The sequence below is a fragment of the Streptosporangium sp. NPDC000563 genome, from assembly GCF_040299985.1.
Taxonomy (GTDB): Bacteria; Actinomycetota; Actinomycetes; order Streptosporangiales; family Streptosporangiaceae; genus Streptosporangium.
In genome coordinates this window covers 88,099-193,459 of record NZ_JBEPDA010000015.1, presented here as the reverse complement: position 1 = coordinate 193,459, position 105,361 = coordinate 88,099, and the positions used below count along the sequence as shown (strand labels likewise).

90 protein-coding genes are annotated in these 105,361 nt (G+C 70.3%); 49 read left to right on the top strand and 41 right to left on the bottom strand.

Going from position 1 to position 105,361, the window contains the following annotated elements:
- On the top strand, nucleotides 1–698 hold a 698-nt coding region (locus tag ABT352_RS28300; protein WP_350947981.1), incomplete at its 5' end, for an RNA-guided endonuclease InsQ/TnpB family protein.
- 46 nt (nucleotides 699–744) lie between these two features.
- On the opposite strand, the gene ABT352_RS28295 is transcribed toward ABT352_RS28300, so the two are convergent.
- From ABT352_RS28295 to ABT352_RS28280, 4 genes are all read right to left on the bottom strand, one after another.
- On the bottom strand, nucleotides 745–2,136 hold the full coding sequence (locus ABT352_RS28295; protein ID WP_350947980.1) for a class II fumarate hydratase: 1,392 nt from the start codon (nucleotides 2,134–2,136) through the stop codon (nucleotides 745–747).
- Between the two features lie 80 nt (nucleotides 2,137–2,216).
- Nucleotides 2,217–3,893 (bottom strand): serine/threonine-protein kinase, encoded by a 1,677-nt coding sequence (locus ABT352_RS28290; RefSeq protein WP_350947979.1) that lies wholly within the window; start codon nucleotides 3,891–3,893, stop codon nucleotides 2,217–2,219.
- A 35-nt stretch (nucleotides 3,894–3,928) separates the two neighbouring features.
- Nucleotides 3,929–5,194: a serine/threonine-protein kinase gene (locus ABT352_RS28285; protein ID WP_350947978.1), complete on the bottom strand. Its 1,266-nt coding sequence runs from the start codon at nucleotides 5,192–5,194 to the stop codon at nucleotides 3,929–3,931.
- 353 nt (nucleotides 5,195–5,547) lie between these two features.
- Nucleotides 5,548–7,200, bottom strand: coding sequence for a fumarate hydratase (locus tag ABT352_RS28280; protein ID WP_350947977.1), 1,653 nt, complete (start codon nucleotides 7,198–7,200; stop codon nucleotides 5,548–5,550).
- Between the two features lie 231 nt (nucleotides 7,201–7,431).
- On the opposite strand from ABT352_RS28280, the gene ABT352_RS28275 reads away from it, so the two are divergent.
- Entirely contained in the window at nucleotides 7,432–7,779 is a 348-nt protein-coding gene (locus ABT352_RS28275; protein WP_350947976.1) for a hypothetical protein, read from the top strand.
- On the opposite strand, the gene ABT352_RS28270 is transcribed toward ABT352_RS28275, so the two are convergent.
- Nucleotides 7,685–8,635, bottom strand: coding sequence for a DMT family transporter (locus tag ABT352_RS28270; RefSeq protein ID WP_350947975.1), 951 nt, complete (start codon nucleotides 8,633–8,635; stop codon nucleotides 7,685–7,687). The two genes, ABT352_RS28275 and ABT352_RS28270, sit on opposite strands and share 95 nt — an antisense overlap.
- 67 nt (nucleotides 8,636–8,702) lie before the next feature.
- Here ABT352_RS28270 and pdxR point away from each other — a divergent pair, with 67 nt between their 5' ends.
- A complete protein-coding gene (pdxR, locus tag ABT352_RS28265; RefSeq protein ID WP_350947974.1) occupies nucleotides 8,703–10,223 on the top strand; it encodes a MocR-like pyridoxine biosynthesis transcription factor PdxR in 1,521 nt (506 codons plus the stop codon).
- A gap of 507 nt (nucleotides 10,224–10,730) precedes the next feature.
- On the top strand, nucleotides 10,731–11,642 hold the full coding sequence (locus tag ABT352_RS28260) for a TIM barrel protein (protein ID WP_350947973.1): 912 nt from the start codon (nucleotides 10,731–10,733) through the stop codon (nucleotides 11,640–11,642).
- Between the two features lie 91 nt (nucleotides 11,643–11,733).
- On the opposite strand, the gene ABT352_RS28255 is transcribed toward ABT352_RS28260, so the two are convergent.
- A complete protein-coding gene (locus tag ABT352_RS28255; protein ID WP_350947972.1) occupies nucleotides 11,734–12,939 on the bottom strand; it encodes an MFS transporter in 1,206 nt (401 codons plus the stop codon).
- A gap of 184 nt (nucleotides 12,940–13,123) precedes the next feature.
- Here ABT352_RS28255 and ABT352_RS28250 point away from each other — a divergent pair, with 184 nt between their 5' ends.
- Complete coding sequence (locus ABT352_RS28250) at nucleotides 13,124–13,726, top strand: DUF1707 SHOCT-like domain-containing protein (RefSeq protein WP_350947971.1); 603 nt, start codon at nucleotides 13,124–13,126, stop codon at nucleotides 13,724–13,726.
- Between the two features lie 207 nt (nucleotides 13,727–13,933).
- Here the strand turns inward: ABT352_RS28250 and glpX are convergent, their stop codons facing one another.
- Nucleotides 13,934–14,968, bottom strand: a complete 1,035-nt coding sequence (gene glpX / locus ABT352_RS28245) for a class II fructose-bisphosphatase (protein WP_350947970.1) — start codon at nucleotides 14,966–14,968, stop codon at nucleotides 13,934–13,936.
- A gap of 81 nt (nucleotides 14,969–15,049) precedes the next feature.
- On the opposite strand from glpX, the gene ABT352_RS28240 reads away from it, so the two are divergent.
- Both ABT352_RS28240 and ABT352_RS28235 read left to right on the top strand, forming a co-directional pair.
- The gene (locus ABT352_RS28240; RefSeq protein WP_350947969.1) at nucleotides 15,050–15,655 is read left to right on the top strand and encodes a TetR/AcrR family transcriptional regulator; all 606 of its coding nucleotides are present in this window, start codon (nucleotides 15,050–15,052) and stop codon (nucleotides 15,653–15,655) included.
- Between the two features lie 38 nt (nucleotides 15,656–15,693).
- Nucleotides 15,694–16,227, top strand: coding sequence for a DUF4245 domain-containing protein (locus ABT352_RS28235; protein ID WP_350947968.1), 534 nt, complete (start codon nucleotides 15,694–15,696; stop codon nucleotides 16,225–16,227).
- A 212-nt stretch (nucleotides 16,228–16,439) separates the two neighbouring features.
- Here the strand turns inward: ABT352_RS28235 and ABT352_RS28230 are convergent, their stop codons facing one another.
- The 6 genes from ABT352_RS28230 to ABT352_RS28205 form a co-directional block, all read right to left on the bottom strand.
- Nucleotides 16,440–18,023, bottom strand: a complete 1,584-nt coding sequence (locus tag ABT352_RS28230; protein WP_350947967.1) for a CotH kinase family protein — start codon at nucleotides 18,021–18,023, stop codon at nucleotides 16,440–16,442.
- Between the two features lie 9 nt (nucleotides 18,024–18,032).
- Complete coding sequence (locus ABT352_RS28225) at nucleotides 18,033–18,710, bottom strand: DUF4956 domain-containing protein (RefSeq protein ID WP_350947966.1); 678 nt, start codon at nucleotides 18,708–18,710, stop codon at nucleotides 18,033–18,035.
- Between the two features lie 6 nt (nucleotides 18,711–18,716).
- Complete coding sequence (locus ABT352_RS28220; protein WP_350947965.1) at nucleotides 18,717–19,628, bottom strand: polyphosphate polymerase domain-containing protein; 912 nt, start codon at nucleotides 19,626–19,628, stop codon at nucleotides 18,717–18,719.
- A 92-nt stretch (nucleotides 19,629–19,720) separates the two neighbouring features.
- Nucleotides 19,721–21,181 carry a sensor histidine kinase gene (locus ABT352_RS28215; RefSeq protein WP_350947964.1) on the bottom strand — a complete coding sequence of 487 codons (1,461 nt, stop codon included), beginning with the start codon at nucleotides 21,179–21,181 and terminating at the stop codon, nucleotides 19,721–19,723.
- Complete coding sequence (locus ABT352_RS28210; protein ID WP_350947963.1) at nucleotides 21,178–21,879, bottom strand: response regulator transcription factor; 702 nt, start codon at nucleotides 21,877–21,879, stop codon at nucleotides 21,178–21,180. The genes ABT352_RS28215 and ABT352_RS28210 overlap by 4 nt, the downstream gene beginning before the upstream one ends.
- A 184-nt stretch (nucleotides 21,880–22,063) precedes the next feature.
- A complete protein-coding gene (locus tag ABT352_RS28205; RefSeq protein ID WP_350947962.1) occupies nucleotides 22,064–22,294 on the bottom strand; it encodes an exodeoxyribonuclease VII small subunit in 231 nt (76 codons plus the stop codon).
- A gap of 137 nt (nucleotides 22,295–22,431) precedes the next feature.
- On the opposite strand from ABT352_RS28205, the gene ABT352_RS28200 reads away from it, so the two are divergent.
- A complete protein-coding gene (locus ABT352_RS28200; RefSeq protein WP_350947961.1) occupies nucleotides 22,432–22,902 on the top strand; it encodes a GNAT family N-acetyltransferase in 471 nt (156 codons plus the stop codon).
- Here the strand turns inward: ABT352_RS28200 and xseA are convergent.
- Complete coding sequence (gene xseA / locus ABT352_RS28195) at nucleotides 22,880–24,088, bottom strand: exodeoxyribonuclease VII large subunit (RefSeq protein WP_350947960.1); 1,209 nt, start codon at nucleotides 24,086–24,088, stop codon at nucleotides 22,880–22,882. The genes ABT352_RS28200 and xseA overlap by 23 nt on opposite strands.
- A 27-nt stretch (nucleotides 24,089–24,115) precedes the next feature.
- Complete coding sequence (locus ABT352_RS28190; RefSeq protein ID WP_350947959.1) at nucleotides 24,116–25,519, bottom strand: DUF8129 domain-containing protein; 1,404 nt, start codon at nucleotides 25,517–25,519, stop codon at nucleotides 24,116–24,118.
- Between the two features lie 112 nt (nucleotides 25,520–25,631).
- On the opposite strand from ABT352_RS28190, the gene ABT352_RS28185 reads away from it, so the two are divergent.
- Nucleotides 25,632–26,600, top strand: coding sequence for a 4-hydroxy-3-methylbut-2-enyl diphosphate reductase (locus tag ABT352_RS28185; RefSeq protein ID WP_350947958.1), 969 nt, complete (start codon nucleotides 25,632–25,634; stop codon nucleotides 26,598–26,600).
- A gap of 176 nt (nucleotides 26,601–26,776) precedes the next feature.
- Here the strand turns inward: ABT352_RS28185 and ABT352_RS28180 are convergent, their stop codons facing one another.
- Nucleotides 26,777–27,316, bottom strand: coding sequence for a DUF6542 domain-containing protein (locus ABT352_RS28180; protein WP_350947957.1), 540 nt, complete (start codon nucleotides 27,314–27,316; stop codon nucleotides 26,777–26,779).
- 138 nt (nucleotides 27,317–27,454) lie between these two features.
- Nucleotides 27,455–28,759, bottom strand: a complete 1,305-nt coding sequence (locus ABT352_RS28175) for a DNA recombination protein RmuC (RefSeq protein ID WP_350947985.1) — start codon at nucleotides 28,757–28,759, stop codon at nucleotides 27,455–27,457.
- Between the two features lie 197 nt (nucleotides 28,760–28,956).
- Here ABT352_RS28175 and ychF point away from each other — a divergent pair, with 197 nt between their 5' ends.
- From ychF to ABT352_RS28110, 13 genes are all read left to right on the top strand, one after another.
- Nucleotides 28,957–30,045: a redox-regulated ATPase YchF gene (gene ychF, locus ABT352_RS28170; protein WP_350947956.1), complete on the top strand. Its 1,089-nt coding sequence runs from the start codon at nucleotides 28,957–28,959 to the stop codon at nucleotides 30,043–30,045.
- A 415-nt stretch (nucleotides 30,046–30,460) separates the two neighbouring features.
- Nucleotides 30,461–31,489: a conjugal transfer protein gene (locus ABT352_RS28165; protein WP_350947955.1), complete on the top strand. Its 1,029-nt coding sequence runs from the start codon at nucleotides 30,461–30,463 to the stop codon at nucleotides 31,487–31,489.
- Between the two features lie 150 nt (nucleotides 31,490–31,639).
- Nucleotides 31,640–31,915 (top strand): hypothetical protein, encoded by a 276-nt coding sequence (locus ABT352_RS28160; RefSeq protein ID WP_037970213.1) that lies wholly within the window; start codon nucleotides 31,640–31,642, stop codon nucleotides 31,913–31,915.
- Between the two features lie 47 nt (nucleotides 31,916–31,962).
- On the top strand, nucleotides 31,963–34,812 hold the full coding sequence (locus ABT352_RS28155) for a TcpE family conjugal transfer membrane protein (RefSeq protein ID WP_350947954.1): 2,850 nt from the start codon (nucleotides 31,963–31,965) through the stop codon (nucleotides 34,810–34,812).
- A gap of 23 nt (nucleotides 34,813–34,835) precedes the next feature.
- Nucleotides 34,836–34,973, top strand: coding sequence for a hypothetical protein (locus tag ABT352_RS28150; RefSeq protein WP_350947953.1), 138 nt, complete (start codon nucleotides 34,836–34,838; stop codon nucleotides 34,971–34,973).
- Entirely contained in the window at nucleotides 34,970–37,462 is a 2,493-nt protein-coding gene (locus ABT352_RS28145) for an ATP-binding protein (RefSeq protein ID WP_350947952.1), read from the top strand. Before ABT352_RS28150 ends, ABT352_RS28145 begins: the two co-directional genes overlap by 4 nt.
- Before the next feature lie 218 nt (nucleotides 37,463–37,680).
- Nucleotides 37,681–40,011: a type IV secretion system protein gene (locus tag ABT352_RS28140; RefSeq protein ID WP_350947951.1), complete on the top strand. Its 2,331-nt coding sequence runs from the start codon at nucleotides 37,681–37,683 to the stop codon at nucleotides 40,009–40,011.
- 2 nt (nucleotides 40,012–40,013) lie between these two features.
- Nucleotides 40,014–40,682: a hypothetical protein gene (locus tag ABT352_RS28135; RefSeq protein WP_350947950.1), complete on the top strand. Its 669-nt coding sequence runs from the start codon at nucleotides 40,014–40,016 to the stop codon at nucleotides 40,680–40,682.
- Nucleotides 40,683–40,758: 76 nt separating this feature from the next.
- A complete protein-coding gene (locus ABT352_RS28130; protein WP_350947949.1) occupies nucleotides 40,759–41,862 on the top strand; it encodes a C40 family peptidase in 1,104 nt (367 codons plus the stop codon).
- Between the two features lie 14 nt (nucleotides 41,863–41,876).
- Nucleotides 41,877–42,290 (top strand): (deoxy)nucleoside triphosphate pyrophosphohydrolase, encoded by a 414-nt coding sequence (locus ABT352_RS28125; protein WP_350947948.1) that lies wholly within the window; start codon nucleotides 41,877–41,879, stop codon nucleotides 42,288–42,290.
- A gap of 107 nt (nucleotides 42,291–42,397) precedes the next feature.
- A complete protein-coding gene (locus ABT352_RS28120; protein ID WP_350947947.1) occupies nucleotides 42,398–44,494 on the top strand; it encodes a hypothetical protein in 2,097 nt (698 codons plus the stop codon).
- A gap of 75 nt (nucleotides 44,495–44,569) precedes the next feature.
- Nucleotides 44,570–46,060: a hypothetical protein gene (locus tag ABT352_RS28115; RefSeq protein WP_350947946.1), complete on the top strand. Its 1,491-nt coding sequence runs from the start codon at nucleotides 44,570–44,572 to the stop codon at nucleotides 46,058–46,060.
- Between the two features lie 358 nt (nucleotides 46,061–46,418).
- A complete protein-coding gene (locus ABT352_RS28110) occupies nucleotides 46,419–46,859 on the top strand; it encodes a MarR family transcriptional regulator (protein WP_350947945.1) in 441 nt (146 codons plus the stop codon).
- A 196-nt stretch (nucleotides 46,860–47,055) separates the two neighbouring features.
- On the opposite strand, the gene ABT352_RS28105 is transcribed toward ABT352_RS28110, so the two are convergent.
- From ABT352_RS28105 to ABT352_RS28075, 7 genes are all read right to left on the bottom strand, one after another.
- A complete protein-coding gene (locus ABT352_RS28105) occupies nucleotides 47,056–47,817 on the bottom strand; it encodes a succinate dehydrogenase/fumarate reductase iron-sulfur subunit (protein ID WP_350947944.1) in 762 nt (253 codons plus the stop codon).
- Nucleotides 47,818–47,819: 2 nt separating this feature from the next.
- Nucleotides 47,820–49,727 (bottom strand): fumarate reductase/succinate dehydrogenase flavoprotein subunit, encoded by a 1,908-nt coding sequence (locus ABT352_RS28100; RefSeq protein ID WP_350947943.1) that lies wholly within the window; start codon nucleotides 49,725–49,727, stop codon nucleotides 47,820–47,822.
- 9 nt (nucleotides 49,728–49,736) lie between these two features.
- The gene (gene sdhC, locus ABT352_RS28095; RefSeq protein ID WP_350947942.1) at nucleotides 49,737–50,522 is read right to left on the bottom strand and encodes a succinate dehydrogenase subunit SdhC; all 786 of its coding nucleotides are present in this window, start codon (nucleotides 50,520–50,522) and stop codon (nucleotides 49,737–49,739) included.
- A 394-nt stretch (nucleotides 50,523–50,916) separates the two neighbouring features.
- Complete coding sequence (locus ABT352_RS28090) at nucleotides 50,917–51,366, bottom strand: response regulator (protein ID WP_350947941.1); 450 nt, start codon at nucleotides 51,364–51,366, stop codon at nucleotides 50,917–50,919.
- On the bottom strand, nucleotides 51,359–53,014 hold the full coding sequence (locus ABT352_RS28085) for a sensor histidine kinase (RefSeq protein WP_350947940.1): 1,656 nt from the start codon (nucleotides 53,012–53,014) through the stop codon (nucleotides 51,359–51,361). Before ABT352_RS28085 ends, ABT352_RS28090 begins: the two co-directional genes overlap by 8 nt.
- Nucleotides 53,014–54,165, bottom strand: coding sequence for a PP2C family protein-serine/threonine phosphatase (locus tag ABT352_RS28080; RefSeq protein ID WP_350947939.1), 1,152 nt, complete (start codon nucleotides 54,163–54,165; stop codon nucleotides 53,014–53,016). Before ABT352_RS28080 ends, ABT352_RS28085 begins: the two co-directional genes overlap by 1 nt.
- 159 nt (nucleotides 54,166–54,324) lie before the next feature.
- The gene (locus ABT352_RS28075; RefSeq protein ID WP_350947938.1) at nucleotides 54,325–55,257 is read right to left on the bottom strand and encodes a LysR family transcriptional regulator; all 933 of its coding nucleotides are present in this window, start codon (nucleotides 55,255–55,257) and stop codon (nucleotides 54,325–54,327) included.
- A 282-nt stretch (nucleotides 55,258–55,539) separates the two neighbouring features.
- Between ABT352_RS28075 and ABT352_RS28070 the strand changes: the two genes are divergently transcribed.
- From ABT352_RS28070 to ABT352_RS28060, 3 genes are all read left to right on the top strand, one after another.
- The gene (locus ABT352_RS28070) at nucleotides 55,540–56,304 is read left to right on the top strand and encodes a succinate dehydrogenase cytochrome b subunit (protein WP_350947937.1); all 765 of its coding nucleotides are present in this window, start codon (nucleotides 55,540–55,542) and stop codon (nucleotides 56,302–56,304) included.
- A 139-nt stretch (nucleotides 56,305–56,443) separates the two neighbouring features.
- Nucleotides 56,444–58,390 (top strand): fumarate reductase/succinate dehydrogenase flavoprotein subunit, encoded by a 1,947-nt coding sequence (locus tag ABT352_RS28065; RefSeq protein ID WP_350947936.1) that lies wholly within the window; start codon nucleotides 56,444–56,446, stop codon nucleotides 58,388–58,390.
- Nucleotides 58,387–59,124 (top strand): succinate dehydrogenase/fumarate reductase iron-sulfur subunit, encoded by a 738-nt coding sequence (locus tag ABT352_RS28060; protein ID WP_350947935.1) that lies wholly within the window; start codon nucleotides 58,387–58,389, stop codon nucleotides 59,122–59,124. The genes ABT352_RS28065 and ABT352_RS28060 overlap by 4 nt, the downstream gene beginning before the upstream one ends.
- Before the next feature lie 166 nt (nucleotides 59,125–59,290).
- Here the strand turns inward: ABT352_RS28060 and ABT352_RS28055 are convergent, their stop codons facing one another.
- Entirely contained in the window at nucleotides 59,291–59,881 is a 591-nt protein-coding gene (locus ABT352_RS28055; RefSeq protein ID WP_350947934.1) for a Clp protease N-terminal domain-containing protein, read from the bottom strand.
- A gap of 2 nt (nucleotides 59,882–59,883) precedes the next feature.
- The gene (locus ABT352_RS28050; protein WP_329085846.1) at nucleotides 59,884–60,117 is read right to left on the bottom strand and encodes an RNA polymerase subunit sigma-70; all 234 of its coding nucleotides are present in this window, start codon (nucleotides 60,115–60,117) and stop codon (nucleotides 59,884–59,886) included.
- 115 nt (nucleotides 60,118–60,232) lie between these two features.
- Here ABT352_RS28050 and ABT352_RS28045 point away from each other — a divergent pair, with 115 nt between their 5' ends.
- A complete protein-coding gene (locus tag ABT352_RS28045; RefSeq protein ID WP_350947933.1) occupies nucleotides 60,233–61,921 on the top strand; it encodes an ABC transporter ATP-binding protein in 1,689 nt (562 codons plus the stop codon).
- Nucleotides 61,921–63,666 carry an ABC transporter ATP-binding protein gene (locus ABT352_RS28040; RefSeq protein ID WP_350947932.1) on the top strand — a complete coding sequence of 582 codons (1,746 nt, stop codon included), beginning with the start codon at nucleotides 61,921–61,923 and terminating at the stop codon, nucleotides 63,664–63,666. The genes ABT352_RS28045 and ABT352_RS28040 overlap by 1 nt, the downstream gene beginning before the upstream one ends.
- Nucleotides 63,667–63,762: 96 nt before the next feature.
- Here ABT352_RS28040 and ABT352_RS28035 read toward each other — a convergent pair whose 3' ends face one another.
- Entirely contained in the window at nucleotides 63,763–65,823 is a 2,061-nt protein-coding gene (locus ABT352_RS28035; RefSeq protein ID WP_350947931.1) for a S9 family peptidase, read from the bottom strand.
- 106 nt (nucleotides 65,824–65,929) lie between these two features.
- On the opposite strand from ABT352_RS28035, the gene mshB reads away from it, so the two are divergent.
- The 4 genes from mshB to ABT352_RS28015 all read left to right on the top strand — a co-directional run bounded on the left by mshB (nucleotide 65,930) and on the right by ABT352_RS28015 (nucleotide 69,585).
- Complete coding sequence (gene mshB, locus ABT352_RS28030) at nucleotides 65,930–67,003, top strand: N-acetyl-1-D-myo-inositol-2-amino-2-deoxy-alpha-D-glucopyranoside deacetylase (RefSeq protein ID WP_350947930.1); 1,074 nt, start codon at nucleotides 65,930–65,932, stop codon at nucleotides 67,001–67,003.
- Nucleotides 67,004–67,008: 5 nt separating this feature from the next.
- Nucleotides 67,009–67,719 (top strand): DUF6113 family protein, encoded by a 711-nt coding sequence (locus tag ABT352_RS28025; protein WP_350947929.1) that lies wholly within the window; start codon nucleotides 67,009–67,011, stop codon nucleotides 67,717–67,719.
- 65 nt (nucleotides 67,720–67,784) lie between these two features.
- Nucleotides 67,785–68,219 carry a hypothetical protein gene (locus ABT352_RS28020; protein ID WP_350947928.1) on the top strand — a complete coding sequence of 145 codons (435 nt, stop codon included), beginning with the start codon at nucleotides 67,785–67,787 and terminating at the stop codon, nucleotides 68,217–68,219.
- Between the two features lie 58 nt (nucleotides 68,220–68,277).
- Nucleotides 68,278–69,585: an MBL fold metallo-hydrolase gene (locus ABT352_RS28015; protein ID WP_350947927.1), complete on the top strand. Its 1,308-nt coding sequence runs from the start codon at nucleotides 68,278–68,280 to the stop codon at nucleotides 69,583–69,585.
- A 10-nt stretch (nucleotides 69,586–69,595) separates the two neighbouring features.
- Here the strand turns inward: ABT352_RS28015 and ABT352_RS28010 are convergent, their stop codons facing one another.
- Nucleotides 69,596–72,136 carry a penicillin acylase family protein gene (locus ABT352_RS28010; protein WP_350947984.1) on the bottom strand — a complete coding sequence of 847 codons (2,541 nt, stop codon included), beginning with the start codon at nucleotides 72,134–72,136 and terminating at the stop codon, nucleotides 69,596–69,598.
- A 218-nt stretch (nucleotides 72,137–72,354) separates the two neighbouring features.
- Nucleotides 72,355–73,272, bottom strand: coding sequence for an aldose 1-epimerase family protein (locus tag ABT352_RS28005; protein ID WP_350947926.1), 918 nt, complete (start codon nucleotides 73,270–73,272; stop codon nucleotides 72,355–72,357).
- A 367-nt stretch (nucleotides 73,273–73,639) separates the two neighbouring features.
- On the opposite strand from ABT352_RS28005, the gene ABT352_RS28000 reads away from it, so the two are divergent.
- Together ABT352_RS28000 and ABT352_RS27995 are read left to right on the top strand one after the other, a co-directional pair.
- Nucleotides 73,640–75,049 carry an AAA family ATPase gene (locus tag ABT352_RS28000; protein ID WP_350947925.1) on the top strand — a complete coding sequence of 470 codons (1,410 nt, stop codon included), beginning with the start codon at nucleotides 73,640–73,642 and terminating at the stop codon, nucleotides 75,047–75,049.
- The gene (locus tag ABT352_RS27995; protein ID WP_350947924.1) at nucleotides 75,046–75,696 is read left to right on the top strand and encodes a hypothetical protein; all 651 of its coding nucleotides are present in this window, start codon (nucleotides 75,046–75,048) and stop codon (nucleotides 75,694–75,696) included. The genes ABT352_RS28000 and ABT352_RS27995 overlap by 4 nt, the downstream gene beginning before the upstream one ends.
- 219 nt (nucleotides 75,697–75,915) lie before the next feature.
- Here the strand turns inward: ABT352_RS27995 and cysS are convergent, their stop codons facing one another.
- The 7 genes from cysS to ABT352_RS27960 all read right to left on the bottom strand — a co-directional run bounded on the left by cysS (nucleotide 75,916) and on the right by ABT352_RS27960 (nucleotide 86,511).
- Nucleotides 75,916–77,304 carry a cysteine--tRNA ligase gene (cysS, locus tag ABT352_RS27990; protein ID WP_350947923.1) on the bottom strand — a complete coding sequence of 463 codons (1,389 nt, stop codon included), beginning with the start codon at nucleotides 77,302–77,304 and terminating at the stop codon, nucleotides 75,916–75,918.
- Between the two features lie 135 nt (nucleotides 77,305–77,439).
- Nucleotides 77,440–79,269: a sigma factor-like helix-turn-helix DNA-binding protein gene (locus ABT352_RS27985; protein WP_350947922.1), complete on the bottom strand. Its 1,830-nt coding sequence runs from the start codon at nucleotides 79,267–79,269 to the stop codon at nucleotides 77,440–77,442.
- A 61-nt stretch (nucleotides 79,270–79,330) separates the two neighbouring features.
- Nucleotides 79,331–81,388: a UvrD-helicase domain-containing protein gene (locus ABT352_RS27980; RefSeq protein WP_350947921.1), complete on the bottom strand. Its 2,058-nt coding sequence runs from the start codon at nucleotides 81,386–81,388 to the stop codon at nucleotides 79,331–79,333.
- Between the two features lie 3 nt (nucleotides 81,389–81,391).
- Entirely contained in the window at nucleotides 81,392–83,974 is a 2,583-nt protein-coding gene (locus tag ABT352_RS27975) for a hypothetical protein (protein ID WP_350947920.1), read from the bottom strand.
- 111 nt (nucleotides 83,975–84,085) lie between these two features.
- Nucleotides 84,086–84,838 (bottom strand): class I SAM-dependent methyltransferase, encoded by a 753-nt coding sequence (locus ABT352_RS27970; protein WP_350947919.1) that lies wholly within the window; start codon nucleotides 84,836–84,838, stop codon nucleotides 84,086–84,088.
- Nucleotides 84,839–84,966: 128 nt separating this feature from the next.
- Nucleotides 84,967–86,028, bottom strand: a complete 1,062-nt coding sequence (locus ABT352_RS27965; RefSeq protein ID WP_350947918.1) for an ABC transporter substrate-binding protein — start codon at nucleotides 86,026–86,028, stop codon at nucleotides 84,967–84,969.
- Between the two features lie 282 nt (nucleotides 86,029–86,310).
- Nucleotides 86,311–86,511 (bottom strand): putative acetyltransferase, encoded by a 201-nt coding sequence (locus ABT352_RS27960; protein ID WP_350947917.1) that lies wholly within the window; start codon nucleotides 86,509–86,511, stop codon nucleotides 86,311–86,313.
- 160 nt (nucleotides 86,512–86,671) lie between these two features.
- On the opposite strand from ABT352_RS27960, the gene fdxA reads away from it, so the two are divergent.
- The 3 genes from fdxA (at nucleotide 86,672) to ABT352_RS27945 (ending at nucleotide 89,017) form a co-directional block, all read left to right on the top strand.
- Nucleotides 86,672–86,998 carry a ferredoxin gene (gene fdxA / locus ABT352_RS27955; RefSeq protein WP_344902423.1) on the top strand — a complete coding sequence of 109 codons (327 nt, stop codon included), beginning with the start codon at nucleotides 86,672–86,674 and terminating at the stop codon, nucleotides 86,996–86,998.
- Between the two features lie 250 nt (nucleotides 86,999–87,248).
- Entirely contained in the window at nucleotides 87,249–88,328 is a 1,080-nt protein-coding gene (gene dapC / locus ABT352_RS27950) for a succinyldiaminopimelate transaminase (protein ID WP_350947916.1), read from the top strand.
- An 11-nt stretch (nucleotides 88,329–88,339) separates the two neighbouring features.
- Nucleotides 88,340–89,017, top strand: a complete 678-nt coding sequence (locus ABT352_RS27945) for a DUF4178 domain-containing protein (RefSeq protein WP_350947915.1) — start codon at nucleotides 88,340–88,342, stop codon at nucleotides 89,015–89,017.
- 177 nt (nucleotides 89,018–89,194) lie between these two features.
- Here ABT352_RS27945 and ABT352_RS27940 read toward each other — a convergent pair whose 3' ends face one another.
- The gene (locus ABT352_RS27940; protein WP_350947914.1) at nucleotides 89,195–90,019 is read right to left on the bottom strand and encodes a hypothetical protein; all 825 of its coding nucleotides are present in this window, start codon (nucleotides 90,017–90,019) and stop codon (nucleotides 89,195–89,197) included.
- A 68-nt stretch (nucleotides 90,020–90,087) separates the two neighbouring features.
- Between ABT352_RS27940 and ABT352_RS27935 the strand changes: the two genes are divergently transcribed.
- From ABT352_RS27935 to ABT352_RS27920, 4 genes are all read left to right on the top strand, one after another.
- Nucleotides 90,088–90,936, top strand: a complete 849-nt coding sequence (locus tag ABT352_RS27935) for a 2,3,4,5-tetrahydropyridine-2,6-dicarboxylate N-succinyltransferase (protein WP_350947913.1) — start codon at nucleotides 90,088–90,090, stop codon at nucleotides 90,934–90,936.
- Nucleotides 90,937–91,113: 177 nt separating this feature from the next.
- Nucleotides 91,114–92,175 carry a succinyl-diaminopimelate desuccinylase gene (gene dapE, locus ABT352_RS27930; protein ID WP_350947912.1) on the top strand — a complete coding sequence of 354 codons (1,062 nt, stop codon included), beginning with the start codon at nucleotides 91,114–91,116 and terminating at the stop codon, nucleotides 92,173–92,175.
- Between the two features lie 216 nt (nucleotides 92,176–92,391).
- Nucleotides 92,392–93,186, top strand: coding sequence for an LOG family protein (locus tag ABT352_RS27925; RefSeq protein WP_350947911.1), 795 nt, complete (start codon nucleotides 92,392–92,394; stop codon nucleotides 93,184–93,186).
- A gap of 37 nt (nucleotides 93,187–93,223) precedes the next feature.
- Nucleotides 93,224–93,811: an LOG family protein gene (locus ABT352_RS27920; protein ID WP_350947910.1), complete on the top strand. Its 588-nt coding sequence runs from the start codon at nucleotides 93,224–93,226 to the stop codon at nucleotides 93,809–93,811.
- Here the strand turns inward: ABT352_RS27920 and ABT352_RS27915 are convergent.
- Complete coding sequence (locus ABT352_RS27915; protein ID WP_350947909.1) at nucleotides 93,788–94,366, bottom strand: hypothetical protein; 579 nt, start codon at nucleotides 94,364–94,366, stop codon at nucleotides 93,788–93,790. The two genes, ABT352_RS27920 and ABT352_RS27915, sit on opposite strands and share 24 nt — an antisense overlap.
- A gap of 41 nt (nucleotides 94,367–94,407) precedes the next feature.
- Here ABT352_RS27915 and ABT352_RS27910 point away from each other — a divergent pair, with 41 nt between their 5' ends.
- On the top strand, nucleotides 94,408–95,346 hold the full coding sequence (locus ABT352_RS27910) for a hypothetical protein (RefSeq protein ID WP_350947908.1): 939 nt from the start codon (nucleotides 94,408–94,410) through the stop codon (nucleotides 95,344–95,346).
- 50 nt (nucleotides 95,347–95,396) lie between these two features.
- Nucleotides 95,397–95,981, top strand: a complete 585-nt coding sequence (locus ABT352_RS27905) for a DNA-3-methyladenine glycosylase I (RefSeq protein WP_350947907.1) — start codon at nucleotides 95,397–95,399, stop codon at nucleotides 95,979–95,981.
- 120 nt (nucleotides 95,982–96,101) lie between these two features.
- Here ABT352_RS27905 and ABT352_RS27900 read toward each other — a convergent pair whose 3' ends face one another.
- The gene (locus ABT352_RS27900; RefSeq protein ID WP_350947906.1) at nucleotides 96,102–96,884 is read right to left on the bottom strand and encodes a PaaX family transcriptional regulator; all 783 of its coding nucleotides are present in this window, start codon (nucleotides 96,882–96,884) and stop codon (nucleotides 96,102–96,104) included.
- A 190-nt stretch (nucleotides 96,885–97,074) separates the two neighbouring features.
- On the opposite strand from ABT352_RS27900, the gene ABT352_RS27895 reads away from it, so the two are divergent.
- Together ABT352_RS27895 and ABT352_RS27890 are read left to right on the top strand one after the other, a co-directional pair.
- Nucleotides 97,075–97,242 (top strand): DUF3117 domain-containing protein, encoded by a 168-nt coding sequence (locus ABT352_RS27895; protein WP_084195322.1) that lies wholly within the window; start codon nucleotides 97,075–97,077, stop codon nucleotides 97,240–97,242.
- 207 nt (nucleotides 97,243–97,449) lie between these two features.
- Nucleotides 97,450–98,949, top strand: a complete 1,500-nt coding sequence (locus ABT352_RS27890; RefSeq protein ID WP_350947905.1) for a leucyl aminopeptidase family protein — start codon at nucleotides 97,450–97,452, stop codon at nucleotides 98,947–98,949.
- Nucleotides 98,950–99,215: 266 nt separating this feature from the next.
- Here the strand turns inward: ABT352_RS27890 and ABT352_RS27885 are convergent, their stop codons facing one another.
- The gene (locus ABT352_RS27885; RefSeq protein WP_350947904.1) at nucleotides 99,216–99,440 is read right to left on the bottom strand and encodes a hypothetical protein; all 225 of its coding nucleotides are present in this window, start codon (nucleotides 99,438–99,440) and stop codon (nucleotides 99,216–99,218) included.
- A 336-nt stretch (nucleotides 99,441–99,776) separates the two neighbouring features.
- Nucleotides 99,777–100,427 (bottom strand): O-methyltransferase, encoded by a 651-nt coding sequence (locus tag ABT352_RS27880; protein WP_350947903.1) that lies wholly within the window; start codon nucleotides 100,425–100,427, stop codon nucleotides 99,777–99,779.
- Nucleotides 100,428–100,598: 171 nt separating this feature from the next.
- Here ABT352_RS27880 and sigE point away from each other — a divergent pair, with 171 nt between their 5' ends.
- From sigE to ABT352_RS27855, 5 genes are all read left to right on the top strand, one after another.
- On the top strand, nucleotides 100,599–101,231 hold the full coding sequence (sigE, locus tag ABT352_RS27875) for an RNA polymerase sigma factor SigE (RefSeq protein WP_350947901.1): 633 nt from the start codon (nucleotides 100,599–100,601) through the stop codon (nucleotides 101,229–101,231).
- A 52-nt stretch (nucleotides 101,232–101,283) separates the two neighbouring features.
- Nucleotides 101,284–101,814 carry an anti-sigma factor family protein gene (locus tag ABT352_RS27870; protein WP_350947900.1) on the top strand — a complete coding sequence of 177 codons (531 nt, stop codon included), beginning with the start codon at nucleotides 101,284–101,286 and terminating at the stop codon, nucleotides 101,812–101,814.
- Entirely contained in the window at nucleotides 101,811–102,896 is a 1,086-nt protein-coding gene (locus tag ABT352_RS27865; protein WP_350947899.1) for a sigma-E factor regulatory protein RseB domain-containing protein, read from the top strand. Before ABT352_RS27870 ends, ABT352_RS27865 begins: the two co-directional genes overlap by 4 nt.
- A 95-nt stretch (nucleotides 102,897–102,991) precedes the next feature.
- Entirely contained in the window at nucleotides 102,992–104,623 is a 1,632-nt protein-coding gene (locus tag ABT352_RS27860; protein ID WP_350947898.1) for a S1C family serine protease, read from the top strand.
- A gap of 120 nt (nucleotides 104,624–104,743) precedes the next feature.
- Nucleotides 104,744–105,112, top strand: a complete 369-nt coding sequence (locus ABT352_RS27855; RefSeq protein WP_350947897.1) for a sec-independent translocase — start codon at nucleotides 104,744–104,746, stop codon at nucleotides 105,110–105,112.
- The last annotated feature ends 249 nt before the right edge of the window (nucleotides 105,113–105,361 follow it).

The following is a 105,361-nucleotide window of genomic DNA, read 5'->3' as shown; positions in this document are numbered from 1 at the left end:
TTGGCCCGCAGGTCGGGATCGACCAGGGAATCACCGTCGCCCTGGCCCTGTCAGATGCCACCATGCGCGAACACGGCCCCTGGCTCACCAGCGGCCAGAGAGAACACCTGCGCCGCTTGGAGAAGAAGTCCGCCCGCCAGCGCCGCACCCGCCCCCCCGGCCGGCTCACCTCCAAACGGCTGGCCCGCACCTACAACCAGATCGCCAAGGCCCGCGCGACAGCCAAGCGCCGAGCCGTCGACTGGCAGCACCAGACCACCACCGAACTCGCCGACACCTTCAGCGTGATCAAGGTGGAAGACCTGAAGATCAAGAACATGGTCCGCTCCGCCAGGGGCACCATCGAAAACCCCGGCAGGAACGTCGCACACAAGGCCGGGCTGAACCGCTCGATCGCCGGAGAAGCCTGGGATCGCACCGTCACTCTGCTGGAGTACAAAACCCGCGACCGGGGCGGGCAGGTCGTCAAGGTCCCCGCCCCTGGCACGTCGCAGACCTGCCACCAGTGCGGCCACCGCGACGCCGCCAACCGCGACAAAACCAGGTTCGCGTGCCTCAACCCTGATTGCGGGTGGGTCGGCCATGCCGACACCAACGCCGCGATCAACATCAACAACGCCGACGGAACGCCGGTGTCAGGACGTGGAGACCTCGGGGCTACCCGGTCTGCGAAGCGTCAACCCCCGCGCGCCGCTTAACCGCGACGCGACGGGAGAATCCCCGGCCTTCAGGCCGGGGAGGAGTTCAAGAGGGGGGCCGGGTCATGGAGAGGACGTCGAGCAGTTCGTCGAGCCGTTCCTCGGTGAGGGTGCCGTTGGCGACGTGGCCGCGCTCGATGACGACCTCACGGATGGTCTTGCGCTCGGCCAGGGCCTGCTTCGCTATCTTCGCGGCCTCCTCGTACCCGACGTACGGGTTGAGCGGGGTGACGATCGACGGCGACGACTCCGCGTACTCGCGCATGCGGTCGACGTTGGCGGTGATGCCGTGTACGCACCGGTCGGCCAGTAGGCGGGAGGCGTTGGCGAGCAGACGCACGGACTCCAGGATGTTGCGCGCGATGACCGGGAGCATCACGTTGAGCTCGAACGTGCCGGAGGCGCCGGCGAAGGCGATGGCCGCGTCGTTCCCGATGACCTGGGCGGCGACCATGGTCACCGCCTCGGGGACGACCGGGTTGACCTTGCCCGGCATGATCGACGACCCGGGCTGCAGGTCGGGCAGGTTGATCTCGCCCAGTCCCGCCCGGGGGCCGGAGCCCATCCAGCGCAGATCGTTGGCGATCTTGTTGAGCGAGATCGCGACCGTGCGGAGCTGGCCGGAGAGTTCGACGACGGCGTCCCTCGCGCCCTGGGCCTCGAAGTGGTCGGGAGCCTCGGAGAACGGCAGCCCGGTGGTCTGGCGCAGCTTCTCGATGACCTTGGCCGCGAAGCCGGGCGGGGTGTTGACGCCGGTGCCGACCGCCGTACCGCCCAGGGGCAGCTGGGTGAGGTGCGGGAGCGCGCTCCGCACCCGCCCGATGGCGTTGTCGATCTGTGTGGCGTACCCGCCGAACTCCTGTCCCAGCGTGACCGGGGTGGCGTCCATCAGGTGGGTGCGCCCGGCCTTGACCACGCCGTCGAACTCCAGCGACTTGTCCCGCAGCGCGGTGGCGAGGTGTCGCAGCGAGGGGATCAGGTGGTACGAGACCTCGGTGGCGGTGGCGACGTGGATGGAGGTGGGGAACACGTCGTTGGACGACTGCGAGGCGTTCACGTGGTCGTTCGGGTGGACGGGACGGCCGAGCCGCTCCTCGGCGAGGGTCGCGATCACCTCGTTGGCGTTCATGTTGGAGGAGGTGCCGGAGCCGGTCTGGAAGACGTCGACGGGGAACTCGCCGTCCCACTCGTTCTCCGCGACGTCGGTGGCGGCCTCGGCGATCGCCTCCGCCAGCTCCTTGTCGATCACCCCCAGCTCCGCGTTGACCTCGGCGGCGAGCGCCTTGATCAGGCCGAGGGCCGAGATGTGCGGGATTTCCAGTCCGCGCCCCGAGACGGGGAAGTTCTCCACCGCCCGCTGGGTCTGCGCCCGCCACTTCGCCCCCGCGGGAACCCGTACCTCGCCCATCGAGTCATGCTCGATCCGATACTCGCTCATGACCCCAGTCTGCGTCCTGAGGAGGAAATCAAACGGCGGGTACGGGGTCGCCCTCGCGGGGCGTTCTCGGAAGGGGGGTCTCAGAAGATGGCGGCCACCGCGAGGATCATGATCACCACGAGGGCGATCGCCGCCACGCCCATGAGGACGAGGACGCCGATCCGGGTCTTCTCCGACGGGGGCTTCCTCGGCCCGGGGCGGCCGGGGTCGGGCTGGGCGTTCTGCCCCGCGATCGCGAACAGGTCGGTGCCCAGGCCGGGGGAGCGGTAGGCGCCGTCCGACGCCTCGGGGCCCGGCGGACGCCAGGGCTGTGCGGGCACCGGCCCCGGCTGGTCGGGGGGCGGGTTGCCGGGGACGAGTCTCAGCGGAGGGGGCGCCTCCGCCCCCGGGCCTCCCGCGCCGGGCCTCCCGAACTCCGGAGTGACCGGCGGGAAGCCGTGTGGCGGGGTGGCGGAGAGATCGGCTCTGCCGCTCACGGGGAACCCGTGGGGCGGCGTCGCCGACGCCTCGGCTCCCGGCTCCGCGAAGGCCGTCTCGTCGTCCGGTTCCTCGAACGCGCCCGGCCTTCCGAAGGCGCCGGGTCCCCGGGCGACGGGGGTTCCGAGACCGGGAGGGCCCTGCCGTCTCGCGGCCGGATCGCCCGGCTCTCCGAAGGGAGGACGGTCGGGGTAGGGCGAGGTCGTCGGGCGGCCGGAGGCCGCCGGGGACGGGGCGGCGGGCGGTGTGCCGCCGGGGATGCGCAGGCCGTCCTTGGGGCGGATGACCATCACGGTGCGATTGGCGTCGAATTCCTCGGCGTCGTCCTCGGGGTCCTCGTCGGCGCCCGGGGCATCCCCGATGTCCGCCGGGAAAGGGGCCGCGGAGGCCGAGGGGGACGGCGTGGGAGGGGGCGTGGCGGGCGCGGGGACCGGTGGCAGGGAGTCCGCGAGGTGCGAGGGGGTGTCGGCCACCGCCCGCAGCAGCGCCCCCGCCTGGGCGGCCGTCAACCGCGCCGTGTGGTCCTTCTCCAGCAGCTGTTCGAGCACCGGGCGGAGCGGCCCCGCCTGGGTCGGCGGGTCGACCTGCTCGCTCATCAGCGCGGCCAGGGTCTCCGCCACGGAGGCCCGCTCGTAGGCCGGGCGGCCTTCGACCGCGAAGTACAGCGTGGCGCCGAGGGACCACAGGTCCGACTCGGGCCCGGTGTGCTCGCCGCGGGCCCGCTCGGGTGCGGTGTATCCGGGGGAACCGATCACCATGCCGGTCTTGGTGAGGCTCGTGTCGCCCTCCGCCTTCGCGATGCCGAAGTCGGTGAGGACCACCCGGCCGCTCTCGGTGATGAGCACGTTGCCGGGTTTGACGTCACGGTGCAGGACCCCCTGGGCGTGGGCCGCGCGGAGCGCCCCCAGCAGGTCGGCCCCGATCTCGGCGACGAGGCGGGGTGGCAGGGGCCCCTCCTCCTCGATCACCTGCTCCAGGGAGCGCGCCTGCACGAGCTCCATGATGATCCAGGGGCTGCCGTCCTCGACGATCGCGTCGTGGACGGTGGCCACCGAGGGGTGGCTGATACGGGCGGCCGTACGACCCTCGCGGATCATCCGCTCCCGAAGCTCGGCGCGTTGCGCCTCGCTGAGGCCGGGCTCCTGACGGATCTCCTTGATCGCGACCTCACGGCCGAGGGAACGGTCGTGGGCTTTCCAAACGGTGCCCATCGTGCCTCGGCCGAGCGGCGCGATCAGCTCGTAACGGTCCGCGAGCACACGCGTCTGCTGTTCCGGCATGAGAAGAAGATAGCCATTCCACCTTGAGAAGCGCTTTACCCGCGCTTACGGAGTTCCCTCGGCCAGAGAAGACGTGGGAGGACCAACCTTATAAAGGGCGTCATAAAACGGACAAGTGGCCGATAGGTTGGCGAAATCTCCACCGGCTTCCGATGGACCCCCTCACCGGGACGCCGGTGCGCCCGGAGTTGGGGTGTCGGCCCGGACGGAGGTCCCGACGGCGGTGGGGGCGTCCCCGGCGACGAGGGGCGCGGTGCCGGAGGCGGCGCGGAGCCGACCCGGTGCATCCCGCGGTGCTGGGAGCGGCGGCTGAACGGCGGGGCCGACGCGCCGTCGGACCCGCTCGCGGACGACCTGACGTTGAATCCGCCCGAGGAGGACCTGCCGCCGGACCCGCCCGTGGACGACCTGCCGCCGGACCCGCTCGCGGGAGGCCTGACGTCGGGGCGTGCGGACGGCCTGGAGAAGGACTCCTCGACCAGCCCGCCGGCCGCCACCCTGGCGAGCATCATCAGGGCACGTCCCGCGTCGAGCCGGGCGTTCGGGTCGATCGTGAGGAGGCCGCGCAGCACCGGCGTCAGCGGTCCGGCCCGCTCCATGGGGATCGGCTCGCCGCTGGTCAGCGCGGCGAGCGCGGCGGCGGCCGTACGACGCCCGTGCAGGCCCCGGCCCTCGACGGCGGTGTAGAGGGTCGCGCCGAGCGACCACAGGTCGCCGGCCGGGCTGGCCTTGGCGCCCAGCACGCGCTCGGGGGCGATGTATCCGGCCGAGCCCAGCACGATGCCCGCCTGGGTGATCGACACGTCTCCTTCGAGCGCGGCCAGGCCGAAGTCGGTGAGCACGGCCCGGTCGTCGGTCACCAGGACGTTGCTCGGCTTCACGTCGCGGTGGAGGATCCCCTTGGCGTGCACGGCGCGCAGCGCCCCCAGGACCTGCCTGCCGATCTCCGCCACCTGGCGGGGCGGCAGCGGGCCGTGGTCCTGGAGGAGTTGCTCCAGCGACCTGGCGCGGAGCAGCTCCATCACGATCCAGGGGCGCTCGTCCTCGGTGACGACGTCGAAGACCGTGATGACGGAAGGGTGGGCGACCATCGCGGTCGCGCGCCCCTCGCGCTCGGTCCTGGCGCACAGCTCGGCGCGGAGCTCCTCGTCGAGGATCACGGGAAGGCGAACCTCTTTGACGGCCACCTCGCGGTTGAGCAACTCGTCGTGTGCACGCCAAACAGTGCCCATGCCGCCGCGCCCAACCGGTTCGGACAACCGGTAGCGCGCTGCGAGAAGGTATCCGGGCGGCGCACGCATGTGGTGCAGCTTACCGATTTGCGTAATGCGACCAGTAGAGACAGGCCCGAATCTTCTTGCCAACTTGAGTCAGATTTTCAGGCTTGTAACTGTTAGGAAACAATGAGTGACATCTGTTGGATTGGCTGGACTCGACGGCTTCTCTCCGTAGTCGGACCGCACGTTGCGGTGAAGGGGGTTGTTCTCGTCGGGAGTGGTGGCCGACGGAACGATGGTCCCGCCAATGATGGTTGCGGCCGTCGTTCCCGAGGTGTCACGCACACCGCCGCACGGCGCTCCGACGTCGAGCTCGTCGACCTCGGGCGCCTGTACGGCGGGTCCTGACCCTCGGCGTCCCGCGAGGGGGTGTGTGGTCAGCGGCGGCCGATGGTGAGGACGGGGCCGGTCGAGTCGGCGAAGAAGTCCTCGCCCTTGTCGTCAACGACGATGAACGCGGGGAAGTCCTCGACCTCGATCTTCCAGACGGCCTCCATGCCCAGCTCGGGGTATTCGAGGACCTCCACCTTCTTGATGCAGTCCTGGGCGAGGCGGGCGGCGGGGCCGCCGATGGAGCCGAGGTAGAAGCCGCCGTGGGCCTTGCACGCGTCGGTGACCTGCTTGGAGCGGTTGCCCTTGGCGAGCATGACCTTGGAGCCCCCGGCCGCCTGGAAGCGTTCGACGTAGGAGTCCATGCGCCCGGCGGTGGTGGGACCGAAGGAGCCCGAGGCGTACCCCTCGGGGGTCTTGGCGGGGCCGGCGTAGTAGACCGCGTGGTTCTTGAGGTACTCGGGCATCTCGCCGCCCGCGTCCAGGAGCTCGCCGATCTTGGCGTGGGCGATGTCGCGGGCGACCACGAGCGGGCCGGTCAGCGACAGGCGGGTCTTGACGGGGTATCTGGTCAGCTCGGCGAGGATGTCCGCCATCGGGCGGTTGAGGTCGATCTTGACGACGTCGTCGGAGAGGTGGTCGTCGGTGGTCTCCGGCAGGAACCTCGCCGGGTCGGTCTCCAGCCGCTCCAGGAAGACCCCCTCGGGGGTGATCTTCGCCAGGGCCTGGCGGTCGGCGCTGCAGGAGACCGCGATGGCCACGGGGCAGGAGGCGCCGTGGCGGGGGAGACGGATGACGCGGACGTCGTGGCAGAAGTACTTGCCGCCGAACTGTGCGCCGATGCCGAGCTTCTGGGTGAGCTCGAAGACCTTGGCCTCAAGGTCGGTGTCGCGGAAGCCGTGACCAGAGGGGGAGCCGGAGGTGGGGATGGAGTCCAGGTAGCGGGCGCTGGCGTACTTGGCGGTCTTCAGGGCGAACTCGGCGGACGTGCCGCCGACGACGATCGCCAGGTGGTACGGCGGGCAGGCGGCGGTCCCGAGCGAGCGGATCTTCTCCTCCAGGAACTGGAGCATCCGCTTCTCGTTGAGCACCGCCTTCGTCTCCTGGTACATGAAGGACTTGTTGGCGCTGCCGCCGCCCTTGGCCATGAACAGCAGCTTGTACTCGTCGGGGTGGCCGCCCGGGTCCTCGGCGTAGAGCTCGATCTGCGCGGGGAGGTTGGAGCCGGTGTTCTTCTCCTCCCACATGGTGAGGGGGGCCATCTGGGAGTAGCGCAGGTTCAGGCGGGTGTAGGCGTCGTACACCCCGCGGGAGATGTGCTCGCCGTCGGCGCCGTCGGTGAGCACGTGGCGCCCGCGCTTGCCCATCACGATCGCGGTGCCGGTGTCCTGGCACATCGGGAGCACGCCGCCCGCCGAGATCGAGGCGTTCTTCAGCAGGTCGAGGGCGACGAAGCGGTCGTTGCCGCTCGACTCGGGGTCCTCGATGATCTTGCGGAGCTGGGCGAGGTGGGACGACCGCAGGTAGTGGGAGATGTCGTGGATCGCGTTCTCGGTGAGCAGCCGCAGCGCCTCGGGCTCGACCTCGAGGAACCTGCGTCCGGCGGCCTCGACGACCCGTACCCCCTCGGTGGTGATCAGGCGGTATTCGGTCTCGTCCGGTCCCAGGGGAAGCAGGTCGGTGTAGTCGAACTCGGGCATCGTCGTCGATCCTCCGTGCGGGCGCCGTTTTCCCTAGAGGGTACGGCCTCGTGTTTCGCGCTCGGCCTCCGCGGTCGGGTTGCGCGCGGCCAGGCGGACATATGAGATGAAAGACACATATTTAGGGCAAGTGTTGATGACCTATGCGTCTTTTATGGCTATCTGTCCGAATTCAAGGAGGAGGCTGGAAAGAGCCGGATCGAGCGTCCGGCGGAAGCGGGGAGACAGACGATGAACATCGGAAACACCATCATGCTGGCGATCGTGGCCCTCTTCGTGGTGGCCGGTCTCACCGTGTCACTGATCGCGATCACGCTGACGAGCATCAAGGAGACCGGCGGACGCGTTCCCCAGTGGCCGGTGAGCTGGCCGGAACCTCCGCTCACCCTCCCTCCGCAGAAGCCCGGCACCGCCTCCGGGCCGGCGAGCCTGCCCTCGCAGCGGGTGGCCCTGCACCCGCGGGACGGGGAGACCGTGTGGCGGGTCAGCCTGCCCCAACGGGTCGAGATTCCCCGGCAGCGGGTCGCCTCGTCCCGGTCGGCCGACGTGCCCTCGCAGCGGGTGAGCCCGCTGAGCTGAGGCCGATGACGATGCCGGCGACGACGAGCGCGGCGCCGAGCAGGTCGGGTGCCGAGGGTGCGCCGAGGCCGAGGACCGCGCCGGTGGCGATGGCGCCGACCGGGATCAGCCCGGCGAACAGTCCCGCGGTCGCCGGGCCGAGCCGGGGCAGGGCGTCGTACCAGAGGAAGAACGCCACGCTCGTCACGATCAGCGACTGGTAGCCCAGACCCGCGAGTTCGGGCGCCGTCGGCACGCGGATCATCGCGGTGCCGTCCACGAGCAGCCCGGTGACCACCAGCATCGGCACGGCCAGCGTCACCGAGTACGCCGAGACGCGCACCGCTCCCAGCTTCGGCAGCAGCGGGATGGCGAGCAGGGAGAAGCAGACCTCGCAGCCCAGCGCGCCCAGCGACCAGAGCAGCCCGGTCAGGTCGCCGCTGCCGAGTCCGGTCGCCACCGTCGCCCCGGCGACGACCACCGCCGCCGCCCCGACGAGCCGGGGCGAGGGGCGTCCGCCGATCAGGGCGAGCGCGAGCGGTACGGTGCCGAGGACGGTCCCGACCAGGGCCGGACCGCCGTGCCGGGTGGCCTCGATCACGCACACGTTGAAGATCACCAAACCGGTGAGGGAGAGCGCCGCGAGCAGCGCCGTCTCACGGGGGGTGAGGCGGACGAACCGCAGCCCCGCGAGCCGGGCGACGGCGAGCAGGATCACGGCCGCGAGCAGGTAGCGCAGGGCCTGGCCGCCGTGGACGGGGTACTCCCCGATCACCCCTGAGACCCCCGCCAGGGTGCCCACCAGGAACATCGCCGTCGCGGCCTCGACCGGGCCGCGCCATCCCCGCCGGGCGGCGGTGCTGACATCCACGTTCATGTGCGAAATGCTAGGAAACCAATGGCACCCCTGTCGGGTCCAATCCAGCGGTGAAACAGAGGACCAATTGGCGGACCTGCACATCGTCGTCGACCGGGCGGCGGGCGGTGTCGCCGCCCAGATCGCCCGCGAACTCCGCGAGGCGGTGCGGCGCGGGCGGCTGGCGGCCGGGGCGAGGCTGCCCGCCAGCCGCGAGCTGGCGCGGGATCTCGGGCTCTCTCGCGGCGTGGTGGTCGAGGCGTACGAGCAGCTCGTCGCCGAGGGTTTCCTGATCTCCAGGATCGGGGCGGGAACCACCGTGGCACCCGCCGCGAGCCGTCCCGCGCCCTTCGACGGTCCTTCCCCGACGCCGCCGGGCCGGCCGCGCGCGAAGGCACGCACCCCCCGCGCGCAGGAGAGCGTTCGCGGGGAGGAGAGCGGTCGCGGGCCGTACCGGGGGCGCCGTTCCACCGCACCCGACCTGGGGGCGTTCCCCAGGCAGCGGTGGCTGGCCTCGATGAGGAGGACGCTCGCCACGCTGCCCGCGGAGGCCCTCAACTACGGCGACCTCGGCGGTGTCCCGGCGCTGCGCGAGGAGCTGGCCGCCTATCTCGGGAGGGTGAGGGCGGCCGACGTGAGCCCGGACAACCTGGTGATCGTGGGCGGGGTGGCCCAGGGGGTGAGCCTCACCGTCCAGGCGCTCGCGGGCAGGCTCCCCCGAGCCGGCTCCCCCCACGATCTCGGCTGGTTCGTCCGGCGGGCCGCGAACCCCGTGCCGCCCCCCGGCCGGATTCGGCTCGCGGTCGAGGATCCGGCGGGGGCGCGTCAGCTCCCTCTGCTGCACGCCGCCGGCGCCGACCTGGTCGCCGTCCCCGTGGACGGCGAGGGCGTCGACGTCGGGGCGCTGGCCGCGACCGGAGCGCGGGCGGTGCTGCTCACGCCCGCGCACCAGTATCCGACGGGGGTCGTGCTCTCGCCCCGCCGCCGCGCCGAGCTGATCGAGTGGGCCGTCGCGACCGGCGCGGCGATCCTGGAGGACGACTACGACGCGGAGTTCCGCTTCGACCGCGACCCGGTGGGCTGCCTGCAGGGGCTGGCGGCCGACCGGGTGATCCTGATCGGGAGCGTCAGCAAGTCCCTCGCCCCCGGCCTCCGCCTGGGCTGGGTGGCGGCCCCGCCCGAGATCGCCGGATCGCTGCGGCTGGCCCGCGGCGAGCTGGACCTGGGATCACCCGTCCTGGAGCAGTACGTCCTGGCCGACTTCATCACGACCGGCGACTACGACCGGCACCTGAGAAGGATGCGCCGGGAGTACCGCGCCCGCCGCGACGCCTTCACGCTCGCCCTCGGCGAGCACCTTCCCGAGATCACCGTGTGGGGTGTCTCCGCCGGGCTCCACCTGCTCGCCGAGCTGCCGCGTGACTGGGACGAGGTGGCGGTGGCGGAGACGGCCCAGGAGTACGGGCTGGCGGCCGAGCCGGTGGGGCCGATGCGATACGCCCCGGGTCCGCCCGCACTGGTGATGGGCTTCGCCCGTCTGCCCGTGCACCGCGCCGACGCGATGGTCGGTGCCCTCGCGGACGCCCTGCGCCGCTGGGTCGCCCCGTGATCCGTGCCCTCGCGGGAACCCGGCCGCCGGTGCCACCGAGGTCGGCGGCCGCGATCCGGGTCCTCGTGGAAACCGGCCCGGCCGTCTCGCGATCCGCCTCCCGGTGGGTGCCGCGCGCCGCTGAGCAGCCCTACGACGACGCCTCCCACCTGTGGATACGCCGTCCGGTGGACGTCGCCCACTGCCCGATGGATCGTCCTGATGTCCTGACAAATTCTTGACGGCTTCCCGGTCCTCACCTAGAACTGGGGATCAACCGCTTTCTTCTCCGAAAGGCACAATGCGTGTTGGATCATCGGGAATCCGCAGAATTAACGCGTTTCCCAGCGTGGTCCGGGGGGAAGCGGAGAGTCACCGCACCGCTGAGGACACCCTCGTGGCGCCCTGCCTCGCCGAGGCCGCGGAACCCTCCCGGCGCGAGGGGCGTCCGGTGCGCGACACGGAGGTGATTATGTGAGAAGAGGCGATCCTGTGAGAGAGTCCGGCTCCGCCGTCGAAGGAGCCCCGGTGCGAACGGCCGGCGCGCCCATCTCCTGGGGGGCCTGCGAGGGCCCGGGCTGGGGGCGGCAGCCGGATCGTTCTCAGGTGCTCGCCGAGATGAGAGAGCTCGGCCTGACGGCCACCGAACTCGGCCCCGCAGGGTTCCTGCCGCCCTCGCCGACACACTGCCGCTCCCTGCTCGCGGAGTACGGGCTGCGCGCGGTGGGCGGGTTCGTCCCCGTCGTCCTGCACGAGGCCGACCACGACCCGCTCCCGATCGTCCGGGCCGCGATGCGCGCCTTCATGGACGGCGAGGTGGACGTGGTCGTGCTCGCCGCCTCCACCGGTGGCGAGAGCCACGACGCCAGGCCGGAGCTGGACGCCGTCGCCTGGAAGACCCTCACGGGCAACCTGCGCCGGATCCTCAAGAACGCCAAGGAGTTCGGCAGGACCGTCACCCTGCACCCGCACATCGGAAGCGTGGTGGAGAACCGCGAGGAGGTCCAGCGGGTGCTCGACGACAGCTCGATGCCGCTGTGCCTGGACACCGGCCATCTCCTCGCGGGCGGCACCGACCCCGCCGAGCTGGTCTCCCACGCCGCGGAACGGATCGCGCACGTCCACCTCAAGGACGTGGACGCCGCGATGGCCGAGCGGGTCAGGGCGGGCGAGCTGACCCACACCCGGGCCGTGAGAAACGGTCTCTACCGCCCGCTGGGCGAAGGCGACGTGAACCTCCCCGCCGTCGTCGGCGGCCTGACGGCGGCCGGGTACGACGGCTGGTACGTCCTGGAGCAGAACATCGTGCTGGAGCCTGCCGGCGGTGGTTCCGATGCTCCCAGGGAGCCCGGTGGTTCCGGCGAGCCCATGGAGAACGTCCGCGAGAGCCTGGCGTACCTGAGGAAGCTCACCGGCGACGAGAGCGGCCGACCGGGCTGACGACGAGGGCCGACGAGGTCCGGGCGAGCCTCGTGCGGCAGGAGGCGACGGCGAACCGCCCAGGCCGGGCGGCCGATCACCGGGACCGGGGTCACGGTCGTTCGGCGGGCTCCTGCGGGCCTCTCCCGGGGCTGCCTTCGTCCGAGGGTTCCAGGTCGGGCTGGAAACCCCTGGCGAGGAACACGATCAGGGCCACCAGGACGGCCGCCGGTACGAACGCCACCCGGACGCTCACCAGGTCGTTGAGCGTCCCCACCACGGCGGCACCGACGAGGAAGCCGACGTAGTTGAACATGTTGACCCGCGCGATCGCGGTCTCCGCGCCGGCGCCCAGCCGTCCCGCGGCCGAGAACGACTGCGGGGCGATGACGGACAGCCCGACGCCGATCAGGCCGAACGACACGACGGCCACCGTGACGCCGGGCGCGACGACGACTCCGAGCGTGCCGACGGCCGCGATCACCGCGCCCACGCGGACCACCGGCGCCGGCCCGTACCTGCGTACGGCGAGGTCGCCGGGGACCCGCGCCAGCAGCATGGTCGCCTGGTAGACGAGGTAGGCGAACGGCACCAGCCAGCCGCTCGCCGCCAGCGCCTTCTCCATGTAGACCGTGCTGTAGTTGGACACCGCCGCGTCGCCGACGTACAGGAACGCCATCGCCAGGCAGAGCGGGATGATCGGCCGCCACGGCACCCGGGCCGTCACGTGCCCGGCCCGCTCACCGGCCCTCTCCTCCCGATGTCCGTAGAGCCGGGGGAGCATGACGACCGAGATCACCGCGCCGATCAGCACCGGGACGGAGAAGGACCAGCCCAACTCGACGCCGAGCGCGCTGAAGGCGGAGTTGAACCCGGCGCCCAGCATCGAGCCGATGCTCCACACCGCGTGGAAACCGGTCAGCACGCTCATGCCGTACCGGCGCTCGACCGCGACCGCCTGCATGTTCATCGCCGCGTCCACCGCGCCGACGAACAGGCCGAACGCGGCGCTGAGGACGTAAAGCCCGGCGAGCTGCCCGTTCCAGCCCATCAGCACCACGGTGGCGCAGACGCCGACCTGGGCGATCCGCAGGACCGGGGCGCTGCCGTACCGGCTCGCCAGGAGACCCGCGACCGCGCTGCCGACCCCGGCGATCACCGGTACGAGCAGCAGGACCAGGGTGAGGTCGCCGTCGCTGAGCCCGAACCTGTGCTGGAGGTCGATCACATGGGTGAGCAGGGTGGCGAAGCAGAGACCCTGGACGAAGAACGCCGCCCAGGTCGCGACGCGCGCCTGCCTGTCACGTGGGGTCGGCATGACGACCTCCGGGAAACATGAGGGGGATTCAAGTTTCCGTCAGGTTATGGGCGAGGTACCCGGTGGTCAATGGTTGATGATCTACCGGTTTTCGCCGGCCCGTCGCGCCGGACGTTCCGGCTCACGGGGCATGTCGGCGCACTCGCGCCGCTGCCGGAGCCCGCGCAGGGATTATGGTCGAAGGGTGGAGAGTCCCCGTCCCCCCGCCGTCCGCCATACCGGTCCCCAGCCGCGCCCCGCCGACCTGAGAGCCGGAGACGTCGACCGCGAGAGAGTGGCCGCCGTACTGGCCGACGCGCTCGCCGACGGGCGTCTCGACCACGCGGAGTACGACGAGCGCACCGAGGCCCTCTATCGCGCCCGCACGCTGGGAGAGCTCTCCGCGCTCACCGCCGACCTGCTCCCGCCCGAGGCGCAGCCGCTGCGCACCGACGTCCGCCCGGTGGCGGCGTTCTTCGGCTCCGAGGAGCGTTCCGGCCGATGGGTGGTGCCGACCCGGTTCACGGCCACCGCCATCTGCGCGAACGTCAAGCTCGACCTGTGTGACGCGCTGCTGCAGTCCAGCCACGTGACCCTGCACGTCACCGTGATGGGCGGCACCCTCACCCTGATCGTCCCCGAGGGCGTGCGGATCGAGATGCCCGCCTCGTCGTACATGGGGGGCAAGAAGAACCAGGTCCCCGCCTCCCCCGACGGGCCGGTCATCGAGATCACCGGCGTCGTCACGCTGGGGAGCATCGTGGCGAAGTCTCCCAAGCGCCCCCGCCGCTCCTGGTTCCGCCGCTGACACCGTTCCCGGGTCGGCGGCGGACGCCGTTTTCCTGGTCTTTCCTGATCCTTTCGGGCTTTTCCCGGCCGCGATCGCTCTTCCGCCGCGCACTCCTCACCGGAAACCCTTCGCCGAGATCCCTTCACCGGGAGCCCTCGGCCGGAGGGCGCCCCGCTGAGGGCGCTCCTCGGCCGAAGGGAAATCCCGGCTCCGGCGCCCCGGCTCTCAGCTGGCGCTGTCGAAGTTGATCGCGCTGTAGGCCCGCAGCTTCCAGAGCTGGTGCTCGCTCTCGATCTTCCGTATCGTCCCCGAACGACCGCGCATCACCAGGGAACTGGTGATGGCCCTCCCCGCGCGGTAACGGACGCCCTGCATCAGCTCGCCGTCGGTGATGCCGGTGGCCGCGAAGAACACGTCGTCGGACCTGACCAGGTCGTCGGTGCTCAGCGTGGCGTCGAGGTCGAGGCCCGCGTCCAGCGCCCGGCGGCGCTCGGCGTCGTCCTGCGGCCAGAGCCTGCCCTGGATGACACCACCGAGGCACTTGAGCGCGCACGCGGCGATGATGCCCTCCGGGGTGCCGCCGATGCCGAGCATCAGGTCGACGCCCGTGCCGACCCTGGCCGCCATGATCGCACCGGCCACGTCGCCGTCGGTGATGAGCCTGATCCTGGCCCCGGCCTCCCGGATCTCCTGGATGATCTTTTCGTGGCGGGGCCGGTCCAGGACGACCACGGTCACATCCGAGGGCACGCCGCCCTTGGCGCGGGCCACCGCGGCGATGTTGTCCGCCACCGGCGCGTTGATGTCGACCGACGAGGCGGCCTCGGGGCCGGTGACCAGCTTGTCCATGTAGAAGACGGCCGAGGGGTCGTACATCGAGCCGCGCTCGCTGACCGCGATCACCGAGATGCCGTTGGGCATGCCGAGCGCGGTGAGCCGGGTGCCGTCGATCGGGTCCACGGCCACGTCGCACGCCGCGCCACTGCCGTCACCCACCTGCTCGCCGTTGTAGAGCATCGGCGCGTTGTCCTTCTCACCTTCGCCGATCACCACCACACCGCTCATGGACACCGTATTGATCAACTGGCGCATCGCGTTCACCGCGGCGCCGTCGGCGCCGTTCTTGTCACCTCGTCCTACCCAGCGGGCACCGGCCATCGCGGCCGCCTCCGTGACCCGGACCAGTTCCAGAGCGAGGTTGCGATCGGGTGCGTGTTCTCCCGTGGCGAGGGCGTCGGGAACGGACGTCTCATCGGACATGGTGGGAAACCCCTCTCGTGTCAATGCAACGATCGTAGTTGGCCCCCCTCTGACCGGTCGGCGGAGGATAATGTGCCCACCATGAGCAGCGACACGGAACGGCTGGTGAAAGGCGCGGGCGGGCGGACATCCGAGCGGGGTGCCGCCACGCGCGTCGCGCTCCTGTCCGCCGCGAGGGAGATCTTCGTCACAAGCGGTTTCGCCGAGACCGGGGTCACCGACGTGGTCGCCCGCGCGGGAGCGAGTGTCGGAAGTCTTTACCATCATTTCTCCGGCAAAGCCGATCTCTATCTCACGCTCTTCGAGGAGTTCCAGACCCGTCAGACCCAGCGGACCAAGCAGGCGGTCCAGGACGCCAGGGCGGAGGGTGAGGGCGACCCGATGCGCCTGTTCATCGCCGGGGCTCGCGCCTACCTGGAGGGATGCCTGGCCGAGCGGGAGGTCTCCGCGCTCTTCCTGCGCGGCGACGGGCCGCCCGGGTTCGAGGTGATCATGCGCGACCGGCTCCGGCAGTGGGCCAAGCGCAACGCCGCCCTGTTCGAGGGCGACGAGGGGGCACTGGTCGTCGTCCTCACCGGCGCGCTCGCCGCCGCCGTCTCCGAGGTCGCCCTCTCCGACGACGAGGACGCCTCCCGGGCACTCGTCGAGGACGTGCTGACCATCATCGCCCAGATCCACCGCCCCTGAGAGCCGACCGCCCACCCGAACGGATAGTGTCGACAGTCGTGCGAAAGTTCACCCAGGGCTTCTACGGCTACGTGTTCGCGATGGCGGTCTGTCTGGCCGCCGTCGGCCTGTTCCTGCTGGTCACGCCGCAAAGCAGGACCGAGCACATCCCCAGGGTCGACTACTCGATCGCCCTCGCCGACCTGCGCCGTACGGCGCCCTTCCTGGTGTGGGCCCCCGAACCCGTCGCCGCCGGATGGGTCCCGAACAGCTCCAAGAACACGAGCGCGAACGGTGTCACGACCTGGAGGCTCGGGTTCGCCACCGCGAAGCGCTTCCACGCGATGCTCGCCCAGAGCGACGAGAAGCCCGAGGCCGAGTTCGCGAACCGGCTCTCCAACACCTCCACGGTCACCGGCACCGTCCAGATCAACGGCGTCACCTGGGAGCAGCGCGTCCGTGAGGACAAGAACCAGCGCTCCCTCGTACGGTTCCTGCCGGACGTCACGATCGTCGTCACCGGCACCGCCCCGTGGGACGAGCTGTCCACCCTGGCCGGGTCCCTCAAACAACTGCCGAGAAACACCTCCTAGAGAGCCGGTCATGTGGCCGTCAGGCGGGCCGGTGCCGGCCACAGGTCATGTGCGTGATCGTTGGTTGTCACGCACCTGACCTGCGTGATCCGTAAAAGGGTGATGGGGTGGCTCCTCCGGCGGGACGGTCTGTCGGAGAACGGTTGAGCCGCGGTCGCTCCTGGTTTTCGGTCCAGACCCCCGTGTCGGGAACCCAGGCGATCACAAGGGCGCTACGTGCCGCTGATCGCCTTGTCGGACCGCAGCGTCTGAGTGCGGGTGGTCAGGAACGTGCGCAGCTTCTCCGCCTCGGTGTCGGCCTTGGCGGTGTCGGCGTTCTCGTTCAGCTTGTAGGACGTGACAAGATCGTCGAGCAGGCCGGACGCGGTGCCGTTGCCGAGCAGTTCGGTGTACAGAGCGCGATACTGCTCCTGGTAGATCTTCTTGAAGGCGGCGTTCTTGAGGAACTTCTCCTTCAGAGGATGGCCCAAGCGCATCATGCCGCCGCCTTCTGCACCTTGCGGACGCTCCGGCCGGCCATTCCGGGGTGGGGTGGCACTCTGAGACGGCTGGTTCTGCCGACCTTGCTGGTTCTGTTGCCCTTGCTGGGGGAGTCTTCGGCCGCCGCCCATCGAGATCGTGTCGTTCACACCACTCTTGGCGTTACCGTTGAAGGCGAAGTTGAGGTCCCAGGTGATGACTTTGAACTTCTTGGTGTCCAGGTCGTACCACAGGTAGTAGTTGCGTCCGGGCCCAGCCATGTCGTCGAAGTTGACCATGAGGTTCTGCAGGACCAGATAACGGGCGAACGACTCCACGTCCAAACGCTCGCCCAGGCCTGAGGTGAGTTCGGCGTCGGAAGCCTCGTTCACCCATTTGACCAGATCGATGACCGGCTGTAGATCCTGGACGCCGACCTTGTTGATCTGCTTGAAGTCGTTGGTGTACCCGGTCTGGTCCTCGCCCTTGTAAGTGAAGGAGCCGCTGGCCAACGACTTGTACAGCACGCCTTCGCCGAGGTTTTCCGCATAGCCCTCGTCGAGGTATTCCACGATCAGGCGCGGTGTCGAGGTGCGGCCGTTGACGGTGAAGGCGCTGTGGATGGAGCGCTGGGTAGGCTCACCGGAGGCGCCGACCAGTGCGATGCCCAGTGCCTCGTTCAGCATCGTCGTCGAGCCCATCGCGGCCGGCCGTACCGCCACCTGGTTGTGCCCCTGGTAGCGGCGGCCCTCCACAAACTCGTCGAAGCTGATCAGCCACGGCAGGTTCTCAGGCTCCTCGCCCTTCAAGGACGCGCCGAACCCACCACCTCTGGGCTGGTCGCCATTTGGCTCACCGCCTTCGGGTGGTTGGAACCCCTCGGGTGGTTGGAAGCCCTCCGGCATACCTCCGCGTCGTTGCCCGCCGCCAGGCATGCTCCGTTGCCTGGACTGTCCCTTCCAGGTCAGCCCGGCCAGAGTGGAGTTGCCCTTGAGCCGGATGCCCACGCTGGGGACGCGGGTGCCGTCGATGGTCAGATCGGCTTCGACATACTTCTTGTCGCCGTCCTTGAAGTACTCGTTCAGCATGTCCTCATAGGCCGCGTCGGTGAAGGTGATCTTCACCTCGTGCGCCACGGAGGTGTCGAAGAGCTCCTTGGTGCCGGTCACGTTCGTGATGACGGTCTCGGCCGTGGCGGTCTGGGAGACGGTGACGTAGGGGCGGATCATCCCGCTGCCGAGTACGCCCCAGCACAGGGCGAGGAACGCCGCGCACAGCGTGACCAGCTTCCAGTTGTGTCGGAGTTTGACCGGAATGCGATGCTTGAGCTGCGCCATGGTGCCGGCCTACAGGTCGCTCTGGTCGTATCCGGTCAAGATGGTGACCGGCTGGCCGTGGTTGCGCTCGCGCAGCGCGGCCATCACGTCGGCAGGCTCGCTGCCCTTTTTGATCTTCACGGTGTACATCAGCTCCGTCAGTGCGCCACCTCGGATCGACTCCATGCTGACCAGTTCGAACTCCTCGGTGTGCCGGATGAGCACATCCTGGATGACCGCGGTGTAGTCCTCATCCGTGGGAACCTGCACCTTGACCACCTGCCGCCGTACGTTGAGCTGGAACCAGTTGAACCGGTGCATGACCATGATGATCAGCGAGATCGCCACGGCGGCGACGATGGCCAGCAGGTAGAAGCGGGTACCGACGGCCATCCCGATGCCCATGACGAGGAAGATGAACCCGACGTCACGCGTCTCCTTGATGGCGTTACGGAACCGCACCACCGAGAGCGCGCCGACCAGGGCGAAGGCGCGGGCGATGTTCGAGCCGACGACCAGCATGATCAGCGAGATCAGCATGCCCAGGATGACCAGCGTCTGCACGTAGGACTGGCTGTAGGACACGTTGCGGTGCGTGGCCCGGTACACCCAGCCGATCATCGCGCTGAGCACGAACGACAGCGACATCGCGATCGCGATGTCGGCCACGCTGAACGTGCCGGACAGGTCCTGGAACGAGAAGTCCATGGGGAGTCATGCCTCCGAGAGAACGGCCGGCTGATGGCGGCCGAGATCGAGATCGTGGTCGGGAATGTGAAAGACCGAGCGGGGGGCGAGTCCATGCGCCTCCACGCTCTGGCAGTACTTGGAGACCCGGACCACCTGCAGGTTCCGTTTGGCGGTCAGGTCGGTCAGCCAGTACGGCACGCGCTCGTTGGCCTTGACCTCGACGATGGACATGTGGGCGGGGACGATGAGCCTGTTCTCGGCGTCGGCGCCCAGGTGGAAGTCGCGGTCACGGCCCCGGACGCGGTTGTCGAAGGTGACGCGCAGGCCCACGTCGGCGTCGCGGCCCACGTAGGCGTGCCGGGTGTAACCGGTCATCGCGACAGCCCGCAGGTCCAGACGCAAGGAGAGGTCGAGCACCTCCTGCAGGAACGCGCGCTGGGACGGCTCGTGCTCGACCATCTGGCGGCCGTCACACAGGCGCAGCGCGTCCCTGTAGGGCAGGCTCACCCGTCGCTTCTGCGTGACCCGGTTGACCCGCTGCTTGATCTCGACGAACACCGGAGTGTCGTCCCGCAGGGTGAACCGGTCGCCGTAGTGGCGCACCCGCAGTTTCCTGCGGAACTTCAGCCCTTCGATCTTCTCCCAGTAAAAGCGCAACTGCCGGGTGTCGTAGTAGACGCTCCAGATGCCGTACCCCTCCTGGCCGCTGTGACGGTCGCGATCCAGGCGCTGCTCGATCTCTTTCCTGAGCGTGACCGCCTCCGAGGTCTCCACGAGGTACTTGATCTCGTACCGGTTGAAGGCGTGCAGCCTGCTCGGTGCCCGCAGCCGGTGACCCCGATCGTCGGCCGGATCACCGGCTGGTTCGGCGCCGGATGTGCTTCGATCGCTGTCGCGAGCCACGGAGACGGCTGGTTTGCGGAATCTTGCCAGCATGTTTCTCCTTTCGTCAGCGCACATCTGACAGCACCAAGCTGGGAACAGTGTGTGAACCGCATCCGACGAGAAGGTGAACCGCCTGTGGACGTTCAGCTGTCCTGGGGCTGCTCCAGCGGGAGAAGCACGCGGAAGGTGGTGCCGCGGCCAGGTGTGCTGGTCACCTCGATCCGGCCGTCGTGCGCCTGCACGAGCGCGGCGGTTATGGCCAGGCCCAGCCCTGTCCCGCCGCTGTCGCGGGAGCGGTCCGGATCGGCACGGTAGAAGCGGTCGAACAGGTATGGCAGGTGCTCGGGGGCGATGCCCTGCCCCTCGTCTCGCACTTCGAGTAGTGCGGCTCCGCGGTGGGGGGCGGGACCGGTACCGGCGTGCACGACACCGGGGGTGAGAACCCCGGCAACCGCTCGCGGAGCGACGGTGAGGCTGATCCCGGTGCCGGAAGAGGTGTGCTGGATGGCGTTGCCGACCAGATTGGCGATGACCTGATGCAGGCGGCGCTCGTCACCGCGCACGAAGACCGGCCCGTCGGAGATGATCAGTTGGATCGGCCGTTCGCGATCGCGAGCGCGAGCGGCGTGCACCACGTCTCCGGCCAGCACGTGCAGGTCCACGACGCTGGGCTCCAGCGCGGGCTCCTGGTCCAGCCTGGCCAGCAGCAGCATGTCCTCCACCAGGACGCCCATGCGCTCGGCCTCGGCCTCGATTCTGCGCAGCAGCCGCTCGGTCACCGGATCCCCGGCGTCCTGGCCGTGATGGTAGAGCTCGGCGAAGCCCCTGATGGAGGTGAGCGGGGTACGCAGTTCGTGCGAGGCGTCGGCGACGAAGTGCCGCAATCGCCGTTCGGAGCGCTCGGACTCGTTGAGTGCGGTGGCCAGGCGCTCCAGCATGGTGTTCAGCGCGCCACCGAGACGGCCTGTCTCGGTGTCGGGGTCGGTGTCGCCGACCCTGCGGTGGATGTCTCCGCCTGCGATGGCCTCGGCGGTCTGCTCCATGCGGGTCAGCGGTCGCAGGCCCAGCCGCACCACGGCGAAGGCGAGCGTGCCGAGCAGCAGTAACACCAGGCTGCCCGCCACCGCCTCGATGACCAGGATCTGGTGCACGGTCGCCCGGTTGGGCTCCAGCGACATCGACACGGTCAGCCTGGTGCCGTCGGGCAGGCTCCTCACCAGCAGTCGCCACTCACCCGTCCCCGTGGCGGGCACGGTGATGGGGCCTCGCGGGACGGTGGCTATCGCCGCGGCGGGGACGATCGGTCCGTCGCCGTTCTCCGCGGGCAGGCTGCGCAGCAGAGTCCCCGAAGGGGAGTAAAAGGCGATCTTGAACTGTGTGGGGATCTGAACGGGCTGCCCCCTGTCCGCCGGGGGTGGGGGCGGAGGCAGGAGCGGGCGCCGGCCGAAGGTGACAGCCGTCTCGGTCAGCTGGGCGTCCACCCTGGACAACAGCGAACGCTCCAGCAGCAGTACGCTCGCGGTGGCGAACACCGTCAGCCCGGCCGCGCACAGACCGAGCAGCGCGGCCAGCAGTCGATGCCGCAGGGGCCAGGTCCGTCTCACGAGAACCTCTGCAACCGGTAGCCGACGCCACGCAACGTGTGGATCAGCGGCGGGCCGTCAGCGTCGATCTTCCGCCGCAGGTAACTGATGTAGGACTCCACGATCCTGCTTTCGCCGTCGAAGGCGTGGTCCCACACGCGATCGAGGATCTGCGCCTTGCTGACCACCCGCTCGGCGTTGATCATCAGGTAGCGCAGCAGGCTGAACTCCGTCGGAGACAGGTGGATCGCCCGGCCCGCCCGCCGTACGGTGTGTGCCTGCTCGTCGAGTTCCAGGTCGGCGTAGCGCAGCACGCCGTCGTCGACCTGCTCCTGCGCGGGCCGCGCCCTGCGCATGATCGCCCGCAGCCGCAGGAGCACCTCCTCCAGACTGAAAGGTTTGGTCACATAGTCGTCACCACCGGCGGTCAGCCCCGCGATCCGGTCGGACACCGCGTCCTTGGCGGTCAGAAAGAGCAGCATGGGGCTGTCACCGGCCTCGTGGAGCCTGCGCGCGACCGTGAACCCATCCAGGCCGGGCATCATCACGTCCAGCACGACGATGTCGGGCCGCTCTCGGGCCACCGCCTCCAGTGCCTCGCGGCCGTCCGCGACGGTCCGTACGGCGAAGCCGTTCAGTTCCAGGGCCTCGGACAGCAGTTCGCGAATGTTCGGTTCGTCGTCGACGACCAGCACCTTCGCGACGGGTTGTTCGTTCACCGCATCGTTCTACTCGCTCTCTATGAGAGAAAGATTGGGAACGGCCGGTCGAGTAGGGATGGCTCTGTCCAACGGCGCGGACATCCGGAGCAGGGCGGCGACGTGATTCCAAAACGATCGATGATCGTGGGCGGTGATGCCGTTGGAAACGCCCGCTCCGACGTCAGCCGGTCGCCGAGGGGACTCAGAAGGGCGTCTCCCCGGCCGGGTCGGGTTGCCGACGCTGGGCCATCGCGGCCGCGAGCCTCACCCGGGCGCCCTGGAGCCACTCCTCGCAGATCGCGGCCAGCTTCTCGCCGCGCTCCCAGAGCTCGATCGACTGTTCCAGGGTGAGCCCGCCCGCCTCGAGACTGCGGACCACCTCGGTCAGCTCCTCGCGCGCCTGCTCGTACGACGGTCTCTTCTCATCGGCCACGAACCCACCTTAGATCGTCGCGCCCATCCGGTGACGCCGTGCCGTGCCGGGAGTCAACGCCGGCCCGCGAGGGCCGACCGGCGCCGGCGGGCTCCCCTCCCGCCTCGCCGGTGCCGTACGGCTGGAAGAATGCCGAGGTGAACGTTCGTGACGCGGCCGTCGGCGACATTCCCGAGCTGGTGCGCCTCCGTGAGATCCTGGCCGACCGGATGGCGATGGACGGCCACCTCCCCATCGAGGAGGAGTGGCAGCACGCCTACGCCGAGAGCCTCCGGGAGCGGCTGGGCAGCTCCGACACCGCCGTCTACGTGGTGGACTCCCCCGACAGGGGGCTGGCGGCCTGCGGGATCGGCCTCATCTTCGACCGCTTTCCCGGCCCCAGCCTTCCCGACGGCCGCTACGGCTACGTCCAGGGCATGACCACCGATCCCCGCCACCGGCGCAGGGGGCACGGCCGGGCGATCATGGGAGCCCTCCTGGAGTGGTACCGCGACAGCGGGGTCCGCAGGGTCGACCTGCACGCGACCTCCGACGCCGAGCCCCTCTACCGGCAGCTCGGCTTCGTCGACGACGGCTACCCCTCGCTCACCTGGCGGGATCGCTCCTGACCCGGACCCGGTCGTCGGGGAAGCGCACCGTGAGCTCGTCACCGGGGGAGACCTCGCTCGCGAGCCGTACGACCTCGCCCGAGGGGCGCTGCACGATCGCGTAACCGCGTTCCAGCGTGGCGGCGGGAGACAGCGAGACCAGGCGGGCACGCAGGTGCTCCAGCGAGTCGGAGGCACGGTCCAGGGAGGCGGTGAGGGACCGCCTCGCCCGATCCCTGAGCTGCTCGGCCTGCTCGGCCCTGCGTTCGACCTCGCGCACCGGGTCGGCGAGAGAGGGGCGGGAGCGGGCCGCCGCGAGCCAGGCCGTCTCGCGGTCGAGCCAGCCGCCCGCCACCCTGCGACCCCGGTCGCGGAGCTGGCGGATCAGCGTCATCTGCTCGCCGACGTCCGGCACGACCTTCTTCGCGGCGTCCGTCGGGGTGGACGCGCGCACGTCGGCGACCAGGTCGAGCAGCGGATTGTCCTGCTCGTGGCCGATCGCGCTCACCACGGGCGTACGGCAGGCCGCCACCGCCCGCACGAGGGCCTCGTCGGAGAAGGGCAGCAGGTCCTCCATCGACCCGCCGCCCCGCGCGACCACGATGACGTCGACCTCGGCGTCGGCGTCGAACTTGCGCAGCGCCTCGACGACCTCACCGACCGCGTACGGCCCCTGCACGGCCACCGGCTCGACCTTGAACCGCACGGCGGGCCAGCGGCGCCGGGAGTTTTCCAGCACGTCGCGCTCGGCGGCCGAGTCGCGGCCGCAGATCAGCCCGACCGTGCCCGGCAGGAACGGCAGCCGCCGCTTCCTGTCGACGCCGAAAAGCCCCTCCGAGGCGAGCAGCCGGCGCAGCCGCTCAAGCCGCGCCAGCAGCTCACCCACCCCGACCGGCCGCATCTCCAGCGCGGTGAACGCGAACGAGCCCTTGTTGACCCAGAAGTCGGGCTTCAGGTGGGCCACGATCCTCGCGCCGTCGACCGGCCGGGGGACGGTCGCCTCGTAGACACCGCGCGGGCAGGTGATCCGGGCCGACACGTTGGCCACCGGGTCGCGCAACGTCAGGAACACCGTGCCGCCGCGGGCGGTCAGCTCGGTGATCTGCCCCTCGACCCAGACGGTGCCGAGCTTGCCGATCCAGCCGCCGACCATCTGCAACACCGTGCGAACCGGTAGGGGCTGCTCAGGGGTGGTGTTCGAGCTCATGGCCGGGAGCCTACGCGCCGGAGGCGACTATTCCGCGGCCGCCAGCTTGGCCAGGCGGTTCTCGTACATCCGCACGACGACCTCGCGGTCCGCGGTGGCCCGCTCGTAGGCGAGCAGCTCCCGGATCTGCTCGGAGGTCCTGCCGCGCATCCGCGCACGCAGGGACGCGACCGTCAGTTCCGCGTAGCCGGGAAGAGGCTCGGCGGGCGTGGCGGTTTCCGAGGAGGACTCCGCCGCCGTGGTCGTCGTCCTCGGGGAGGGGCCGGCCGCGTCGGCGGCCTCGGGTGCCGCGACCCTGGTCCCGGTCACCTCGACCACCGCGGCGTCCGCGGTCTCGGGCTTCGCGGTGTCGACCTCGGTCACCTCGACCTTCACCACCGCGGGGGCCTCCGCCTCGGCCGCGGAAGTCGTGGCGCTCGTCAGGGTGCCGCTCTCGGCGCGCTCGGCCACGGTGTCCGCAGGGGCGGCCTTGGCGGTCGTCTTGCGGGTCCTGGTCGTCCTGGTCGTCCTGGCCTTCGGGGCGGTGGCCTCGACGGCCTCGGGGGCTGCGGTTGCGGCTTCGGCGGCTGGGGCGTCGGCGGCCTTGGCCCGGGTGGCCCTGGGCTTCCTGGCGGGGGTCTCGGTGACCGCGTCCGCCTCCGCCGCCGGAGTCTCCGCGCCCTTGACCTCGGGGGCCTCGGGGGTCTTGGGTGCCTTGGCGGTCTTGGGAGCCGAGGTCTTGGAGGTCTTGGCGGCCTTGGGAGTCTCGGCGACGGCCGGGGACGCCGAGACTTCCGGGGCGGCCGGTGCTTCCGTGGCCTTCACCTCGGCGGTGTCCGAGGGCTCCGTGGCGACGACCTCGGCGGGCTTCGCCGGGGCGGCCTCAGGCTCCGGAGCCGGGGTGCTCTCGGACTGCGGAGCCGGGGTGCTCTCAGGCTCCGGAGTCGAGGCGGGGGCCTCGGTGGTTCCGGCGGCGGCAGGGGTGTCGACGGCCTCGGGAGCCTTGGCCTCCGGGGCGTCGCCGGCCTCTGCCCTGACCTCGGGGACCTCGGGGACCTCGGGGACCTTGACCTCGGGCGAGGCGGGCGTCGCGGTGTCGGGCTTGGTGGGGCTGAAGATGACGGGGTCGGGGGTGGTCTTCGTCCCGTTGCGCTCGCCGGAGGGAGCGCTCGCGGCCTTCTCCGGACGCGGCGCGAAGATGACGGGCTCGCGACGGGTGGGCTTCCCCGCCTGCTCCGTGCTCTCCTCGCCGCTCTTCGCCGGCTGGTCGCCGATCGTCCCGGTGGGTTCCTCGGCGGTCTCGCCCTGGCCCGAGGTTCCCTTGAACCTGGTCCGGACGCGGTCGCCGAGGAGCAGGGCCTGGCCGACCCCGCTCAGTGCGCTCTGCAGCATGTGCAGCGGCAGGTCTTTTGCCTTTTGTGTGACATTGCGAATCATGTCGGGGACTGACATATCGTCTCCCTGGGAGGTCTGTATCGAGAAGGCTAGTGTGACAAGACTTGTGCCGCATGAGCTTGTGGGACGTATGGGCAGTCTCGCGGGCGTGTCCACGTAGCATATGAGCATGACTTCAGACACCCCCGCGACCCGACGCGTACTAGTGGCGAAGCCCCGTGGTTACTGCGCGGGGGTCGATCGTGCGGTCCAGGCCGTGGAGAAGGCGCTGGAGCAGTACGGCGCCCCGATCTACGTACGTAAGCAGATCGTCCACAACACCCACGTGGTCAAGACGCTGGAGCAGCGCGGGGCGATCTTCGTCGAGGAGACCGAGCAGGTGCCCGAGGGCGCGATCGTCGTCTTCTCCGCCCACGGCGTCTCTCCCGCGGTCCATCAGGAGGCCGCGGACCGCAGCCTCAAGACGATCGACGCCACCTGCCCCCTGGTGACCAAGGTGCACAACGAGGCCAAGCGTTTCGCCTCCCAGGACTACGACATCCTCCTCATCGGTCACGAGGGCCACGAGGAGGTCGAGGGCACCGCGGGCGAGGCGCCCGACCACGTCCAGCTCGTCGACGGCCTGCACTCGGTCGACACCCTGCAGGTCAAGGATCCCGATCGGCTGGTCTGGCTGTCGCAGACCACGCTGTCGGTGGACGAGACGACCGAGACGGTCTCCCGGCTCAAGGAGCGCTTCCCCAACCTGATCGACCCTCCGAGCGACGACATCTGCTACGCCACCCAGAACCGCCAGGTCGCGGTCAAGGAGATCGCCGCCCAGGCCCAGCTGGTCATCGTCGTCGGCTCCGAGAACTCCTCCAACTCCAAGCGGCTCGTCGAGGTCGCCCTCGACCACGGGGCCGACGCCTCCTATCTGGTCGACGACGCCTCGCTCATCGACGACGCCTGGTTCGACGGCGTCACCACGGTCGGCGTGTCGAGTGGTGCCTCGGTGCCCGAGGAGCTCGTCGCCGAGGTCCTGGCCCGTCTCGCCCGAAACGGGTTCGGGGACGTGGAGGAGGTCGAGTCCGTCCGCGAGAGCGTGCGCTTCGCCCTCCCGCATGAGCTGCGCAGGGACCTGCGCGCCACGGTCTGACGTCGGGTCGTCCGCCCACGGGGTCGAAGTCCCTCGGCGAGAGCGTGCGCTTCGCGCTCTCGCACGAGGACCCCTGTCACGCTCCGGCCGGCCGATCTTTCATGTGCGGCCCTGGCCCGGCGGCTTTCTCCGCGATCCGGGAGATCCCGTCACGGACGAAACCCCGCGCCCGGCCGCTACTGCCCCTCGCGGGGGGTGCCGTACACCCTGGGCTCGAAGTATCCCTCGGGCTCGGGGGCGAAGGCCCTGCCGTCGCCGTCGCCGCCGTCGCCGCTCCTGGGGCGGGGCACCGAGGCCTTGGAGGCCCTGAGCTCCTCGCGCAGCTCTCGGACGCAGCGGGTCAGCCCCCGGCGCCAGGCGATGACCAGCACCAGGAACGAACCGCCGAACAGCCACGGGGCCCCCTGCGACAGCGCGGTGTACATGCCCAGGCCGAAGGCCTGCACGGGCGTGGACGCGAACAGGGATCGGATCGCCTCGACGAACGCGGTGGTCACGAAGAAGAGCAGGGGCGGGGACACCACCAGCGACAGCAGGTCCCTGCGGTTCACCAGCGACGCGGCGGCGACGCAACCGGCGACGAACGTCGCCCCGGTCAGCGCCGCCACCCCGGTCAGCGCCTGCAGCACGCCGCCCACCAGCGTGGACGCCAGCACGAAGGCCAGTGCGCCCCGAACGGTCAGCCGGATGCCCGAGGCCCGGTCAAGCTCACTCATGCGATCACCCCGCCGACCGGCTGCACGCCGCCTCGCTCGTCCACCACTCGCCCCCTGACCTTGACCACCGCGGCCCCCCGGCGCCGTCGCCCTCGCTATCTCCAGTGTCCGGCCGCAGGAGCCCCCGAGGGAACAGTTTCAGGGCAGGTCGTTGGTCAACCTACCGTTCAGGCGGGATACGAGAGGCGGGCTTGGCTCCTCTCGCGCCAGGAGTTCGGGTGAGGTCAGGGCGCGCGGCAGGTCCTCGACCGCCTGCGGCGTGTCCAGGTCGCTCTCGACCAGCCCCAGGTCGTTCAGCTTGCGGGCGCTCACCAGCACCCGGGTCTCCAGCGAGCCGACCGTCCTGTTGTACGACTCCACGGCCCGGCTCAGCGAGCGGCCCAGGGCGTCGACGTTGCGCCCCATGCTGCCCAGCCGCTCGTACAGCTCCTTGCCGACCTCGAAGATCGCCCGTGCGTTCTCGCCGAGCGCGGCCTGCTGCCAGGCGTACTGCGCGGTGCGGAGCATGGTGATGAGCGTGGTCGGCGTGGCGATGTGGACCCGCCGTCGCATGGCGTACTCCAGCAGGGCGGGGTCGCGTTCCAGCGCGGGGGCGAGGAACGCCTCGCCGGGAATGAACAGCACCATGAACTCCGGCGCCGGACTGAACGCCTGCCAGTAGGGCTTCGAGGCCAGCCGGTCGACGTGGTCGCGCACGTGCCGGGTGTGGGCGTCGAGCCGGGCCGACCGATGGTCGGGGTCGGCCGACTCGGCGGCCTCCAGGTAGGCGGAGAGCGAGACCTTGGAGTCGATCACGATGTTCTTGCCGCCGGCGAGCCGCACGATCATGTCGGGTCGCAGGACGCCGTCCGGCGTGGTGACGCTCACCTGCTCGTCGAAGTCGCAGAACCGCTGCATGCCGGCGATCTCGGCGACCCTGCGGAGCTGGAGCTCGCCCCACCTGCCCCTCGCCTCGGGCCGCTGCAGGGCCCGTACCAGCGAGTTCGTCTGGGCGCGGAGCTGCTCGTTGCTCTCGCGGACGATGTCGATGTGCTTGGCCAGCTCGGCGTGGGCGGCCCGCTGGCCCGCCTGGGTGTCGCGCAGCTGCGTCTCGACGCGGGCCAGGGTGTCCTTCAGCGGCTCGATCAGGTGCTCGACGGCCTGCTTGCGCTGCTCCAGCTCCCCGGCGGCCTCGGCCCGGCTGGCGGCGAGCCTCGTCTCCGCCAGCTCCAGGAACCGCAGGTTGTTGACGTCCAGCGCCCGGCTCGACAGGGCCTGGAACCGTTCGGAGAGCTGTTCCTCGATGTAGACGACCTTCTCCTCGGCGATCTTCGCGCGGGCCTCGGCGTCGGCGAGGCGGGCCATGACGTCGGCGGCTCCCGAGGAGGAACGCGCCCGGCCCAGCAGGAAGCCGATCGCGAGTCCCGCGGCGAGGCCCACCGCGAGCTGGAAGGAGAGAGCCATGACATCCACCCCGGCATGATTCCAGGCTCGGCCGCTTCCGGCGGTTCCGACACGCTCCCCGGCCCGGAACGGCTCGGTTCGCGCCCCATGAGCGTGCCGCGAGCGTCCCGTGAGTGACCCGCGAGCGTCCCGTGATTCGTACCTGTGACCTGCCCGTGGCGGGTAGCAGTGGGTCATTCCGCGTAAACTCGGCTCACGTGAGCCTGAGCATCGGCATCGTCGGATTGCCCAACGTCGGCAAGTCAACGCTTTTCAACGCGCTGACGAAGACCGCCAACGCCCTGGCGGCGAACTATCCGTTCGCCACCATCGAGCCCAACGTGGGCATCGTCGGCGTTCCCGACCCGCGTCTTGAAAAGCTGGCCGAGATCTTCGGGTCGGCGAAGATCCTGCCGGCGAAGGTCGAGTTCGTCGACATCGCCGGCCTGGTCCGCGGCGCCTCCGAGGGACAGGGGCGAGGCAACCAGTTCCTCGCCAACATTCGTGAGACCGACGCGATCTGCCAGGTCATCCGGGTCTTCAACGACCCCGACGTGACCCACGTGGACGGCGGCGTCGCCCCCGGGCGCGACATCGAGACGATCAACACCGAGCTGATCCTCGCCGACCTGCAGACCCTGGAGAAGGCGATTCCCCGCCTCCAGAAGGAGTCCAGGACCAACAAGGACCGCAAGGCCGCGCTGGAGGCGGCGGAGGCGGCGTTCAAGCTCCTCGACGGTGGCACCACCCTGTACGCCGGGGCCAAGGGCGCGGGCATCGACCCCAAGGACCTGCGCGAGCTGCACCTGCTCACGGCCAAGCCGTTCCTGTACGTCTTCAACCTCGACGCCGACGAGCTGGTGGACGAGAAGCTCAGGGCGCAGCTGTCGGCGCTCGTCGCACCGGCCGAGGCCGTCTTCCTCGACGCGAAGATCGAGTCCGAGCTCGTCGAGCTCGACGACGCCGAGGCGCTGGAGCTCCTGCAGTCCGTCGGCCAGGAGGAGTCGGGCCTCACCCAGCTCGCCAGGGTGGGCTTCGAGACCCTGGGCCTGCAGACCTACCTGACCGCGGGTCCCAAGGAGACCAGGGCCTGGACGATCCGCAAGGGCGCCACCGCCCCCGAGGCTGCCGGGGTGATCCACACCGACTTCCAGCGCGGTTTCATCAAGGCGGAGATCGTCTCCTTCGACGAGCTCGTGGAGACCGGTTCCATCGCCGCCGCCCGCCAGGCGGGCAAGGCCCGCATCGAGGGCAAGGACTACGTCATGCGCGACGGCGACGTGGTGGAGTTCCGCTTCAACGTCTGACCGAACGTCGTCTTCGCGGCTCGCCGTCCGTCTCGGGGTGGGCGGGGTCTTCTCGCGAGGGCAGCGGGTGGTGCGGAGGTGTATTTCGAGAGGTTGTGACCCCAGGTGACGTATTTCGTGTTAAATGCGCAGGTCGCGACAGTCAGGGGGCTGTCCGGTTAGCAATGGGTGGCGTTTGAGTAATCACCCCACGCGCTGGCCAGGGGGAATGCGCTTTTCCCCGACCATAGGCCGCATCGGCGCCCTCGTCGAGGTTCCAGACCCGGTTTGCTCAGTCATCATGATGCCTGCAGCATAGGCGTGGCTTTCCTGGAAGAATCGGCGGGGCGGCTAGAGTAAGTGCGTCACCATGGCCAACGGGATCGTCAACAATACGACACCGCACCGGCCGAGGATTGACGCGAGCGGAGGCGTGATGGCTCGAAGGTCGACAGTCCAGCGTGATCCCCGGATCGCTGGCGACCCTGAGCTGTCGTCATATCCGGACTTCCCCGACGATCCCGATCTCGACCGCGCTCCGGCGCGCGGGCGGGGCGTGCCGCGCGGACGCTGGTCCGGTGGAGGCGGCCGCTGGCTGGTGTGGACCGGCCGCGCCGTGCTCTGGGCGCTGATCGTCGTCATCGTCGTGAACGGGGTCCGCGCCCCCTTCGAGCGCTTCACCCAGCAGAACGCACCCGTGGGCGCGGCGCCCGTCGAGGGAAACGGGTTCCCCACGGTCCAGGCCTCCGCCTTCGCGGCCCAGTTCGCCGGGGTCTATCTGAACTTCGACGGGGCCCGCCTCGCGGAGAGGGAGTCGAGGCTCGCCCCCTACCTGCCGGAGGGCGTCGAAGGACAGTTCGGCTGGGACGGTTTCGGCAGGATGGTCGCTGGAGCGGTGCAACCGTACGGGATCGAGGTCGTCGACGCCGACAACGCCGTCGTCACCGTGGCCTACCAGTCGGAGGACCGCCGCCAGCTCCTGTCCGTGCCCGTCTACCGCGACCGGGCCGCGGAGAGGTTCGTCGTCGCCGGCCGTCCGGCCATCCTGCCCGCCCCGAGGGCCGCCGCCCTGCCGCCCAAGGCCGCACCCGAGCGTGACCGCGCCGTGGAGCAGGAGCTGCGCACCACGCTGGAAGACTTCTTCAAGGCCTACGCCGGTGACACCACCTCGCTGCAGCAGTACGCCGACGCCGGGGTCACCCTGCAGGGGTTCGGGGGGGCGTTCACCTTCCTGCAGCTCAAGGACCTCTCCGTGCCCGTCGGCGGGGGGGCGACCCGCGAGGTGACCGCGACGGTCACGTGGGGCGTGCCGTCGAAGGCGGCCCCGTCCACCGACCCCGAGCCCGCCGATCCCGGCCAAATGGGAGGCAAGCTGGAGCAGTCCTACTTGCTCACCATGGTCGAGCAGGGCGACAAGTGGTTCGTCAAGGACATCCGCGGCGCATACCGATCTGTGGCGGGGTAAGCATGATCGAATGGTGCCGATCCACGGTGAGCAGACCCCCCCTGATCGATGAGCCGTCGGTCCGGGTCCCGGCGCACACGCGCCGAGGACTCTTAGCCGCTTGGCGGGCACGATCGTGAGTACGGAGGACAAGAAGTGATTCTCAAGACCATGCTGCTGAGCGCCATGGAGTTCGCTCAGCCCACAGCACCTCCGGCGGGCGTCAACACCGAGGGTCTCGCCGACTTCCTCCGCAGCTTCTTCGCGCCGCTCTTCCTGGTCATCGTCTCGGTGGTGGCCCTCTTCTTCCTCTTCACCCGTGAGATCACCAGATTCGTCCAGTTCATCATTCTGGCGATCGCGATCGGAGTGATCTTCTACGTTCCGAACATCATCGAGGTGACTGCCAAGGCGATCGCGGGCGCGCTGGGCATCTCGGGGGGTTGAGACCGGGTTCGAACGGTCAAACAAGGAGAGGCGGAGAGGAGGATCACGTGGATCTGCCCACGTACACCAATATCTGGAGGATCGAGAAGCGGCTCTACAAGCTGTACGACCTACGGCTGCCGATGCCGCTCCCGATCGTCTGGATCGGTGGGTTCGTGGGAGTGCTGGCCCCGTGGTCGCTGCTGCTCTACCTTCTCGGTCTGCCCTTCGCCGCTCCCTGGCACGTGCTCTATCTGGTGCCCCCCGGTGTCGTCACCTGGCTCTCCACCCGGCCGGTGATCGAGAGCAAGAGGCTCACCGAGCTGCTCCAGTCGCAGGTGCGCTACGTGGGAGAGCCGCGCACCTGGTGCAGGATGGCCCCCCTCTCCGAACCCGCCGAGGTCACGCTGACCGGCCGGATCTGGCGGGCCGCGCCGCAGTACACGGCCGTCAGGGTCAAGGCGTCGCGCAAGGCCCGGCACGCCCAGGCCAAGCGCGCCGCCGCCCGCCGCGAGGTGCGTCCCGCCGTGGCCGCGGCCGCGGCGGCCGCCGCCACCGCGCCCGTCGCCAGGACCGAGGTTCACGCGCTTCGCCAAGGTGTCGCCCCGGCCCTCGGCCAGACCTCGGCCCTTGGTCAGGCTGCGGGCGTCGGCCAGACCCCGGCCGTCGGTCAGGGCCCGGCCGCCGAGACCTCCCGGGGCGTCGAGACCTCCTGGGCCGTCGAGGCCCCCCCGGTCGCCGTCCCCGCGATCCCCGCCGTTCTTCCCGGGCCCGCAGCGCCGCCCGGGCCCGCTGCGTCGTCGGTGCCGTCCCTGCCCGTCGTGACTCCGGTGCCCGAGCCCGTCGCGTTCGCCGAGGCGGCCGAGGCCGTCGAGTCCGCGCCGGGCACGCCGATCCTCGGCCCCGCCTCGCGACCGCCCGCGGACCATTCCCGGGGACCTTCCGAGGAGCGGGCCGACCGCACTCCGCCGGCCGGATCCGCGGCCGAGGGGAACGCGGACGATTCGAGGGACGAGACCCCGGCGGCGTCCGGCGCGTCCGCGGCTCCGCCCGCTCCGATCGGCACCGAGGCGCTGCGGCGGCTGCGCAGGCTCGCGGCCTCCGCGGAGGCCGAGCGCGCCGCCGCGGCCCCCGCCTCGCCCGTCGTGCCCCCACCACCGGCCGTACCTTCCGCCCCGGCCATACCGGTCGCGCCTCCCGCGGCGGTCACGCCGCCCTCCGAGGTGATCGTGCCTTTCACGCCGGTCGAGCGACCGAACACGCCGGTCGAGCGACCGAACACGCCGGTCGAGCGACCGAACACGCCGGTCGAGCGACCGAACACGCCGGTCGAGCGTCCCGACGCGCCGGCCGAGCGCCCCGAGGTGATCGCGCCCGCCGGGCCGCCCTCGCCCTCGGAGGTGATCGCGCCCGCGGCGTCCTTCGAGACCGACGCTCCCGCCTCGAAACCCTCCGAGGAACGACGCGAGGCGCCGGCCGTGCCGCAGCCCTCGGCACCCAGGGCGCCACGGGAGGAGACCTCCGCCCCGGCCCGTGCGGTGTCCGCCGAGAGGCCGGCCGTCGTGCCCGACCCCGTCAGGAGGCCCTCGGAGCCCGCCGCCCCCTCCTTCGTACCGAGGTTCGTCGGACCGGCGCCGGTCGGGCGCCGCGCCGAGGCGGCCGAACTCCCGCAGACCGGACAGAGCGGGCAGGACAAGCGGGACGGATCGGACGAGGAGAGCGCACGGCGTCAACACCGCAAGGGGCAGCCCACGCCGATCGGGCGCGCGGCGGAGACGGCGGAGGCACCGAGGGCGTCGAAGGCGTCGAAGGCATGGCCGCCGGAGCGGCCCGCGAGTGCGCAGGCGGGTCCCGGCGCTCCGGCGGGCACCGGCGTCCAGGGTGGCGGCATGTCGATCCGCGCGGTTCCCTCGGGGCCCGACACGGCGGATCCGGTCGCCCCCGCGGTACCGGTGACCGGTCCCGCACGTGGCGAGGCCGAGACCAGGGTCCGCCGGGTCGAGTCGGTGGTCGGCCGTGACTCCTCCGGCGGCTGGCGGCGGCTGGCCCAGGTGGTGATCGGACCCGGCGGTGGCCGTACGGACGGCTCGGAGATCGACGAGGCGCGGGCCAGGGCGGTGTTCAGCGGCAGTCGCCGGGTGGTGGTCCTGGGATGCACCGGCGGCGCCGGGCAGACCACGACCGCGCTCATGCTCGGCCACACCCTCGCCCGCTACCGCGAGGACCGGATTCTCGCGGTCGACGCCAGCACCGGCTCCCACGCCCTGTCCAGCCGGATCCAGGGCGAGTCGCCGGAGACCCTGACCTCCCTGCTCTCCGGGCTCGACAGCGTCCAGGGATATCTCGGCATGCGCGCCTACACCAGCCGCTGCGCCTCGGGGCTGGAGGTCCTCGCCGGAGACAGCGACGCCGGTGCCGAGCAACGCCTGTCCGACCGGACGCTCTTCTCCGACCGGCGGCTCGGCCAGACGATGGACATGCTCGACCGGCACTACAAGGTCGTCGTGATGGACCCGGCCGCGGCTCTGGCCGCGCGGGTCCTCCCCTACGCCGACCAGCTCGTCCTCGTCGTCCCGGCGAGCGAGGACGGGCCGGACGCGGTGGCGATGACCTACGAGTGGCTCGACGGGCACGGTTGCTCCGACCTTCGCCATCGGGCGGTCATGGTGGTCAACGGGGTGAGCCGCCGCAGCATGGCCGACGTGGAGCAGGCGGAGGCGGTCGCGCGGGGCAGGTGCCGGGCGATCGTCCGGGTGCCCTGGGAGGACGCCCTGGCCCCCGGCAGGGCCGATCGGGTGGAACCGTCCCACCTGCGGGCGCCGGGCCGCCGGGCGTATCTCGCCCTGGCCGGTGTCGTCGTGGCGGGCTTCGGAACGGTTCAGGCGGGTCGACCCAGCGAGGAGGAACTAGCCCAGTGATCCCCCGGGCGCGAGGAGATGCGGTGAGCGGGCGAGACGAGGTGCGGGTGGTGAGCGGGCAGGCCGGGGTCCGGATGAGCGGACGCCGTGGGATCCGGATCGGCGAGGGGTCCGGAGGCCGCGGAGCCAGGGCCACGCGCGCGATGGAGGAGGGGTCGTGAGCCGTGCCTCCCAGGCGCGCAGCCGCCTCGCCGTCCGATACTTCGACGATCGGATTTTGCTGACCGACTCGTCGGTCTGGGCCTATTTCAGGCTTCCCACCGTGAGCTACGAGTTCATCACCCCCGAGGAGCGGGAGGCGCTCGCCACCAACATCACGATCGCGCTCGCCGCCATCCGCATGCCCGACGCCGAGGTCCACCTGCGGGTGGCGCACCGCACCTACCCCGCCGCCGAGTGGGCGATGGCGCTGAACGCCACCTCCGACGAGGGGCCGGGCTGGCGCGACTACCTGGAGGACATGTATCGCCACGTCTGGGCCAAGGACTTCTGGACCAAGGAGGTCTATCTCGGCGTGCGGCTCGGCACGCGCGGGCGGCAGCTGGGCACCGGGGTCCTCTCGCAGCTCTTCGGTTTCTACCAGCGCAGTGAGAAGGCCCTGGGCATCGAGGACGACCACGTCCCCAAGGCGGAGATCGCCAAGTGGTCCGAGCAGGCGGAGCGGCTGGGCAGGGCGCTGTCCGCGAGCGCGCTGTACGCCAGGCACGCCACCTCCGTCGAGCTCGCCTGGCTGTTCCAGCACGCCACGACCGGTTCCCTCGGCGACCCCCCGGCCTCGGCGAGTCCCAAGCGCCGCTGGGGGCAGGGGGAGATCGAGTCCCTCGTCGAGGGGCAGATCCACAACGGCAGGGCGCTGCTGCGGATCGAGCAGCCGCAGGGCGACTCCTACGTCGCGCACATGTCCTTCGCCCGCTTCCCCGACCTCATGCCCTTCCCCGACGGCGAACCCTGGATGCACTTCGCCGACCAGCTGCCCTTCCCGGTGGAGATCAGTTCGAGGATGCGGCTGATCCCGCCGGTCAAGGCGAGCAAGGACGTCGCGCGCAAGCTCGCCCATGCCCGTGACATGGACATCCACATCCGTGAGGCGGGCGCCGAGGCGCCGCTCGCGCTCGCCGAGCAGATCGACGCGGCCAGGATGCTGGAGCACGGCATCACCAAGGAGCGTCTGCCGTTCGTGTACGGCTGGCACCGTCTGATCGTGTCGGCCCCGACCGAGGAGATCTGCGTGCAGCGGGTCGAGGCGGTCGTGGAGCACTACCGCGACATGGGCATCGACATCGTCAACTCCACCGGCGACCAGTTCTCGCTGTTCTGCGAGACGCTGCCGGGAGAGCGGGTCCGGGTGAACGCCTACGCGCAGCGGCAGCCGCTGCGCACCATCGCGGGCGGCATGGCCACCGCCACCGTCGACCTGGGCGACCGGACGGACGAGGGCGGCTCCGGCTGGATGGGCCCGTACGTCGGGGAGACGCTGGGCAGGGCGCGCAGCATCGTGCACTTCGACCCGCTGGTCGCGGCGACGCGCAACCGGCCGACGGCGATCGCCATCACCGGCGAGCCCGGTGGAGGCAAGACCACGCTCGCGCTGCTGATGATCTACCAGATGGCGTTGCGCGGGGTGACGGTCGCGGTGATCGACCCCAAGGGCGACGCCGAGTCGCTGGTGCAGCTGCTGCAGAAGCGGGGCAGGAAGGCGCGGATCATCCCGCTCGGCTCGGCGGCTCCCGGCCTGCTCGACCCGTTCTCGTTCGGTGACGACCTGGCGGCCAAGAAGACGATGGCCACCGAGACCCTGCGTCTGCTGCTGCCTCGCATGTCGGAGGAACGCGAGTCGGCGATGATCCAGGCGGTCGCCGCGGTCTCCAACGGCCAGGACCCGTCGCTGGGCAAGGTCGTCGACTTCCTTGAGCAGACCGAGGACGCCGCCTCCAAGAACCTGGGCGCGGTGCTCCGCTCCATGTCGGACATGCATCTGGCCAGGCTCTGCTTCGACCCCTCGGGGGGCGACCAGATCGACACCGAGGGCTGGACCACGGTCTTCACCCTGGGCGGCCTGACGCTGCCCGACGCCTCCACCGGCCGCGACGACTACTCCTACGAGCAGAGGCTGTCGGTGGCGCTGCTCTATCTCGTCGCGCAGTTCGCGCGGGGTCTGATGAACGGCCTGGACCGGCGGACGCCCAAGGCGATCTTCCTGGACGAGGCGTGGGCGATCACCTCCACGCCCGAGGGGGCCAAGCTGGTGCCCGAGGTCAGCCGGATGGGCCGCTCCCGCAACACGGCGCTGGTCCTGGTCTCGCAGAACGCCGGCGACCTGTTGAGCGAGCAGGTGACGAACTGCCTGTCGTCGGTCTTCGCCTTCCGCTCCACGGAGCGGGTCGAGGTGGAGCACGTGATGGCGCTGCTCGGGGTCGAGCCCTCCGAGGAGCACAAGGCGGTGCTGCGCTCACTCGGTAACGGCGAATGCGTCTTCCGGGATCTGGACGGTCGCGCGGGCCGTATCGGGGTGGACCTGATCTCGGACGAGCTGCTGCGTTGGCTCGACACGAATCCGACCCACGACAAACCCGACGAGAAAGTGCATGATCTTCCTGGGGGCGACAGAGTCGGTAGGCCGGGGGCTGCGGCGCTGGAGGTGCGGTCATGAAAGGCTCCCTTAAGGGATTCGAGGGCTTTCGCGGGAGACGGCCACTCGGAGGGCCGAAGGGTCTCCGAGGGCTCCGTGGCTTCCGCGAGCTCCGAGGGCTCCGTGGCATTCGCGGGCTTCGCGAGGTCCGCGGGCTTCGTGAGGCCCGAGGCACAACGGGCTCTCGCCCGGGTTCCCACAGGGGACGGCTGGGCAGGCGGATCGCGATCGGGCTGGTCGTGCTCGCCGCCTTCCTCGCGCTGCCGCTGGCGTTCCCCGGCGACACGTCCACGGCCGTCGCCGCGGCTCCCTGTGACATGTCTCCCGACCTGTCACCCGACATCGTCGCCGGAGGCGTGGACGGCCTGATCCAGCCGCCGCTTCCCGACCCGCCCGCGACGGGCGCCCCCGCGGCACAGGCCCCGGCGGCGGCCCAGGGCAACTACGCGACGTACGGCATGAGCGGCCAGTTCTGGCACACCCACCTGCTCGGCTGCGACGACATCGCGGCCGTGATGGGCAACGCGATGGCGAACACGGTCTTCCTGTGGGCGAAGGCGCTGGACCGGTTGACCATCACGACCTACCAGGCGGCGGCCACCGAGGGCCCGCTGGAATCGATCAAGAACGTCGTCGACGACATCGTGGTCCGTCTGGCCGACGCCATGTACTGGCCGTACCTGCGGCCGCTGGTGATCCTCGGCGCCATCTGGCTCGCCTGGTACGGGCTGATCCGCAAACGCGCCACCACCACCGCCGAGGGCGTCATCTGGATGGTCCTCGCGGTCACGGTGGCCGTCTGGTTCTTCAGCCGCCCCGGCGACCTCACGGGCATGGGCAAGATCGTCACCGACAAGACCGGCGAGGTGGTCAACTCCGCATTCGCCGGGCTGCCGGGCGCGGGCGGGACCTCCTGCCTGCCCGCACCGGGTGAGGCGAACCCGCAGGTTCAGGGCGGCGGATACGGGCAGAGCGGCGTGCCCGGCGTCGAGCAGAACGCCGACGCGCTCTGGTCCACGCTGGTCTGCAAGCCGTGGCTGATGGGCCAGTTCGGCACGGCCGACCCCGAGGCCCCCATCATCAAGATATTCGGCGCCAAGCTGCTGGAGATCCAGACGATCGACGCGACCGAGCTGAAGGCCCAGCAGGTGCCTGAAGCGGGCTCCCACCAGGCGCGATACGAGACGGAGATCGCCGACAAGCTGCAGAACACACCGTACTTCCCCCTCTTCCAGGGCAAGGACTGGACGAACCGCCTGGGGGTCGCGATCGGCGCCTTCATGGCCGCGGTGGTCGCGGGACTGCTGATCTTCCTGGTGGCGGTCTCGCTGCTGGTGCTCAAGGTCGGGTTCCTGCTGCTGCTCATTCTCGCTCCGGTCTTCCTGCTGATCGGCGTCCATCCGGGATCCGGGCGGATCATCGCCATGCGCTGGGTGGAGATGCTGATCGGCACCCTGCTCAGACAGGCGGTGCTCGCCCTCGTCCTCGGCATACTCGTCTACGGCTACGCCCTGATCATCTCCACCGCGATGCCGTGGGGCATGCAGGTCATGTTCATGGCGATCCTCACGATCGCGGTGTTCTTCTACCGGAGGCCGTTCCAGCACCTGTTCTCGTCCATGGACGGGCACACGCTCACCACCCGGATGCTCGGCGACGCGGCGTCCGCGCCGACCCTGCAGCGGGCGGCGTCCGCGCTGCCGCCGGTCGCGGCGGTCAGGGCGGGCCGGTGGGGGATGCGCAAGGCCGAGCCGGTGCTGCAGGCGGCCGCGATGGTCGGCGGAGCCTCGGTCGGCGCGGCCGCGGCGGCAGCGGTCGCCCAGGGCAGGGTCCGTGGCGAGGAGGGCGGTGCCACGCCGAACACGCCGTCGGGCACCCGGGTGCCGACCGGCGCCCAACCGGCGCCCCTCGACACCGACGCCCAGGCCGCGGGCAGGCGCAAGGGCACCGGCAGACCGGTCACCGCGGCCCGCGCCGGCGCGGCGCCGCCGCTCAACCTCTCCGGAGCCGGTACGGGAGGCAGCGCGCCTCCGACCAGGTCCGGAGGATCCTCGGGACGCGGCTCGGGAGGGACGGGCTCCTCGGGAGGCTGGTTCGGCGGCCGTTCCGGCGGCTGGGCTCCGCAGGGAGGCTCGGGCGGCCGATCCTCTTCGGCGGGCAGGTCGTCGGGTTCCTCCGCCCCCGCGGTGCGGCCCTCGGCGCCCGCGCCCGGCAGGTCGTCCGGTTCCTCGGGCTCCTCGGGCGGCGGCGGTCGTTCCGGTGGGAGCATCTTCGGCGGCGGCGGTTCGTCCCGGGGGTCCTCGGGATCCGGCTCCTCGCGGGGCGGCTCGGGCTCGGGATCGCGTAACGGCGGAGGTTCCTCCCGCGGCTCCTCGGGGTCGGGAGGCTCGGGGTCGGGCGGAAGCATCTTCGGCGGCTCCCGGGGCTCCGGTGGCTCACGAAACCGCGACTCCGGAGGCAGGTCGTCCGAGGCGCCCCCGCTCTGGATCACCCGGCGGGTGGAGCGCGGCGGGGAGGCCGGTGAGCCGCCGCCGTTCTGGCTGCGTTCGTCCAACCGCGACAAGGACTGACCGTGGTCGAGGGAGGCAGTCGGCGGGGAGCCGTCTTCGCGGTGCTGGTCGTGATACTCGCCGTTGTCGGCGTCTACCTGACCATGTGGCCGGACACCAGTGAGGGGCCGGGGCAGCCGGCCGGTGTCACCCGTACGGTGGCGGCTGGGCAGGAGGCGGCGGAGGAGCCGGCCCGTCCGGCGGCGACGGCGAGTAACGCGCCCTTCGACGTCTACTCCTACCTGCCGATGACCAAGCAGGAGCTGGCCGCGGCGGCCGACTACGCGCAGCGTTTCACCGCCGAGTACGGCACGTTCAGCTACGACGAGGACCCGGCGGTCTACGGCGACCGCCTCAAGGGATACGTCACGGCGGAGTTCTCGGGGACGCTGCTGCGGACCGTCACCTCACCGGGCACCGTCGAGGCGAACAAGGCCGACGAGATCGTGTCGATCGGTACGGCGCGGGTCAAGGGGATCCGGCAGATCGACAGCGCCTCGGTGACCTTCGTGGTCGTCGGCACCCAGAACGTCACGGCGAGGAGCGGGGCGAACGAGCGGACCGCGGAGTACGCCGTCACGCTCATCCAGGCCGGCGCGGAATGGCGGGTCCACGATCTCCAGCCCGCGGACTCCGGCCAGGAGGGGGACGACCAGCCCGTCGAGAGCGGCGCCACCGGCGGGACCGGATGAGCGGCGGGATCGCGTACGGACGGGAGCGAGCGGGCGGGGCCGCGTACCGGCGGGATGAGATGGGCGGCAGGGTGGCATGAGGAACAACAAGCCCGTCCGCCTCGCGTTGATCCTCGGAGTCGCCGCGCTCTGCCTGATCACGCTGATCATGGCGCCGATGATGATGATCAGCGGGTTCCCCTCCTTCCCGTCGATCACCGGCGGGGCGGCGCAGCAGCCCGAGTGCGGAGAGGGCGACGAGGCGGCGGAGGACCAGTCGGAGACCGCGACGTCCGACATCCCCGAGGAGTATCTGAAGCTGTATCGCGAGCACGGCAAGAAGGTCGGCGTGCAGTGGAACGTGCTCGCCGGGGTCGGCAAGCGCGAGACCAACCACGGACGCTCCACGCTCCCCGGGGTGCGCAGCGGCACCAACTACGCGGGCGCGGCCGGGCCGATGCAGTTTCTCATCAGCACGTGGGGCGGCAAGGCCAAGATCAAGATCCCGTCCACGTTCAACGGCTACGCCTCCGACGGCGACGGAGACGGCTGGGCCGACGTGTACAACCCGGCGGACGCCATCCTAGGCGCGGCGAAGATGCTGAAGCGGAACGGCGCGCCGGAGGACGTGCGACGTTCGCTGTTCGTCTACAACCGCGCCTGGTGGTACGTCGACCAGGTGATGGAGATCGCCAAAAAGTACGCCAAGGACGGAGAGGTCACCGTACCGCCGGAGGCGGACGAAGACTGTGACGAGCCCATGCTGGAGGCGGCGCCGACGAGCACGGTGGCCGCGATCCTGGAGTACGCGCTCGCCCAGCGCGGCAAGCCCTACATCTGGGGCGGTACGGGTCCCGCGGGCTACGACTGCTCGGGGATCATCTACATGGCCTACCGGAGCGTCGGCCTGACCATCCCGCGCACCACGTTCGGCCAGTGGCCGTTCGGGGTGGAGGTTCCCGCGGGGGAGGAGCAGGCCGGAGACCTCGTCTTCTTCAACTCCGGTCCGGGAACGGGCCCGGACCGTCCCGGCCACGTGGGGCTGGTGGTCTCCCCGGGCAAGATGGTCGAGGCGAGGTGCCGGTTGTGCGGGCCGATCAAGGTCACCACCTACCGGGAGCGCACCGGGATCGTGGGGTTCACCCGGCCGCTGCGACACCCCCAGGTTCTCGCGCAACTCAAGACACGGGAGCAGGGCTGACAGAATCGAGAACCATGGAAAAGGTCGTTGTGGGCGCCGCCATCGTCGACGGCGACGGGAGACTGCTCGCCGCCCAGCGTGCCGATCCGCCGGAGTTGGCCGGAGGGTGGGAGCTGCCGGGGGGGAAGGTCGATCCGGGCGAGGACGAGCACACGGCACTGGTCAGGGAGTGCCAGGAGGAGCTCGGCGTGCTGATCGAGGTGGGCGAGCGCGTCGGGGGCGACTGGGCGCTCGCCGGCGGCTACGTCCTGCGGGTCTGGCTCGCGGTGGTCGCCGAGGGCAGGCCCGAGGCGAAGGAGCATCTGGACCTGCGCTGGCTGGCCGAGAGCGAGCTCTACGACGTGGCGTGGCTCCCCGCGGACCTGCCAATCGTCCGGGCGGTACAAGGTCGCCTCAACGATGGGCAAGGTCGGTTCAATAAGGATTGATCAACTCCGCAGCGTGACATAACTGCTACTGGACGTGGCGATGTCGCGTGTCCGTACCCGGGGAACGGAGATATGCGGTGACCTTAAGGTGGCGTGGTGCTGGGTTCGTGTCAGCGGTCGGAGCGGGAGTGCTCGTCCTCGGAGCCTCGGGGGTGTACGCCGTTCAGCTGGACGAGTCGGCCCCGTCGCCCCTCGACCTGACCACCGTGGCCGATTCGGGCGCGTGGGCACGGGGGAGCGGCGCCGAGCGGGTGATCCGCTACCGGATCCGGCTGCGGGGGCCGGGCACCGACGCCCGGCTCGCGGTCCTGACGACCCCCGCCGAGGCGCTCAGGGGCATCGAGTGCCCGGAGGAGACCAGGTCGTCGGCGCCCCTCCCGAAGGGGGCGGGGGTGTGCGTGGTCGGAGCCCTGCCCGCCGAGGGCGGCTCCGTCGACGTGCTGCTCGCCCTGCCGGAGCGCCCGCGTGATCTCACGGTGTCCGCCCTGGCCCGGACGATCGGCCCCGACGGCAAGACGGTGAGCCAGCGGGCCCAGAACACGATCAAGAGCACGGACGCGGTGATGCGGCGAGGCGGGGGTGCCGCCGAGGTGCCGGAGACGCTGGAGCACGCCCGCGTCGCGCGGGAGGCGAGGCCCGCCGAGCCCCGCGGCGGTGTGGGAGCTCCAGGTGCCGCCAGCATGGTCCTCAAGGTGCCCCAGACGGCCGAGGAGTCGGGGGAGGCACCATTGGGCGCACCCGATGTCTCGGAGGCGCAGAGGGCCGAACAGCGCATGTCGGCGTTCCTTCTCGATCTCGCCGGGAAGGCGTTCGTCGCGCCGCCCGCTTCGGGTCCTGACGCGGGGGCGAACGCCGCCGGAGCCACCGCCGATCAGGGAACGTCGCGGGGAGCCGGGGTGCCCGTGAACCCGCGGACGGGCGCGCTTCCCGGCGCCCCGGGGGCGACGGGAGGTCCGGCGGCCTCCCACGAGACGCGGGACACGGTGCCGGGCGGGCGCGGGGAGGCCGGGTCTCCGGTGGCCTCCGCCCGGGTTCCCGAAGGGGCGGCTCCCGGTCGCCCCGCGGCCCCGCTTCCTCCCGGTGGCTCGGCCGCCGCGCTCCCTCCCGGTCGCCCCGCAGTCCCGCTCCCTCCCGGTCGTCATACGGCCCCGCTTCCTCCCGGTCGTCCGCAGGAGGGAACACGGCTTCCGGACGGCGCCGCGGTTCCGGGCGCCGCGGCTCAGGGTGCCGCGCCGGAGGCCGGTACGGCGGTGCCGGGACAGGGAACGGCACCGGAACAAGGAGCGATCGCCATACCGCCGGCGGGAGCGCCCGAGCCCCCCGCCCTCCAAGGGCAGAACGGCAGGAACCACTCGGCCACGGGTGTCCAGACGGGCCGCAAGGCGGCCGGGCGGAAGGCGCGCGGGCAGCGGCACGCGGCCGGTCGGCCCGGTGCGCGCGAGCAGGGAGTGAACCCGCGGGCTCTCCTGCGGCAGGCGGGTCCCGGCGGGCAGAGGGCCGGGCTGCCTGGAATGCCGCAGACGGGACCCGGTCAGCCGGTTCTCCCGCAGATGGGACCGGGCCTGGAGCAGATGGGTCCCCTCTATCCCGGTTACCCGGGAAACGGGAAGAAGGCCGCCGGCCCGGGAGCGGGCCGGCCGATGGTCGGGCCGATGCCTCCCGGCTACCCGGGCATCGGACAGCCCGCCGTGCCCGGACAGGGCATGGGGCAGCCGATGCCTCCCGGCTACCCGGGGATCGGGCAACCGGGGCCGGCGGGACAGCCCGGCGTGCCGCAACAGGGTCCCGGTGGGCCGGTGGGCGGCCCGATGGTTCCCGGCGGGCAGGGAGCGGGGCAGCCTGGCGGGCCGCAGGCGCCGGGCGTTCAGCCCGGCGTACCGGGGGCCATGACGCCGCCGATCTCGATGGGCATGGCGGGAGCGGGTCAGATGCCGGGGCTCGCGAACGGTCTCCAGCTGCCGCAGGCGGGTCCCTTCCCCGCCGCGCAGGTCCCCGTCTCACAGGATTCGCGTCCGCAGGGGGCGCCCCTGCCGCAGGATCTCGACGGTCCGAGCGGTCAGGTCCAGCCGGTCGCCGAGTCAAGCCCGGTACTGACAGGGGCGACGGGTCTCCCGGCGGTAGGTGCGGGGGTGGGGACGTTGCTCGGCCTTCTGTGGCTGCAGCGGAGGATCCAGCGGCGTCGTCGGTCGCGACACGTTTTGTAAAACGCGGATTACTGTTATTTTTGCCCGACTAGTATTTCTTTGGCGTGTTCATGGTTGATTGCACGGAGGACACCGGTGACGCGAGCACGGCGCAGGGCAGCGTTCTCCGCCGTCGCGATGTCCGTCGGACTCAGCGGCGTCGTTCTGTTCGCCGTGGCGCCGTTCGCCGGATCCTCCGCGGCCGGCGCGACCGTCAGGACGATGGTCATCGAACCCTCGCAGGTCGAGGGGTGTGACGTCGATCCCGCGGGTCCCTGTGAGGAGCCCACGCCGGTCGTCACCGTCACGGTCACCGAGGATCCCGAGGTGCCGCAGGAGACGGTGACGACCACGATAACCGTCCCGGCGTCGCCGAAGCCCAAGCCCACGAAGACCACGGCAGCCCCTCCGCCTCCGCCGGAGACGGCGGTCGCGCCGCCGCCGGTCCAGGAGCCGCCCCCGGTGGTCCCGACCGCCGGGGCCAACACGCCGGAGAACACGGAGAACAGCGAACCCCAGTTCCCGCAGACCACCCCTGACCCGAACCAGCAGCTTCCCGCCGCCGATCCCACGCCGTCCGACACGGCCATGCTCGACCAGAGTTCCTCGGGCACCTCCGTGTACGAGATCCGCAACGCGGGTTCCGAGTTCGACGGGGCCACGCTGAGCCGTCAGCTCGGCATCCCGGCGCTCATCCTGGTGCTGCTGGTGCTGTTCGCCGTGCTGATCTTCGAGGGCAGGCTGCGCCGGATGGCCCACGCGGCGGCGATCCGCAGGGCCGGTCCGCGCGGCATGGACCCGATGGCCTACCCCGGCGGTCCCGGTTACGCCGCCGCCGGCCCCTACCAGGGCGGTACGGCCTACGCGCCGATCATCAGCTTCGTGCCCATGCAGATGTACGCCCCGGTCTACCCGGAGGGCTACACCCCCGAGCAGTATCCCCACGGGTACGACCAGACGACGGCGTACATGCCAGCGCCCGGTCACGAGCAGCCCCCGGCCACCGGCCACGGTGCCCCGTACGACCCGCGGACCGGCCAGGTGTATCCCGTGCCCCCCGGTCAGTCGCCTTACGGCCCGACGCTCCAGGAAGGCCCGACGCTTCAGGACGGTCCGGCGCCTCAGGGCGGCGCGGCGGCCTTCCAGGGCACCCCGCACCCCGGCCAGGACTCCCGTGAGGGACGCCTCCCGCAGGGGGCGCCGGAGTTCCCCGGTGCGCCGTTCCCGCAGGAGCCCGCCAGGAGCAGGCCGGGCGACGACCCGCTGGACGACTTGCGGCCGGCCGTCACCGATGACGCTCCCGGTCAGGTTCCCTCGCAGGACCGGCCCCTCAAGGACGGCATCCCGCCGTCGGGGCGGGAGCCGCAGGGCGACCTGGGCGGGTCGAAGGGCGAGGTCATGACCTTCGGACCCCAGCCTCAGGACGGTCCCGGTGAGGCACGTCCCGGCGGCGACCAGCCTCCCGCGGGTCCCGGCTCGACGGCGATCTATCCGATTCCCGGCCGGGAGACCGGCAAGTCCTCGGACAAGGATTCCGGTAAGGGCTCCGGCAAGAAGAAGCGCGGTCTCTTCCGCCGCTCCACCTGACCCGCCCCGCCCTTCCGAGCGCGGCGACGACGGCCTGTGCCGTCCGGCGCTCGGTCGTGGACGCGGCGGGCAGCCGTGGGCAGTAGTGGGCAGCCGTGGGCAGGGCGGCGCGGCCAGGGCGCGGACAGCGGCGCGTTGTCCGGGAAGGCCGCCCTCGGGGCGATGCCGAAGATGATTCGGTTTCGACGTGATAGGGGCGAGCCGGTTTGGGCAGGAGGAGCGGGCATCCTCCCGCGGGAGGGTCGGCCACTCTTTGTCGCATGAGAGAGACTCTCTGATTTGGGGTCTCTCCGTTTTGAAGAGAACGGAAAGAGGGGGCGCCGTGTCAACGGAGCCGGAAGCCCGCAAAGAGATGATCATGGCCGTGTCCGATCAGGGACGTCTGACGGCGATGCGTTCGGTGCTGTTCCACGTCGGTGTGGCAGGCCGGGCCGGAATCAACGTGACCGACTTCAACTGCCTGGCCCTCCTCGACAAGGAGGGCCCTCTCACTCCCCACGACCTGGCCGTACGGCTGGGGCTGACACGCGGTGGCGCGATCACCGCGGTGGTGGACCGCCTGCAGAGAGCGGGGTACGTGCGCCGCGGCCGGGATGCCGCCGACCGGCGCCGCGTGCTCGTCGAGCTGGTGCGCGAGGGCCCCTACCGCGCGCTGCAGGAGATCCTGGGGGACCTCAACCGGGCCTACGCCGATCTCGCCGCGGACTACAGCGACGCGGAGCTGACGGTCATTCACGACTTCGCCGTCCGCGCCGACGACGTCATGCGGAAGCAGACTCGGCGACTGTGGCGGGACTGAGGCCTCCGGGAGCCCGTACGAAGCTCCCGGAGACGGCGGCAGGGAGGCTCGTGAAGGCCCTGAAGGTCAGGCCGGGAGAGCCCGTACGAAGGCCCTGAAGCCTTAGGCCGGGAGGAAGGCCCTGAAGCCCGTGAAAAAGCGCGAACGGCGCCGTCCCCGGGAGAGCCCGTGGACGACGCCGTGAGACGCGGGAAGGTCAGGTCTTCGAGCTGGAACGCTTGAAGATCTTGTTGCCGAGCCAGACCAGCGGGTCGTACTTCCGGTCGACGACGCGCTCCTTCATGGGGATCAGCGCGTTGTCAGTGATCTTGATGTGCTCGGGGCAGACCTCGGTGCAGCACTTGGTGATGTTGCAGTAGCCGAGGCCGTGCTCCTCCTGGGCGGAGTCCTTGCGGTCGGCCACGTCGTACGGGTGCATGTCCAGCTCGGCGATCCGCATCAGGAAGCGCGGACCGGCGAAGTTGGTCTTGTTCTCCTCGTGGTCGCGGATGACGTGACAGACGTTGTTGCACATGAAGCACTCGATGCACTTGCGGAACTCCTGGGACCGCTCGACGTCGATCTGCTGCATGCGGTACTCGCCCGGCTTCACGTCGGCAGGAGGGGTGAAGGACGGGATCTCCCTGGCCTTCTGGTAGTTGAACGACACGTCCGTGACGAGGTCCTTGATCACCGGGAACGTCCGCATGGGCGTCACGGTGATCGTCTCCTCCTCGGTGAAGGTGGACATCCGGGTCATGCAGCCCAGCTTCGGCTTGCCGTTGATCTCCATCGAGCACGAGCCGCACTTGCCGGCCTTGCAGTTCCAGCGGACGGCGAGGTCGGGAGCCTGGGTCGCCTGCAACCTGTGGATGATGTCGAGGACGACCTCGCCCTCGTTCACCTCGACCGTGAAGTCCTCAAGCTTGCCCTCGCCGCCCTCGCCCCGCCACACGCGGAACTTCGCCTTGTAACTCATGGTTACTCCTCGGCCAGCGCGTCAAAGGCGGCCAGCTCTTCCTCGGTGATGTACTTCTTCAGCTCGTCCCGGTCGAACAGCGTGATGAGGTCGTCCCGCATCGGAGGCTGCACCTTCTCCTCCACCGTGATGCCGGAGGCGTCCGGGGTGAGGGAGCAGCGCAGGATCTTGGCCCGCCACTCGGGCGACATGCCGGGGAAGTCGTCGCGGGTGTGACCGCCGCGGCTCTCCTGGCGCAGCAGCGCCGCCTTCGCGACGCACTCCGAGACCAGGAGCATGTTGCGCAGGTCGAGGGCGAGGTGCCAGCCCGGGTTGTAGATGCGGTTGCCGGCCGCGCCGACGCCCTGGGCCCGCTCCTTGAGCTTCTCCACCGCCTCCAGCGCCTCGGAGACCTCCTCGGCCTTGCGGATGATGCCGACCAGCTCGTTCATCGTCCGCTGCAGCTCGTGGTGGACCTCGTACGGGTTCTCGCCGGTGCGCTCCAGCGGGGCGAGCGCCTCCGCGCTCGCCTCGGCCACGGACTCCTCGGAGATCGTCGGCCGGGCCGCGAGACCGTCCACGTACGAGGCCGCTCCGGCGCCCGCGCGGCGGCCGAACACCAGCAGGTCCGACAGCGAGTTGCCGCCCAGCCGGTTGGAGCCGTGCATGCCGCCGGAGACCTCACCGGCCGCGAACAGGCCGGGCACGTCCGCCGCACCGGTGTCGGCGTCGACCTCGACGCCGCCCATGATGTAGTGGCACGTCGGGCCGACCTGCATGGCCTCCTTGGTGATGTCGACGTCCGCCAGCTCCTTGAACTGGTGGTGCATCGACGGCAGCCGCTTGACGATCTCGGCGGCCGGGAGACGGGTGGAGACGTCGAGATAGACGCCGCCCTGGGGTGACCCGCGACCCGCCTTCACCTCGGAGTTGATGGCCCGCGCGACCTCGTCGCGGGGGAGCAGCTCCGGAGGGCGGCGATTGTTCGCCTGGTCGGTGTACCAGCGGTCGCCCTCCTCCTCGGTGGTGGCGTACTTGTCCTTGAACACGTCCGGGATGTAGTCGAACATGAAGCGCTTGCCCTCGGAGTTTCTCAGCACCCCGCCGTCACCGCGGACGGACTCGGTGACGAGGATGCCCCGCACCGAGGGCGGCCAGACCATCCCGGTGGGATGGAACTGGATGAACTCCATGTTGATCAGCTTCGCGCCGGCGAGCAGGGCGAGCGCGTGGCCGTCGCCGGTGTACTCCCACGAGTTGGACGTGACCACGTACGACTTGCCGATGCCGCCGGTGGCGAGCACGATCGCGGGGGCGTCGAACAGGATGAGCTTGCCGTTCTCCCGCCAGTAGCCGAAGGCCCCGGAGATCGCGCCGCTCCCGCCGGGACCCGTCTCCTTGAGCAGGCGGGTGACCGTGCACTCCTGGAAGACCTTGATGTACGCCTCGGCGTCGCCGTGGGTCTTCTCGTCCTCCTGCTGGAGCGCGACCACCCGCTGCTGCAGGGTGCGGATCAGCTCCAGGCCCGTGCGGTCGCCGACGTGCGCGAGCCGGGGGTACTCGTGCCCGCCGAAGTTGCGCTGGCTGATCTTGCCGTCCTTGGTGCGGTCGAACAGCGCGCCCCACGCCTCCAGCTCCCAGACCCGGTCGGGGGACTCCTTGGCGTGCAGCTCGGCCATCCTCCAGTTGTTGAGGAACTTGCCGCCGCGCATGGTGTCGCGGAAGTGCACCATCCAGCTGTCGTCGCTGTTGACGTTGCCCATCGCGGCGGCCGCGCCGCCCTCGGCCATGACCGTGTGCGCCTTGCCGAACAGGGACTTGCAGACGATCGCCGTCCGCTTGCCCTGCTGGCGGGCCTCGATGGCCGCCCGCAGCCCCGCACCGCCGGCGCCGATGACGACGACGTCGTATTCGTGACGCTCGATTTCCACAGGTGATCCTTATGCGAACGGGAAGGCGATGATGCCCTTGGCGACCAGGCGCACGTACAGGTCGGCGCCCATGACGGAGAACATGGAGATCAGCGCGAGCTGCGAGTGCTTGGCGTTGAGCTTGGAGACGAATCCCCAGGCCCGGTAACGGATCGGGTGCTTGGAGAAGTGGTTCAGGCGCCCGGCCGTGATGTGCCGGCAGGAGTGGCACGACAGGGTGTACAGGTTGATCAGCACCGCGTTGACGACCAGGATCCAGGTGCCCAGACCGCCGGGCCTCTCGATCAGCGACTTCACCGCGTCGTGCGCGAGGACGAGGCCGATGACGATGGCCGCGTAGAAGAAGTAGCGGTGGACGTTCTGCAGGATGAGCGGGAAGCGCGACTCACCGGTGTACTTGCTGTGCGGCTCGTTCACCCCGCAGGCCGGGGGCGAGAGCCAGAACCCCCGGTAGTAGGCCTTGCGGTAGTAGTAGCAGGTGAAGCGGAAGCCCGCTGGAAGGCCGAGGATGAGCAGGCCGGGAGGCAGGGTGTACCAGTCGCTGAAGGGCGCGAGGCCGAACAGTCGTGCGCCCGGCGGACAGCTCGTCGCCAGACAGGGCGACGCGAACGGCGCATGGTACGGCGCCGTGAAGTAGCTTGTATCGAAGATCGCCCACGTGGCGTAGACGAGGAATGCCGTGAAGATGATGAAAGTGACCAGCGGATAGCGCCACCACTGGTCCGTTCGCAGAGTGCGCTCCTTGATCTGCGCACGTTGCCTTCTGGCCGGGCTCTCGGCCGTTGTCTGGGTCATCGAGACCTCTCCACCTCCCGCGGACCCCGCTCGCCCAGGTGTCCGGGTTGTATCAGTCGTGCCGCGCGTCCGGGCCATCGTCGCGCCGGGCTCACACGTGCGCGCGCTTATTGGTGGGGGATACGTTACGACGGACCCCAGGGGTTGTGTGCAAGGGGTCTCTCACAATTTCACTACCCCGGTGTGATTCCTGTCACGTTCGTCTGCCAAGGGTACCTCGCCTGCGACGTCTCACGAGGTGGACGATCACAGGGAGGTCTCGGCGGGCCGGAGGCACAGATGTGGCGAAAGGACAACCCCTGACTTCGTCCATCCCCGCGCCCTCGCGGGCCGTCGGACGAGTACGCGGCACCGGCGACCGATGCGATCCCCACGCCCGCGCCCTCGCGGGCCGTCAGTAGTGCTGGTTGGAGCTGGGCAGTTTGACGACGGTCACGAAGAAGTCGTCGATCCGCCGGACCACGCTGATGAACTGGTCGAAGTCGACCGGCTTGGAGACGTAGGCGTTGGCGTGCAGGTTGTAGCTGCGCAGGATGTCCTCCTCGGACTCCGACGTGGTGAGCACGACCACCGGGATCCCGCGGAGCTTCTCGTCGGCCTTGATGTCCTGGAGCACCTCCCTGCCGTCTTTTCTGGGCAGGTTGAGGTCGAGCAGGATCAGGTCGGGCCTGGGTGCGTCGGCGTAGTCGCCCTCCTTGCGCAGGAAGGCCATGGCCTGCTCGCCGTCGTTCACCACGTGCAGCTTGTTGCGGACCTTGTTGAGCTCGAACGCCTCCCGCGTCAGCAGGACGTCGCCCGGGTCGTCCTCGACCAGGAGCACGTCGATCCAGCGCAGGTCATTCATCCAAATCTCCTGTGGGAAGGGTCCAGCGGAAGGTCGTACCCCGTCTCGGGGCCTTCTCGACGTTCTCACCGGGCTCGGTGACTTCGGTGGTTCCGGCGCTCCGGGTGCTTCCCCCGTTTTCCGAGTCGACCCAGATCCGGCCACCGTGATATTCGACGATCTTCTTGCAGAGTGCCAGCCCGATGCCCGTGCCCGCGTACACGTCCCGTCCGTGCAGGCGCTGGAAGATCAGGAAGATGCGGTCAGTGTACTTACTGTCGATGCCGATGCCGTTGTCGGTGCAGGAGAACTCCCACATGTCCCCGTCGCGCCGCACCCCGATGTGGATCACCGGTGGGTCCTGCGAATGGAACTTGATCGCGTTGCCGATGAGGTTCTGGAAGAGCTGGGTCAGCTGGGCACGGTTGCCGAGCACCTCGGGGAGCTCGTCGTGGGTCACCGTCGCGCCGCTGTCCTCGATGGTCGCGCCGAGGTTGTTCAGCGCGGCCCTGAGCGGCACGGTGGCGTCGATCCCGGTGCGCTCGCCGCCCATCCTGCCGACCCTGGAGAAGTCGAGCAGGTCGTTGATGAGCATCTGCATGCGCTTGGCGCCGTCGACGGCGAAGGCGATGTACTGCTTGGCGCGCTCGTCGAGCTGGTCGCCGTAGCGCTGGTCCAGCATCTGGGTGAAGCTGGCGACCTTGCGCAGCGGCTCCTGCAGGTCGTGGCTGGCCACGTAGGCGAACTGTTCGAGCTCGCCGTTGGAGCGCTTCAGCTCCGCGGCCTGGTCCTCCAGCTTGCGCTGCGTCTCCGAGGACAGGCGCCACTCGGCGAGGATGCGGCGGCGCATCGCGTCGACGTGGCCCGACAGCTCCGACAGCTCGGCGGGGCGCTCGACCTTGAGCCTGTGGTCGAAGTCTCCCTGGGCGACCGCGCGGACCTGCTGGTTCAGCTCCGCCAGCGGGCGGAGCACCGCGTACCGCACGATGAGCACCGCGGCGATCCCGGCCACGACGAGTGCCGCGGCCACCCCGACGAGCGCGACGTAGAGGGCCTGCCAGCCGGCGTCGAGCCGTACGACACCGGCGTCGTGCAGCTGGTTCAGGTGTCTCTGGAGCACCGCGAGGGACTGGCGCACCTCGTTGAAGCGGGTGGCGTTGACGGAGGCGTTCTGCCGGGCCGCGTCGGTCTTGAGGGTCGGCACGGCGGCGATGACCCTCTCGGCGTAGTCGCGCCGCCAGGCCTCTCCCGCGGCCTTCAGCTCGGCCACCTCGGCGCCGACCGCCTGCCCCTCCGGCATCCTGGGGAGCAGCGCGGTGAGGGTGCCCAGCGCGCTCTCCTCCGCGGTGATCGCCTTGCGGTATTCCTGGAGGGAGATCTCCTCGTTGGTCCTGCCGTAGGCCCGTACCGAGCTCTCCTGCGAGGTCAGTGTGTTGGAGATCTCCAGCAGGCGCAGCGCCGCCGGGTCGACGACGTCGACCAGCGCCTCCTTCGCCTCCCGTGTCTCCTCGATCGCGTTGACCGTGACGGCGGCCGAGATCATGAAGACCAGCGCGACGCCCACCCCGGCGAACGCGAACCAGCGTCCGACCGGCAGGTTCCCGAACCCGCGACCGGGGGTGAACGCGGGCAGAGGACGCGGACTGGAACGGTCGGAGCGGGCGGCCATCACTTCCCGTTCCTGGAGATGAGCACGGTCGCCAGGTCGTCGCTGAGCGCGTCGCGGTTCAGCTCGACGACGCGCTCGATGAGGCGGTCGAGCTCGATCCCGCCCTGCTCCTGGACGAGCCTGAGCAGGCCCTCGGTGCCGAGCAGGTCGGGTCCGCCGCCCACGGTGGCCTCGATCAGGCCGTCGGTGTAGAGCAGCAGCGACCAGTCGTCGCCGAGTTCGACGTCGATCTCCGACCACTCGATGCCCTGGAAGATCCCCAGCGGAGGTCCCGAGGGGGTGCCCGGCACCACGCCGATCTCGCCGTCGCGGATGAGCAGCGGCGGCGGATGGCCGACCACGTGCATCCGCGCGGTGCTGAGCGTGGGATCGATCGTGACGATGCACAGGGTGGTGAAGATCTCCGCGGATTTGCGCTCCAGGCGGAGCACCGACTCCAGGGTGGTGAGCAACTCGTTGCCGGTGTGCCCGGCCAGGACCAGGGTCCGCCAGGCGATCCTGAGCGCGACCCCCAGCGCGGCCTCGTCGGGGCCGTGCCCGCACACGTCGCCGACCACCACGTGGACGGCGCCGTCGGGGCTCTGCACGGTGTCCCAGAAGTCACCGGCGAGAAGGGCGCGCCTGCGTCCTGGCAGGTAGCGGGCGTGGTGGTCCAGGACCGTGGTGGTGAGCAGCGGGACCGGCAGCAGCCCGCGTTCGAGGCGGGAGTTCTCCTTGGTGAGCAGCTCGGCCTGGACCAGCCTGCGCTGGGCCAGGTCGGCGCGCTTGCGCTCTATCGAGTAGCGGATCGCCCGCGCCAGCAGGCGGGCCTCCACGTCCTGCTTGACCAGGAAGTCCTGCGCGCCGGCGGCGACGGCCTCCACACCGACGTGGGTGTCGTTCAGACCGGTCAGCACGAGCACGGCGGCGTGCGGTGCCATCGACAGCACCTGCTCCAGTGCCTCAAGACCGGTCGCGTCGGGCAGGGAGAGGTCGACGAGCACGCATCGCACGTCCTCGGTGAGGCGCTCCAGGCTCTCGGCCAGGCTGCGCACCCAAATGATCTTGGGGGGGTTGTCCGCCTGGCTGAGCAGCTCCTCCACGAGGAAGGCGTCGCCCGCGTCGTCCTCGATGAGGAGGAGCGTGAGCGTTTCATTGGCGGGGGCGGTCACTGACGCCTCTTCGTTGATCGGGAGAACCTGTCGACGCTACGTAGAATAGTGCGACACCGGCACTTAGAGGGTGTTGATCAGTCACCTTGATCCACCGGCCGCCGTCGTGCCTGCTCCGCACATGGGAACGCGGCAAAGCTCCCGCCTCCTCCTGCACCGTCAGCTCTCGGTGATCAGGTCGACCCCCTGCGGAAGGCTGCCGTCGCGGGCGGCCTCGGTGAGGAAGCGGAGCAGGGTCGCGCGGAAGGCCTGGGCGGCCCTGGTGGGCTCGACGTCCTTGCGGTGCGCGATCGCTATGGTGCGGCGCAGTCCGGGGGGCGCCAGGGGGGTGCCCGCCAGTCCGGGACGACCGTCCAGCACCATCGAGGGGACCAGGGCGACGCCCAGCCCGGCCTCGACGAAGCGCAGCACGGCGTCCATCTCGCCGCCCTCCACCGCGAACATGGGCTCGAACCCGGCCTGCCTGCAGGCGCTGAGCGTGGCCTCCCGCAGGTCGTACCCGCGCCTGAACATCACCATCGGCCGCCGCCGCAGCTCCTCGATGCGCGCGTACGGCTTGCGGGGGTGGTCGTCGGAGGGGGAGGCGACGACGAGGTTCTCCCGCAGGATCTCCTCGGTGACGAGGGCGGGATCGTCGTTGTGCAGCGGCATGATGATCAACGCCAGGTCGAGCTGGCCCCGGGCGAGGGTGCGGACCAGGTCGCGGGAGCCGCCCTCCTCCACGAACAGCTCGATGCCGGGGTAGGCGTGGTGGAACCTGGCCAGCGCGTCGGCGAGCAGCCCGGCGCAGAGCGAGGGGGTCGCGCCCAGCCGGACCCGGCCGCGGCGCAGTCCCACCAGCTCGCCGACCTCGCTTCTCGCGGTCTCGGCGTCGGCCAGCATCCTGCGGGCCAGCGGGAGCAGGGCCTCGCCCGCGGGGGTGAGCGTGACGTTCCCCCGGGCGCGGCTGAACAGCGACGCGCCGAGTTCGGCCTCCAGGGCCTTGATCTGCTTGCTCAGCGAGGGCTGGGCGACGCGCATCCTCTCGGCGGCCTGGGTGAAGTGGCGGGCCTCGGCGACCGCCACGAAGTAGGCGAGTTGCTGGAGCTGCACGTTTCCCAAGCGTAGGGGGTCGCCGGGGGCGGATGCCTGCCGGGACATACCGGACGTGCGGGTATTTATAGCGCATGGATCCTCCGGCCTTGGATTCGGGGCCGACGGCGACACGGGAGAAAATGGGAGATTGCCCCATAAGGAAGTTGTGAGATTGCTCGCACAGCGGGGCGGTCGCGCCTCCGGAAGCGGCAGAAGCGCAGAGGTGATAGCCGCAGGCTATGGAAACCACATCCTCGATGACTTGGACGGTGGTAAACCCTCCTACCTAGCGTGATGAACGTGACTGCCACGATTGAGCGCGGATCCGCCACCGCGCCGGTGAAACCTTCGGCGGACGCCCCCGCGAAGTCGACGAGACCCAGGCGGCGGGGCGGTTTCCTGGGTTCCACCAACGGCAAGAAGGCCGTGATGGCCGTCACGGGTGCCGTGATGGTGCTCTTCCTCGTCGGGCACATGGCCGGAAACCTCAAGAGTTTCTTCGGCGCGGAGTCCTTCAACTCCTACGCGGCCTTCCTGCGGACCATGGGCGAGCCGATCCTCCCGCACCGCACCCTGCTGACCGTCGTCGAGATCGGACTGGTCGTCGCGGTCGGCCTGCACATGTGGGCGGCGATCTCGCTGGCCAGGCGGGCGCGCAAGGCCCGCCCGGTCAGGTACGCGGCGAGGCGCAAATCCCGGGCGAACGGCTACGCGGTCCACACGATGCGCTACGGCGGCGTCGTCATCGTGCTGTTCGTGGTCTACCACCTGCTCGACCTGACGTTCGGCGCGGCGAACCCGGCCGGTGCCGGCTCCACCCCGTACGAGCGCCTCGTCGAGGGCTTCGCGCCGTCCCGCTGGTGGGTCACCCTGTTCTACGTGTTCGCGGTCGTCATGGTCGGCCTGCACCTGCGCCACGGCCTGTGGAGCGCCTTCCAGACGCTCGGCCTGGCGAGCCGCCGAGGCTACCGCTCGCTGAGGGCCGCCGCCACGGGGCTGTCCGCCCTGCTGGTCGTCGGCTTCCTCGCGGTCCCGGTCGCGGTCGCGGTCGGAGTGATCAAGTGAGCGGAGCCGGGCGCGGCGGCGTACGGGGAGCCGATCTCCGGTGCGACGAACGAGAGGCGGGTCCTTCGCGAGGCGTGCGGGGAGCCGGCGTACGAGGAGCGGATCTTCCGCGTGGTGAGCGAGGAGCGGTGAGCGGGGCATGAGCACGGGACACGCGGGATATCCGGGATATACGGAGGGCGCGCCGATCCGCGACACCAAGGCTCCCGAAGGCCCGATCGAGGACCGCTGGGAGAAGCGCAAGTTCGGCGCCAAGCTGGTCAACCCGGCCAACAAGCGCAAGCTCAACGTCATCGTCGTGGGCACGGGGCTCGCGGGCGGTTCGGCCGCCGCGACCCTCGGCGAGCTGGGCTACAACGTCAAGTCCTTCTGCTACCAGGACACGCCCCGCCGCGCGCACTCCATCGCGGCCCAGGGCGGCATCAACGCGGCGAAGAACTACCGGGGCGACGGCGACTCGATCTACCGGCTGTTCTACGACACGGTCAAGGGCGGCGACTTCCGCGCCCGCGAGTCCAACGTCTACCGGCTCGCCCAGGTCAGCGTGAACATCATCGACCAGGCCGTGGCCCAGGGCGTGCCGTTCGCCCGCGAGTACGGCGGCCTGCTCGACACCCGCTCCTTCGGCGGCGCGCAGGTCTCCCGCACCTTCTACGCGCGCGGCCAGACGGGCCAGCAGCTCCTGCTCGGCGCGTACCAGGCGCTGGAGCGGCAGATCGCGGCGGGAACCGTCGAGATGCACACCCGCCACGAGATGCTCGACCTGATCGTCTCCGACGGCCGGGCGCGCGGCGTCATCGTCCGCGACATGGTCACCGGCGAGATCGAGCGGCACCTGGCCGACGCGGTCGTGCTGGCGAGCGGCGGGTACGGCAACGTGTTCTTCCTCTCGACCAACGCCAAGGGCTGCAACACCACGGCGATCTGGCGGGCGCACCGGCGCGGCGCGATGTTCGCCAACCCCTGCTACACCCAGATCCACCCGACCTGCATCCCGGTCAGCGGCGACTACCAGTCGAAGCTGACGCTGATGTCGGAGTCGCTGCGCAACGACGGCCGCGTGTGGGTGCCGCTGGAGCGGGGCGACAGCCGTCCGGCCTCGGAGATCCCCGAGGAGGAGCGCGACTACTACCTGGAGCGCATCTACCCGGCGTTCGGCAACCTGGTCCCGCGCGACATCGCCTCCCGCGCCGCCAAGAACGTCTGCGACGAGGGCCGCGGCGTCGGACCCGGCGGCCTGGGCGTCTACCTCGACTTCGCCGACGCGATCCGCCGCCTGGGCCGCGACGCGGTGGAGAAGAAGTACGGCAACCTCTTCGAGATGTACGAGCGCATCACCGGCGAGGACCCCTACGCCCAGCCGATGCGCATCTACCCGGCCGTCCACTACACGATGGGCGGCCTGTGGGTGGACTACGACCTGCAGTCCACGATCCCCGGCCTGTTCGTGATCGGCGAGGCCAACTTCTCCGACCACGGCGCCAACCGCCTCGGCGCGTCCGCGCTGATGCAGGGCCTGGCCGACGGCTACTTCGTGCTGCCGACCACGATCGGCGACTACCTCGCGAACGGTCCGTACGGCGAGGTCGACGAGGAGGCCGTGGCGGAGGCCGAGGTCGCGGTGCGCGAGAAGATCGCCAGGCTGCTGTCGAACGACGGCGACCGCACCGCCGACTCCTACCACCGCGAGCTGGGCAGGCTCATGTGGGACCACTGCGGCATGGAGCGCACCGAGGAGTCGCTGCGCAAGGCCCTGGAGCGGATCCCCGAGCTGCGCGAGGAGTTCTGGAAGAACGTGAAGGTCTCCGGCGAGGCCGGGGAGCTCAACCAGGCGCTTGAGCGGGCCGGGCGGGTGGCCGACTTCTTCGACCTGGCCGAGCTGATGTGCATCGACGCGCTGCACCGTACCGAGTCCTGCGGCGGCCACTTCCGCGCCGAGTCGCAGGACGCCGACGGCGAGGCCCTGCGCGACGACGAGCACTTCGCCTACGTCGCCGCCTGGGAGTACGGGGAGCAGGGCCCGATCCTGCACAAGGAAGAACTCGACTACGAGTACGTCAAGATGAGCCAGCGGAGTTACAAGTGAACCTCACTCTCAAGATCTGGCGGCAGAAGGGGCCCGAGGACAAGGGCCGTATGGTCAACTACCGGGTCGAGGACGTGTCACCGGACATGTCCTTCCTGGAGATGCTCGACGTCCTCAACGAGCGGCTCATCCTGGAGGGCGACGACCCGATCGCCTTCGACCACGACTGCCGCGAGGGCATCTGCGGCATGTGCGGCATGGTCATCAACGGGGTCGCGCACGGCGAGCAGGTGGCCACCACCACCTGCCAGCTGCACATGCGGCACTTCGAGGACAACGCGGTCATCACCATCGAGCCGTGGCGCGCGGCGCCCTTCCCGGTGGTGAAGGACCTGGTCGTGGACCGCTCGGCGTTCGACCGGATCATCCAGGCGGGCGGCTTCGTCTCGGTCCCCGCGGGATCGGCCCCCGACGCGCACAGCGTCCCGGTGAAGAAGGACGACGCCGACTCGGCGTTCGACGCGGCCACCTGCATCGGCTGCGGCGCCTGCGTCGCCGCCTGCCCGAACGGCTCGGCCTCCCTCTTCACGGCTGCCAAGATCACCCACCTCGCCCTGCTGCCGCAGGGCCAGCCCGAGCGCGACTCCCGCGCCAAGGCGATGGTCGAGCAGATGGACGCGGAGGGCTTCGGCGGCTGCACCAACACCGGGGAGTGCACGGCGGTCTGCCCGAAGGGCATCCCGCTGGACACCATCGCCCAGATGAACCGCGACTACCTGCGAGCCGCGAAGTAGATCTCCCGGAAGCGGGAGCCGCCCCACACCGGGCACGGCTCCCGCTTTCCGGTTTTCCCTGACCGGTGTGGTTTCCGCCTTCACCGTTCCAGGCCGTCGGTGTCCGGGCGTGGCCGCCTTCACCGTCCCGAGCCGGTGACGTGCCGGGTGTGGTTTCCGCCCCCCGTCAGGGCCGGTGTCCTCCGGGGCCTCCGGGTGGACGGCCGAGCTCGCTCACGATCTCCCGTCGCAGGGTCGCGGGGTCGATGCCCGCGTCGGCCAGGACCTCGCCGCCCCGCCCTCCGCCGTCGCGCAGGATGCCCAGCAGGATGTGGCCGTCGCCGATGTGCTTGTGCTTGAGGTTCACGGCCTCGCGCAGGGACAGCTCCAGGGTCTTCTTCGCCCGAGGGCTGAAGGGGACGTGGAAGCCGAACAGCCGGCCCCGCCGCTGGATGTCGGGTTTGCGGTCCAGCGCGCCGGGTCCGAAGGTCGCCTCGACCTTCTCCCGCACGGCGGACAGGTCGATGCCGATCGACTCCAGCGCCTCGGCGTCGAGCGCGTCGCCGGGCTTTGAGGGGGTGAGGCGGGTGACCGACCGGTAGGCGCGGGCGTGGTCGAGGCCGTGGCGGCCGAGCACCCGCGCCGAGACGCTTTCCGGCTGGGCGAGCAGGCCGAGCAGGATGTGCTCGGTGCCGATGACGTCGTGCCGCAGTTTGCGGGCGTTCTCCTGGGCGAGGACCACCGCCTGGCGGGCATCGTGATGGAACCGTTCGAACATCGCTATCTCTCCCGTCTCAGTAAACCTCGGCCACCCGCGTACTTCTTGTGCACCGCCTGCCGGGTGACCTCCAGGCAGTGCGCGATCTCCTGCCAGGACCAGCCCTGCTCGCGTGCGTTCTCCACCTGGAGTGCCTCCAGCCGGTCGACCAGTGTCCGCAGTGCCCGTACGGCCCGCAGGCCGACGGCCGGATCGCGGCTGCCGGCGTCGGATGCCAGTTGTGCCGTATCGCTCATGTCTGTCAATTTAGGTTGACGTGATGTGCTTGTCAACCCCAATTGACGGCGACACGCCGGGAAGGCCGAAAATGGTTTGCCGGGCCTGGTCGAAGTTTGTGACCCTTGCTGTGAGATGCGCTCCCTACCTGTCGCCGACCCCGGCGTTCCCGATGCCCGCAGCCCTTTCGGATACCTGTGGTGGGTGGCCCGCGCGCAGATGGGCCCGCTGCTCCTCGGCATCGCCTACGCCATCCTGTGGTGGCTCGCGATGGCCCTCGTGCCGTACGCCATGGGCAAGGGGATCGACGCCATCACGGCGAAGGACGTGCCTTCCCTGACCACCTGGGGCGGGGTGGTGCTCGCCCTGGGCGTCACCCAGGCCGTCGCCGGCATCCTGCGCCACCGGATGGCCGTCTACAACTGGCTCGCCGCCGCCTACCGGACCGTCCAGGTCACCGCGAGGCAGGCGACCAGGCTGGGCGCGACCCTGCCCAAGCGCATGTCCACCGGCGAGGTCGTCAGCGTCGGCAACTCCGACATCGCCCACATCGGCAACACGATCGACATCCTCATCCGGGGCGGTGGCGCGGCCGTCGCCGTCGTCGTCGTGACCGTCATCCTGCTGAGCAGCTCGGCGCCGCTCGGCCTGATGGTGCTGGCGGGCCTGCCCGTGATGGCGGTCGCCGTCGCCCCCCTGCTCAGGCCGCTGCACCACCGCCAGAACGCCCACCGCGACCTGCAGGGCGACCTCTCCACCCGCGCCGCGGACATCGTCTCCGGCCTGCGGGTGCTGCGCGGCATCGGCGGCGAGCGGGTCTTCGCCGACCGCTACGGCGCCGAGTCCCAGCGGGTGCGGCGGGCGGGGGTGCGGGTGGCCTCGGTGGAGTCGATGCTGGAGGGCGCGCAGGTCCTGCTGCCCGGGCTGCTGGTCACCGCGGTGACCTGGCTCGGCGCGACCTTCGCGACGCGCGGCGAGATCAGCGCCGGCCAGCTCGTCGCCTTCTACGGCTACGCGGCCTTCCTCATCGCCCCCGTACGCACCCTCACCGAGGCCGCGGACAAGCTGACCAAGGGGCACGTCGCCGCCCGCAGGGTGGTGCGCATCCTCTCGCTGAGGCCGGAGGTGGAGGGCGGCACCGGCCGCTCGGAGGGCGGCCTGCTGCGCGACGTCGCCTCCGGGGTCGCCGTGCGTCCCGGCATGCTCACCGCCGTCGCGGCGGCCGTCCCCGAGGAGGCCGAGGCCATCGCCGACCGGCTCGGCCGCTACGGCGAGGGCGACGTCGACTTCGGCGACGTGTCGCTCGCGACCCTGCCGGTCTCCGAGGTGCGCCGCCGGATCCTCGTCGCCGGCAACGACGCGAGACTGTTCGCCGGAGTGCTCAGGGACGAGCTCGACGTCACAGGGCGCGCCACGGACGAGGAGCTGGGCCGGGCGCTGCGGGTCGCGTGCGCCGAGGACATCGTCGAGGCGCTGCCCGGAGGCCTCGGCGGGCGCGTCGCCGAGGCGGGCCGGGAGTTCTCCGGCGGCCAGCAGCAGCGGCTCCGGCTCGCCAGGGCGCTCACCCTCGACCCGGAGGTGCTCATCCTCATCGAGCCCACCAGCGCGGTCGACGCCCACAGCGAGGCGCGCATCGCCGACCGGCTGGCCAAGGCACGCGCGGGCAGGACCACGCTGGTCTGCACGACGAGCCCGCTGGTGCTCGACCGCACCGACCACGTCGTCTACGTCGAAGGAGGCGTCGTGCGCGCCCAGGGCACGCACCGGGAGCTGCTCGCCGCCCACCCCGGTTACGCCGCCGTCGTCACCCGGGGAGAAGCGTGATGAGCAGGCAGATCCTGCCCGTCGCCGACCAGTCGCAGGTCCGCGCGTACGCCCGCAGGCTCACCCTGAAGTACCCCCGCGACCTGACCGTGGCGCTCCTCCTGCACGCCCTCGCCGCCGTCGCGGGCCTGACGGCGCCGTGGCTGCTCGGTGGCCTCGTCCAGGGCGTCCACGACGACTCGGGGATCGACGTCACCGGGGTGTCGCTCGCCATCGGCGGCTTCGTGGTCGCCCAGGCGGTGCTGGTCAGGTTCGCCGTCTACTTCTCCTCCAGGCTCGGGGAGAAGGTCCTCGCCGAGCTGCGCGAGGAGTTCGTCGGGCGGGTGCTCGGCCTGCCGCTGTCCACGGTCGAGCGCGCCGGATCCGGCGACCTGATCTCCAGGACCTCCCGCGACGTCGACTCGCTGTCGCGCACCGTGCGGCACGCCGTGCCGGAGACCCTGATCGCGCTCGTCACCTGCGTGATCACCGTCGGCGCGCTGCTGCTGGTCGGGCCGCTGCTCGCGCTGCCCTCGCTGCTCGCCGTCCCCGTCCTGTGGATCTCCACCCGCTGGTATCTCAAGCGGGCCAGAGACGGATACCTGCGAGAGAGCGCGGCGTACGCCGACATGACCGACGGCCTCGCCGAGACGGTGAACGGCGCCCGCGCCGTGGAGGCCCTGGGCCTGCAGGACCGGCGCCACCGCCGCACCGACGCCGACATCGCCGAGTCGTGGGCGGCCGAGAGATACACGATGGGGCTGCGCACGGTCTGGTTCCCCACGGTCGAGCTCGGCTACGTGATCCCGATCGTGGCGACGCTCGTCATCGGCGGCCTCTTCTACACCCGGGGCTGGGTATCGCTGGGGCAGGTCACCGCCGCCACCCTGTACGTCCAGCAGCTCATCGACCCGCTCGACCGGCTGCTCATGTGGATCGACGAGCTCCAGGTCGGCGGCGCCTCCATGGCCCGCCTGCTGGGCGTCGCCGAGGTGCCCGACGACCGCGAGGCCACCTCCGCCGCTCCCGAGGGCAGCGAGCTGAGGGCCGACGACGTCCGCTACGCCTACCGCGAGGGCCACGACGTGCTGCACGGCATCGACCTCACGATCAGGCCGGGGGAGCGGCTCGCCATGGTCGGCCCGTCGGGGGCGGGCAAGTCCACGCTGGGACGCCTGCTCGCGGGCATCCACGGCCCCCGCACCGGCTCGGTCGCGGTCGGCGGCGTCCCGCTCGTCGAACTCCCCCTGGACGACCTGCGCGGCCACGTCGCCCTGGTGACCCAGGAACACCACGTCTTCCGCGGCACCGTACGCGAGAACGTGCTGATCGCCAGGCCCGACGCCGACGACGCACGGGTCCGCGAGGTGCTGGAGGCCGTCGACGCCTGGGAGTGGGTCGAGGCCCTGCCCGAAGGGCTCGACACGGTCGTCGGCTCCGGCGGCGAGGCCGTCCCCGCCGCCCAGGCGCAGCAGCTCGCCCTGGCCCGGTTGGTCCTCGCCGATCCGCACACCCTCGTCCTGGACGAGGCCACCTCGCTGATCGACCCCCGCGCCGCCCGCCACCTGGAGCGCTCACTCGCCGCCGTCCTCGAAGGACGTACGGTCATCGCGATCGCCCACCGCCTCTACACGGCCCACGACGCCGACCGCGTCGCGGTGGTGGAGGACGGCCGCGTCAGCGAGCTCGGCTCGCACGAGGAGCTGGTCGCGGCCGGAGGCTCGTACGCGGCACTGTGGAGCAGCTGGCACGGCACCTCCCGATGAGAGCGGGGCTCGCACGGCTCGCACCTTCGCAACCCTCCTGGCCAGAACCACCGACAACCTCGGTAAGGCTCGGGACAGAGCCTTACCGAGGAGAGCTCAGGACAGGGCTTTCTTCAGGAAGTCGACCTGGAGGAGCAGCAGGTTCTCCGCCACGGTCTCCTGCGGGGTCATGTGGGTCACCCCCGACAGCGGCAGCACGTTGTGCGGGCGGCCCGCCGCCAGCAGGGCGGAGGACAGGCGCAGGGTGTGCGCGGCGACCACGTTGTCGTCGGCGAGGCCGTGGATCAGCAGCAGGGGGCGGTCCAGCTTCTCGGCGTCGGCGAACAGCGACGAGGAGTCGTAGTGGCCCTCGTCGGGGTGGCCGAGGTAGCGCTCGGTGTAGCAGGTGTCGTACAGGCGCCAGTCGGTCACCGGGGCACCGGCGACGGCCGCGTGGAACACGTCGGGGCGGCGGAGCACGGCGAGGGCGGCCAGGTAGCCGCCGAACGACCAGCCCCTGATGCCGACCCGCGACAGGTCCAGGTCGTCGGGGAACCGCGCGGCGGCGCCGTGCAGGGCGTCGATCTGGTCCTCCAGGATCGGGGTGGCCAGATCGTGCAGGACGGCCCGCTCGAACTCCGGGCCGCGCCCCGGGGTGCCGCGGCCGTCGGCGACGACCACCGCGAAGCCCTGGTCGGCGAACCACTGGCTGGTCAGGTGCGCTCCGCTCGCGGCGAGCACGCGCTGGGCGTGCGGTCCGCCGTACGGGTCCATGAGGACCGGCAGCCTCGCCGAGCCCGGCACGTGCCCGGCGGGCAGGAGCACGGCGGTGGACAGGTCGCGCTCGCCCGCCTTGATCAGGGAGACCCGCAGGTCCAGGGTGGGACGTTCGGCGTGGGAGGTGATGTGGCCGCGGGGCGTGCCGTTGTGCAGGACGCGGGTGACCGAACCCTCGCTGCCCAGGGTCTGGCCGGTGATCACCAGGGTGCCGCCCGCGGTGTGGCCGCTGTAGACGCCGCCCTCGGTCGGGCTGACCAGGGTGATCTGGCCCCGCCGGTAGGCCCAGACGGCGATCTCGGTGGGCTCACCGCTCGCGCGGAAGAGCACGGTCTCGCCGTCGATGTCGAGGATCTGACGGACCTGGAGGGTGGGCGGCGTGACGGGGGAGTCGCCGACGATCAGGCGATGGCCGCCCTCGGCGGTGGCGGCCCAGACGAGGCTGCCGTCGGACAGGTGGCCGGGAACACCGGTGACGACGTCGACCCAGGCGGGGTCGGTGTCCTCACGGACGAGCGTGGAGGTGCCGGTGGCGGGGTCGACGTCGAACAGCCGCATGGTCCGCTGGTCGCGCGTCATGGTGACGATCGAGAGGCCGTGGGCGTCCCAGCCGGCGTTGACGAGGTATTCGTCGTCGAAGGGCACCGGGACGCGGGCCCCGTCGAGGGTGAGGACGAAGAGCTCGACCCCGGCGTTGGGCGTACCGGCGGCGGGGTAGCGCTGCTCGGTGGCGGGGCGGGCCGGGTTGGCCGGGTCGGCGATGTGCCAGTGCTGCACCGGCGACTCGTCGGCCCGCTCGACCAGGATCGCCTCACCCGACGGCGACCACCAGTAGCCCCGCATACGGTCCATCTCCTCGGCGGCGATGAACTCGGCGAGGCCGTACGTCACCTCGGGAGACTCGGGACGGGCCAGCGCGTGGTCGACCTCGTCCTCCAGGTCCTGGATGTGGAACGCGCCGCCGGTCACATAGCCGACGTGGACGCCGGTGGGGGACATCCGGGGGTCGATCACCGGCCCGGAGGTCGTCAGCCGCCGTACGTTCCTGGTCTTCAGGTCGACGACGTAGAGGCCCCCGGAGAGCGCGAACGCGGCGACGGTCACCGCCGAGTCGGTGCTGTATCCGACGATGCCCCCGGCCTGCTCCCTGCTCCGCTCGCGGCGCGCCCGCTCCTCGGGCGGCAGATCCTCCTCGTCGGCCGCCAGCGCGCGAGGGTCGGCGATGAGCCGTTCCGTGCCGCTGAGGACGTCGTACTCCCACAGGCAGGTCACCGGGTCGAAGCCGCTCCTGGTCCGGAGGAAGACGACGCGGTCACCGCCCGGGGCGATCGTGAAGCCGCGCGGCACCCCGAGGGTGAATCGACGGGTTCTGGCGTGCAGGCGAGGGAAGCTCTCACTCATACGAGCCATCTTGCCAGTTCCGCATCGAGTGTCTTGTTTTCCAGGGACCGCCGGTAAGGGAATTCGGAGGTTCTGGGCGATGCCCGGCATCGATACCCTCGGACGCATGACTGATCGGCGCCTCATGCTCGTACACGCCCACCCGGACGACGAGACGATCGGCAGCGGAGCCACCATGGCCAGGTACGCCGCCGAGGGCGCGCACGTCACGCTGGTGACCTGCACGCTGGGGGAGGAGGGCGAGGTCATCCCCCCGGAGCTGGCCCACCTGACCGCCGACCGCGACGACACGCTGGGCGGGCATCGCGTCGGGGAGCTCGCCGCGGCCTGCGCGGCGCTCGGCGTCACCGACCACCGCTTCCTGGGCGGCCCCGGCCGCTGGAGGGACTCGGGCATGATGGGCGCCGCCTCCAACCACAGGGAGAACGCCTTCTGGAGGGCAGACCTGGACGAGGCGGCGGGCGAGCTCGCGAGGATCATCCGCGAGGTGCGGCCCCAGGTGCTCGTCACCTATGACGAGAACGGTTTCTACGGCCACCCCGACCACATCCAGGCCCACCGCGTCGCCTGGCGGGCCGTCGAGCTGGCCGCCGACCCGGGGTTCGGGGTGCTCTCGGGCTCCGTGACCCGCTCGGAGGGCGCTTCCGCGTCCGGGGAGGCGTCCGGTGGAGGGGGCGGCGAGGTGCCCGGCGAGAGGGCCGGTGGGGCGTCCGGTGGAGGGGGTGGAGTGGCGCTTGGTGAGAGGGCCGGTGGGGCGTCCGGAGAGGTGCTCGGCGGGGACGGGCCGTGGCGGGTCGCGAAGTTCTACCACACCGCCGTCCCCAGATCCGTGCTGTACAGGAGCGAGGAGGCGATGCGCGAGAGCGGCACCCCCTTTCTCGTCGAGCCGGTCGACGACCTGCCGTTCGGTTGCGCTGACGGGGACGTCACCACCGAGATCGACGCCCGCGCCCACATCGACAGGAAGACCGAGGCGTTGCGGGCGCACGCCACCCAGATCAGCGTGAGCCCGCCCTGGTTCGCCCTGTCCAACGACGTCGGCCAGGAACTCCTCGGGGTCGAGCACTTCATCCTCCGCTCCGGTGTACGGGGTCCCGCGGGCCCGGGAGCGCCGATCGAAATGGGCGGGCTCGGCGAGCCGTACGACCGTGAGGACGATCTCTTCGCCGGGATCCACTAGCCTCGATGCTTGTGATGGAGCAGGTCCCGGCTGTGCGCGCGCCCTCGGAGACGGTTGTCGCCGTGGCGACGAACGCCGTGCTCTTCGTGCTCGGGCTGCTGCTGGGCGTTCTGGGAGGCTTCCAGCACTCCTGGTACATCAGGCCCGTCCCGGTCTCCGCCGTCGTCTGCCTCGCCCTGCTGTTCGCGATCCCCTACGGGGCCGGCCGGATGACGCACGGCAAGTCCGCGGCCGTGGCGTTCGTGGCGGGCTGGGCGCTGATCACCATGATCTGGATCTCCGGACGGCCGGAGGGCGACCTGGTCATCGCCAACGACCTGTCCGGTTACCTTTACCTCTACGGAGGGCTCGCGGCGGTCACGGTGGGGATCATGCTCTCGCCGTCGGCCATCCTGGGCGGGACGTGGCCGCCCACCTCGGACGGCTACCGCTCCGGTCCCGAGTCCGCGCCGATACCGCCGGATTCCCCGCCTCCGTCCGGTTTCCCGCCCGGTTCTCCGCCCTCGCCCGCGACGTCCGACCCGGGGATTCCGCCGGGCCCGGCTCGGTCCGGCTCGGCCGCGCCCGGCCCGGCCCGGTCCGGTGCTGCGCCGCCCGACTCGGTCGTACCCGGTTCCGTACAGCCCGACCGGGCCGGGCCGGATCAGACCCCGCCCGGCCGGGTCCCTCCCGGCTCCCAGACCCCACCCGCACCACCGGGCACGTCCGCTCCCTGACGCGGCCCCCGCTCGGCGTCCCGGGGCGTCTGTCGCTCGCCGCCCCGATGGCGGACAATCCGGGTATGCGGCGGTTACATCGAGTACGGCGAACCCTCAACTACGTCAACCTGTCCACACCGCTGGGGCTGCTCCTGGCGCGCGTCGGCCGCGCCCAGGTGACGCCCGGGCCCGACGGGCTGCTCCTGGCGTACGGCTACCGCTTCGGGTTCCCGATCGCCTCGGCGTTCACCGTGGGGAACGTGGTGCTGACCAAGCACCCGGAGGGCTTTCTCACCGGCGCCCTGCTCAAGCATGAGGACCGGCACGCCTCCCAGTACATGTGCTGCGTGGGTCTGCCGATGCTCCCGCTCTACGTCGTCGCGGTGGTCGTCTCCATGATGATCTGCGGAAACCAGGCTTCGTGGAACCTTTTCGAGCGGCTGGCGAACCTGGAGGACGGCAACTACGTCCGAAGGTCGCCCTGGTGGCGTAACACCAGATCCCCACAAAAGGAATGAATCCCGCTGTGGGGGGATCTACAAGGGGTGAGCTGTCGATGACCGAAGGGGGCCGCCCATGTCACAGACCTCCCACCCAGCAACCGCCTCCCACCTGCCCGCGGAATTCGACGGCCTCGTCGCGGTGCCTCCATGGCGTCCCGGATGGTCGGCCCGCTTCACCGCGCGACCGGCGCGAGCCCTCAGGAAACTGGGCCGCACCGCCGGCCGGGCGGTGCGGGATCGCCCCTCAGGACCGCGTACGGCCATCGCCGAGGCGGCATCCCGTTCCTCCGTGCTCTCCGCTCCCTCGACGGCCCCCTCGTTGGCTCTCTCGCCGGCTTTCTCGACGGGAACCTCGACGAGGGCGAAGTTCCCCGTACGGTCCGGGACCTCCGTGCGACCCGCGCCTCCCGTACCGCCCGCGCCGCCGAGGCGGCCGGAGCCCCTGCCGAGACGGTCGTGGCCGGATGGCTTCAGGGACCGGCTGACCTCGCCGATCCCGACGTTCCAGGAGTTGCTGGCGGTCGCCTGGCACGGCACGCTCCGGCCCGACGTCGGGGACGCGGACCGCATCCCGGTCCACAGGAACGGGCTCCCACGGCCGGCGGGGACCGAGGCGGTCGTCACCTGGGTGGGACACGCGACGTACGTGGTGCAGATCGGCGGGCTCACCATTCTCACGGATCCGGTCTGGGCGAGGAAGATCGTCGGTGTCCACCGGCCCCGCCTCACCCCGCCCGGCGTCGCGTGGGCGGACCTGCCCAGGATCGACGCCGTGGTGATCAGCCACAACCACTACGACCACCTGGACGCGTGGACGGTGCGGCGGTTGCCGCGCAGCACGCCCGTCCTCGTACCGGCCGGGCTCAGGTCCTGGTTCACCCGGCGCGGATTCCGTGACGTCACCGAGCTCGACTGGTGGGAGAGCACCCGGGTGGGGGACGTCCGCTTCGACTTCGTCCCCGCCCACCACTGGAGCCGCCGGTCGATCTGGGACACCTGCAAGACCCTCTGGGGCGGCTGGGTGATCGCCTCCGACGACCAGACGATCTACTTCGCCGGGGACAGCGCGTACGGTGAGCGCTTCGCGCAGATCGGCGCCCGCTACCCGGACGGCATCGACCTGGCCCTGATGCCGGTGGGGGCGTTCGAGCCCCGCTGGTTCATGCAGGCCGCGCACGTCGATCCCGAGCAGGCCGTGCGGGCGTGCCAGGACGTGGGGGCGCGCCGGATGGCGACCATGCACTGGGGCACGTTCGTCCTGTCGGGGGAGTCGCTCCTCGCGCCGGTGGAGGAGGCGAGGGTGGCGTGGGCACAGGCCGGGCGGGACCGCGCCGACCTGTGGGACCTCGCCGTCGGCGAGTCCCGCGCCCTGACGCCCTGACAGCGGAGCCTCAAGGGCTGAGCGTCAGGGTGTGGGTGGCCGCCTTCTTGACGGCCTCCTGGCCGGCGAGCATGGGGGTGGTCTCGCCGCGCGCCCACAGTGGCGCCTGGTCCCAGTAGTTGTCGTGGAACGCGTGGCCGGAGGCACCGGTCAGGTTGATCCATCGGGACTTGTCCGGGTTCGCCAGGTCCACCACCATCCGCATGGACGGCAGCCAGCTCACCGCGTAACCGTCCCGTACGTCCCACCCCGCGGCGTTGACCGCGTCGTCGCTGCCCGCGACCGGGAACGGACCCCGGTTGAACAGCCACTCGATCGGGCCGATCCCCGAGGTGCCGAAGGTCTGGTGGACGAGCTCCAGGGAGTGCAGGTCGCCCCAGCGCCAGTCCTTGACGTCCGGGCCGAGCAGGCCGTTCAGCTCGTCGTAGGCCCTCGCCATCGCCCGTCGCAGCATGTCGTCGCGGGTCTCGGCGCGCGGGGTGGTCGTGTCGTCCCAGAACGCCTCGTCCGGCTTGTCGAGCATGACCCGTACGACCTCGAACCAGCGGTCGCCGCCCTGGGGCCAGGCCCCCTCGGGGAGATCGTCGTTGAAGGTCTCGATGAGCAGGTGCCGCCAGACGGCGTTGAAGTACATCGCGGGAGCCGAGTCCGCGCCCTGCCCGTGGTCCCACTCGCGCAGCAGCTCGCGGGCGTCCTTGGCGGGCCCGGCCATCTCGACGTCGAGCAGCCTGGGCACCAGGAAGCGGGCGAAGCCGTTGTCGCTGTCCTGTTGCAGCGCGCTCATCGCCGCCACGTCCACCTTGCCGCCGTCCTTCAGCGCCTCGCGGAGGCGCTGAAGGATGCGCTGGGAGCGGTATCCGTACGCCCAGTCCTTGGTGAGGTTGTACGGATATCGGGCGGGGTCGATGACCGCGTTGTTGGCGGTCACGATGTAGCCCTCCGGCGGGTTGTAGAGGCTGGGCAGCTCGTTGAAGGGGATCGTCGACTGCCAGGCGTACTCACCGGTCCAGCCGGGCACCGGCCAGGTGCCGTCGCCGCGGGTCCGCACCGGGATCCGCCCGGGGGCCTGGTAGCCGATGTTGCCCTCGGTGTCGGCGTAGATCAGGTTCTGCGCGGGCACCTCGAACCTGCTCGCCGCCGCCCTGAACTGCTGCCAGTCCTGAGCGACGTTCAGTTCGAAGATCGCGTCGGCGGTCCTGCCCGGCTCCAGGGCGGTCCACTTGAGCGCGACCGCGTCGCCTTTCTCCTCGAAGACCGCGTCCATGCCGGGCAGCGTGTCCTTCGCGCTCTCCAGGACGTCGGAGATGATCGGCCCGTGCATGGTGTCGCGCACCGTGAGCCGTACGTCCTCGCCCCCGGCCACCTTGATCGTCTCGGTCCTGGTGGTCATCGGCTTCCACTCGCCCATGAGCAGGTACGAATCGTCCTTGATCCGCTCCAGGTAGAGGTCGGCGACGTCCGGGCCGAGGTTGGTGAAGCCCCATGCGATCTTGTCGTTGCGGCCGATGACCACGCCGGGCACGCCGGAGAAGGTGAATCCGGTGACGTCGAACGGGCACTCGGGGCTCTTGACGCGGCAGTGCAGCCCGGCTTGATACCAGACCGAGGGCATGCCCGGCCCCAGGTGGGGGTCGTTGGCGAGGATCGGTTTGCCCGACTCGGTGTGCTCGCCGCCGACCACCCAGGAGTTCGAGCCGATGCCCCTGCCGCCCGCCGGGTCGCCCATCAGGCTCGGCACCGCGCGGATGGCCTCGGCGGCCCGGGTGAGCGCCCCGGTGGCGGGCGCCACCCCTGACGGCTCGGGCTCGGACGTCTTCGGCTCCTCGTCCTGGCGGAACCCGCGCTCGCCGACCGAGCCCCGGGTGACGATCGGCTGGTTGGTCTTGTACGGGTAGTCGGGCCAGAGTTGCTCCACCCGGCCGCGCGGCAGCTTGCTCGCCGCGAGCGCCCGGCCGATCTCGTCGGTCATGTTGGAGCGCAGGTCCCAGGCCATCGCCTTGAGCCAGGCGAGCGAGTCGGCCGGGGTCCACGGCTCGGGCCGGTAGTCCGGGCTGGTCGCCCGCAGCAGCACGTACTCCAGGCTCTTGTCGGCGAAGCCGTCGTTCCGCTTCATCCAGGCGTTCACCCCGCCCGCGTAGGCGTCCAGGTAGCGCCGGGTCCGCTCGTCGAGCAGGGGGAGTTCCTTCTCGGCCACCTTCCGCCAGCCCATGGTCCTGATGACCCTGTCCTCGGTGAGCGTCGCCGAGCCGAACATCTCCGAGAGCCGTCCCGCGGTGACGTGGCGGCGGAAGTCCATCTCGAAGAAGCGGTCCTGGGCGTGGACGTAGCCCTGGGCGAGAAAGAGATCTTCTGGGGAGTCTGCGTATATGTGCGGGATACCCGTCTTATCGCGATATACGGTGACTTTTCCCTTCAAGCCGTCCACCTTGAGCTCGCCTTCGAGCTGTGGGAAGGACGCTCGCACGCTCCATACGCCCGCTCCGGCGAGCAACAGCCCGAGCACCAGAAGAACGGTGAGCACCCGCGCCAGCCAGGTGAGCGGTCGGGGCATCCAGGCGTACGGGCGGAACCTCACAAAAACCTCCTAGGCGACATGCTTCCGCAAGTGTGGCACCACCCCCATGGGGTCGGCACCGACGTCAGGGCGAAGATGCGCGTATGAGACTTTTGCTACCGACCTGGTCAACACCCACGGCACGGTGGCCGCGAGCCGTCTGACCCGGTTCCGCTCGTACGACCCGAGCCCTCAGCGGCGGGCCGGGACGCCGGTCAGATCGGGCCGATCCCCCAGTGGTGGACGGCGCGGTCGCCGGGGGCGAGCCGGATCACGTCCTCACCGCTGCGGAAGGCGTTCGGCGGGCAGGTCATCGGCTCCACCGCGAGCCCCAGGCGGCGGTGACCTTCCGGCAGGGTGTCACCGGTGTAGAGCTGGAGCCACTCGATCCCCTCGCCCGCCCACAGCTCGACCCCGGTCCCGTCGGGGGCCGCCAGCGTGACCCGCACCCGGCCGTCGGCGCCGCGCTCCAGACCGGTGAACGCGGTGTCGAGCTCCGTCCCACCGATCGGGCGGGGAACCCTGAAGTCGTACTCGGTGCCCTCGACGTCGTGGCGGCCGGTGGGGATCTTCCGCTCGTCCACCGCGATCCACTGAGCCGCGGGAAGCTCCAGGAGGGCCTCGTCAAGAGCGCAGAGGGTGCCGAGGGAGAGGTAGGGGTGGGCTCCGAAGCCGTACGGCGCGTCGATGGCGCCGACGTTCTCCACGCTCACTTCGACCTCCAGACCGGCCGCGCTCAGCGCGTACCGGACGGAGAGGTCAAGGACGTGCGGGTAGCCGAGCTGGGGGAACAGCCGCATCCCCAGCCGGATCGAGCTGTCGTCGTGGAAGAGGACAGTCCAGGGGAACGACCGGGAGAAGCCGTGGATCGCGTTGCCGGTCTTGGGCTCGCTCAGTGCGAGCTGCCGCTCCTCGCCGTCGAACGTGTAGCGGCCGTCCTCGACCCTGTTCGGCCAGGGAAGCAGCGGCAGCCCCGCCCCGCCGAGCGGGGGCTCGTCCTCGGGAAAATCGACGACGAGCGGGCGGTCGTCCAGGGTGAGACTCCGTAGTCCGGCTCCGAGTTCGGTGACGACGGCCCGGAAACCGCTGTCCGCGATGGTGTGTTGGGCCCCTGTGGGCGCGATGTTTTTCACCCCGTAATTCAACACCTACGCCCTCGCTCTCGGTTCACGACCGTACTCGGGAAGGCGCACGCCATAACCGAGTCCTCGGCCCCCGGCGGGTGGACGGGGAGTACGTCTCCCGGATGGCACGAGCAGCCTTCGCGTGATGGGTCCGGTAAAACACCAATTACGCGGTCTGGTCGGCCGGGGGCCGGGACCGGCATCGCGGTCTCTCTCACCGATGAGGCGGCGGGCCGACGACCGGAGGGATTCCCCGGGGAGGCGCTCCGTCCTCCCAGCCTCCTCCTGGAGTTTCGTGCGGGCGCTGTGCGTATCGTGCGGGAGACGAGACTGACTTACCCGCCGCCGCTAGCATGGGGCGCATGGGAAGGCTCTGATGCTTACAAGACTGGAAGTCGACGGATTCAAGAACCTCCTGGATTTCGGGGTGGATCTTGGTCCTTTCACGTGCATCGCAGGTGTCAACGGCACAGGTAAGTCAAATATTTTCGATGTGATTCAATTTCTTAGTCTCCTAGCGGACAGATCTCTGCTCGAAGCCGCCCAAGAGGTCCGTGGGGTGCATGGGGAGCGCCTGGGCGATCCCCGCGACCTGTTCTGGAACGGATACTCCGGAGCTCATCACACGATGCGATTCGCAGCGGAGATGATTGTTCCAGGCGAAGTCGAGGACGATTTCGGGCGACCGGCCAGACCTGCGATCACCTTCCTTCGCTACGAACTGGAGCTCGGATATGTTCCTCCCACAGGAATAGAAAAGATTGGACGGCTCGGCCTGCTCGCGGAAAACCTTCGACACATCAAGCTGGGGGATGCGCCCGACAAGCTTCGCTTCAAGCACAATGCCGGTCAGTTTCGTAAAGCGGTACTGCACGGACGTCGGGCCGGTACCGCATTCATCTCGACCACGCAAGATGCCGACGGTCAGCCGATCATCAGCATCCATCAGGATGGCGGAAGCAGGGGTCAACCAAAGCCCGCTGCCGCATCCAGAGCTCCCGCAACGGTCGTGAGTACGGTCACCAGCAGCGATGATCCCACTGTTTTAGCCGCTCGAAGAGAAATGCAGTCCTGGCGTCGGTTGGCTCTTGAGCCCTCCGCGCTTCGGACAGCGGATCGTTACGTTGATACACGTCAAATGGATCCGACAGGACGTCATCTCGCGGCAACTCTTTTTCGTATAGCTTACGAGGATGGTGATCCAGAGCGTATCTACGCAAGAGTCGCGGGGCGACTGGCTGACTTATCGGGCGTTAATGTCAGAAAGCTTCAGGTCGAACAGGACGACGTCCGGGAACTCTTTACGGTGCAGCTTGTCGAGTCCGGAGGGCTTGCCCTTCCCGCCAGAAGTCTGTCCGAAGGAACCCTTAGGTTTCTCGCCCTCTGTGTCCTTCTCGAAGATCCTTCGGTTGAAGGCCTTCTGTGTATGGAGGAGCCCGAGAACGGCATACATCCGGCCAATCTAAACGCGATGGTCCGCCTAGTCGAGGATTTGGCGGTCGATGCCCAAGAGGCGCCGGGCCCGGACAATCCATTCCGTCAGGTCATTGTGAACACTCATTCACCTGCGGTCGTCCAACTCGTGGACCCTCAAGATCTTCTTTTTGCGGAGACGGATATTCGACGGGCGCCTGACGGAACGATGACGAACGCACTCCAGCTACGTCCCCTTGCGGGGTGTTGGCGTGACGACGAGAACGCAAGAGGCGGGGCGGTCACCAAGGCCGACATCCTTCCCTACCTAACGACCCCACCCGGAGCTCAGCTTACCTTGGAGATCGTGTGAGCCTGCGCATCTTGTTCCTTGGCGAAGGAACCAGTGACAGTGGTATCACGACTCATGTCAGGCGTATAGCAAGCGAACATGGATTTATGGTGGTCGTTACGGATCCGCTGATGGAAAGGCTCCCTCAAGCCCGTCAAAGAACGGTCAAATCCAAGCTGGAAATGATCAAGGAGATCGGCGGAGACTACGAGCTTATAATAATTCATCGCGACGCCGACAGGGAAAGCAGGGAGTCTCGGCTGCGCGAAATCCGACTGGCCGTCGAAGCGGTTGTGCCGAACACTCCTTTCATGGGCGCCATCCCGATTCGCATGACCGAGGCATGGCTCATGCTCGATGAGTACAACATCAGGCAGGTTTCCGGAAACCCGAACGGTCGAATGAATCTCGGGCTTCCGAAAGCGAGATCCGTCGAGGAGATCCCGGATCCCAAAGCCATGCTCGCCGAAAAACTCGCTCTCGCTTCAGGGCTGTCCGGAAGAAGGCTGGAAAAGTTCAAGAAGCGTTTCCCGGAGCATCGTCGTCAACTTTTAGATCGCATCGACCCGCTGGGACCCATCTGTGAGGTCTCTTCGTGGAAAGAATTCAACGAGGACCTCTTGTTCGGCCTGCAAAAAGCAGCCGATCTGAACGGCGCCGGTTTTTGATCTGGATCGGCGCTTCTCTCATCGAGAGTCTCAGGTACCGCCTTCGTGTCGCAGCACGGGTCGATCTGGTCGTGGAGGTCGCTGTTCCCGGTGCGGTCAATGGCGGTACGCCACTCGGCGACGGCAAGGAGGATCGGAGCGGAACCGCTCCGGTCCTCGGCGTCGTGGAACGATCTCACTCATGATCGGGACGCTGCCGGCCCCGGAGCGGAACGGCCGTCAGGACCAGGTCTGGCCCCCGGGGGTGTCGACGACCTTCACACCGAGGGCGGCGAGCTCGTCGCGGAGGAGGTCGGAGGCGGCCCAGTCCTTGGCGTCGCGGGCTCGTGAGCGCCGATCGAGCAGCTCGGCGGCGCCTTCGGGCAGGGTCTTCGGCCTGACCGCCCTGCCGATGTCGAGGGAGAGGTCCAGGGCGAGGATCTGGTCGAGGTGCAGGAACGCCTCGAAGCGCGAACCGGGGGAGATCGAGCCGTCGCGCTCCAGTTCGCGCATGAGCCGCAGCGCGAGCGGGGTGTCGAGGTCGTCGTCGAAGGCGGCCTCGATCCTGGAGACCCGGTCGGCGGGCATCGGGCCGCTCGGCGACTCCGACCACTCGGCCACCTGGCCGCGCCAGCGCCGCAGGGTCTTGTCGGCGGCCCGCAGGGTGTCCCAGGTGAGGTTCATCTGCTGGCGGTGGCGGTGCTCAAGCAGCGCGAGCCGTACGGCCAGCGGGTCGAGACCGGCGTCGGCCACGTCCTTGAGCAGGACGACGTTGCCGGTGGACTTCGACATCTTGCGCCCGTCGAAGAGCAGGTGCTCGCCGTGCACCCAGTGCCGCACCACCTCGTGCCCGGCGGTGGCGTCGGACTGGGCGCGCTCGTCGTCGTGGTGCGGGAAGCGCAGGTCGATGCCGCCGGTGTGCAGGTCGATGTTCTCGCCGAGGAAGCGCAGCGACATGGCCGAGCACTCGATGTGCCAGCCGGGGAAGCCACGGCCCCACGGCGTCTCCCAGGTCAGCCCCTGCTCGGAGGGCTTCCACAGCGCCCAGTCGGCGTGGAAGCGCTTGCGCGGGTCGACGGCCTCGATCCGGTGGCCCGGCCTCAGCTGGTCGAGCCGGTTGCCGGAGATCTCGCCGTACGTCGGGAAGGAGGCGGCGTCGAAGAAGACCGATCCGTCGGGGGCCGCGTACGCGTGCCCCTTCTCGATCAGCTTGGCGATCATCTCGATCATCAGGTCGATCGACTCGCTCGCCCGGGGCGAGTGCTCGGGCGGGCGGATGTTCAGCGCGGTCGTGTCCGCCACGAAGGCGTCCTCGTAGAAGCGCGCGACCTCAAGGACGCTCCGCCCCTCGGCCCTGGCCTGGGCGAGCACCTTGTCCTCGCCGGAGGGGTCGATCTCGGTGTCGTCCACCAGGTGCCCGACGTCGGTGATGTTGCGGCAGGCCACCACCCGGACCTTCTGCCGCTCGCTGACCCGCCTGATCAGGTCCGCGAGCAGGTATGAGCGGAGGTTGCCCACGTGGGCCGACCTGTAGACGGTCGGGCCGCAGGTGTACATCCGCAGGGAACGGCTCCCCTCGGGGACGATCCGCTCGACCCGGCGATTCCGTGTGTCATACAGGCGCAGCATGTGTCGAGCCTACGCAACGATCGCGCCCGATCCCACGGCGCGTGAGCCGCCCCGGGCGCGACCGGAGCCGGTACGGGCGCGGCCGCACCCGCCTTCTGGGCGCGTGGCCGCGCCCGTACCGGGGGTACGGCGAGATCACCCTTCGAGGAAGGCGAGGATCTCGCGGTCGCCCCGGTCGCGCAGGCGGGTGATCACTTCTTCGCGGGTGCAGCCCTCCGACAGGCCGATGCGGGCGCCGATCAGGCGGATGCCCTCCGCCTCTGAGGCCACCGGCGCCGTGTAGCCGATCAGGTGCAGCGCCCGGTTCAGGGCGGGCAGGGTCGGCGAGGCGGCGGGCAGGTAGCGGGTGAGCAGCTCGCCGCCGTCGGAGACCGTGAGGAAGACGTGGTCGCCCTCGGAGGCGTTGGCGGCGATCAGGACGGGACGGATGGAGCCCATCGTCGGCTGGTTGTGCCAGCTGATCACCACGTCGCCCGAGGGGGTGGCGGCGGTGAGCTGGCCGCCGGGGGCCATGCCCAGGTGCGCGGCGAAACCGGTCGGCAGCGGCGAGCCCGAGCCGCGCAGGTGCTCGGCGTTCACGTCCACCCGGTGCCACCAGCGCCCGTCGCGGCTGCGGAAGCAGCGCCGGGTCTCGGAGACGTCCCTGCGCGGCTGGTAGTCGGCCTGCTCGGCTCCGGCGACCCTGATCCACCCGCGCTGCGTACGCTCGAAGCCGGGCCCGCCCGCGTACGCGCGGACCGAGCTCTCGCTCACGTCGTAGCGTTCGGTGAGGTTGGTGACGATCGTGTTGACCGACGCCTCGCCGTTGGCCCGCTCGATCTCCCGGACGATCATCTCCCGGATGCCCAGATACTGCTCGCCGCCCCAGCGCGCGAGCCCGTACTTGTTCCGGTCGACCCGCAGGAAACGGTCGTCGGCGGTGAGCTGGTTGCGGATGCCGACGAGGCTGTAGTCCTCGCCGATGCGTTCCTGGATCTCCTCGGGGGTGAGCGGGCCGCCCGCCACCGCGAGCACGGCCTCGGCCTTGTCGTTGACGCTGCGCGGCCAGGGCACCACGTGGTTCTCCAGCACGCGCAGCTGGGGCACCGCGATGAGCCAGCGCTCGGCGACGTCCTCGCGGATGCCGAGCTGGCTGGCGAGCGTCACGGCCTCGTCCATCGGGCGGGGCCCGTCGGTGAACAGCTGCCGGGTCTTCTCCCTGAGCTCGTCGGCGCCTCCGGCGACCAGCCAGCCGTCCACCTGCTCGTAGCCGGTGAGCAGGGTCCGTACGAACCGCCAGGAGGGGATGCCCAGGGTGGCGAGTTCGGTGCGGTGCCAGGGGACGGCGGCGGCGAGGTCGTCGGCGGGTACGGCGGAGCCCAGCCGGCCCCGCAGCCACGACACGTGGGCGATGAGCGGCGCCGCGTCCTCCTTGGCGAGCCAGGCCTCGACGTGGTCGCGCAGGTCGCGTTCGATCTGCCGGATGCGCTCCCTGGTGACCGAGAACCGCTGGGCCAGGTCGTCGAGGGTGGCCCGCTGGGAGGCGTACAGCCGGTCCCTCGCGATGGCCCGCTGCCGCTCGTCCAGAGTGGCGAAGACCTCGTCGATCAGTTCGGGCAGCGGCCGGTCGGGCCGGGAGGGGCGCATCCTGGTGACGCTCTCCTCGGTGACCGGTTCGAGGAGCCGCTCCAGCACCCCGGTGAACAGCTTGTGCACCACCTCGCGGCCGAGTCCTTCCGGCGTGCGGGCGCTCGCGGCGGGGTCGGCGAACCTGAGCAGGGGGAGGACGTCACCGAGCATCAGGTGGCCCCAGCACGCCAGGGCGAGGTCGGCCAGGCGGCCGGCCACCTCGGACGTCCCGATGGTCGAGCAGGCGGTGTCGAGCGGGAGCGCCTGCCACCACGCCTCGGGGAGGCGGGGGTCGGTCGCGATCGGCGCCACCTGGCCGGGAGAGGTCCAGCGCAGAGGTGGCGCGATGTCGCTCAAACTGAGGTTCATTGAGGTCCAACCGGCAAAGGGGAATATATCCGCAGTTCAGACTATGTGGTCAGGTAGGAAGGAATGGACTTGCCCGTCCGTAATGAGAAACGTAAAGGAGTTCCCTGGCCCGGGTGCAGGCCACATACAGCAGGCCGCGTTCCCGCTGGAGGTCGTGTGCCCTTGCGGCGGGGTCCTCGCCGATCGGGGTGAGGGAGTCGAGGTCGGGGACGATCCCCTCGGTCACGCCGATCACCGCGACCCGGCGGAACTCCAGTCCCTTCATGCCGTGCAGCGTCGTCACCCGTACCCCCAGATCACGCAGAGCGGCCCGCGCGTCACGCACGAGGCCGGCGGTCCTGGCGGCCACCGCTATCTCCTCGGGCGTCACACCCTCATTCACCCACTGTCCCACCTGTGCCACCAGACCCGTCAGTTCGTCCTGCGGTGAATCGTAGGCGCGGACCATCGGCCGGAGCCCGTGCCGGGTGCCCCTGAAGCCGTAAAGCTCCTGCACACCCTTGACGAGCCCGTCGGCGGGACCGCCCCCGCGTAATCGGACTCCCCAGGACAGGATCTCCCGTGGGAGCCGGTACGACACTCGCAGACGCTGCTGGATCGCGTCGATTCCCACGGCGCCGAGCGTCACCCGCGTGTCGAAGATGCGCTGGTGCGGGTCGCCCACGATGAACAGGTCGTCGCGGGCGTGCGGCACCGCCGCCCGCAGCAACCGCCACTGCGCCGGGTGGAGATCCTGCGCCTCGTCCACGATGATGTGCCGGTACGGCTCCCGCGCGGGCTCCGCCTCCTCCAGCAGATCCCCAGTCGTCTGGCCGAGCAGCACCGACGCCTCGGAGGCGAGCTGCAGCAGGGTCCGCTTGCCGCGTGCCCGCAACTGCTCGGTGACGTGCTCGACGGCCCTCCACACGGAGGCGCGCTCCTCACCGGACAGCTCGACGCTGCGGCCGGAGCGGGGGGCCGCCAGATACTCGTCCAGGGTCCGCAGGTTCTGCGCCAGGACCACCTGCTCCCACTCGCGCAGCAGGAACGCCGGGCTGTGACCGGTCTCGGTCTCCTCCCAGAGCGCGGTCAGCTCGGCGGCGCCGATCAGCGAGGGCGGGCGCCCCTCGGTCTCGGCGACGACGCGGTGGGCGAGCCGGTCCACGTTGCCGACCTCGATCCGCTTGCGGACCACCTCGTCCTCGATCAGCAGGTCGAGCCTGGTCGCGAGCTCGGCGCTCAGCCCCTGGGAGAAGGTGACGAGCAGGATCTGCCCGCTCGCGCGCCTGGCCAGGTAGGCGGCCCTGTGCAGGGCGACGAGCGTCTTGCCGGTGCCCGCGCCTCCGGTGACCAGCGTCGGCTGCTGGTAGGACTCCCAGTACGCGAGCCGGTGCTGCGGCGGGTGCAGGAACACGCACCAGCCGGGCGCGTCGAGCACGCGGTTCAGCTCGCGCGGATCGTCGACGAAGACGGCGCGGTCGGGGCTGCGCACGAGCGCGGCGCCGAAGTCCTCGGGATTGATCGGCTCGGGGCCCGCGGCGACGGCGCGGCAGTTCTCCAGCTCCCGCCACGCCCCGGCCATCGACTCGCCCCTGGCGAGCGCCGCCAGCGGCTCGTACTGCGTCGGGGGCAGCAGCGGCTCCAGCGCCTCCAGGGTGAGCTGGTCGGTGATCTGCCTGACCAGCGGCAGGAAACGGCCGTCGACCCCCAGTTCGGCCAGGTCGCTGTCGCAGATGTCGACGAACAGCCGCGTCGCGGACGCCTCTGCCGCCCGGCGCACCGCGGGCCGCACCCGGTCCAGCGCCTCGGCGTCCCACATCTCGACCACGCCCAGCGCCGTGTTCACGCCGAACCGGTAGCGCTGCGCGTACGCCCACGCCTCCGCGTCCGGCAGCACGGTGAGCAGCCAGTACACGTCCCGCTGCTTGACCACGACGCCCCGGTACCGCTCGGCCAGCCACAGGGTGGCCACCCGGGGGTCCCTCGCCCCCCTGACCCGCTCGGGGTGCGGGGCGCCCGCGACGTTCTGAAGGAACCTGCGCGTCGAGACCACGACGTCCCTGCGCACCGGCTGGGCCAGGGCGCCGAGTTCGACGGGGAAGTCGGGGGAGATGGCGAGGCGGGGCATGGGTCAGGCCAACAGGGACAGGAGATCGCGGTCCCCGCGTTCTCGAAGCCTGGTGAGGAGTTCAGGGAAGCCCACGGGGCCCGTCATGCCGACCCGGGTGGCGATGACCCGCCTCGCCTGCTCGGGAGTGCCGCCGGCCGCGGTGTAGCCGACCAGCCGCAGCGCCCGCGCCGTCGTCTCCACCTCCTCGCCCGCGAGCGGCAGGTGCCTGGCCCGCAGGACCCCCTCGTCGGACAGGGTGAGAAACAGGTGACTGCCCTCCTTGGCGCCCACGTCCTCCAGGAGCGTCCTGAGCGACTCCAGCACGGGCCTGTCGTGCCAGCTGAGTACCAGTTCGCCGACCGCGCTGCTGACCGTGCGGCCCTCGCCCGGCGACATCCCGAGGTAGGCGGCGAACCCGCTGGGCAGCGGGCACTCGGCGCCCCCGAGGTGTTCTTCGGTGACGTCGATCCTGAGCCACCAGCGGCCGTCCGGCTGCCGGAAACAGCGCCTGGTGAGCGAGACGTCCTTCAGCGGGCGGAACGGGGCCTTCCTCGGCGGCTCGCCGGTCTCACCGACCTCGCTGCCGGGCTTCTCCACGATGAGGGCCGGGGCGCCGCCGGAACGCTGGGGAGGCCGCTCGCCCGCGCCGAGGATGCGGAGCTGCGGGACGTTCTCCAGCCACTCCTTGGACACCTCGGGGTGAATGCCCAGCGAGGAGACCATGTCGAGGGCCTTGTTGATCGTGAGCGGCGGCTTGGCGCCGCTGATCATGTCGCGGGTACGATGGCGCAGCTCGGTGATGTCGCCCTCCACCAGCCACTCGTCGACCAGGTGGTAGCCGGGGAGGGTGGCCAGCACGAACTGCCAGGCCGGTACGTCCAGGGAGTGCAGTTCCCCGGTGTGCCACTCGGCCGCGTTGATCAGACGCTCCCTCGGCGCGGCCTTGCCGAGGACCCTCTTCACCCCCTCCAGGTGCTCCCGGTACGGGGCGGCCTCGTCGGAGGCGACCCACTCGGCGAGTTCCCGGCGCAGATCGGCCTCGATCTCGCCGATGACCTCGGGAGACACCGCGAAGAGTTTGGCCAGCGCCTCCACGGTCGCCGGGGCGTCGCTGAACAACCTGTTCTGCGCCACCGCCCAGCGCTTGTCCTCCACGTTGGCGAAGACGCCGTCCAGCAGCGCGTGCAGGTTCTTCCGCACCGGCCGGGCCTCGTCGCCGTCGTCGCGGCCCTCGTCGCCACCCTCGTCACGCCTGTCGGCCTCGCCGCTCTCCGCGACCGGATCGGGGGCGTCGGGGAGTGCGCGGGCGTCCTCGGAGTCGTCCTCGTGGGCGTCTTCTGCGCTTGTCTCAGCTGTCTCGGCGGCGGGCTCCACGTCCGGCTCGGAGGTTTCCGCGGCTCCGGCTTCCGTAGATCCGGCTCCTGCGGCTCCGGCTTCCACGGCCTCGACTTCCGAGGGTTCAGCCTCGGTTTCCGCAGGTCCGTCCCCGGTTTCCGCGGCCCCGGTTTCCGCGGCCCCGGTTTCCACGGCCTCGACTCCCGAGGGTTCGGCCTCCGTTTCCGCAGGTCTGTCCCCGGTTCCCGCGGCTTCGACGTCCGCGGGTTCGGCCCCGGTTTCCACTGGACCGGCCCCCGCTGGACCGGCCCCCGCGGGTTCGGCCCCGGTTTCCAGGAACCTGGCTCCGGTTTCCGCAGGTCCGGCTCCGGAGGCGGGCTCCGCCTCCCCGGGAGCGGGCGCGAACCGGTCCTCCGGCACGAACGCGCTCGCCCCCTCCCACGGGAAGGCGCCCTCCCGCTGGAAGGTGCTCGCAGACGGGCTCTTCCTCGTCGAGGCGGGCTGGAAGAGCGATCCGGGGGCCTCGTCGGGGCGGCGGGCGTCGGTTACCGGTGGCTCCCGGCGGGCCTTGCGCTTCGGCAACACCATCGGCTGCACGGGGGCCTCGGACTCCGGCGTGGGAACGTTCTCGGCCTCTTCCGGCACGGTCTGCGCGCGGAGGTCCGCCACGACGGGCGGGCCGTCCGGCGCCCGGAGCCCTCCGGCGACGGATCCACTCGCGACGGACCCGCTCTCGGCTCCCTCGCCCGCGAGGGCTCCACGCGTGGCGGCACCGTCCGCGACGGGCCCGTCAGCGGCCCCGGCCGCCCTGGAGGACGCGACCCCGGAGGACGCGGCCGCGTGCGCCGGCGGGATCGCGTGGGCGGGGACCGCCAGACGCGTGAAGACCGCCGTGAACAGGACGTGCAGCAGGGGGACCGGCTGGATGAACGGCTGGTCGCGCAGGTCGTGGCCGGTCAGCGCGAGAAGGCCTGACCAGGACCCGGCGCGGTCGAGGGCGATGGCCGTGGAGGGCTCGTCGGCCTCGTCCGGGTCCAGGACGTGCAGGGCGGGGAGCACGTCACCCAGGGCGGCGGCGGGCCAGTGGTTCAGGACGATCGAGGCGAGGATGTCGGCGAGCCTCTCCGGGCCCAGCACGGCGAGCACGCGGGCCATCGGCAGGCTCCGCCACCAAGCGTCCGGTAGGTCGGGCTGTTCGCGCAGAAGTGGGATCGTGGCCGCGTCGCTCCAGCGCAGCGGCGGCACGAGGTCACTCAGACAGAAGTTCATCCGTTCCCTTCACCAGCCCCTCAAGCCGCCCGAGTCACCCCATGTGGCCGGGGAACGAGACTCATGGAACAGACCATAGTCTGGCAAATTACCTCGGCGCATTGGGTGAGTTCAGCGGCGTACGGCCGCGAACCGCAGTCTCACGTAGTCGGCCATCCAGCCGCTCTCCCGCCGCAGAGCGGGTGCGGCCAGCTCGTTCACCCGCCGGAGCAGCGGGTCGACCATCTCCGCGGGCACCTCCTTGAGCAGCGAGCCGGCGAACATCCGCACCCAGTCGGCCGCCCCGCCGGGGCACTCGTCGAGCGGGGTCGGCCGGTCGAAGTATTCCAGCAGGCGGACGGTGAAGCCCCCCTTCTCCAGCCGCGTGGCGTATTCGGCGGGGGTGGGGAAGTACCAGGGCAGGCCGGGCTCGGGCAGCCCGTACTCCCGCCAGGCAGTGGACAGTGCCGCCGTCAGCGCGGCGCAGTTGCCCGCGCCGCCCATCTCGGCCACGAACCGCCCGCCGGGCGTGAGGGCCTCGCGGACCCTGCTGATCACCGCGTCCGGTTCCTGGCCCATCCAGTGCAGGGCGGCGTTGGAGAAGACCGCGTCGTAGGGCTTGGCCACCGTGAAGCTTCGGCCGTCGCCGACGACGAAGTCCAGCCCGGGATGCTGCGCCTGGGCCTTCTCGATCATCGCCTGCGATCCGTCGATCCCCAGGACGTAGGCGCCCCGGGAGGTGATCTCGGCCGCGAGCATTCCCGTGCCGCAGCCGAGATCCACGATGCGCTCCCCGGGCTGCGGGTCGAGGAGGTCGACCAGGGGGGCGCCGTGCGCCGAGACGTACCCGAAGCTGTTGTCGTAGGCGCGAGCGTTCCACCTCATCAAGCTCGGGGTGTCGTATCGCAAGACGATCAGCTCACATTCTGAGACGCGAAGCCTCTTATCGGTACTCTCCAGACACTTTAGAGCCTCTGGGAAGTCGCGACATATCAGCCTCAGCAGCCTCAGGGCTATCTCACCTTGTCGGCCCACTCGCGCTGGAGATAGGCCCTCGCCGTGTCGATCTCCGGGATGGTGAGGACCACCGGCCTCGCGTTGGTGGCGGGGAGTTTCGCGGCCAGTTCCTGATCGAGGGTGCCGCGCATCTGGAGGGCCTCCATCCTCGCGGGCCTGGCGTAACCCTTCAGGAACAGGTTCTGCCCCTTGTCGGAGAACAGGAACTCCTGCCAGAGCCTGGCCGCGGCCGGGTGCGGGGCCCGCTTGTTGATGGCCTGCACGTAGTACGCGCCGAGCACGGCGTCGCCGGGAATCATCACCTTCCACGTCTTGTCGGCGGCGGCCCGCTCGGTGTTGTTGTAGTCCCAGTCGACGAGGACCGAGGCCGCCTTGGGGGTGGCCGCGAGGTTGCCCGCCTTCTTGAGGCGGTGGAAGAACTCCACGCCCCGCTCCGCCCGCGCCTCGCCGCCCCGCAGGGAGGTCGCCATCACCCCGCTGAAGGCCGCGGAGACCTCTCGGGGGTCGCCGGGCAGCGCGACGCTGTGGCGCGGCTTGAGCAGGTCGGAGAAGGACGCGGGGGCCGTGACCCTGGTCGGGTCGTAGCCGATGGACATGTAGCCGCCGTACCCGGCGTACCAGAAGCCCCTGTGGTCCTTCAGGCGGTCGGGGATGTCCTGCCAGCCCTGGACCCGGTACGGGGCGAAACGAGCGGCGTTGGCCGCGGCGACGTCCATGCTCAGGTCGAACACGTCCGGTTTGAGGTCGTCCGCGGCCGCGATCTCCCGTGCGCTTCCGGCGTCGGGCTCCAACTGGTGCACCTTGATCCCGTACTCCTCGGAGAAGGTGTCGATGATCTCGCCGTAGTTCACCCAGTCGCGCGGCAGCGCGATCACCGTGAGTGCCCCCTCCTGCCTGGCGGCCTCCACGAGGCGCTCCATCGTCGAGAAGCCCTCCTTGAGGGAGGCGGCCTGCACGTTGAGAGGCGGGAATTGGACGTTCTGAGGAGCCGGGGCGCCACATCCGGCGATCGTGGCCGTGAGGATCACGGCGGCTGCGGCGCTGGTACGTACGGTCACGAGCGGAATGCTCTCCGCTGTCATTCCCCTGGTCGAGCAGGCGCGACGCTTCTTAGCGAACGGCTTACACGTGTCTTGGCGAGCGGCTTACCCACCGGGCGCCCATCCTGACCGGCCAAGGGTTCCGAGAGTCCCGGCGAGACTCCGGTGAGGTCTGTGGCTTACCCGCGGGGCGCCCGTCCTGACCGGTCGGCGGCTCCGAGCGTCCCGGCGAGGCTCCGGTGGAATCCCCTGAGGTCCCCGGAAGTCCCCTGGAGTCCTTCGGAGTCTCTGTGCCGCCGTTCACGCGCCGGTGCGAGGCCCCCGGGGCCGTGGAGACTCGGGAACGACCTTCGCCGCGGCGAGCGTCTCCTCGGCGATCTCCACCAGGACGCCGTTCCGCCTGCGCACACCGAGCACGCCGTCCCGCCAGAACTCCAACTCGCCGACCGCGTCGCGAAATCCCTCGGGGACCCTTCTCCGAGTGGTGACTCTTTTGCCCACGTCGGAAGGGGTTATGGTGATGCTCAGGCGAGCGCTGACATGAAAGGCCACCGGCTTTTGCCCCCTCCCGTTTCAGAGACGCGGCGGGCACGGCAATACTAGGGCTTAGCAACTCGCGGTCGAAGTCGTGCCTAGGTGCGTAAAGAAGAAGGAGCCCGAGGTGACCTACGTCATCGCGCAGCCTTGCGTGGACGTCCTGGACAAGGCGTGCATCGAGGAGTGCCCTGTCGATTGCATCTACGAGGGTGAGCGGATGCTCTACATCCACCCCGACGAATGCGTCGACTGCGGCGCGTGCGAACCGGTGTGCCCGGTGGAGGCCATCTTCTACGAGGACGACCTTCCCGAGCAGTGGAAGGACTTCTACAAGGCGAACGTGGACTTCTTCGAGGACCTGGGGTCGCCCGGCGGCGCCTCCAAGGTCGGCAAGATCGAGAAGGACCACCCGGTCGTCGCGGCCCTGCCCCCGCAGGCCGAGAGCCACTAGAAGCCGGTGTCCGAGGGGGCGGCCGCGACGGCCGTCCCCTCGCACCGCCGTCGCCGGACCCCGTTCCGGCGAATCCACCGCCATCGCCGGACCCTGTTCCGGTGAATCGCACCGCCGTCGCCGGACGCCGTTCCGGCGAAATCCCTCGCCACGTCATCGGCGGGCCCAGTTCCAGTGAAAGACGACGGCTGATCACCATGAACGCCACTCCCGACCGGTCAGCGGCTTCGAGCGTCCCGGCGAGGCTCCGATGAACGGCCTGCCGGACTTCCCGTGGGACCGGCTCACGCCGCTGAAGGAGCTCGCGGCGTCGCACCCGGACGGGATCGTCGACCTGTCGGTGGGCACGCCCGTCGACCCGGTGCCCGCCATCGTGCGGCAGGCTCTCGCGGACGCCTCCGACAGTCCCGGATACCCGCTGACGTACGGCACCGAGCGCCTCCGCTCGGCCGCCGCCGGGTGGCTGCGACGCAGGCACGGCGTGATCCTCGACCAGGCGAACGTGCTGCCGCTGATCGGTTCCAAGGAGTTCGTGGCCTGGCTGCCGACGCTGCTCGGTGTCGGCCCGGGGCAGCGGGTGATCCTGCCCGAGCTCGCCTACCCCACCTACGACGTGGGAGCGCGGCTCGCGGGCGCCGAGCCGTACGCCACCGACGGGCTGCTCGCGCTCGGTCCCGAGCGGGTGCCGCTGGTCTGGGTGAACTCCCCGTCCAACCCGACCGGCAGGGTGCTGCCCGCCGAGCACCTGCGCAAGGTCGTCTCGTGGGCGCGTGAGCACGGCGCGGTCGTGGCCTCCGACGAGTGCTACATCGAGCTGGGCTGGGAGGAGCGGCCGGTCTCGATCCTGCACCCGGACGTCTGCGGCGGCTCGCACGAGGGCCTGCTCGCGGTGCACTCGCTGTCCAAGCGCTCCAACCTGGCCGGTTACCGGGCCGGGTTCGTCGCGGGAGACCCCGCGCTGGTCAAGCGGCTGCTGGAGATACGCAAGCACGCCGGCATGATCATGCCGGCGCCGGTCCAGGCGGCGATGGCCGTGGCCCTGGACGACGACGAGCACGCCGAGGAGCAGCGGGCCCGCTACGCCGCCCGTCGTGCGGCGCTCCGCCCCGCCCTGGAGGCGGCCGGCTGGAAGATCGAGCACTCCACCGCGGGCCTGTACCTGTGGGCGTCCAACGGAGCCGGTTGCTGGGAGCAGGTTCGCGCGCTGGCCGGGAAGGGAATCCTGGTCGCGCCCGGCGACTTCTACGGGACCGCGGGCGAGAGGCACATCAGGATCGCCGTGACGGCCGACGACGAACGCGTCGCTGCGGCGGTGCGGCGCCTCCAGTAGGATCGCGCGGCATGACCCCCGAGGTCGTCGTGATACTCGGACTGAGTATGGCCACGCTCGTCCTGCTGTTCGTCGCGTTCCTCACGACGACGCGTCAGGACAGGGAGGCCGACGAGTCCGAGCGCTCCGGCGAGACGCCCCTGCCCTCGGTTGAGGCCGCGCAGCCGTCGGCCCAACCGTCCGCGGGCCATGTCGGCATCGACTACCCCGACCCCCGCACGATCAGGGTCGGCGACACGATCGAGTGCCAGGGGGTCCGCAGCAGGGTCCTCGGCGCCCTGTACCTGTCGTGGCAGGGCACCCAGTGGACCGAGTACCGCCTCGACGACGGCACCCGCCGCCCCCAGTGGCTCTCGATCCAGATGCGCCCCGGGCTGGCCACCGATGATCCGCCGCACCTTGAGGTGCTGCTGTGGACGCAGGTGCCCACGGAGGGCATGATCCCCGCCAAGGCCACGCTGAGCGTCGAGGGGGTCGACTTCTTCCCCGTCGACCGGGGCACCGCGGCCTTCCGGGGCGAGGGGGTCACCTCGATGCCCGAGCGGGGCCTGCTCGACTTCGCCGACTACCGGGCCGCCGACGGCCGCCTGCTCAGCTTCGAACGCCTCCAGGGCAAGCGCTGGAGTGCCTCCCACGCCCAGCCCCTCGCCCCCGGCACGATCAAGATCGAAAAGAAGAAGGGCAGCTAGGCCACACGCCCCCGATCACTCCGACGTCCTGTACGTCGACCCGAACCCGACCTGTCCGGTCGCGACGTGGACGCACTCGTCGCGTAGCGAGTCGCGGTGGGGCCCGCCGGGCTCCTCACTCACGGTGTACGAAATGCGGGGTGTGCGGGGCCGCCGTCCCCGGCAGGTCACGGACGATCAGGACAGATCGACTTTCCTGGCGGAGGCTTTCGGGTCGGCCCGCCAGCCGTCGTGGCTTTTCGCGGCCGTCCATGCCTGGCCGTCGTAGCGGATCCCTCCCAGCCCGAACTCCTTGGCGTGGGCGATCGACCAGGCGGCCACCAGCCAGCCGCGCCTGCGCGAGGAGGGCTCGAAGGCACTGCCCGCTCCGAGCGCCCTGGCGAGCTCGCGCGCGGCCCTCCGCTCGTCGGGGAGCGGGGTCTTGCCCGTCGGGGCGGGGAACCAGCAGTGCACCGCCTTGGGCACGCGCCCGGTGAACGCCGCCGCGAGAACCTTCCCGTCCTCCTCGTGCTGGGCGTACGCCGACCCGTCCGCCGAGCGTTGCACGGCCTGGGCCGCCTCGTGGAGCGGCAGCCTGCGGTAGTTTCGCACCTTCACCAGCGCGGAGAAGAACCTTCCCGACGCGTAGACGGGGTCGACGAGCTGCTCGGGCCTACCCCACCCCTGGGAGGGGCGCTGCTGGAACACGCCGACCGAGTCGCGGTCGCCGCCCGTCAAGTTCTCCAGCTTGGACTCCTGGATGCCGGTGGCGTAGGCGATCACCACGGCCCGCTCGGGCAGCTTTCTGCGGGCCGCGACGGCCGCGATGACCGCGGCCACCTTGGCCTGTTCGAGGTCCAGCTCCAGAGAGCCCTCTGGCGTAGTGATCTTGCATCCCTCACCGAGGTCGACGAGCGGTGTCACCTTTCTGAGAAGGCTGAGAAGACCCACGGTGATGGCCACCGCGAGCACGGTCACGATCGCGATGATCGCGATGACCCCTTTTGAGAAGCGCCGTCGCACGGTCAAGAACCTACAGGTCCCCAGCGATTGCGCGGTCTGGTGGAACGCCGCGAACGTAGGCTCCGGCCATGACCCAGAGCGATGCCGGCCCGCTGCCCGCGGCCGTCGACGAGCTGTGGCGGCGCAGGGCCGAGTTGAGTCCCGCCGACACCGAGGCCCGCGCCGTCGTCGTGAGCGCGGTGGACATGCTCGACAGCGGCAAGGTCCGGGTCGCCGGGGTCTCCCGCGCCGGCGAGGTGGTCGTGGACGAGCGCGCCCGGCGGGCCGTCATGCTCGCGTTCCTGGTGCTCGGCGCGTCCAGGTCCCAGGTGGGCGACTTCCACCACCACGACCGCGTCCCGCTGAAGGCCTCCGTCGAGGGGGTGCGCGTCGTACCGGGGGCGATCGCCCGCTGGGGCTCCTACCTGGCGCCGGGCGTCGTGCTGATGCCCTCGTTCGTCGACATCGGCGCCCACGTGGACGAGGGCAGCACGGTGGGCGCGTGGGCCTCGATCGGCTCGTGCGCCCAGATCGGCAGGAACGTCCACCTGTCCGGGGGAGTCGGCGTCGGGGAGAGCGGCGACCCCGACGACGGGGAGGCCTTCCTCGCCGCCGAGGAACGAACGGTGCCCGCGATCGTCGAGGACGGTGCGATGATCGGCGGCCGGGCGGTGATCGCCGATGGAGCCCGGGTGGGACGGGGTGCCGTGGTCGGCGCCGGGACGATCCTGTCGGGCTCGACCCCGGTGATCGACGTGCGGACGGGCGAGGAGCTGGAGCCGGGGCGCGTCCCCGACTGGTGCGTGGCGACCGGAGGCACCCGTCGGCGCGAGTTTCCCGGCGGCGCCTTCGGCCTGGGTTGCGTCCTGGTGCTCGAACGCCTGAAGGACGGCCACAGGCCCGGCAGGGCCGAACTCGACCGCGTCCTGCGCGGATAGGGCCGTCGGCGCCCGGACCGGTGGGGGCGCGGGTGGGACGGGAGGACCGTTCGGGTCCGGCACGGGCACGGCGGGTTTCCCAGGGGGCGGGACCTCGTGCGGGCTCCCGGGGCGTGGGATCTCGTGCGGGCACCCGGGCGTGGGCGTGAGACTCGTGCGGGCACTAGGGTCGCGGGCATGAGTACGCGTCTGGACCTCACGCAGGATGTCGGGGAGCTCACCGCCAGGATCGTGGACGTCGAGTCGGTCAGCGGCGGCGAGAAGGCCCTGGCCGACGCCGTGGAGGAGTCCCTGAGGCCGCTACGGCACCTCACCGTCGAACGCGACGGCGAGTCGATCGTGGCCCGCACTCATCTGGGCCGCGGCGAGCGGGTGGTGGTCGCCGGGCACCTCGACACCGTTCCCGTCGCGGGCAACCTGCCCAGCCGGGTCGAGGGAGACCGGCTGTACGGCTGCGGCACCTCGGACATGAAGGCCGGTGTCGCGGTCGCGCTGAAACTCGCGGCCACCCTTCCCGAGCCCAGCAGGGACGTGACCTACGTCTTCTACGACTGCGAGGAGATCGAGGCCGAGCGTAACGGGCTGCTCCGCCTCAGCCGCACCCGTCCCGACTGGCTCGCGGGTGACTTCGCCGTGCTCATGGAGCCCACCGACGGCGTGATCGAGGGCGGCTGCCAGGGCACGCTCCGAGCCCAGATCGTCATCCGGGGCAAGCGCTCGCACAGCGCCAGGTCCTGGTTCGGGATCAACGCGATCCACGCCGCCCAGCCGGTGCTCGCGATCCTGAACGCCTACGAGGCGAGACTTCCCGTCGTGGACGGCCTGGAGTATCACGAGGGACTGAACGCGGTGGGCATCGGCGGCGGCATCGCGGGCAACGTGATCCCGGACGAGTGCGTGGTGACCGTGAACTACCGCTTCGCTCCCGACCTGTCGCTGGACGAGGCGCGCGCCCACGTACGCGAGGTCTTCGACGGGTACGAGGTCCGCTTCACCGACGGCGCCGCCGCCGCGCGGCCCGGCCTGACCCATCCGACGGCGTCGGCCTTCGTCGAGGCCGTGGGCGGCACGCCGCGGGCCAAGCTCGGCTGGACCGACGTCTCGCTCTTTTCCGGCCTGGGCGTGCCCGCGGTCAACTACGGTCCCGGGGATCCGAACCTGGCGCACCAGAAGGAGGAGTTCGTCTCGTTGGCGAAGATCGCCGACTGCGAGCGCGGAATGCTCGGCTGGCTGTCGTGAGGGCTTGTTCGCGGCGTGCGCGGGCCTCGGCGTGCGAGAGCCTGGAGGGGCGGTGCAAATGAAAGTGGCTTTCCTCGCCGGCCATTTGGCGGGGAAAGCCACTTTCAGTCCCGAGCAGCACCCTCGTTCGGTTAGACGTGCGCTGTTCAAAGTCCGGTTCCATGTTTTCATGGAGATTTTTCAAGATTTTTCTGAGACGACGTTACGGTGGCCCGCATGAAGAAAACACGTCCGGAGCGTCGCCAGGGGGCCGCCGTGGTCCGTGGTGACCTCGTCTCCGAGTCCACCCACGACCAGCGGCTTCTTGATCGGAGGGGTCCCGCCGACTGGCTGCACATGGATCCGTGGCGGGTGATGCGCATCCAGGCCGAGTTCGTGGAGGGCTTCGGTCACCTCGCCGAGCTGCCCCAGGCGGTCACCGTCTTCGGGTCCGCGCGCACCCCCGAGGGCACCCCCGAGTACGAGATGGGGGTTCAGCTGGGCAGGAAGCTGTCCGAGGCGGGCTACGCCGTGATCACCGGTGGCGGCCCCGGCTGCATGGAGGCCGCCAACAGGGGAGCCGTGGAGGCGGACGGCGTCTCGGTCGGCCTGGGCATCGAGCTGCCCTTCGAGCAGAGCATGAACGAGTACGTCGATCTCGGCATCGAGTTCCGCTACTTCTTCGTCCGCAAGACCATGTTCGTGAAGTACTCCTGCGGATTCGTCACGCTGCCCGGCGGTTTCGGCACCATGGACGAGCTCTTCGAGGCGCTCACCCTGGTCCAGACCCGGAAGGTCACCTCCTTCCCCGTGGTGCTGATGGGGACGGAGTTCTGGGGCGGCCTGATCGACTGGATCAAGAACACCCTCGTGACAACGGGCAAGATCTCTCCGGTGGACGTGAATCTCATCCACGTCACCGACGACGTCGACGAGGCGGTCCGGATCATCGTGGACGCCGACAGCAAGAGGGGCCGCCTACTGGAGGACGAACGGAAGGCGGCCATGTCCACGGTCGGTGACGCCGAATAGTTGGCGCGTGTTCGGCCACGCCGAATAGGGTCGGCGCGTGTTCATTTGCATATTCCTCGCGTCGAGTCAGAAGATCGACAAGAAGTATCTGGAGCTGGCGGAGCAGGTCGGCACCGAGCTAGCCAGGCGCGGCCACTCCCTGGTGAGTGGCGGGGCCAGGGTGTCCTGCATGGGAGCCGTGGCCCGTGCGGCCCGTGCGGGCGGCGCCCGGACCATCGGAGTGATCCCTCAGTCGCTGGTCGACATCGAGCTCGCGGACGAGAACGCCGACGAGTTGGTGGTCACCACCGACATGCGTGAGCGCAAGGGCGTGATGGACGCCCGCTCCGACGCCTTCCTGGTCCTGCCCGGCGGCATCGGGACCCTGGAGGAGCTGTTCGAGATCTGGACGTCCCGCACCCTGGGTCTGCACGACAAGCCGCTGGTGGTCCTCGATCCCTGGGGGATCTTCAAGCCGCTGCGGGAGCTGGTAGAGGGTATGGAGGAGGCGGGCTTCACCCGCCCGAACGTCTTCGACGCCATCTCCTGGGCCACCACGGTCGACGAGGCGTTCCGGCTGCTGGAGAAGTCGACCAGGCACCTGGAGCCGAGCGCGGAGGAGCTAGGCGAGGCCACGGCGGGTTAGCGCGGGCGGTCGCCGCCCGGCGAGGGCGTCGGTCATCTCGACCGCGAGCCGCACCTGCTCGACGCGGTCCGTACGGAAGACGCGGGCACCGGCCCACGCGCAGATCGAGGCCGCGGTGAGCTCGGCGGCCTCGGCGTCCCGCTCCCTCGCGGCGTCTCCGGCGGTGTTTCCGGCGGTGTCCATCCAGGTCGCTGGGGTTCCGGTGGCGTTCGTCCCGGTCCTGGAGTTTTCTGCGCCCTTTTCCGAGGCCGCTGCGGCGTCCGGCCCGCCTCCGGTGTTGCCCGCGGCCGCTGTTGCGGCCCTGGCGTCCGCCCTTCCGGCGTTTCCGGCCGTGTCCGCCCCGCCCTCGGCCTCGTCGGACTCCCCGAGGTCGCCGGACGGTACGGGTGGGGCGATGGTGACACCGGCGAGCCTGGCCGGAGTGACGACCACGGTGCGCCCGGCACGGGCGAGCTCCTCGACCTCCCCGATCGAGGCGGCCTCGACCCAGCCGGGCTCGCCCGGATCACCGGGACGGAGCAGGACGAAGGCTGCCAAGCCGGGGGCGGACGTCATGATCCGATCCTAGGCCAGCGCAGATGTGGCACGATTCGTATGTGCTGGTCGTATTAGCTCTCGCTGCCGTAGCCGTTATCGCCGGTGTCACGGTCGTCGCCATGGGCCGGGGAGGGGAGCTGAGTGAGTTCGCCCCCGACGTGCCCCCGCTGAACCTGCCCCAGGCAGGTCAGCTCGGCGCGGTCGACTTCATGGCCCTCCAACTCCCGGTGAGCCTCGTCGGATACAACACGCAGAGCGTGGACGAGACGCTGAGCCGGGTCGCCGGGGCACTGAGCGAGCGTGACACCAGGATCGCCGTGCTGGAGCAGCGGGTGTCGGAGTTGCTCGCCGGCCGGCTCCAGGCTCGTCACGAGCTCAACCCCGGCTCCCGGACCTCGCCGCGCGGCCCCGAGGCGCCGTACGAGCTTTCCGGCGGGGACGGTTTCGGGCCGCCCGAGGAATTGTCGAGCGGGTCGCGGGTGGTTTCGGGTGCCGAGAGTGAGAGGTCATCCGGGCCCTTCGGCGGGGACGGTTTCGGGCCGCCCGAGGAGTTGTCCAGCGGTTCGCGCGTGGTTTCGGGTGCCGGGGATGAGACGTCCGGATCCTCCGGCGGGGACGGTTTCGAGGCGTCCGAGAAGCTCTCTGACGGGGCGAAGGCCGAGGATGAGCCCGAGGAGGATGTGCCTTCCAAGGATTCCGAGCCGGAGGAGCCTCTCGGGTCCGAGGAGGCCGGGCCCTCCAAGAGCTCCGAGCCGGAGAAGGCTCCCAGGTCTGAGGAGGATGTGCCTTCCAAGGATTCCGAGCCGGAGGAGACTGCCAGGCCCGACGAGGCGTCTGAGGCGTCCGGGTCATCCGGTGTGTCGCCTTTCGCCAGGCCGTCCGAGCCGCCCCAGGTGCCGGATTCGTCTTCCTCGTCCGAGACTTCGGATTCGAAGAAATCGTCTCCCGGATCCGTCGGCCTCCGTACGGGGGAGCGGGAGACGGAGGACACCCGGTGACCGAGACCTCGCGGGCAGTGGCTCCAGGCGCCCCGGTTCACGGTGAGCCTGTGACATCCGAGACTCTCGCGCAGCCCGTGGAATCGGCGGAATCCCCAGGGCTCGTGCGCTGCGGCTGGGCGACCTCGGCCCCCGACTACATCGCCTACCACGACGAGGAGTGGGGGCGTCCGGTCACCGGTGACGACCAGGTGTTCGAGCGGATCTCGCTGGAGTCCTTCCAGTCCGGCCTGTCGTGGATCACCATCCTGCGCAAGCGGGAGAACTTCCGGGCGGCCTTCGCGGGATTCTCCATCCCGGCCGTGGCCGCGTTCGGCGAGGAGGACGTCGATCGTCTGCTCGGCGACGCGGGCATCGTCCGCAACCGGGCCAAGATCGAGGCGACGATCGCGAACGCGCGGGCCGCGCTCGACGTCGACCTGTCCGACCTCGTCTGGAAGCACGCGGACCCCGGCGCGCCCGTACCGAAGACCCCCGCGGACGTGCCCGCCCAGACCCCCGGTTCCAAGGCACTGGCCAAGGAGCTCAAGGCGCACGGCTTCCGTTTCTTCGGCCCGACCACCGCCTACGCGCTGATGCAGGCCATCGGCCTGGTCAACGATCACCTGGCCGACTGCTGGATACGCCGGGCCTGACGTTTTCCCTCAGGGCTTGTGGCGCGGGGTCACCTTCTCACGCGGGGAGACGACGGTGCCCGGCGGCTTTTTCCTCGAGCCCCGTGAAGCGGGCGGGCTCGGTGAACTCCGTGTGCGGTTTCAGGCCTCGTTGAGCTGGCGGTCGACGAAGGCGGCGGCGGCGGGGAGCAGCCGCCCGGCCTCGTGCTCGAAGTAGATTCTCGCCTTCTCTCCCGGCCAGCCTCGCGGCAGGAGTTCCGCGGGGAGCCCGGGGTCGCGGAACAGGAAGTTGCGCCAGCCGTGCAGCAGCCTGCTCCGGGTGGCGAACACCTGGTCGCCGCCCGCGTTGTCGGGCAGCCCGCCGACCAGCTCCGTCGCCTGGGTCATCCACTCCTCGTAGGCGGCCCCGATGGCGTCCAGGTCCCATGTCCTGGCGACGAGCGCGGCGGGGTCACCGTCGAACACCGCCTCGAACCGGTCGGCGGCGAGATCCGCGCCTTCGAGGATCGCGTCGAGTTCCGGGGAGGGACGCGGTCCGATCCAGGTCGTCTCCGACAGGGAGGCATATCCGATGAAGGAGAGATCCGAGCGCAGGCGCTCCCGTCTGGGACGCTCGCGCACGGGTTCCACCACGAGGATGTGCCATCGGCCGTTCCACGTGATCGTTCCGACTCGGTAAATTCTTAGCGCGGTTTCGTCGAGGCGGCGTACGCACTTGGGAGTGACCTCGTAGCCGGGTCCCCTGGGCAGCCGGGCCGGTGTGAGCCAGCCCTGCCGGACCATCCGTGAGACGGCGGTGCGGACGGCGGGAGCCGCGATGTCCAGCGGGGCGAGCAGACGAACGAGGGCGGCCACGGACGCGCGACCGCCTCGGGACCTGAGGTGGTCCCCGTACAGATCGAAGAGAGCGGCGCGGGCGTTCACGAGGACAAGTTTGGCCGTCTGAAGGGGGCTTGGACAACGGTCTTGATCGCCGGATGAGCCGACGCTGAGATTGATCGTTCCCATTCTCCCTGCGGAGGCGGGATAATAGGACATCACAGAAGACGTGAATGCGTCGGCCACCCTCGGGTCAGTCGGAGATCCGGAGCCCGAAGCAGGAAGGGATACACGCATGGCGGCTATGAAGCCGAGGACCGGTGATGGTCCGCTGGAGGTCGTCAAGGAAGGCAGGGGCATCGTCATGCGGGTTCCCCTGGAGGGTGGCGGCCGCCTTGTCGTCGAACTCTCGGCGGACGAGGCAAGTGCCCTCGGTGAGGAACTGAAGAAAATCGTCGGTTGATCCCGATCTAAACCAGAAGTGGTGGAGCCGGGCCCTATTTGAGCTTGCTCGGGGAGCATGACACCTGCGACGGCCCGCGAGACCGACGATGGACAGACGACGACACGGCCCTGGCCGTCGGACCGCCTCACGGTGGCTCGCGCCAGGGCCGTGGTGTTCTCCCCGGTGCCTCTCCCCACGCCGGGCCTGATGACTGGAGTTACCGCTATGCCCATCTCCCCCCATCTGCTCCTGCCGCGCGTTCCCTACGCGCAGGGGCTGTCCGTCGCGTCCTCGGAGGGCGCGGAGCCGGCCGCAGGGGAGGGGGGCGGGACCACGCTTCCCGGTGACGCCGAGTTGCTGGCCGTCCCCTTCGCCGAGGACCTCGCGCCCGATATCGAGCTGCCGGTTCCGGTGGCGGCGCTGCTCGCCCATCACAAGGTCAAGGGCGAGGCGGGCGAGATCGTCGAGGTTCCGGTCGCGAACGGCGACGCCGTCGGCCGGGTGCTTCTCTACGGGGTCGGCGACGGTTCGCCGGCCACCCTGCGCAAGGCGGGCGCGGCGGTGGCGCGGCGCGGCAAGGGCAGGGACGCCATCAGGATCGTGCTCCCGAGCGGGCCGGTGTCCGCGTTCGTGGAGGGCGCGCTCCTGGCCACGTACACCTTCAGGGTCGGTGAGGTGAAGTCCTCCCCGGTCACGCTCGAGTTCGTCGGCGACGGGGTCGAGACGGAGGTCGCCGCCGCCGAGGTGGTGGCCGAGGCCGTGGCGCTCGCCAGAGACCTGACCAACACCCCCTCCTCGGTGAAGTCACCCGCCTGGCTCGCCGAGCGCGCCGCCGAGCGGGGTGTCGCGGTGCGGGTGTGGGACGAGCGTGAGCTGCGCTCCGGCGGGTTCGGCGGCATCCTCGCCGTCGGCCAGGGATCGGTGAGCCCGCCTCGGCTGATCCAGCTCTCCTACGAGCCCGAGGACGCGACCGGTCACGTGGTCCTGGTCGGCAAGGGCATCACGTACGACACCGGCGGCATCTCGCTCAAGCCGACGAGCAACATGGTGTTCATGAAGACCGACATGGCCGGCGGAGCCGTCGTCATCGCGGTCCTGGGCGCGCTGGCCGCGCTCGGCGTGCGGGTTCGGGTCACCGGCCTCGTCGCCGCCGCCGAGAACTCCTTCTCCGGCACGGCCCAGCGCCCCTCCGACGTGATCACGCAGTACGGGGGCCGGACGGTGGAGGTGCTCAACACCGACGCCGAGGGCCGTCTGGTCCTGGCCGACGCGCTGGCGTACGCCGACGCGGAGCTGAAGCCGGACGTCATGATCGACATCGCCACGCTGACCGGGGCGATCGGCATCGCCCTGGGCAAGGATCTCGGCGCGGTCTTCGCCTCCGACGACGAGCTGGCCGACGCCCTGATCGGGGCGGGGGAGACGAGTGGGGAGCGGCTCTGGCGGATGCCCCTGATCGACGACTACGTTCCCGCGCTCGACTCGTCCGTGGCGGACCTGACCAACATCGAGGCGGGATCGACCTACGGCGCGGGCTCCGTCACCGCGGCGCTGTTCCTGCGCGAGTTCACCGGCGGACGGCCGTGGGCGCACCTGGACATCGCGAATGTCGGCCGCAGCGGCGCCGACGACGGCGTTCTCAGCAAGGGGGCCACCGGGTACGGCGTGCGTCTGCTGCTCGGATGGCTGTCGGAGCTCCAGGGAGCGCCGATCGGGGGGCGGTGACAGCCGCGCCGACCATGCCGACCATGCCGACCATGTCGGCGATGCCGACCACGTGGCGCTGAGCGAGCAGCGGTGGACGGCAGGCTGACCACGTGGCGCCGAGTCAGGTGGTGGTGACCGTCCGCGCCGATCGCGTGGCGCTGAGCGGTTGGCGGTGACCAGGCCGGGAGCCAGGCCCGTGGGCCTGGCTCCCGGTCGGCCTGCGGTCGCGGGACCGGATCCCCCGAAGGGTCCGGTGCGGGCCGCCGCTCCCGCCGGACCAACTCCTACCTGCTCGCCTCCGCGAGGCTGACGATGGCCTCGGCGGCCCGGAAGTGCTTGTTGCGGCCGAGGTCGCCGATGGTCCTGATACCGAACGCCTTGGCCAGGTCCTGGGCGTCGCTCTCGCTCACCCCGGAGAGCGCGCTGACCGGCGCGTTGGCAAGCGAGTGAAGATCGGACCCCTCGTACTCCTTGTCGAGCAGTTTGTCGAGCTTGGCGGCAACCGTCATGGCGCACCCCTGTGTATCGGTGATCGTGGGAAAGGCCCGCGTTGTGGCGACATGGCCTTATCGGCATCGTTTCCGGCCGATAGAGGATTGACGCGCGTCTCCCAGGATCTTGGTGATCGCTTGCCGGACCCGTGTGAACGGTATTGCCAGGTTTCGGGGTGTGTCGCGGGCGGTGAAGGTCGAGACGCCGGCCGGTGGACGGGGTGGACCCGCCCCGACGGCACCGTGGACATCGTCAGGGCCGCCCGAGAACCGGCTCTCTCCATGCGAGGCGACCGTTCGGGCGCACCGGGAGCCGGCTTGAGCGTCTCGGCGCACGGGACGCCCGTAGCCGGCTCAGTCGGCGAGTTTGACGGCCGCCAGGATGCCGTCTCCCAGGGGCATCATCAGCGGGCGGAGCCGCTCGTCGGAGCGGACCAGCTTGCCCAGTTCCCTGATGACGACCGTTTCCGGATCCCGCTGCGAGGGGTCGGCCACCCTGTTGCCCCAGAGGGCGTTGTCGAAGACGACGATGCCGCCGACCCGCAGCAGGCGGACGGACTCGGCCAGGTAGTCGGCGTACTCGTGCATGGCGCCGTCGCAGAAGACCAGGTCGTAGCCGCCGTCGGAGAGACGGGGGAGCACGTCGAGGGCGCGGCCGGTGATCAGGCGGATCCGGCCGCCGGAGAATCCGGCCTGGGCGAAGCTCTGCCTGGCCAGCCGCTGGTGCTCGGGTTCCACGTCCACGCTGGTGAGCGTGCCGTCCTGGCGCATGCCGCGGAGCAGCCACAGCCCCGACACGCCGCAACCGGTGCCGATCTCCACGACGGCACGGGCGTTGATGGCGGTGGCGAGGAAGCAGAGAGCGGCGCCGCCGCCGGGCAGGATCGGGGGTGCCCCCACCTCCGCGCCGCGCATGCGCGCGGCCCGCAGGATGTCGTCCTCCCTGTGGAACTCGTCGGCATAGGCCAGAGTGGCCTCCAACGGACTTGTCGGCGTCTCTGCCATCGGCCTCTCCTCCCGCTTTCTCCGTACACAGTCATATAGGCGCTGGGTCGCAGCCTAAGGGAGGCAGGCCCGATCGGGAACTCATGTCACCCCCGGTGCGTTGCACGGTTTAAGCGGCCTTTGCCGGTCCTGAAGGTAGTGAGTGCGCACGAAGGGACGAAACCAGGCACTATGGCGATAGCGGTGGCCCCTGAGAGAGGAGTGCCGGTGGAGGGTTCCGACCACCAGGCGGAAGCTCCCATGTCCGACTGGACGCCTCCCACCTGGGAGGAGGTGGTGCGGACGCACTCTGCGCGCGTATACCGGCTGGCCTATCGGCTGACCGGGAACGTGCACGATGCGGAGGATCTCACCCAGGAGGTCTTCGTCCGGGTCTTCAGGTCGTTGTCCAACTACACGCCGGGCACTTTCGAGGGCTGGCTGCACCGCATCACCACCAACCTGTTCCTCGACATGGCGCGGCGCAAGCAGCGCATCAGGTTCGAGGGGCTCGCCGACGACGCCGCCGAGCGGTTGCGCGGACGCGAGCCTTCTCCCGCCCAGGTGTACGACGACACCCATCTGGAGCCCGACATCCAGGCGGCACTCGACGCGCTCGCGCCCGAGTTCCGTGCGGCCGTCGTCCTGTGTGACATCGAGGGGCTGTCCTACGAGGAGATCGCGGCGACGCTGGGCGTGAAGCTCGGCACCGTCCGCAGCAGGATCCACCGTGGGCGGTCGCAGTTGCGTGAGGCGCTGGATCACCGTGCGCCGCGGAACGATCAATTCCCCCCGAACGTTACTCACGGGGAGGAATTCGCATGAGAAACCACAGTCATGACGAATGTCACGACGAGCCACTTGGCAAGGAGTGCGCATGAGTCACCTCGGAGAACGCGTTTCCGCGCTGGTCGACGGTGAGCTGAATCACCACGAGCGCGACCGTGCCCTCTCGCACCTGACCTTCTGTGCCCCCTGCAGGGCCGAGGTCGACGCCGTGCGGGCCCTGAAGAGCCGGTTGCGCTCCCTCGACGGTCCGGCGATGCCGACCGACCTGACGATGTCCCTGCTGCGAATGGCCGAGCCCGGCGGCCCGTTGCCGCCGCGTGAGCGCCCCTTTCGGGCCGCACGCACCTTCGGTGGCGCGCCCATTCCGAGCATGCACGGCATCGCACCCCCCGACAACCGGCCCAGGGGCCGTGCCGGAGGACCCCGCCGCGCGCGCAGGGCGGGTTACGTCGCGGTGGGCGTCGCCTCGGCGGCCGTGGCCATCGGGACCCTGTTCGTGGTAGGCGGGGCCGATCCCAACCCGCGCATCGTGCCGCCGGTCGACATGTTCGCCAACCAGCACAGGAACACCGCGCCCTATGGCGGGTCGGCGACGCCGACTCTCTCCCCCTCTCCGTGATCCGGCTGCCCGCCACGGTCATCCTGGCCGCTCTCATGCTGCTGGGGCTGGTGACGGGCGGTACGGCACACGCCGTCCGGTCCCCGCACGTCGCGCCGCCGGACGACGTCGAGAGCGAGGACACCGGCCTGCACCTGCTCCGCGAGGCGGCGGCCGCGGGCCGCTCCCGCGGATACTCCGGCACCCAGTACGTCACCTCCTGGGGCACCTCGGGTGCCGTCTCCGAGGTGTTGGAGGTGCGCAACGTCCCGGGAAAGGGGTTGACGGTACGCACCGCGTCCTCGGGGTCCTCGGGGTCCTCGGGATCCTCGGGGTCCGTGGGAGATGCCGCCCCCTCGGGTTCGGTGCGGAACGCCGATCCCGGCACCCCGGCCGGGGGCATGTCCAGCCCGTCCGAGGTGATGCTCGAGGTCATGGCCCGCAACTACCGGGTCGTGGACGCGGGGGAGGGCTTCGCCTGCGGGCGCCCGGCCCGCCTGGTGAACGTCCTGCGGGTCGACGGCACGGTCGCCGCCCGCTACTGGCTCGACCGGGACGGAGGCCCGGTGCTGCGCCGCGAGCTCATGGACACGAAGGGGCGGGTCGTCAGGGCCGGAGCCTTCGTCGACCTGACCCTCGATCCGGTGGTGAGGAGCGCGGCGCCCGCGATGGCGGCCGGTGGCCTTGACCTGGCCGAGCTGCCGCGGATGGAGGCCGAGGGGCTGCGTCTCCCCCACACCCTGCCGGGACGGCTGGAGCTCTTCGCCGCTCGCATCGTCCCTTCCGGATACGTGTATCTCGGGTATTCAGATGGTCTGTCAGTTGTGTCGGTTTTTATCCAGTCTGGGATGCTTGACGAAGAACGTCTCCAGGGTTGGCATGCGGAACGGCGTAAGGGGCATACGATCTGGATTCGAGACCCTGCTGTGCAGGAGACGATCTGGGCGAGTGGGGGTCATGTCTACACTGTCTTTGCCGACGCGCCGGCCGACATGGTCGACGCCGCTGTCGCGGCGCTGCCGCACGAGCCCGTTCCCGATCTCTGGACGCGGCTCGGCCGCGGTGCCAGCCGTCTGCTCTCCTGGGTCAATCCCTTCGGATAGCGCGTGCTTTACACATCGCGTATGCCACTCGGGGGAAGATTGCCGGGTTGCACCGGTGAGCGGCCGTCCGCGAGTCAAGGAGTAGTGAGTATTCGATGACCGACGACGCCCGTACTGCCCGCGAGGCGAACGATGCTGAGGGCCGTACGCCGTCGGAATTCGCCGACGGCGGACACGAGACCCAGGAGTCCCGCCGCCCCGACTTATCCGGCCCCGAGTTCTCCCGTCCCGAGTTCCTGCCCGCCGGAGAGGGTGCTCCCTTCCAGGCCGAGCAGCCCCGCGACGACGACTGGAGCCGGCCGGGCGCCCAGTCCGACCACGCCCGGTGGGGCAGGCCGCAGGACCAGCCAGAGCCGCTCCACCACGACAGGCACCTGCCGCCCGACGAGGGCGACCAGGGCCCCGGTCCCGTGGGCCACAGCTGGGGCGACCCCTCGGGCAGGCCGCCCAGGCAGGACACGATGGTCTTCGCCTCCCAGTCCGCTCAGCCCCCTCCGCCCACCCAGGCGTTCGGCATGGGACCCGGGTGGGCGCCGCCGCCCGGGGCCCCCGTGGGCCCCGGAGGTTTCGGCGGCTTCGGCGGTTCGCCGCCCAGGCCCGCCAGGAGTGGGCCTCGCACCACCACGCTGGTGATCCTCGGCCTGGTGATCGCGCTGCTCGCCTCCACGCTCGGCAGCGTCGGCACCTATCTCCTCACCAAGCCCGCGGGCTCGGGGCGCGACCCCTCCTTCAGCCTGGGCGGGGCGCCGACGGGCTCCAACGTCCGGCCTCCGGAGTCGGTCGCGGGCGTGGCCTCGAAGGTCCTGCCCAGCGTGGTGTCACTCGCCGTCGAGGGCGGGGCGAGTTCCAGCACCGGTTCGGGCTTCCTGATCAAGGGCGGCTACGTGGTGACCAACAACCACGTGGTGGCCAACGCCGACTCGCGCGTCCAGATCCAGATCCAGTTCAACAACCGCAAGTCCACCTCGGCCGTCGTCGTGGGCCGTGACCCCGAGTCCGACCTGGCCGTGGTCAAGCCCGCGGAGACCTTCGGCGCCCCCGAGATCGTTCTCGGCAACTCGGACAACGTGGTCGTGGGAGACCCGGTCATCGCGATCGGATCCCCGCTGGGCCTGACCGGCACCGTGACCTCCGGCATCGTCAGCTCGCTCAACCGGCCCGTCCAGGCGGGTGAGGAGAACAGCTCCGACACCACCTGGCTCAGCGCCGTGCAGACCGACGCGGCCATCAACCCCGGCAACTCGGGGGGACCGCTGGTCAACGTGAACGGTGAGGTGATCGGCGTCAACTCGGCGATCGCCACGCTCGGCAGGTCGGTCGGCGGCCAGAGCGGCAGCATCGGCCTCGGCTTCGCCATCCCGGTGAACCACGCCAGGCGGGTCGCCGAGGAGCTGATCACCACGGGCAAGGCGAAGAAGTCGCGCATCGGCGTCGCGATCGACCCGACCTACCAGGGCGTCGGGGTGCGCATCGCCACCGAGTCCAGGCAGGGCACCCAGCCGGTCGAGCCGAACGGCCCCGCGGCACAGGCGGGCCTCAAGCCCGGAGACGTCATCCTGGAGATCGACGGTGTTGTGCTCCAGGACGGCAACGAGCTGATCGCCATGATCCGTAACAGGGCTCCCGGTGAGAAGCTCGCGGTCAAGTACCAGCGCGGCGGTGAGGAGAAGACCGCGACCGTCACCGTCGGCACCGCCCCCGAGCAGCCCTCACCCCAACCCTCCTGAGCGGCCCTTTTGAGAGGCGGGGTGAGGCGCGTGCTCACCGGTGGGGGCGTTAGTGTGGAACCTCTCCGGCGTGTGGCCGGAGAGGTGCCTCTGGCACCTTCCTCCCGGTAGGAGATCACCGTGTTCGGACTCGGCTGGCCTGAGATCGTGGCGCTGGTGGTGATCGCCCTTCTCGTCTTCGGCCCGGAGAAACTGCCCCAGGCCGCCTCGCAGGCGGGCAAGACGATACGCAACCTGCGCCGGATGGCCAACAACGCGAGAGACGACCTGCGGTCGGGGCTCGGTCCCGAGTTCGCCGACTTCGACCCGGCCGACCTCAACCCGAAGAACTTCGTCAGAAAGCACCTCATCGCCGATCTTGAGGACGATCTGAACGGCACTTCGAAGACCACCGCCACCGCGGAACCGGCGGCCGACCACCACGCGATGAGCGGCGGCGGGGAGCTGGGGTACGGCGAGATCCCCCCGTACGACTCCGACGCGACCTAGCGTCCCGTCTCCGAACGCCGGCCGGGTCTCCCGGCCGGGTGACCGATTCCTTTCGGGTCTGGTTTCCCCGGCAAGGTCGCGTGTCGGCACACCAGCCATTTGAACTTTGCGTAGTTTTTCCGTTTCGCGCGGCTGAGGTGCGCCTCACACGGCCGACGGCGGCGGGCCCCCGTACGGGGGCGCCCCCCGGCGGGCGGGCGCGGGGGCGGCGGGGCCAGGGCCCCGGGGCCCGGGCGGTGGGCGCGGGCT

What these genes read in the sequence shown, in the direction of transcription:
- ABT352_RS28130 (WP_350947949.1), top strand. Translation starts at nt 40,759, where the DNA reads ATGAGGAACAACAAGCCCGTCCGCCTCGCGTTGATCCTCGGAGTCGCC.
- dapE (WP_350947912.1), top strand. Translation starts at nt 91,114, where the DNA reads ATGAGTACGCGTCTGGACCTCACGCAGGATGTCGGGGAGCTCACCGCC.
- ABT352_RS28035 (WP_350947931.1), bottom strand. Translation starts at nt 65,823, where the DNA reads ATGAGTGAGAGCTTCCCTCGCCTGCACGCCAGAACCCGTCGATTCACC.
- xseA (WP_350947960.1), bottom strand. Translation starts at nt 24,088, where the DNA reads ATGAGCTCGAACACCACCCCTGAGCAGCCCCTACCGGTTCGCACGGTG.
- ABT352_RS28085 (WP_350947940.1), bottom strand. Translation starts at nt 53,014, where the DNA reads ATGGCCGCCCGCTCCGACCGTTCCAGTCCGCGTCCTCTGCCCGCGTTC.
- ABT352_RS28270 (WP_350947975.1), bottom strand. Translation starts at nt 8,635, where the DNA reads ATGAACGTGGATGTCAGCACCGCCGCCCGGCGGGGATGGCGCGGCCCG.
- ABT352_RS27890 (WP_350947905.1), top strand. Translation starts at nt 97,450, where the DNA reads ATGCCCATCTCCCCCCATCTGCTCCTGCCGCGCGTTCCCTACGCGCAG.
- dapC (WP_350947916.1), top strand. Translation starts at nt 87,249, where the DNA reads ATGAACGGCCTGCCGGACTTCCCGTGGGACCGGCTCACGCCGCTGAAG.
- ABT352_RS27885 (WP_350947904.1), bottom strand. Translation starts at nt 99,440, where the DNA reads ATGACGGTTGCCGCCAAGCTCGACAAACTGCTCGACAAGGAGTACGAG.
- ABT352_RS28050 (WP_329085846.1), bottom strand. Translation starts at nt 60,117, where the DNA reads ATGAGCGATACGGCACAACTGGCATCCGACGCCGGCAGCCGCGATCCG.
- ABT352_RS28125 (WP_350947948.1), top strand. Translation starts at nt 41,877, where the DNA reads ATGGAAAAGGTCGTTGTGGGCGCCGCCATCGTCGACGGCGACGGGAGA.
- ABT352_RS28290 (WP_350947979.1), bottom strand. Translation starts at nt 3,893, where the DNA reads ATGCCGGAACAGCAGACGCGTGTGCTCGCGGACCGTTACGAGCTGATC.
- ABT352_RS27870 (WP_350947900.1), top strand. Translation starts at nt 101,284, where the DNA reads ATGAGTCACCTCGGAGAACGCGTTTCCGCGCTGGTCGACGGTGAGCTG.
- ABT352_RS28105 (WP_350947944.1), bottom strand. Translation starts at nt 47,817, where the DNA reads ATGAGTTACAAGGCGAAGTTCCGCGTGTGGCGGGGCGAGGGCGGCGAG.
- ABT352_RS28025 (WP_350947929.1), top strand. Translation starts at nt 67,009, where the DNA reads ATGCTTGTGATGGAGCAGGTCCCGGCTGTGCGCGCGCCCTCGGAGACG.
- sigE (WP_350947901.1), top strand. Translation starts at nt 100,599, where the DNA reads ATGGCGATAGCGGTGGCCCCTGAGAGAGGAGTGCCGGTGGAGGGTTCC.
- ABT352_RS27935 (WP_350947913.1), top strand. Translation starts at nt 90,088, where the DNA reads ATGACCCAGAGCGATGCCGGCCCGCTGCCCGCGGCCGTCGACGAGCTG.
- ABT352_RS27880 (WP_350947903.1), bottom strand. Translation starts at nt 100,427, where the DNA reads ATGGCAGAGACGCCGACAAGTCCGTTGGAGGCCACTCTGGCCTATGCC.
- ABT352_RS28090 (WP_350947941.1), bottom strand. Translation starts at nt 51,366, where the DNA reads ATGAATGACCTGCGCTGGATCGACGTGCTCCTGGTCGAGGACGACCCG.
- ABT352_RS28110 (WP_350947945.1), top strand. Translation starts at nt 46,419, where the DNA reads ATGGCCGTGTCCGATCAGGGACGTCTGACGGCGATGCGTTCGGTGCTG.
- ABT352_RS28015 (WP_350947927.1), top strand. Translation starts at nt 68,278, where the DNA reads ATGTCACAGACCTCCCACCCAGCAACCGCCTCCCACCTGCCCGCGGAA.
- ABT352_RS28160 (WP_037970213.1), top strand. Translation starts at nt 31,640, where the DNA reads ATGCTGCTGAGCGCCATGGAGTTCGCTCAGCCCACAGCACCTCCGGCG.
- ABT352_RS28285 (WP_350947978.1), bottom strand. Translation starts at nt 5,194, where the DNA reads ATGCGTGCGCCGCCCGGATACCTTCTCGCAGCGCGCTACCGGTTGTCC.
- ABT352_RS28010 (WP_350947984.1), bottom strand. Translation starts at nt 72,136, where the DNA reads ATGCCCCGACCGCTCACCTGGCTGGCGCGGGTGCTCACCGTTCTTCTG.
- ABT352_RS28175 (WP_350947985.1), bottom strand. Translation starts at nt 28,759, where the DNA reads ATGGCTCTCTCCTTCCAGCTCGCGGTGGGCCTCGCCGCGGGACTCGCG.
- ABT352_RS27925 (WP_350947911.1), top strand. Translation starts at nt 92,392, where the DNA reads ATGAAGAAAACACGTCCGGAGCGTCGCCAGGGGGCCGCCGTGGTCCGT.
- ABT352_RS28190 (WP_350947959.1), bottom strand. Translation starts at nt 25,519, where the DNA reads ATGTCAGTCCCCGACATGATTCGCAATGTCACACAAAAGGCAAAAGAC.
- ABT352_RS28280 (WP_350947977.1), bottom strand. Translation starts at nt 7,200, where the DNA reads ATGCCCGAGTTCGACTACACCGACCTGCTTCCCCTGGGACCGGACGAG.
- ABT352_RS28055 (WP_350947934.1), bottom strand. Translation starts at nt 59,881, where the DNA reads ATGTTCGAACGGTTCCATCACGATGCCCGCCAGGCGGTGGTCCTCGCC.
- ABT352_RS28020 (WP_350947928.1), top strand. Translation starts at nt 67,785, where the DNA reads ATGCGGCGGTTACATCGAGTACGGCGAACCCTCAACTACGTCAACCTG.
- ABT352_RS28240 (WP_350947969.1), top strand. Translation starts at nt 15,050, where the DNA reads ATGAGCAGCGACACGGAACGGCTGGTGAAAGGCGCGGGCGGGCGGACA.
- ABT352_RS28275 (WP_350947976.1), top strand. Translation starts at nt 7,432, where the DNA reads ATGAACATCGGAAACACCATCATGCTGGCGATCGTGGCCCTCTTCGTG.
- ABT352_RS27945 (WP_350947915.1), top strand. Translation starts at nt 88,340, where the DNA reads ATGACCCCCGAGGTCGTCGTGATACTCGGACTGAGTATGGCCACGCTC.
- ABT352_RS28225 (WP_350947966.1), bottom strand. Translation starts at nt 18,710, where the DNA reads ATGGACTTCTCGTTCCAGGACCTGTCCGGCACGTTCAGCGTGGCCGAC.
- ABT352_RS28000 (WP_350947925.1), top strand. Translation starts at nt 73,640, where the DNA reads ATGCTTACAAGACTGGAAGTCGACGGATTCAAGAACCTCCTGGATTTC.
- ABT352_RS28040 (WP_350947932.1), top strand. Translation starts at nt 61,921, where the DNA reads ATGAGCAGGCAGATCCTGCCCGTCGCCGACCAGTCGCAGGTCCGCGCG.
- ABT352_RS28185 (WP_350947958.1), top strand. Translation starts at nt 25,632, where the DNA reads ATGACTTCAGACACCCCCGCGACCCGACGCGTACTAGTGGCGAAGCCC.
- ABT352_RS27860 (WP_350947898.1), top strand. Translation starts at nt 102,992, where the DNA reads ATGACCGACGACGCCCGTACTGCCCGCGAGGCGAACGATGCTGAGGGC.
- ABT352_RS27915 (WP_350947909.1), bottom strand. Translation starts at nt 94,366, where the DNA reads ATGACGTCCGCCCCCGGCTTGGCAGCCTTCGTCCTGCTCCGTCCCGGT.
- ABT352_RS27975 (WP_350947920.1), bottom strand. Translation starts at nt 83,974, where the DNA reads ATGAACTTCTGTCTGAGTGACCTCGTGCCGCCGCTGCGCTGGAGCGAC.
- ABT352_RS28180 (WP_350947957.1), bottom strand. Translation starts at nt 27,316, where the DNA reads ATGAGTGAGCTTGACCGGGCCTCGGGCATCCGGCTGACCGTTCGGGGC.
- ABT352_RS28165 (WP_350947955.1), top strand. Translation starts at nt 30,461, where the DNA reads ATGGCTCGAAGGTCGACAGTCCAGCGTGATCCCCGGATCGCTGGCGAC.
- cysS (WP_350947923.1), bottom strand. Translation starts at nt 77,304, where the DNA reads ATGCTGCGCCTGTATGACACACGGAATCGCCGGGTCGAGCGGATCGTC.
- ABT352_RS28045 (WP_350947933.1), top strand. Translation starts at nt 60,233, where the DNA reads ATGCGCTCCCTACCTGTCGCCGACCCCGGCGTTCCCGATGCCCGCAGC.
- glpX (WP_350947970.1), bottom strand. Translation starts at nt 14,968, where the DNA reads ATGTCCGATGAGACGTCCGTTCCCGACGCCCTCGCCACGGGAGAACAC.
- sdhC (WP_350947942.1), bottom strand. Translation starts at nt 50,522, where the DNA reads ATGACCCAGACAACGGCCGAGAGCCCGGCCAGAAGGCAACGTGCGCAG.
- ABT352_RS27980 (WP_350947921.1), bottom strand. Translation starts at nt 81,388, where the DNA reads ATGCCCCGCCTCGCCATCTCCCCCGACTTCCCCGTCGAACTCGGCGCC.
- ABT352_RS27970 (WP_350947919.1), bottom strand. Translation starts at nt 84,838, where the DNA reads ATGAGGTGGAACGCTCGCGCCTACGACAACAGCTTCGGGTACGTCTCG.
- mshB (WP_350947930.1), top strand. Translation starts at nt 65,930, where the DNA reads ATGACTGATCGGCGCCTCATGCTCGTACACGCCCACCCGGACGACGAG.
- ABT352_RS28065 (WP_350947936.1), top strand. Translation starts at nt 56,444, where the DNA reads ATGAGCACGGGACACGCGGGATATCCGGGATATACGGAGGGCGCGCCG.
- ABT352_RS28230 (WP_350947967.1), bottom strand. Translation starts at nt 18,023, where the DNA reads ATGGCGCAGCTCAAGCATCGCATTCCGGTCAAACTCCGACACAACTGG.
- ABT352_RS28255 (WP_350947972.1), bottom strand. Translation starts at nt 12,939, where the DNA reads ATGCCGACCCCACGTGACAGGCAGGCGCGCGTCGCGACCTGGGCGGCG.
- ABT352_RS28295 (WP_350947980.1), bottom strand. Translation starts at nt 2,136, where the DNA reads ATGAGCGAGTATCGGATCGAGCATGACTCGATGGGCGAGGTACGGGTT.
- ABT352_RS28220 (WP_350947965.1), bottom strand. Translation starts at nt 19,628, where the DNA reads ATGCTGGCAAGATTCCGCAAACCAGCCGTCTCCGTGGCTCGCGACAGC.
- ABT352_RS27895 (WP_084195322.1), top strand. Translation starts at nt 97,075, where the DNA reads ATGGCGGCTATGAAGCCGAGGACCGGTGATGGTCCGCTGGAGGTCGTC.